Origin of the sequence: Flavobacterium sp. CF136, from assembly GCF_000282055.1 — a bacterium.
Lineage (GTDB): Bacteria > Bacteroidota > Bacteroidia > Flavobacteriales > Flavobacteriaceae > Flavobacterium.
This window is the reverse complement of sequence record NZ_AKJZ01000040.1, coordinates 1-115343: the sequence shown is the minus strand read 5'-3', so window position 1 is coordinate 115343 and position 115343 is coordinate 1. Positions and strand designations below refer to the sequence as shown.

General features: G+C 32.3%; 105 protein-coding genes and 1 tRNA gene (1 of these 106 running past the window's edge). 57 read left to right on the top strand and 49 right to left on the bottom strand.

The window, feature by feature from the left end; all coding sequences use genetic code 11:
* The 14 genes from PMI10_RS12725 to dusB all read left to right on the top strand — a co-directional run.
* Positions 1–408: the end of a beta-ketoacyl synthase N-terminal-like domain-containing protein gene (locus PMI10_RS12725; protein WP_007808497.1), read on the top strand. It extends 651 nt beyond the left edge of the window; the window shows 408 of its 1059 coding nt (coding positions 652–1059); the start codon falls outside the window, past its left edge; it ends in the stop codon at positions 406–408.
* The gene (locus PMI10_RS12720; RefSeq protein WP_007808495.1) at positions 405–1181 is read left to right on the top strand and encodes a polysaccharide deacetylase family protein; all 777 of its coding nucleotides are present in this window, start codon (positions 405–407) and stop codon (positions 1179–1181) included. The genes PMI10_RS12725 and PMI10_RS12720 overlap by 4 nt, the downstream gene beginning before the upstream one ends.
* Positions 1171–1806, top strand: a complete 636-nt coding sequence (locus tag PMI10_RS12715) for a LolA family protein (RefSeq protein WP_007808493.1) — start codon at positions 1171–1173, stop codon at positions 1804–1806. Before PMI10_RS12720 ends, PMI10_RS12715 begins: the two co-directional genes overlap by 11 nt.
* Positions 1772–2410, top strand: a complete 639-nt coding sequence (locus PMI10_RS12710; RefSeq protein ID WP_007808491.1) for a hypothetical protein — start codon at positions 1772–1774, stop codon at positions 2408–2410. The genes PMI10_RS12715 and PMI10_RS12710 overlap by 35 nt, the downstream gene beginning before the upstream one ends.
* A 30-nt stretch (positions 2411–2440) precedes the next feature.
* Positions 2441–3040, top strand: coding sequence for a porin family protein (locus tag PMI10_RS12705; RefSeq protein ID WP_007808490.1), 600 nt, complete (start codon positions 2441–2443; stop codon positions 3038–3040).
* Positions 3041–3050: 10 nt separating this feature from the next.
* Positions 3051–3659: an outer membrane beta-barrel protein gene (locus PMI10_RS12700; RefSeq protein WP_007808489.1), complete on the top strand. Its 609-nt coding sequence runs from the start codon at positions 3051–3053 to the stop codon at positions 3657–3659.
* A 6-nt stretch (positions 3660–3665) separates the two neighbouring features.
* Complete coding sequence (locus tag PMI10_RS12695) at positions 3666–4037, top strand: 3-hydroxyacyl-ACP dehydratase (protein WP_007808488.1); 372 nt, start codon at positions 3666–3668, stop codon at positions 4035–4037.
* A gap of 2 nt (positions 4038–4039) precedes the next feature.
* Positions 4040–4525, top strand: coding sequence for a hypothetical protein (locus tag PMI10_RS12690; RefSeq protein ID WP_007808487.1), 486 nt, complete (start codon positions 4040–4042; stop codon positions 4523–4525).
* Between the two features lie 18 nt (positions 4526–4543).
* Complete coding sequence (locus tag PMI10_RS12685; protein ID WP_007808486.1) at positions 4544–5734, top strand: DUF2062 domain-containing protein; 1191 nt, start codon at positions 4544–4546, stop codon at positions 5732–5734.
* 97 nt (positions 5735–5831) lie between these two features.
* The gene (locus PMI10_RS12680) at positions 5832–9518 is read left to right on the top strand and encodes a 1-acyl-sn-glycerol-3-phosphate acyltransferase (protein WP_007808485.1); all 3687 of its coding nucleotides are present in this window, start codon (positions 5832–5834) and stop codon (positions 9516–9518) included.
* Positions 9515–11032: a phytoene desaturase family protein gene (locus PMI10_RS12675; RefSeq protein ID WP_035631830.1), complete on the top strand. Its 1518-nt coding sequence runs from the start codon at positions 9515–9517 to the stop codon at positions 11030–11032. Before PMI10_RS12680 ends, PMI10_RS12675 begins: the two co-directional genes overlap by 4 nt.
* A 10-nt stretch (positions 11033–11042) precedes the next feature.
* Positions 11043–12710 carry an acyl-CoA--6-aminopenicillanic acid acyl-transferase gene (locus PMI10_RS12670; RefSeq protein ID WP_007808482.1) on the top strand — a complete coding sequence of 556 codons (1668 nt, stop codon included), beginning with the start codon at positions 11043–11045 and terminating at the stop codon, positions 12708–12710.
* Positions 12707–14005: a phenylacetate--CoA ligase family protein gene (locus PMI10_RS12665; RefSeq protein WP_007808479.1), complete on the top strand. Its 1299-nt coding sequence runs from the start codon at positions 12707–12709 to the stop codon at positions 14003–14005. The genes PMI10_RS12670 and PMI10_RS12665 overlap by 4 nt, the downstream gene beginning before the upstream one ends.
* A gap of 141 nt (positions 14006–14146) precedes the next feature.
* Positions 14147–15139, top strand: a complete 993-nt coding sequence (gene dusB / locus PMI10_RS12660) for a tRNA dihydrouridine synthase DusB (protein WP_007808477.1) — start codon at positions 14147–14149, stop codon at positions 15137–15139.
* Positions 15140–15186: 47 nt separating this feature from the next.
* Here dusB and PMI10_RS21710 read toward each other — a convergent pair whose 3' ends face one another.
* From PMI10_RS21710 to rbfA, 4 genes are all read right to left on the bottom strand, one after another.
* Positions 15187–16479, bottom strand: a complete 1293-nt coding sequence (locus PMI10_RS21710; RefSeq protein WP_050992450.1) for a hypothetical protein — start codon at positions 16477–16479, stop codon at positions 15187–15189.
* Positions 16480–16532: 53 nt separating this feature from the next.
* On the bottom strand, positions 16533–17960 hold the full coding sequence (locus PMI10_RS12650) for an MATE family efflux transporter (protein WP_007808472.1): 1428 nt from the start codon (positions 17958–17960) through the stop codon (positions 16533–16535).
* A 172-nt stretch (positions 17961–18132) separates the two neighbouring features.
* Positions 18133–19332 (bottom strand): ABC transporter permease, encoded by a 1200-nt coding sequence (locus PMI10_RS12645; RefSeq protein ID WP_007808470.1) that lies wholly within the window; start codon positions 19330–19332, stop codon positions 18133–18135.
* Between the two features lies 1 nt (position 19333).
* Complete coding sequence (rbfA, locus tag PMI10_RS12640) at positions 19334–19726, bottom strand: 30S ribosome-binding factor RbfA (protein WP_007808467.1); 393 nt, start codon at positions 19724–19726, stop codon at positions 19334–19336.
* Positions 19727–20081: 355 nt separating this feature from the next.
* Between rbfA and PMI10_RS12635 the strand changes: the two genes are divergently transcribed.
* From PMI10_RS12635 to PMI10_RS12625, 3 genes are read left to right on the top strand one after another with little or no spacing between them, the layout of a single operon-like run.
* Positions 20082–21518, top strand: a complete 1437-nt coding sequence (locus PMI10_RS12635) for a circularly permuted type 2 ATP-grasp protein (RefSeq protein WP_007808464.1) — start codon at positions 20082–20084, stop codon at positions 21516–21518.
* A gap of 31 nt (positions 21519–21549) precedes the next feature.
* A complete protein-coding gene (locus PMI10_RS12630; RefSeq protein ID WP_157489821.1) occupies positions 21550–22491 on the top strand; it encodes an alpha-E domain-containing protein in 942 nt (313 codons plus the stop codon).
* A gap of 3 nt (positions 22492–22494) precedes the next feature.
* Positions 22495–23448, top strand: coding sequence for a transglutaminase family protein (locus PMI10_RS12625; RefSeq protein WP_007808460.1), 954 nt, complete (start codon positions 22495–22497; stop codon positions 23446–23448).
* 36 nt (positions 23449–23484) lie between these two features.
* On the opposite strand, the gene PMI10_RS12620 is transcribed toward PMI10_RS12625, so the two are convergent.
* From PMI10_RS12620 to PMI10_RS12530, 18 genes are all read right to left on the bottom strand, one after another.
* A complete protein-coding gene (locus PMI10_RS12620) occupies positions 23485–24759 on the bottom strand; it encodes a murein hydrolase activator EnvC family protein (RefSeq protein ID WP_007808459.1) in 1275 nt (424 codons plus the stop codon).
* Positions 24760–24782: 23 nt separating this feature from the next.
* Positions 24783–25559, bottom strand: coding sequence for a DUF4292 domain-containing protein (locus PMI10_RS12615; protein WP_007808456.1), 777 nt, complete (start codon positions 25557–25559; stop codon positions 24783–24785).
* A 15-nt stretch (positions 25560–25574) separates the two neighbouring features.
* A complete protein-coding gene (locus PMI10_RS12610; protein WP_007808455.1) occupies positions 25575–26924 on the bottom strand; it encodes a tetratricopeptide repeat protein in 1350 nt (449 codons plus the stop codon).
* A gap of 49 nt (positions 26925–26973) precedes the next feature.
* Entirely contained in the window at positions 26974–27990 is a 1017-nt protein-coding gene (locus PMI10_RS12605; RefSeq protein WP_007808454.1) for a sugar phosphate nucleotidyltransferase, read from the bottom strand.
* An 83-nt stretch (positions 27991–28073) separates the two neighbouring features.
* Positions 28074–28508: a dUTP diphosphatase gene (dut, locus tag PMI10_RS12600; RefSeq protein ID WP_007808453.1), complete on the bottom strand. Its 435-nt coding sequence runs from the start codon at positions 28506–28508 to the stop codon at positions 28074–28076.
* A gap of 39 nt (positions 28509–28547) precedes the next feature.
* On the bottom strand, positions 28548–30008 hold the full coding sequence (locus PMI10_RS12595) for a lipopolysaccharide biosynthesis protein (RefSeq protein WP_007808452.1): 1461 nt from the start codon (positions 30006–30008) through the stop codon (positions 28548–28550).
* A 97-nt stretch (positions 30009–30105) separates the two neighbouring features.
* Complete coding sequence (locus tag PMI10_RS12590; protein WP_007808451.1) at positions 30106–30552, bottom strand: GNAT family N-acetyltransferase; 447 nt, start codon at positions 30550–30552, stop codon at positions 30106–30108.
* Positions 30553–31505: 953 nt separating this feature from the next.
* Positions 31506–32366 carry an ATP synthase F1 subunit gamma gene (gene atpG, locus PMI10_RS12585; protein WP_007808450.1) on the bottom strand — a complete coding sequence of 287 codons (861 nt, stop codon included), beginning with the start codon at positions 32364–32366 and terminating at the stop codon, positions 31506–31508.
* A 91-nt stretch (positions 32367–32457) separates the two neighbouring features.
* Positions 32458–34035 (bottom strand): F0F1 ATP synthase subunit alpha, encoded by a 1578-nt coding sequence (gene atpA / locus PMI10_RS12580; RefSeq protein WP_007808449.1) that lies wholly within the window; start codon positions 34033–34035, stop codon positions 32458–32460.
* Between the two features lie 38 nt (positions 34036–34073).
* The gene (gene atpH / locus PMI10_RS12575) at positions 34074–34607 is read right to left on the bottom strand and encodes an ATP synthase F1 subunit delta (RefSeq protein ID WP_007808448.1); all 534 of its coding nucleotides are present in this window, start codon (positions 34605–34607) and stop codon (positions 34074–34076) included.
* Between the two features lie 4 nt (positions 34608–34611).
* The gene (locus PMI10_RS12570; protein ID WP_007808446.1) at positions 34612–35112 is read right to left on the bottom strand and encodes a F0F1 ATP synthase subunit B; all 501 of its coding nucleotides are present in this window, start codon (positions 35110–35112) and stop codon (positions 34612–34614) included.
* Between the two features lie 124 nt (positions 35113–35236).
* Positions 35237–35431 carry an ATP synthase F0 subunit C gene (atpE, locus tag PMI10_RS12565; RefSeq protein ID WP_007808444.1) on the bottom strand — a complete coding sequence of 65 codons (195 nt, stop codon included), beginning with the start codon at positions 35429–35431 and terminating at the stop codon, positions 35237–35239.
* A 33-nt stretch (positions 35432–35464) separates the two neighbouring features.
* Positions 35465–36625: a F0F1 ATP synthase subunit A gene (gene atpB, locus PMI10_RS12560; RefSeq protein ID WP_007808442.1), complete on the bottom strand. Its 1161-nt coding sequence runs from the start codon at positions 36623–36625 to the stop codon at positions 35465–35467.
* Between the two features lie 571 nt (positions 36626–37196).
* The gene (locus tag PMI10_RS12550) at positions 37197–37424 is read right to left on the bottom strand and encodes an AtpZ/AtpI family protein (protein ID WP_007808436.1); all 228 of its coding nucleotides are present in this window, start codon (positions 37422–37424) and stop codon (positions 37197–37199) included.
* Complete coding sequence (locus PMI10_RS12545; protein ID WP_007808434.1) at positions 37390–37800, bottom strand: bactofilin family protein; 411 nt, start codon at positions 37798–37800, stop codon at positions 37390–37392. The genes PMI10_RS12550 and PMI10_RS12545 overlap by 35 nt, the downstream gene beginning before the upstream one ends.
* A gap of 5 nt (positions 37801–37805) precedes the next feature.
* Positions 37806–40430, bottom strand: a complete 2625-nt coding sequence (locus PMI10_RS12540) for a type IX secretion system periplasmic lipoprotein PorW/SprE (protein ID WP_007808432.1) — start codon at positions 40428–40430, stop codon at positions 37806–37808.
* Positions 40431–40518: 88 nt separating this feature from the next.
* Entirely contained in the window at positions 40519–41214 is a 696-nt protein-coding gene (locus PMI10_RS12535; RefSeq protein WP_007808430.1) for an ABC transporter ATP-binding protein, read from the bottom strand.
* Between the two features lie 84 nt (positions 41215–41298).
* Positions 41299–42759 carry a DUF5687 family protein gene (locus PMI10_RS12530; protein WP_007808428.1) on the bottom strand — a complete coding sequence of 487 codons (1461 nt, stop codon included), beginning with the start codon at positions 42757–42759 and terminating at the stop codon, positions 41299–41301.
* Positions 42760–42888: 129 nt separating this feature from the next.
* Here PMI10_RS12530 and PMI10_RS12525 point away from each other — a divergent pair, with 129 nt between their 5' ends.
* Entirely contained in the window at positions 42889–43941 is a 1053-nt protein-coding gene (locus tag PMI10_RS12525) for a ferredoxin--NADP reductase (protein ID WP_007808426.1), read from the top strand.
* Positions 43942–44014: 73 nt separating this feature from the next.
* Here the strand turns inward: PMI10_RS12525 and PMI10_RS12520 are convergent, their stop codons facing one another.
* Positions 44015–44776 carry a GLPGLI family protein gene (locus PMI10_RS12520; protein WP_007808424.1) on the bottom strand — a complete coding sequence of 254 codons (762 nt, stop codon included), beginning with the start codon at positions 44774–44776 and terminating at the stop codon, positions 44015–44017.
* Positions 44777–44887: 111 nt separating this feature from the next.
* Positions 44888–47668, bottom strand: a complete 2781-nt coding sequence (locus PMI10_RS12515) for an outer membrane beta-barrel protein (RefSeq protein ID WP_007808422.1) — start codon at positions 47666–47668, stop codon at positions 44888–44890.
* A gap of 640 nt (positions 47669–48308) precedes the next feature.
* On the opposite strand from PMI10_RS12515, the gene PMI10_RS22340 reads away from it, so the two are divergent.
* A complete protein-coding gene (locus PMI10_RS22340) occupies positions 48309–48554 on the top strand; it encodes a hypothetical protein (RefSeq protein WP_238539469.1) in 246 nt (81 codons plus the stop codon).
* Positions 48555–48565: 11 nt separating this feature from the next.
* Here the strand turns inward: PMI10_RS22340 and PMI10_RS12505 are convergent, their stop codons facing one another.
* Both PMI10_RS12505 and PMI10_RS12500 read right to left on the bottom strand, forming a co-directional pair.
* Positions 48566–49561, bottom strand: a complete 996-nt coding sequence (locus PMI10_RS12505; RefSeq protein ID WP_035631825.1) for a glycosyltransferase family 9 protein — start codon at positions 49559–49561, stop codon at positions 48566–48568.
* A gap of 42 nt (positions 49562–49603) precedes the next feature.
* Complete coding sequence (locus PMI10_RS12500; RefSeq protein WP_007808416.1) at positions 49604–50209, bottom strand: DUF4254 domain-containing protein; 606 nt, start codon at positions 50207–50209, stop codon at positions 49604–49606.
* A gap of 112 nt (positions 50210–50321) precedes the next feature.
* On the opposite strand from PMI10_RS12500, the gene upp reads away from it, so the two are divergent.
* Positions 50322–50975 carry a uracil phosphoribosyltransferase gene (gene upp, locus PMI10_RS12495; protein WP_007808414.1) on the top strand — a complete coding sequence of 218 codons (654 nt, stop codon included), beginning with the start codon at positions 50322–50324 and terminating at the stop codon, positions 50973–50975.
* Here upp and PMI10_RS12490 read toward each other — a convergent pair.
* Entirely contained in the window at positions 50970–51899 is a 930-nt protein-coding gene (locus PMI10_RS12490; protein ID WP_007808411.1) for a DUF6427 family protein, read from the bottom strand. The genes upp and PMI10_RS12490 overlap by 6 nt on opposite strands.
* 139 nt (positions 51900–52038) lie before the next feature.
* Here PMI10_RS12490 and PMI10_RS12485 point away from each other — a divergent pair, with 139 nt between their 5' ends.
* Positions 52039–52269 carry a DUF6341 family protein gene (locus PMI10_RS12485; protein WP_007808410.1) on the top strand — a complete coding sequence of 77 codons (231 nt, stop codon included), beginning with the start codon at positions 52039–52041 and terminating at the stop codon, positions 52267–52269.
* Here the strand turns inward: PMI10_RS12485 and purD are convergent.
* Positions 52261–53535 carry a phosphoribosylamine--glycine ligase gene (gene purD / locus PMI10_RS12480; RefSeq protein ID WP_007808408.1) on the bottom strand — a complete coding sequence of 425 codons (1275 nt, stop codon included), beginning with the start codon at positions 53533–53535 and terminating at the stop codon, positions 52261–52263. The two genes, PMI10_RS12485 and purD, sit on opposite strands and share 9 nt — an antisense overlap.
* A 96-nt stretch (positions 53536–53631) precedes the next feature.
* On the opposite strand from purD, the gene PMI10_RS12475 reads away from it, so the two are divergent.
* From PMI10_RS12475 to PMI10_RS12465, 3 genes are read left to right on the top strand one after another with little or no spacing between them, the layout of a single operon-like run.
* Positions 53632–53913, top strand: coding sequence for a type II toxin-antitoxin system RelE/ParE family toxin (locus PMI10_RS12475; RefSeq protein WP_007808405.1), 282 nt, complete (start codon positions 53632–53634; stop codon positions 53911–53913).
* Between the two features lie 10 nt (positions 53914–53923).
* Positions 53924–54226, top strand: a complete 303-nt coding sequence (locus PMI10_RS12470) for a HigA family addiction module antitoxin (RefSeq protein WP_007808403.1) — start codon at positions 53924–53926, stop codon at positions 54224–54226.
* Positions 54226–55536, top strand: coding sequence for a phenylacetate--CoA ligase family protein (locus PMI10_RS12465; protein WP_007808401.1), 1311 nt, complete (start codon positions 54226–54228; stop codon positions 55534–55536). Before PMI10_RS12470 ends, PMI10_RS12465 begins: the two co-directional genes overlap by 1 nt.
* A 3-nt stretch (positions 55537–55539) precedes the next feature.
* On the opposite strand, the gene PMI10_RS12460 is transcribed toward PMI10_RS12465, so the two are convergent.
* From PMI10_RS12460 to PMI10_RS12435, 6 genes are all read right to left on the bottom strand, one after another.
* Complete coding sequence (locus tag PMI10_RS12460; protein WP_007808399.1) at positions 55540–56307, bottom strand: glycosyltransferase family 2 protein; 768 nt, start codon at positions 56305–56307, stop codon at positions 55540–55542.
* Positions 56307–57659 (bottom strand): exopolysaccharide biosynthesis polyprenyl glycosylphosphotransferase, encoded by a 1353-nt coding sequence (locus PMI10_RS12455; RefSeq protein WP_007808394.1) that lies wholly within the window; start codon positions 57657–57659, stop codon positions 56307–56309. Before PMI10_RS12455 ends, PMI10_RS12460 begins: the two co-directional genes overlap by 1 nt.
* Positions 57659–58642, bottom strand: a complete 984-nt coding sequence (locus PMI10_RS12450; protein WP_007808393.1) for a UDP-glucuronic acid decarboxylase family protein — start codon at positions 58640–58642, stop codon at positions 57659–57661. Before PMI10_RS12450 ends, PMI10_RS12455 begins: the two co-directional genes overlap by 1 nt.
* A 90-nt stretch (positions 58643–58732) precedes the next feature.
* Positions 58733–60424 (bottom strand): DUF6909 family protein, encoded by a 1692-nt coding sequence (locus PMI10_RS12445; RefSeq protein ID WP_007808391.1) that lies wholly within the window; start codon positions 60422–60424, stop codon positions 58733–58735.
* 35 nt (positions 60425–60459) lie between these two features.
* Positions 60460–61944 carry a GH3 auxin-responsive promoter family protein gene (locus PMI10_RS12440; RefSeq protein ID WP_007808389.1) on the bottom strand — a complete coding sequence of 495 codons (1485 nt, stop codon included), beginning with the start codon at positions 61942–61944 and terminating at the stop codon, positions 60460–60462.
* Positions 61945–61955: 11 nt separating this feature from the next.
* Positions 61956–62450, bottom strand: coding sequence for a hypothetical protein (locus PMI10_RS12435; protein ID WP_007808387.1), 495 nt, complete (start codon positions 62448–62450; stop codon positions 61956–61958).
* 208 nt (positions 62451–62658) lie between these two features.
* Here PMI10_RS12435 and PMI10_RS12430 point away from each other — a divergent pair, with 208 nt between their 5' ends.
* The 9 genes from PMI10_RS12430 (at position 62659) to PMI10_RS12390 (ending at position 71472) form a co-directional block, all read left to right on the top strand.
* Entirely contained in the window at positions 62659–62835 is a 177-nt protein-coding gene (locus PMI10_RS12430; RefSeq protein WP_007808382.1) for a Sec-independent protein translocase subunit TatA/TatB, read from the top strand.
* Between the two features lie 238 nt (positions 62836–63073).
* On the top strand, positions 63074–63742 hold the full coding sequence (locus PMI10_RS12425) for a hypothetical protein (protein ID WP_007808380.1): 669 nt from the start codon (positions 63074–63076) through the stop codon (positions 63740–63742).
* 40 nt (positions 63743–63782) lie between these two features.
* Positions 63783–64292 (top strand): phage tail protein, encoded by a 510-nt coding sequence (locus tag PMI10_RS12420; protein WP_007808376.1) that lies wholly within the window; start codon positions 63783–63785, stop codon positions 64290–64292.
* 26 nt (positions 64293–64318) lie between these two features.
* Complete coding sequence (locus PMI10_RS12415) at positions 64319–64840, top strand: phage tail protein (RefSeq protein ID WP_007808374.1); 522 nt, start codon at positions 64319–64321, stop codon at positions 64838–64840.
* Between the two features lie 48 nt (positions 64841–64888).
* Positions 64889–65407 carry a phage tail protein gene (locus PMI10_RS12410; protein ID WP_007808371.1) on the top strand — a complete coding sequence of 173 codons (519 nt, stop codon included), beginning with the start codon at positions 64889–64891 and terminating at the stop codon, positions 65405–65407.
* A gap of 12 nt (positions 65408–65419) precedes the next feature.
* The gene (locus PMI10_RS12405; RefSeq protein ID WP_007808369.1) at positions 65420–65914 is read left to right on the top strand and encodes a GNAT family N-acetyltransferase; all 495 of its coding nucleotides are present in this window, start codon (positions 65420–65422) and stop codon (positions 65912–65914) included.
* Between the two features lie 16 nt (positions 65915–65930).
* Positions 65931–66230, top strand: a complete 300-nt coding sequence (locus PMI10_RS12400; protein WP_007808366.1) for a DUF6916 family protein — start codon at positions 65931–65933, stop codon at positions 66228–66230.
* 27 nt (positions 66231–66257) lie between these two features.
* Positions 66258–69968: a beta strand repeat-containing protein gene (locus tag PMI10_RS12395; RefSeq protein WP_007808364.1), complete on the top strand. Its 3711-nt coding sequence runs from the start codon at positions 66258–66260 to the stop codon at positions 69966–69968.
* 103 nt (positions 69969–70071) lie between these two features.
* On the top strand, positions 70072–71472 hold the full coding sequence (locus PMI10_RS12390) for a glycosyl hydrolase family 8 (RefSeq protein WP_007808362.1): 1401 nt from the start codon (positions 70072–70074) through the stop codon (positions 71470–71472).
* Positions 71473–71539: 67 nt separating this feature from the next.
* Here PMI10_RS12390 and PMI10_RS12385 read toward each other — a convergent pair whose 3' ends face one another.
* Positions 71540–73663: a Tex family protein gene (locus tag PMI10_RS12385; protein WP_007808360.1), complete on the bottom strand. Its 2124-nt coding sequence runs from the start codon at positions 73661–73663 to the stop codon at positions 71540–71542.
* Positions 73664–73780: 117 nt separating this feature from the next.
* On the opposite strand from PMI10_RS12385, the gene PMI10_RS12380 reads away from it, so the two are divergent.
* Positions 73781–74050 (top strand): DUF1294 domain-containing protein, encoded by a 270-nt coding sequence (locus PMI10_RS12380; protein ID WP_007808358.1) that lies wholly within the window; start codon positions 73781–73783, stop codon positions 74048–74050.
* On the opposite strand, the gene PMI10_RS12375 is transcribed toward PMI10_RS12380, so the two are convergent.
* From PMI10_RS12375 to PMI10_RS12360, 4 genes are all read right to left on the bottom strand, one after another.
* Positions 74033–75175, bottom strand: a complete 1143-nt coding sequence (locus tag PMI10_RS12375) for an ATP-binding protein (RefSeq protein ID WP_007808356.1) — start codon at positions 75173–75175, stop codon at positions 74033–74035. The two genes, PMI10_RS12380 and PMI10_RS12375, sit on opposite strands and share 18 nt — an antisense overlap.
* Before the next feature lie 236 nt (positions 75176–75411).
* Positions 75412–76329, bottom strand: a complete 918-nt coding sequence (locus PMI10_RS12370) for a cation diffusion facilitator family transporter (protein ID WP_007808354.1) — start codon at positions 76327–76329, stop codon at positions 75412–75414.
* A gap of 6 nt (positions 76330–76335) precedes the next feature.
* Positions 76336–76767: a ribose 5-phosphate isomerase B gene (gene rpiB / locus PMI10_RS12365; protein WP_035631816.1), complete on the bottom strand. Its 432-nt coding sequence runs from the start codon at positions 76765–76767 to the stop codon at positions 76336–76338.
* Positions 76768–77579: 812 nt separating this feature from the next.
* Positions 77580–77813 carry a putative signal transducing protein gene (locus PMI10_RS12360; RefSeq protein WP_007808348.1) on the bottom strand — a complete coding sequence of 78 codons (234 nt, stop codon included), beginning with the start codon at positions 77811–77813 and terminating at the stop codon, positions 77580–77582.
* Positions 77814–77921: 108 nt separating this feature from the next.
* Here PMI10_RS12360 and rnr point away from each other — a divergent pair, with 108 nt between their 5' ends.
* From rnr to PMI10_RS12345, 3 genes are read left to right on the top strand one after another with little or no spacing between them, the layout of a single operon-like run.
* Positions 77922–80102 (top strand): ribonuclease R, encoded by a 2181-nt coding sequence (gene rnr, locus PMI10_RS12355; RefSeq protein ID WP_007808347.1) that lies wholly within the window; start codon positions 77922–77924, stop codon positions 80100–80102.
* A gap of 24 nt (positions 80103–80126) precedes the next feature.
* The gene (locus PMI10_RS12350) at positions 80127–80795 is read left to right on the top strand and encodes a head GIN domain-containing protein (protein ID WP_007808346.1); all 669 of its coding nucleotides are present in this window, start codon (positions 80127–80129) and stop codon (positions 80793–80795) included.
* A 15-nt stretch (positions 80796–80810) separates the two neighbouring features.
* Entirely contained in the window at positions 80811–81488 is a 678-nt protein-coding gene (locus tag PMI10_RS12345) for a LysE family translocator (RefSeq protein WP_007808345.1), read from the top strand.
* 129 nt (positions 81489–81617) lie between these two features.
* Here the strand turns inward: PMI10_RS12345 and PMI10_RS22085 are convergent.
* Positions 81618–81688 (bottom strand) — tRNA-Cys (locus tag PMI10_RS22085).
* Positions 81689–81781: 93 nt separating this feature from the next.
* Complete coding sequence (gene folB / locus PMI10_RS12340; protein ID WP_007808344.1) at positions 81782–82141, bottom strand: dihydroneopterin aldolase; 360 nt, start codon at positions 82139–82141, stop codon at positions 81782–81784.
* A gap of 116 nt (positions 82142–82257) precedes the next feature.
* Between folB and PMI10_RS12335 the strand changes: the two genes are divergently transcribed.
* From PMI10_RS12335 to PMI10_RS12315, 5 genes are all read left to right on the top strand, one after another.
* Entirely contained in the window at positions 82258–84375 is a 2118-nt protein-coding gene (locus PMI10_RS12335; protein WP_007808343.1) for a glutamine--tRNA ligase/YqeY domain fusion protein, read from the top strand.
* Positions 84376–85247: 872 nt separating this feature from the next.
* The gene (locus tag PMI10_RS12330) at positions 85248–85727 is read left to right on the top strand and encodes a hypothetical protein (RefSeq protein WP_007808342.1); all 480 of its coding nucleotides are present in this window, start codon (positions 85248–85250) and stop codon (positions 85725–85727) included.
* Between the two features lie 78 nt (positions 85728–85805).
* Positions 85806–86132 (top strand): YtxH domain-containing protein, encoded by a 327-nt coding sequence (locus PMI10_RS12325; RefSeq protein WP_007808340.1) that lies wholly within the window; start codon positions 85806–85808, stop codon positions 86130–86132.
* Positions 86133–86261: 129 nt separating this feature from the next.
* Complete coding sequence (locus tag PMI10_RS12320) at positions 86262–86612, top strand: hypothetical protein (RefSeq protein WP_035631823.1); 351 nt, start codon at positions 86262–86264, stop codon at positions 86610–86612.
* Between the two features lie 3 nt (positions 86613–86615).
* Positions 86616–86870, top strand: a complete 255-nt coding sequence (locus PMI10_RS12315; protein WP_007808336.1) for a DUF6327 family protein — start codon at positions 86616–86618, stop codon at positions 86868–86870.
* A 22-nt stretch (positions 86871–86892) separates the two neighbouring features.
* Here PMI10_RS12315 and PMI10_RS12310 read toward each other — a convergent pair whose 3' ends face one another.
* Positions 86893–87873 carry an SPFH domain-containing protein gene (locus tag PMI10_RS12310; RefSeq protein WP_007808335.1) on the bottom strand — a complete coding sequence of 327 codons (981 nt, stop codon included), beginning with the start codon at positions 87871–87873 and terminating at the stop codon, positions 86893–86895.
* 124 nt (positions 87874–87997) lie between these two features.
* Positions 87998–89503, bottom strand: coding sequence for a glutamate--tRNA ligase (gene gltX / locus PMI10_RS12305; RefSeq protein ID WP_007808334.1), 1506 nt, complete (start codon positions 89501–89503; stop codon positions 87998–88000).
* A 162-nt stretch (positions 89504–89665) separates the two neighbouring features.
* On the opposite strand from gltX, the gene PMI10_RS12300 reads away from it, so the two are divergent.
* The 8 genes from PMI10_RS12300 to PMI10_RS12265 all read left to right on the top strand — a co-directional run bounded on the left by PMI10_RS12300 (position 89666) and on the right by PMI10_RS12265 (position 101107).
* Positions 89666–93055 carry an O-antigen polymerase gene (locus PMI10_RS12300; protein ID WP_007808332.1) on the top strand — a complete coding sequence of 1130 codons (3390 nt, stop codon included), beginning with the start codon at positions 89666–89668 and terminating at the stop codon, positions 93053–93055.
* On the top strand, positions 93052–93471 hold the full coding sequence (gene ybeY, locus PMI10_RS12295; protein WP_007808330.1) for an rRNA maturation RNase YbeY: 420 nt from the start codon (positions 93052–93054) through the stop codon (positions 93469–93471). The genes PMI10_RS12300 and ybeY overlap by 4 nt, the downstream gene beginning before the upstream one ends.
* Positions 93472–93706: 235 nt before the next feature.
* Positions 93707–95578: a tRNA uridine-5-carboxymethylaminomethyl(34) synthesis enzyme MnmG gene (gene mnmG, locus PMI10_RS12290; RefSeq protein WP_007808328.1), complete on the top strand. Its 1872-nt coding sequence runs from the start codon at positions 93707–93709 to the stop codon at positions 95576–95578.
* Positions 95579–95669: 91 nt separating this feature from the next.
* Positions 95670–96134: a hypothetical protein gene (locus tag PMI10_RS12285; RefSeq protein WP_007808326.1), complete on the top strand. Its 465-nt coding sequence runs from the start codon at positions 95670–95672 to the stop codon at positions 96132–96134.
* Between the two features lie 95 nt (positions 96135–96229).
* Positions 96230–97078 carry a class I SAM-dependent methyltransferase gene (locus PMI10_RS12280; RefSeq protein ID WP_035631815.1) on the top strand — a complete coding sequence of 283 codons (849 nt, stop codon included), beginning with the start codon at positions 96230–96232 and terminating at the stop codon, positions 97076–97078.
* 247 nt (positions 97079–97325) lie between these two features.
* Complete coding sequence (locus PMI10_RS12275) at positions 97326–97907, top strand: OmpH family outer membrane protein (RefSeq protein ID WP_007808322.1); 582 nt, start codon at positions 97326–97328, stop codon at positions 97905–97907.
* Positions 97908–98006: 99 nt separating this feature from the next.
* Complete coding sequence (locus PMI10_RS12270) at positions 98007–100286, top strand: helix-turn-helix domain-containing protein (RefSeq protein WP_007808321.1); 2280 nt, start codon at positions 98007–98009, stop codon at positions 100284–100286.
* Positions 100287–100345: 59 nt separating this feature from the next.
* On the top strand, positions 100346–101107 hold the full coding sequence (locus tag PMI10_RS12265) for a hypothetical protein (protein ID WP_157489820.1): 762 nt from the start codon (positions 100346–100348) through the stop codon (positions 101105–101107).
* Between the two features lie 36 nt (positions 101108–101143).
* On the opposite strand, the gene PMI10_RS12260 is transcribed toward PMI10_RS12265, so the two are convergent.
* Positions 101144–102103 carry an HU domain-containing protein gene (locus PMI10_RS12260; protein WP_035631814.1) on the bottom strand — a complete coding sequence of 320 codons (960 nt, stop codon included), beginning with the start codon at positions 102101–102103 and terminating at the stop codon, positions 101144–101146.
* A gap of 243 nt (positions 102104–102346) precedes the next feature.
* On the opposite strand from PMI10_RS12260, the gene dprA reads away from it, so the two are divergent.
* Positions 102347–103447 carry a DNA-processing protein DprA gene (gene dprA, locus PMI10_RS12255; protein ID WP_007808317.1) on the top strand — a complete coding sequence of 367 codons (1101 nt, stop codon included), beginning with the start codon at positions 102347–102349 and terminating at the stop codon, positions 103445–103447.
* A gap of 82 nt (positions 103448–103529) precedes the next feature.
* Here dprA and trpS read toward each other — a convergent pair whose 3' ends face one another.
* Positions 103530–104504, bottom strand: coding sequence for a tryptophan--tRNA ligase (gene trpS, locus PMI10_RS12250; RefSeq protein WP_007808314.1), 975 nt, complete (start codon positions 104502–104504; stop codon positions 103530–103532).
* 136 nt (positions 104505–104640) lie between these two features.
* On the opposite strand from trpS, the gene PMI10_RS12245 reads away from it, so the two are divergent.
* Positions 104641–105393, top strand: a complete 753-nt coding sequence (locus PMI10_RS12245) for a lysophospholipid acyltransferase family protein (RefSeq protein WP_035631822.1) — start codon at positions 104641–104643, stop codon at positions 105391–105393.
* Between the two features lie 568 nt (positions 105394–105961).
* Here the strand turns inward: PMI10_RS12245 and recA are convergent.
* The 4 genes from recA to PMI10_RS12225 form a co-directional block, all read right to left on the bottom strand.
* Entirely contained in the window at positions 105962–106969 is a 1008-nt protein-coding gene (recA, locus tag PMI10_RS12240) for a recombinase RecA (protein ID WP_085950285.1), read from the bottom strand.
* Positions 106970–107136: 167 nt separating this feature from the next.
* Positions 107137–107649 carry an acyl-CoA thioesterase gene (locus PMI10_RS12235; protein WP_007808306.1) on the bottom strand — a complete coding sequence of 171 codons (513 nt, stop codon included), beginning with the start codon at positions 107647–107649 and terminating at the stop codon, positions 107137–107139.
* 122 nt (positions 107650–107771) lie between these two features.
* Positions 107772–108155 (bottom strand): hypothetical protein, encoded by a 384-nt coding sequence (locus PMI10_RS12230; RefSeq protein WP_007808304.1) that lies wholly within the window; start codon positions 108153–108155, stop codon positions 107772–107774.
* Positions 108156–108162: 7 nt separating this feature from the next.
* Entirely contained in the window at positions 108163–109311 is a 1149-nt protein-coding gene (locus PMI10_RS12225) for a DNA polymerase III subunit (RefSeq protein WP_007808303.1), read from the bottom strand.
* A gap of 449 nt (positions 109312–109760) precedes the next feature.
* Here PMI10_RS12225 and PMI10_RS12220 point away from each other — a divergent pair, with 449 nt between their 5' ends.
* The 5 genes from PMI10_RS12220 to PMI10_RS12200 all read left to right on the top strand — a co-directional run.
* Positions 109761–110213 (top strand): hypothetical protein, encoded by a 453-nt coding sequence (locus PMI10_RS12220; RefSeq protein WP_007808299.1) that lies wholly within the window; start codon positions 109761–109763, stop codon positions 110211–110213.
* A gap of 200 nt (positions 110214–110413) precedes the next feature.
* Positions 110414–111706 (top strand): hypothetical protein, encoded by a 1293-nt coding sequence (locus tag PMI10_RS12215; protein ID WP_007808297.1) that lies wholly within the window; start codon positions 110414–110416, stop codon positions 111704–111706.
* Positions 111707–111812: 106 nt separating this feature from the next.
* Complete coding sequence (locus PMI10_RS12210; protein ID WP_007808291.1) at positions 111813–112235, top strand: hypothetical protein; 423 nt, start codon at positions 111813–111815, stop codon at positions 112233–112235.
* A complete protein-coding gene (gene sprC, locus PMI10_RS12205; RefSeq protein WP_007808290.1) occupies positions 112232–113710 on the top strand; it encodes a gliding motility protein SprC in 1479 nt (492 codons plus the stop codon). The genes PMI10_RS12210 and sprC overlap by 4 nt, the downstream gene beginning before the upstream one ends.
* A 1-nt stretch (position 113711) precedes the next feature.
* Positions 113712–115343, top strand: a 1632-nt coding sequence (locus tag PMI10_RS12200; RefSeq protein ID WP_007808288.1) for a PorP/SprF family type IX secretion system membrane protein, incomplete at its 3' end; no start/stop codon positions are given.

Sequence of the window (115343 nt, the reverse complement as noted above, 5' to 3'; positions counted from 1 at the left end):
AAAGACAATACGTATGGAGAAATTCTGGATATCACAATTATTAATACACTGGAAGAAAACGAAATTGAAGCTGAAATAAAATCTTTTTTGAAATCAAATCAATTAGAAATTTTAGATATTGATGCTCTGGTTTTAGGATTTGACGGCAATGTAGATTTTGAAATTTATTATAAGAATCTTGCACAAAATGCTTTTGCAGAAATACCTCAGTTGTATTATAAACATTTGAGTGGTGAATATGATACCGCTTCAGCATTTGCTTTGTGGATGGCCGCAAAAGTACTAAAAACACAAGAAGTTCCTGAAATTGTAAAAGTAAATTCGGTTGAAAAACAAAATTACAAAACTATTTTACTGTACAATCAGCTAAACGGAAAAAATCATAGTTTTACGTTAATCTCAAAATGATAACGCATAAAAACATCTCACTATTTTTTATCTTTTTATTGCTTTTACTGCTTCTTCTGAAGCTGTATATAGCAATTGATTTTTGGTGGTTTGCTATTATTGTTTCGGTTTGGTTTGTATTTAATCTTATTGGTTCATCCCTAATATCTTCTAATTATCATGTTAAGGCCTTTTGTAATAATCCATCAGAAACAGAAAAAAAAATAACCCTTACTTTTGATGACGGACCAAGCCCTTATACTTTGGAAGTTTTAGATCTTTTAAAAAAGTACAACACAAAAGCTACTTTTTTCTGCATTGGAAAAAACATTGAAGTGTATCCTGAGATTGTAAAACAAATTATCGCCGAAGGTCATTTGGTTGGCAATCATTCGTACAGTCATTCTCCTTTTTTTGATTTTTATAATGCAAAAAAAATAACGGAAGAAATTCAGCAAACAGATACATTATTAGAAAAATTCACATCCAAAAAAATAAACTTCTTCAGACCTCCCTACGGAGTAACAACACCTTCAATCAGAAGAGCATTAAAAATAACCGGTCACAAAGTTATTGGCTGGAATATCCGGTCGCTTGATGGGGGTACCAAAAATCAAAATTTAATTTTCAATCGGATTATTAAACGTATTTCTCCCGGCGGAATTGTACTTTTGCACGACACGGCATCACACTCTGTTTTGGTATTGGAACAGTTTTTGCAATTTCTGCAAAATCAAAACTATCAGGTTGTTTCGGTAGAAGAACTTTTGAATCTTAAAGCATATGAAGACTAAACTATTTTTACTTACTATATTTTTCAGCATTTGTCAAACAGCTTTGACAGCTCAGGAACAAAAAATGACTGCTGCTGAAATCGCATCATTTAAAGAAGATGTAAATGTTGTATCAAAGAAAATAAAAACCTTAAGCACCGATTTTATTCAATACAAGCATTTGGATTTTTTATCTAAAGATATTGAAACATCAGGGAAAATGATTTTTAAAGAACCAAGTTTACTCCAATGGCAATATAAAAAACCATACAATTACAGTATCATTTTCAAAAACGGGAAAATCCTGATTAACGATGAAGGTAAAAAAAGTGCTGTTGATACTGGAAACAGCAAAATTTTTGGAAGAATCAATAAATTAATTGTTGGGAGTGTGAGCGGCAATATGTTTGACGACAAAGAATTTACGATTTCGTACTTCAAATTGAAAGGGCAGAATCTGGCTAAATTTATTCCGAAAGATGCAACACTGAAAAAATACATCAAACAAATTGAGCTGACTTTTGATAAAGAAGAAGCTACAGTTGTACAGGTAAAACTGTTGGAATCATCAGATGATTATACCCGAATTGTACTTAAAAATAAAGTGATCAATGCAAAAATCGACGATTCAGTATTTACTAATTAATTGCCTTTTGGCGGTTGTTTTATTTTCTTGTGGCTCAGTCACAAAAAATTATACACCAAAAAAATTAGATAAAACATCTTATGAAGTTCCTTATTTTTCAGATTCAAAAACAGATTACGTTTACAAAACCAATATCACTGTTTACGGAAATGAATTGTCCGGAATTTTCATTGCAAAAAAAATAAATGACACTACACATCGAATTGTTTTTACAACAGAGTTTGGCAACAAATTGTTTGATTTTGAAATTTCCGAAACGACTTTCAAAATTAATTCGATTGTATCAGAATTAGACCGAAAGATTCTAATAAATACCTTAAAAGAAGATTTTCGCCTGCTTTTTAAAAAAGATTATTTAATTCAGGAGCAATTTGAAAATGAATTTTCTAACATTTACAAATCAGCAGATGGAAAGCGTGATAATTACCTGTTTCTGACCAAAAAAGATCAAAAGTTAGAAAAAGTAATTCACTCATCTCAAACAAAAGAAAAATTTACTGTCTTTTTTAATTCAGAAAACAATATTTTTGCTGAAAAGATTCAGATTATTCATCAAAATATTAAGCTAAAAATCGAGTTAAATTATTTTAAATCAGAAAATTAAAACTAATCATAAACTTTAAATCAATTAAAAATGAAAAAATCAATCATACATGCATTTGTTTTATTTATAGGTCTAATAGCAGCACAAGCACAGGTAAAAGTAAGTCCGGGAGTCAGAGGCGGTTTAAACTTTTCTACATTAACCAATATTGAAGACAATAATACCAAAACAGATTTTTATCTTGGAGGATTAGTAAATATCAAATTCAATAAATATTTTTCATTGCAGCCTGAATTAACATATTCAAGACAAGGTGATAAAGGAAGAGAATATTTTGATAATGGCAATTATCGCTATGTAAATTATGAGTTAAATTATATAACAGTTGGAGCCGTTGCTAAATTTAACTTTAACGGAAGCGGATTTCACATATTAGCAGGACCATCTTTAGACTTCAAAATCGATGATAATTATATCAATTCTAATCCTGAAGATTTTGACCTGGCGATAGTTGGGGGCGTTGGCTATAGTTTACCAAACGGATTAACATTTGAAGCAAGAATTAAACAGGGATTAATTGATATTTATGGTTACGATGGCATTTATGATGATAATAATAATGGAAATTATGATGAAGTTATCTTAAATCAGGTTTTCCAGATTGGTATCAGTTATACTTTTAAAATGTAATAAAAAATATATGAAAAAATTAATTGCAATCAGTTTTATTTTATTTATAAGTTCAATGAATGCTCAGGTAACATTTAAACCTGGTTTAAGAGTCGGAGCCGCTTTTTCTACTTTTTCAAATACCCGTTCAGATTATAAAACTGATTTTTATATTGGTGGTTTCGGTGAAATCAAATTAACTAAGATTTACACGTTGCAACCGGAAATCACTTATACCCGACAAGGTTCTAATAATGTTAAGACTTATATAGGTTATGATGAAAATGGTGATGATATTATTGAATATAATGATTTAGAAATTAACTATGTTTCGATTGCCATGATCAATAAATTTACATTTAATGATTTTCAGGTTCAGGTTGGTCCAACTATAGATTTTAGAACAAGTGATAATTTGATCCATGAAAAGTCTGATGCTGATTTAACTTTTGTTGCCGGTTTTGGTTATAAAGTGCCTTCGACAGGATTAACTATTGAAGCACGTGTTAAAAAAGGTTTAGTCGATGTTATTGACAGTGATTATTATGACAGTAATGCCAATAACAGCGATTATTTGTTTGGGGATTATAATACAAATATTAGCTTTCAATTGGGTGTTTCTTACGCCTTTGGTAAATAAAAAAATATGGTTTTAAAAGACTTTTATAAAATTCTCTCAGAAGAAAAAATAAATGATTCAAAATACATTGTTACTATTTTAGTGAATGAAAAGCATGAGGTTTTTAAAGGTCATTTTCCGGGAAATCCAATTATGCCGGGAGTTTGCATGATTCAGATTATTAAAGAACTTACCGAAGCTATTACAAAAAGTACTTTGATAATTCAAACGCTTGCGAATGTAAAATTCATGGCGCTTATTAATCCTGAAGCTACTCCGGAATTGCGTTTGGAACTTGATATCGTAACTACCGAAGATGATTTGGTAAAAGTAAAAAACACAACTTATTTTAACGACACCGTTTCTTTGAAACTAAGCAATGTGTATAAAAAAATATAATTATGAAACTACTTTTTTCATTGTTTTTATGGATTACATTTATTGGAAATCCTGATTTGGCTGCTATCCGAAAAATGTATCCAACGGTTACAAAATCTGAAACTAATGCCAAAGAATTTACGGCCAAACTTGCGAATATTTCTGATGATGATGATAAAGTTTTAGTAGCGTATAAAGCAGCTTCTGTTTTATTGGATTCAAAATTTGAAAAAAAGTTAGGAGAAAAAATGGCACGTTTTAAAGAAGGTGCCAAACTACTTGAATCAACTGTAAAAAGTGAGCCCAACAATATCGAAATCAGAATGATCCGATTGAGTATTCAGGAAAATGTACCTGGTATTACGGGTTATAAAAAAAATATTAAAGGAGACAAAAAATTCATAACAGAGCATTATGATGAGCAAAATAGCTCTTTAAAAGAATACCTTAAAAACTTTGTATTACAATCTAAAAGTTTCTCTGAAAAAGAGAAGCAATTTGTGAAGTAGGTAAAGAAAACACAACCAATGAAACCTATTTTATTACAGCAAGAACTACTAAGTTTAACGCATTTTTGTGTGATCGTTCCAACATACAACAATCACAAAACGTTAAAAAAAGTATTGGATTCCGTTTTAGATTACACTTCAAACGTCATAATTGTTAATGATGGTTCGACTGATGAAACGAGTGAAATTTTAAAATCATATTCTCATCTGCTACAAATTCATCATCCTGAAAACTTAGGAAAAGGAAGAGCTTTGAGAAACGGTTTCCGAAAAGCAATTGAAAAAGGTTTTGAATACGCCGTTACGATTGATTCTGACGGACAGCATTTTGCTGCTGACATTCCAAATTTTATAACTGAAATTCAAAAAGAACCGAATTCTTTATTGATTGGAAGCCGAAATATGACACAGGAAAATGTGCCGAAAAAAAGCAGTTTTGGGAATAAATTTTCCAATTTTTGGTTTCAATTTGAAACCGGAATTAAACTTGATGACACACAATCAGGTTTTAGATTATATCCATTGAAATTGATCCCTAAACAATATTACACCAATAAATTTGAGTTTGAAATTGAAGTAATTGTTCGTTCTGCATGGAAAGGCATTTTGGTTAAAAACATTCCGATTCAGATTTTATATGATCCTGCTGAGCGCGTTTCGCATTTTCGTCCGTTTAAAGATTTTACCCGAATCAGTATTCTGAATACTGTTTTGGTTGTAAATGCGCTTTTGTACATCAAACCGAGAGACTTTTTTCGAAAAGCAAAAAAAAAAGGTTTTAAAAAGTTTTTCCTTGAAGATATTTTAGAAAGCAACGATTCTAATTTTAAAAAAGCCGCTGCAATTGCATTGGGGATTTTTATTGGTCTGTCTCCTTTTTGGGGATTTCAAACGATATTACTTTTATCTTTTGCCACTTTACTCAGGCTCAATAAAGTCATTGCTTATTTATCTTCAAATGTGAGTTTTCCACCTTTTATTCCATTTATTATTTATGGCTCTTTAAAAATGGGAAGCTATTTTGTATCGAATGAAACTTCTTTGGTTTTAGACAGTTCACTTACGCTTGACGATATTCAGAAAAATGCAACACAATATATCGTTGGAAGTCTTATTTTAGCAACAGTTTCAGCACTGTTTTTTGGTCTTATCAGTTATTTGCTTTTAATGGCTTTTAGTTCTGATAAAAACAAAACTAACCTTGATTAAAATGTTTTTTGCCACAGATTCAGATTACTTCAAAATAAATCATTTTAATCTTTTAATCTGTGATAAAAAACAATAACAATAAATAATAAAAATATAAATGCATCACTATTTTTACGCCATTCATTTGTTTGTAAACCGAAGAAAATCCCTGTCGGTTTTATTGGCTGTCGCGATGCTTTTTGTATTCGGATTTTTTGCTTCTCAAATTAAATTTGAAGAAGATATTACCAAACTTATTCCAACAAACGACAAATCTGATGTTACGGCAAAAGTGCTGAAACAGCTTAATTTTGCTGATAAAATTACCGTTATTTTCAAATTGGAAAAAAATGGAACCGATGAAGATTTAAAAGAAATGGCAACCGTTTTTTCTGATAGTGTTTCAAAATCATGCAAGCCATACATAACCGGAATTCAGGGAAAAGTTGATGAAGAAAACATTCAGGAAACGATTGATTTTGTATACAATAATCTCCCACTTTTCCTTGAAAATAAAGATTATGCAGCTATTCAGGAAAAACTTCAAAAAGATAGTATTGCGGCAACCGTTCAGGGAAATTATAAATCGATTATCTCCCCTTCCGGATTTGTGACCAAAGATTTTATTCTGCAGGACCCGCTTGGGATTTCTTTTATCGCTCTAAAAAAATTACAACAGCTCAATGTTGGTGACGACTTTATACTTGACAATGGTTTTGTAATGACCAAAGACAAAAAGAAATTATTGCTTTTTATCACGTCAAATCTTCCGTCAAGCGAAACCGAAAAAAACACCCTTTTCGCAGCTAAGCTTAAATCGATTCAGGACAATCTGAATCAGAAATTCAAAACCAAAACTTCGATTAGTTATTTTGGTTCGGCTTTGATTGCTGTTGCAAATGCCGATCAAATTAAAAGCGATATTATCTTAACGACAACAATCGCAATGATAACTTTGATGCTGATCTTGATTTTATTCTACCGAAAAATATTGATTCCCCTGATCATTTTTCTTCCAACAGTTTTTGGAGCTCTGTTTGCTGTAGCTTTTTTATATTTTGTGAAAGAACAAATTTCAGCTATTTCATTAGGAATTGGTTCTATTCTATTGGGAATTACGATTGATTATTCTATTCATATCCTTACACATTACAAACACAACAGTGATGTGAAAACGCTGTACAAAGACATTACTATGCCTTTGATTATGAGCAGTTCAACTACAGCTGTTGCATTTTTATGTTTGTTATTTGTGAAATCGGAAGCGCTTAATGACTTGGGGATTTTTGCTGCCGTGATTGTTATGGCTTCTGCATTTTTCTCACTTTTAATTGTTCCGCATTTATATAAACCGAAAGAAAATAATTTTGATCATAAGAAAAATGTGATTGATAAATTGGCTCACTTTTCGTTTCACAATAATAAATTCCTGATTGGCTTTTGCGTTTTAATAACAATTATTTGTTGCTTTACTTATAATAATGTTGGCTTCAATAATGATTTGTCGCAATTAAATTTTGTTCCGAAAGAAATAAAAGCGGCCGAAAAAGAACTGGAAGAAAGTACAAGTTTAACCTCAAAAACAATTTATGTTGCTTCGTACGGAAAAAGTATGGAGGAAGTTTTGCAAAATAACAGCCGTCTTTTTTCAGATTTATCTAAAGAAAAACAAAACAAAAAAATATTAAATTTCAGCTCGGTTGGCGGAATTATGCTTTCACAAAAAGAACAGCAGCAGAAAATTGAAAAATGGAATTCTTTTTGGGATGCCAATAAAAAACAGCTTTTAAAATCCAATTTAATTACCGAAGGTTCAAAATTAGGTTTTAAACCTACAACTTACACAATCTTTTTTGATCATCTGGATTTTAATTTCAAACCGATTTCTGCAGCAGATTATCTAAAAATTCAGGCTTTGCAGCTGCATGAATTTGTAACTGAAAAAAATGGGTTTTTCACGATTTCAACTTTAGTAAAAGTAGCTCCAAAACAACGTGACGCTTTTGTAAAAATGGCTGAAACTAAAAAAAACCTGATTGCCATAGATCGTCAGCAAATGAACGAAACGTTTTTCAGTACTTTAAAAACCGATTTTAATTCTCTTGTAAATTATTCGTTTGTTGCCGTAATCCTGATTTTGTTTTTCTTTTTCCGAAGAATAGAATTAGTTATTGTAAGCTGTATTCCGATTGCCTTAACAGGAATTGTAACAGCAGGAATCATGGGCATTTTTGGTATCCAGATGAATATTTTCAGCATGATTGTCTGTACACTTATTTTTGGTCACGGGGTCGATTTTAGTATTTTCATGACAAGTGCACTCCAAAAAGAATATACAACCGGAAAAAACGAAATTGCAATTTACAGGACATCTATAATTCTAGCTGTAATTACTACAATTTTAGGAATTGGCGCAATGATTTTTGCAGGACATCCTGCATTAAAATCTATTTCATCAGTATCATTAATTGGAGTCTTTGCCGCACTCATTATCACTTTTATTTTCTATCCGATTCTTTTTAAATTATTCATTTCAAACCGTCCAAAAAACGGAAATGCCCCATTTCAGTTAAGAACCTTCCTTCACGGCATACTATCTTTTTTCTATTATGGCCTTGGTGGTGTTTTAATGTCTCTTTTTAGTTTGATCATTATGCCGATTCTTCCCATTAAGGAAAAAACAAAAATGAAAGGGTTTCGATATGCGATTTCAAAATTCATGAAATCAGTATTATATTCAAATCCGTTTCTTCATAAAAAAGTCATTAATACCTTTAATGAAAATTTTGAAAAACCGGCTATTATAATTGCGAATCATTCTTCGTTTTTAGATATTTTGATATGCGGAATGCTGAGTCCAAATATTATTTTTTTAGTAAATGATTGGGTTTACAACTCCCCTATTTTTGGTGCTACGGTTAGAAAAGCCGGATTTTATCCTGTCTCTGAAGGTCTTGAAGGCGGCGTTGAACATTTACGTCAAAAAATAAACGAAGGCTATTCATTGATGATTTTTCCTGAAGGAACCCGTTCAGAAAGCAATGAAATTAAGCGTTTTCACAAAGGTGCTTTTTATCTTGCCGAAGAGTTTAATTTAGACATTCTTCCTGTGGTCATTCATGGTGCTTCAGAAGCAATTCCGAAAGGTGATTTTGTAATTCACGATACCAGTCTTACCGTTTCTATTTTGGAAAGAATTGCACCTGATAATCTTTCGTTCGGAAAAAATTATGCCGAAAGAACCAAACAATTAAGTTCGTTTTTTAAAGCCGAATATCAAAAAATCCGTCAGGAATTAGAAGGCCCGGGATATTTCAAAAAAATGCTTGTGAACAGTTATGATTACAAAGAAGCAGAAATTATAAATAGTGTAAAAAGCAATTTAAAAACGCATCTGGAAACCTATTATCAGTTAAACAAGCATATTTCGGCAAAAGCCAAAATATTACATTTATCGAATGATTATGGGCAATTAGATGTATTATTGACTTTGCAGCAACCACAACGAAAAATATATTCCTATAATCCGGACGAAGAAAAACTGTCAGTTGCAAAAAACAATTATATCGCTACAAAAAGAAAAATCTCTTATCCGGAAAATCTTGAAACAGCTGCTCAAAATCAATATGATGTTGTTTTAATTTCGGAAGAAAATTATAATAATGATATTGAAAAAATTATTTCCACATCTTCCTGCGTAATTTTAGTGAATTGTCAAAGTTTAAAAACCACTTTGATTAACTTTGGTTTTGAATGTGTTTTGGAAGAAAATTCAATCGTCGTATTAAAGAAAAAATTAGAATGAAAAAGCATTATGATGTAGTTATTGTTGGCAGTGGTTTGGGCGGATTAGTGTCGGCAATTATTTTAGCAAAAGAAGGCTACAGCGTATGTGTGCTCGAAAAAAACAATCAATACGGCGGAAATCTTCAGACTTTTGTGCGTGATAAAACCATTTTTGATACCGGAATCCATTATATCGGAGGATTAAGTGAAGGACAAAATTTGTACAAATATTTTAAGTATATTGGCATTATCGATCATTTGAATTTAAAAAAAATGGATGAAGATGCTTTTGATATTATTTCATTTGAAGATGAAAATAAAGAATATCCACATGCTCAGGGATATGAAAATTTTGTGAACCAATTAGTAAAACATTTCCCCGAAGAGCAAACCTCAATTGAAAATTATTGTGCAAAAGTAAAATCAACCTGCGACTCATTCCCGCTATACAACTTGCAATGGGAAGGAAAATATGACAGTGAAATCCTGACATTAAACGCTAAAGAAACTATTGATCAATTTACCCAAAATGAAAAATTAAAAGCCGTTCTGGCCGGATCGAATTTTTTATATGCCGGAATTGCTGATAAATCACCTTTTTATGTTCATGCACTTTCTGTAAACTCTTATATCCAGAGTTCCTGGCGCTGTATAAACGGAGGAAGTCAAATAACAAAGCAGCTTTTAAAACAGCTTAAAAAGTATAATGGAGAATTTTTTAAATACAAAGAAGTCATCAATTTTAGTGTAGAAAACAATAAGGTAACTTCTGCAAAAATGAAAGACGGAACTGAGGTTTCAGGAACTTATTTTATTTCAAATATTGAACCCAAAACTACCTTGAAAATGGTGGGGGAACAAAACTTTAGAAAATCTTTTTACAGCAGGATTCAGAGCCTTGAAGGTGTTATTTCTGCTTTTAGCCTATATGTAGTTTTTAAACCTGAAACCTTCAAATATATCAATCACAATTATTATCATTTTAAGAATAGTACTGACGTTTGGAATGCGCACGATTATGATGAAAATTCATGGCCAAAAGCGTATATGGCTTCAATGAATGCCTCTAAAAATCTGGAAGAATGGGCAGACGGAATGACTTTTATCACTTATATGAAATATGATGATTTACTGCCTTGGGTAAATACTTTTAATACGACTGCAGAAGAAAACGATCGTGGCGAAAGTTATGAAGAGTTTAAATCCAGAAAAGCAGCTCGTTTTTTAGAAGAAATCGAAATAAAATTTCCCGGAATTAAGGATTGTATCAAATCTGTACATACCTCAACACCTCTTTCATATCGTGACTATATCGGAGGTCATAATGGCAATATGTATGGTTATGTAAAAGACTCTAATAATCCTATGAAAACTTTTATTGCACCAAAAACCAAATTGGATAATTTATATTTAACTGGTCAGGGTATCAACATGCATGGTGTTTTAGGTGTGACTATCGGAGCAGTTGTGACCTGTTCTGAAATTGTTGGAAAAGAGTATCTGGTTAATAAAATCAATCAGGCATCTGAATAAAAAGAGCGGTATGAAGAATCGAATCATAATCCATTTATTTTTCCTTTTTTTGTTGATACTGGTTTCGTGCGGTACTTCAAAATCCATGCGTCATGAGCCTGATATTTCAAATTATAATACCACAAAACCTATTGTAATAAAACAGTCAGATACAGTTTTTACTTCCGGTAAAAATTCTCTTTCAAAAAACAAACAAGGTCTTTGGGAATTATATGCAGAAGGTGATCCGCTGGAAATTGGTCTGACAACCGGAGCTTTATCAGATTCACTTCTAAAAAAACAGGAAGAGATTTTTTTCTCCCGAATTGAAAATATTGTTCCTTCAAAATTTCAGCAAAATTTGCTTCGGAATTTTCTAAAATGGTACAATAGAAAATTATATCAGAATGTTCCGAATGAATATCAAGCCGAAATTTATGGAGTTTCAAAATACACTTCGCATAACTTTGACAACTTAGCCAAACAATATCAGTTAAGTTTGTATTTGCACGCCGCACACGATATTGGTCATGCTTTGCAGGATTTGGCTTTGGTAGGCTGTTCTTCTTTTGCCGCCTGGGGTGAAAAATCTGAAGATGGTAATTTAATTCTGGGCCGCAATTTTGATTTTTATGTGAATGATGCTTTCGCGGAAAATAAAATAGTGGCGTTTTTAAATCCAAAAGAAGGACATCCGTTCATGATGGTTACCTGGCCGGGTATGGTTGGCGCTGTTTCCGGAATGAATAAAGAAGGTCTGACAGTAACCATAAATGCGGGGAAATCGGAAATTCCTTTGACTGCCAAAACACCAATTTCGATTCTGACACGTGAGATTTTACAATATGCCAAAAATATTGGTGAAGCGATTTCAATTGCAAAAAAAAGAAAAGTATTTGTTTCTGAATCAATTATGGTCGGAAGCGCTCAGGATAACAAAGCAATTCTGATTGAGATTTCACCGGAAAAAATGGGTGTTTACGATGTTCCAAACAGCAATCAATTGATTTGTTCAAATCATTTTCAGAGTGACGCATATAAAAATGACAAACGAAATGAATCACAAATTATCAATAGTCATTCGAAATATCGCTTTGAGAGAATGCAGGAATTGTTTGTTGAAAATCCAAAAATTAATCCTCAAATTGCTTCAGAAATTTTAAGAAATAAGGAAGGTTTACAAAATATAGCATTGGGTTACGGCAACGAAAAAGCACTCAATCAATTGATTGCACATCATGGAGTTATTTTTAAACCGAAAGAAAAATTAGTCTGGGTTTCTGCAAATCCATATCAGTTAGGCGAATTTGTATGCTATAATTTAGATTCTGTTTTTAAAGAAAGAAAACAGGAACCTGTTATTTCATTTCAAGAAAAAAACCTGAATATTGCCAAAGATCCATTTTTAGAAACTACGGCATTTAAAAACTATAAAAAATTCAGGATCGAAGATCACAAAATAGATTTATACTTAAAAAATAAAACTGAAATTTCTTTAGATTTTATTCAGAATTACCAATCTTTGAACCCTAATTATTGGGTTGTGTATTATAAAGCAGGGTTGTATTTTTACCAAAAGAAATACTTCCTCCTTGCTCAGGAAAATTTTAAAAAAGCATTAACCAAAGAAATTACAACTGTTCCTGATAAAGAAGCAATTGAAAAATATTTAAAAAAACTCAAAAGAAAATTACGATGATTCCAGCAATAGAAAAAGATTCTTTAGAAGAAATTAAAAATTTTCAAGAGCAAAAATTAGCAGAACTTTTAAACTATATCAGCAAAAATTCCCCTTTTTACAAACGCCTTTTTGCAGGACAAAATATTGATATTTCGAAAATTAAAACCCTCGAAGATTTACAACATTTACCAATAACAACAAAAGAAGATTTACAACAATACAACGATGATTTTTTGTGTGTTCCGCAGCATAAAATTATCGATTATGCGTCGACTTCAGGGACTTTGGGTGATCCGGTTACTTTTGGTTTAACCGATTCTGACTTAGACCGACTGGCTTATAATGAAGCTATTTCGTTTGCCTGTGCCGGAATTGCAGAAGGTGATGTTGTGCAATTAATGACCACAATCGACCGTAAATTTATGGCTGGTCTGGCTTATTTTTTAGGATTGCGAAAACTAAAAGTGGGTGTCATTCGCGTAGGCGCAGGAATCCCGGAATTGCAATGGGATTCGATTTTAAAATACAAACCTTCCTATTTAATAACGGTTCCTTCTTTTTTATTGAAGTTAGTTGAATATGCCGAAATTCATGGAATCGATTATAATAATTCAAGTATAAAAGGTGCAATCTGCATTGGAGAATCTTTAAGAAACCAGGATTTTTCGATGAATACTTTATCCAAAAAAATCGCTGAAAAATGGGACATTAAGTTATTTTCAACTTATGCTTCAACAGAAATGAGTACCGCGTTTACAGAATGTGAACATGGAATTGGCGGTCATCATCATCCGGAATTGATTATCACTGAAGTTCTGGATGAAAATAATAATCCGGTAAAAAATGGTGAAGCCGGCGAATTAACCTTTACCACTTTAGGAATTGAGGCCATGCCTTTATTGCGTTTTAAAACCGGAGATATTGTTCAGTTATATGATGAGCCATGTGCCTGCGGAAGAAATACTTTCAGAGTTGGACCGGTAATTGGCCGTAAAAAACAAATGATCAAATATAAAGGTACAACGCTTTATCCGCCTGCGATGAACGATGTTTTAAGCGATTTCGATAATATTGAAAACCATATTATTGAGATTTCTACCAATGATTTAGGTACAGATGAAATCCTGATAAAAATTGCCGTAAAAAATCAAACTCCGGAATTTTTACAGGAAATAAAAGATCATTTCAGGGCCAAATTAAGAGTAACTCCAAAAATTGAATTTGCCTCAAAAGAAATTTTAAATCCTTTGGTTTTTAATCCAATGAGTAGAAAACCAATTCGCTTTTTCGACTACAGAAAAACTACCATTTAGAGGTTCAAAGCTACAAAGATTCAGAGTAACAGAGGTTTAACTCTGTATCTAAAACCTTTGAGTCTTAGCTACTCTGACCCTTTGAACCTCTAATTGTGTCAATTCGGCTAAAAAGTTGTAATTTTGCACAAAATATTGAAGATGGTCAAGATTGGCAACATAGAATTACCCGAATTTCCTTTATTACTCGCACCGATGGAAGACGTGAGCGATCCGCCGTTTCGCAGATTATGCAAAACGCACGGTGCCGATTTAATGTATTCTGAATTTATTTCATCGGAAGGATTGATTCGTGATGCTATCAAAAGTAGAATGAAGCTGGATATTTTTGATTACGAACGTCCTGTTGGAATTCAGATTTTTGGTGGTGATGAGGAAGCAATGGCACTTTCGTCTAAAATTGTTTCTACAGTAAAACCGGATTTAGTTGATATTAATTTTGGGTGTCCCGTTAAAAAAGTAGTTTGCAAAGGTGCCGGAGCCGGAGTTTTGAAAGATGTTGATTTGATGGTACGTTTAACCAAAGCCGTCATTCGCAGTACTGATTTACCAGTAACTGTAAAAACTCGTTTAGGCTGGGATGACAACTCAATCAATATTGATGAAGTTGCCGAAAGACTTCAGGATATTGGTGTTCAGGCTTTGACAATTCACGCCAGGACCCGTGCACAAATGTATAAAGGCCACGCCGATTGGTCACATATTGCACGTGTAAAAAACAACCCAAGAATTACAATGCCTATTTTTGGAAATGGCGATATCGACAGTCCGGAAAAAGCATTAAAATATAAAAATGAATATGGTATTGACGGAATCATGATTGGTCGTGCTGCAATTGGTTATCCATGGATTTTTAACGAAATCAAACATTTCTTTAAAACGGGTGAGCACTTACCGTCTCCAACCGTTGCTGATCGTGTTGAAGCAGCGAGAAATCATTTGCAATGGTCTATGGACTGGAAAGGCGAGCGTTTAGGAATTGTAGAAATGCGCCGTCATTATACCAATTATTTCAAAGGAATTCACTCTTTTAAAGAATACAAACAAAAATTAGTGACTACAGATGAACCTGAAAATCTTTTCGCTGTTATGAAAGAAATCGAACAGGTTTATGCGGGATATGAATTTGTTTAAATCATCTTTTGCAAAGTTTAATAACTTTGCAAAAGATGATTTGTTTTTTATTTTGACTCTTTTTCAATTTTTTCCAGTCTTTTTTCTATATCCAGAAATTTTTTATTCTCCTCTTGAAGCTTTTGGATTTTCTTATTTTGTTCAATAGTATAAAGCGTCAACTCCTCTATTTTTTGTAGAAGTTTAGTATTCATTTCTCCCAAATTAATTCCATTCTTTAAAACATCTTCCTCACTTGGAATATTTTCTAAATGGCCCTTTTCAGCAATATGTTTTTCAACTTCTTCAAGTGTTGGCAACTCATATTCTTTTTTGAAAACAAAATCAGACCAACCCGTCAGATCAACTTTTACTTCTCTGGAATGAATTGTACCATTTACATCTAATTTATTGGTTGGATTTGAAATTCCTATACCAATATTACCATTGGTTCCGCTAATTACTAACGCATTATCTGTGATTTGTGCTCCATTATTATTATAAACTTGAAAATGAAGATTTTTATCTGCACCTCCATTATTTATTTGAAAAGCTTGACCGGTAGAGTCAAATATCTCACCTGTAGCCGCTTCTCTATTAAAAGCTAAAGTTCCAAAATATGATGAATCGACTCTAGGATGAATACTTACACCTGTACCTGTATTACCTGATTTAATAGTTAATTTGGAATTTGGAGAAGGTGTACCAATACCAATATTACCATTGGTTCCGCTAATTACTAACGCATTGTCTGTGATTTGTGCTCCATTATTATTATAAACTTGAAAATGAAGATTTTTATCTGCGCCTCCATTATTTATTTGAAAAGCTTGACCGGTGGGATCAAATATCTCACCTGTAGCCGCTTCTCTATTAAAAGCTAAAGTTCCAAAATATGGACTGTTTCCTGGATGAATGCTTACACCTGTATTGCCTGATCTAATCGTTAATTTGGAATTTGGAGCAGTTGTACCAATACCAATGTTTCCACTAATGGTTTGATTTCCAATAAAATTATTTGTTCCTCGAGTTGCTAGTTCATACCAATTTGGATTTATCGAAGTTGCTGCTCCAGATGCTAATTTTCTGAAATATAATTTATCATTTGTTGTTAATGATGAAGCTATCTGTAATTGATAATTATTAGTCCCATTTGGATGTCTAACTACTAACAAGTGCTGCCAACCATTTTCTGGCAATGTTCCAATTGGGTTAAGTCCATTATAACAGCCTGAACTAAGTGGCACTGTAAAATTATTAATTTCACTAGCGAATCCATCTCCTATTTGTTGAGATTGTATTGCAATTGTAAATAACACTCCCGCAATTGTAAACAGGATTCTTTTTAATTTATTTTTCATTTGAACAAACATTACATTCTTTTTTAGAGACAATATTACGGTTTTATTATTAATTATACCTGAATACGTTTCCACTTTCCTCTTTTGTAAAAGAAAATCCCGGCTAATGTTATAGCAGTTTCGGCAACTGGAATTGCAATAAAAACCCCTGTTGGTCCCATCTCAAAATGTTTTGCCAGTATAAAGGCTAAAGGTATCTGGAACAACCAAAACCCAAAAAAATTAATTCCAGTTGGAGTCCAGGTATCTCCTGCTCCATTGAATGTGTTAATCAATACCATACCGATTCCGTAGAAAACAAATCCGATACTCATAATTTGCAAAGCTTCAACCGCAATTGTTTTCACCATTTCATCATTGGTAAAAAACGAAATAATGTATTGACCAAAACATAACGTAACTATCATGATTGTTAGCATAAAAATTACATTGTATTTTGCAGTTGTAAAAACTGATTTTTCGGCACGATCAATTCGCTTGGCACCTAAATTCTGTCCAACCAAAGTTGCGGCAGCATTGCTTAATCCCCAAGCCGGAAGAATAAAAAACATCATAATTCTCAGCGCTGTTTGATAACCGGCAGAGCCATGATCTCCTCCTGTTGTTGCTACCAATTGTGCCAGGAAAATCCAGCTGCAGGATGCAATTACAAATTGTAAAACTCCTGGAGCGGCAATTTTTACCAATGCTTTTATTTGTTTAAAATCAGGTATGAAATAAGATGGAATGATTTTTAAAACGCCTTTTCCGAAGAATAAATGATACAATTGATAAAGAACTCCAATGCTTCTTCCTAAAGTAGTTGCCATTGCCGCACCCGTTAATCCGAAAGCGGGAATTGGGCCAAAACCATTAATTAAAACCGGACATAAAATAATATTGCAAATATTGGCTAACCAAAGACTCTTCATGGCAATGGCAGCATTTCCTGCTCCACGAAAAATTCCGTTGATTAGGAATAAAAGCATAATACATAAGCTTCCGCCAATCATAATTTGTGTAAATCGGTAACCGTGTTCGGCAGCTTCAAGAGATGCTCCCATCAAAATCAGAATATCTTTCGCATAAATTACGCCCAAAATACTCATCAAACTATTAACTGCAAAAGCAATAATGATGGCCTGCATTCCGGCTTTGGCGGCAGCGATTGGATCTTTTTCCCCAATGCGTCGCGCCACTACGGCTGTAGCTGCCATACTCATCCCAATTGCAATTGAATATATAATTGTAAGTACAGATTCGGTTAAACCAACGGTTTGTATTGCGAAACTACTGTGTTCTAAATGTCCGACGAAATATAAATCGACAAGTGCGAAAACGGACTCCATCATCATTTCTAAAACCATTGGAATGGCTAATAGAATGACTGCTTTTTTAATACTTCCGGCAGTGTAATCAAAAGATTCGTCTCCTTTGATTGCTAATTTTAAAGTGGTGAAAATTTTAGAGAATAAACTCTTTTTTATTGTTGTTTCTGTCATGATATATTTAGGATAAATGAAAAGATTAGTCCAGATACAAATAATCTGAACTGAAGAAAAAACGTAAGTATCCTAAATTATTTGAGAAATAAAATTAGGATTAGGCAGAAACAATCATATTCTTAAAATTTAAGATGGTAAATATAGGAATATTTTTTTTACGAAGAAATAATTAATTTAACAGCTTTTTACTCACTCTGCTGCTGGCAATTAAAGAAGCTATAAAGCCAAGTGAAATAATTGTTCCTAAAACAATCAGAACATTTTCTAAGGTAAAAACAACCGGATATGCTAAAGTCGGTGTAATCATAATCAGCTCATATCGCTGTTGCAAAAGAACCAAAATTATACCCAGAACAAGACCAGCTACACCACCAAAAAAACTTAGCAGAGTTCCCTGAAGCAAGAATATTTTTCGCAGATGTTTGATTTCAGTTCCAAGGTTAAAAAGGGTTTTTAGATTTCCTTTCTTTTCCAAAATCATCATAATCAAAGCACCAATCAAATTAAAAAGGGCCACGATAATCACTAAAGTAAAAATCAGATAAACGGCAATGTTTTCAGTATTAAGCATTTTATACAAAGATGCATTAAGCTGTGCCCTGTTTTTTAAAGTAATTTTATTTTTGAAAATCGTTTCGAGTTTAGATTTAATTAAATTTTCATCTGCATTTTCTTTTAGCTTAAATTCAATTCCTGAAATCTGATTGGATTTATACATCAATAATTCCTGTGTTAAACCCAAATCGGCAAACACATATTTTGAATCTAAATCTTCACTGACAGAATAAATCCCGACAGGCAGGACTTCAGTTTTATTAAATGCTTCCTCAGGATTTTCAATAGCCCCTTTTCCAGGTTTTGGAGCAAATATTTGCAAAGGATTTTCAAAATCCATTATTCCCATTGAGAAATCCTGTGCAATTCCGTAACCGATAACAACTTGGTAACTTTCCGGCTTAAGCCATTGACCGTTAAAAAGTTTTTTCTTGATATCGTTTACAACCGGATAAAGGCTGTCGACCCCTTTTAAATAAGTTACCTGCTGTTTGTCTTTAAACAAAAACAAAACACGTTCTTCAATAATTTTGGTATATGAAGCAACTCCGTCAATTTTTTTAATTTGATTTTCCTGATCCGGTGTAATCAAAAATGATTTTCCGTAGGTACTTGTAAGTTTTAAATCCGGATCAATTTCATTTGTAAAGGAGAGACTGAAGACTTTTAGCCCGCTAAAAACAGACAAAACCACAAACAAAGCCATTGTACCAACAATGATTCCCATGCTGGCAATGAGATTGATAATATTTATCGCATTGTTTTTACTTTTGCTAAAAATATAACGTTTGGCTATGTAAAGGGGGAAATTCAATTTATGATTTTCTTCTTTTTTCTAAAAGATCACGATTCTCAATCGGGTTTTCTCTGTTTGATAAAGCGTTATCAATCTTCTCAATATAATCTAATGAGTCATCAATAAAAAATACCAGATTTGGTACACGACGCAATTGCAAACGTACACGTTGAGACAAGTCGTGTTTAATTAATGTTGTATTAGATTTTATTCCTTCTAAAGTTTCTTTAGCTTTTTCTTGTGGAAAAATGCTTAAATATACTGTTGCCACAGATAAATCTGAAGTAACACTTACTTTGGATACCGAAATCACTAAATTATTAATTCCGTTTTTTCTCACTTCACCTTGCAAAATATCAACCAGATCTTTCTGGATGACACCGCCTATTTTTTTCTGTCTATTTGTTTCCATAATGCAAAAATACTATTTTTAAATTCAATCGTTGCAATTTCATATTCAACAATCAAATGATTTTTATAGGATTAAATACTGTTGCCTTTCAATTTATATTTATTTGATTCTAAATTAAATTCTTTTCTATATTCAAACCATTTAGAAAAATATTTTACGGAATATCAAATTAGAAAAAAACATAGCCTTAAAAAATGTTTTTTTCAAAATAGAAATCTCAAAAAATGAATTTTATATAAATTATAAAATTCACACAAAAAACACAAATAACAAGATTTAAAATTTGTATTTTGGATTAAAAAGCAAATATTTTATATTAAAATATATAAAATTTAGTTTATTTAATAATTAAAATATGGCAAAATTAGCACCAAGTATAAATCATAGTGGTTGGGATGAAATGTTTTCGAATCAGGGAGTACGAGATTCCTATCGTCAGGTTTTTCAAACCTTGCAAAGTCTGAATCATAAAACCCTTACCAATAAACAAAAGCAAGCTTCGGATTTATTCATGAATCAGGGTATAACATTTACTGTTTACAGTGATGATGATAAAGGAATTGAACGAATATTTCCATTTGATATTATTCCGAGAATTATTACACAAAAAGATTGGTTAGAAGTAGAATCAGGAATCAAACAACGTTTGCTGGCTCTGAATTTATTTTTGGAAGATGTTTATAATGATCAGAATATTATAAAAGATGGTATTATTCCGGCTGGGTTAATTGCTTCATGTCCACATTATATTCAGGAAGTCCAAGGAATAAAAGTGCCTCATAATATTCATGTCCATATTGCCGGAATTGATTTAATTCGAGGTGCTAAAGGCGAATTTTATGTGCTTGAAGATAATTTGCGATGTCCAAGCGGTGTAAGTTATATGTTGGAGAATCGCGAAATTACAAAGCGTATTTTCCCCGATATGTTATCCTCAAACCATGTGAGTATGGTAAGCAATTATCCAATGATATTTCATAGCATTTTGATTTCATTATCCCCCAGAAATATTTCAAATCCAAATGTTGTTTTACTTACTCCGGGAGTTTACAATTCAGCTTATTATGAGCATACTTATCTGGCTCGTCAAATGGGAATTCCACTTGTTGAAGGACGGGATTTAGTAGTAAATAACAGTCGTGTTTATATGAAAACAACTTCCGGTTTACAACAAGTTGATGTGATTTACCGTCGTTTAGATGATGAATATCTGGATCCTTTAGTCTTTAAACCTGACAGTGCGCTTGGTGTTCCGGGTTTAATCAGCGCTTACCGACAAGGAAATGTCGCATTGGTTAATGCGGTTGGGAATGGAGTTGCCGATGACAAAGCTATTTATGCATACGTTCCGGATATGATTAAATATTATTTGAACGAAGAACCTATTCTGAAAAATGTTCCTACTTACCGAATGGAAAATTTAGACGAACGTGAAATGGTTTTTGCCAATATGGAAAATATGGTAATAAAAGAGACGAATCAAAGTGGTGGCTACGGAATGATTATGGGCAACAAAGCAACTCAGGAGGAAATAGACAATGCTAAAATTGCGATCACCAAAACACCTCGGAATTTTATAGCGCAGCCTATTATCCAGCTCAGCACGGTTCCGTGTTTAATTGATGGACAACTTAAGTTACGCCACGTAGATTTGCGTCCTTATGCTTTATGCGGGCCAAAAGGAATTCAAATTGTTCCTGGCGGATTGACGCGGGTTGCTTTAACCGAAGGATCTTTGGTGGTAAATTCATCACAGGGCGGCGGAAGTAAAGACACCTGGATAATAAAATAAATAGTAATAATATTCAAAAATGAACGTAAATATGCTTAGTAGAGTTGCAGATGGAATGTTTTGGTTAAACCGATACATGGAAAGAACAGCTGGGATGCTGCTTACCTTAAACACATCTTATATTTTATCTTTTGATAAAGAAATTAATGATTTTCAAGGGTACAAACCACTTTTAGAATATTATACCAATTTATCTCAGGATAAAATTCATGCCATACAATATGATACGACTTATGTTTTGAAGTACATTATTTGTGATAATCAAAACGATAATTCTGTAAAAAATTTGGTGGTAAAAGCCCGTGAAAATGCGAGAGGTTCTCAAGATAAAATTACCAAAGAATTGTGGGAGCACATTAACTCCATGTATCATTATATGAATTCTCCGGACTTACCAAAAAAACTGGAAACATCTGATGCCTTAAATGTAATCACCAAACTCAATAAAGATTTATTGCTTTATAACGGAATCCTGCAGGTTACAATGCCACGAGGTTTAGGCTGGTCTTTTTCGAGCATAGGCAAACATATCGAAAGATGCCTGCAGACCATATCTATGACCCAGGCGTATTTTGCACCTATAAACTACAACCTCGAAGGTGAAGAAGATTTAATATATTGGCGAAGATTATTATTTTCTCTTTCAGGCTATGAACTCTATTTAAAAAGCTACAGCAATATTCCGCACAATCGAAAAGTAGTCCAGCAAATGATTTTTAATAAGGATTTTGCACACTCAGTGATTTATACTCTGGATTTGATAAATACTTATTTGGATAGTCTGATCAAAGACAACGATTTGAGTGAAACCCGTACTTTATTAAATCAGTTTGGACGTTTGAAAAGCTATGTTGCTTACACCGATTATCAGCATTTAACGAATCAGGAATTAGAAGATGTATTAAAAAATACAAAAAATCAGCTTATTCAATTTTCAACAGATTTCTCAAAATTATTCTTTTCTTATACTTAAAATATGGCGGTTTTCAAAATAGTTCACATTACAAAATATCAATACAATTGGCCGATAAAAGAAAGCATTAACGAAATCAGATTGTTTCCACATCATTTTGAAAATCAGGAAGTATTGCAATATCAGCTATTAATTACTCATAATCCCGACGTTGATATTTCTGCAGATTATTACGGAAATCGTATGGGCAATTTCAATGTTTTGGATGCTCATACCGAAATGACGATTGAATCCAGAATGCTCGTTCGCGTTAATCACTCTCTTAAAATTCCGGAGATTGATGCCACTTCCGTGGATGATATTCGGGAAGACAAAGAAAAAAGCATTTTATTATTACGCCTTTGCTATATCGATAATATTGAAAAACAGAACGAAATTGAAAACATTCTGAAAGAAATTAATATCGAAAATAAGTCAATTATTGAAATCGCACAGCAATGCAATGCATATGTTTTCGAGAATTTCACTTACACCAAAGGAATTACCAATATCGAAACTACGGTTGATGAAATTTTGACACTCAAAAAAGGGGTTTGTCAGGATTTTGCTCATATACTATTACAACTTTTGCGTACTGCCGGAATTCCGTCCCGATATGTGAGCGGCTATATTTGCCCTAATGAAAGTGGTTTTCGCGGAGAAGGCGCCACACATGCCTGGGTAGAAATTTATACGCCAACACAAGGGTGGTTAGGTCTGGATCCAACCAATAATATCTGGACAATGGATAATCATGTTCGCCTTTCTGTAGGAAGAAATTTTAGCGATTGTACACCGATAAAAGGAACTTTTAAAGGATTAGCAAGGCAAACACTTTCTGTTTGTGTTTCGATTGGTTATGAAGATGGACGACAATTTGAGGAAATCAATGATGTTAAACTTCAGGAAGTTTCATCACGTATTCAGGAGCAGCTGGATTATATGGATCGTTTGCAGCAACAGCAGCAACAGCAATAATAATAAAAAAGGGAGCCAATTTAGCTCCCTTTATATTTATCTGTTTTGTAACCATCCTTCCGGATTATTATTTGATGTGTTTTGAAGAATCAAAAACTTAATGATTGTTTTTCCTGTGTCGCCACTGGTTCTTACTTTTCCAATACTTTGCTTAACTTTTACTTTGTCACCTTGTTCAACAGATACCGAACTTAGGTTTTGATATACGGTAAAGTAATCTCCATGCTGAATAAAAACAGCTCTGTTTACAGGAGACAATGCTATAACTTTTGACACTACTCCTTCAAATACGGCCCGCGCATTTGCTCCTTGTTCTGTTGTAATCTCTACTCCGGAATTATGAACGGTCAGTGATGGATATAGTGGGTGCGGCTGATCTCCATAGCCTAATGAAATAAATCCTTTTTCTACCGGCCATGGTAATTTTCCTCTGTTTGCCTTAAAATCAGCTGCTAATATTTTACCTTCTGGCGTTAACGCAATCCTATCAGATGAAAAACTTTTAGCTGGTGCCGGTTCACTACTTTCAGTGCTTTTGCCTTCTGCTATTCGTTTTCGTCTTTCTTCTTCTGCTTTTCTATTTGCTTCAGCAATAGCAGCACGAATCAATTGTTTAATTTTCGCATCAATTGCTTTTGATTCCTTCTGTTTCGCTCTTGTATCGGCAATAATTTTATTTTTGTCTTTTTTAATCGAATTAACTAACTTTTGCTGCTCTTTCTTTTCGACTTCTAAGCTTTGTTTTTCTTTTTGATTTTCGGCAATGATTTTTTTCTTCACCTTTCTTTGTCCATCTAATTTAGCATTATAGTCAACTAATTCTGCTGTTTTAGACTGAATTTCTAAACCTTGATTTTTTCTGAAATTGGTATATTGTTTTAAATATTGAGCTCTTTTATAAGCCTGTAAAAAACTTTCTGAAGACAAAATAAACATTGCCCTGCTTTGTTCAGAACGGCTTTTGTATGATTTCAGGATCATTTTGGCATAATCTTCTTTCAATACTGCCAATTCCCTTTTTAACTTATTTACTTTTAATTGATTAATATACATATCATTGCTTAGAAGCTTTTCTTGCTTTGCGGTAGTGTTTATCAATTTTTCTTTTAATTTTATTTTATTGGCCTGAATAAGAAAAACGTTAACAGCAGATTTCTCTTTTTTCTTTACAGATTGAAGCATTTTTTCGTTGTCCCTGATTTCCTGCTGAATCTGAGCTTTTCGCTGTTCAAGTTTTTCTTGTTGCGAATCTTGTGCCCACACAAAAGTTGTGGCACATATAAAAATTAGGCTTAGGAGAAATTTTGGCATTTTTCTATTATCTTTTTGCAAATTTACTTAATTATAATTTTTTTATAGCCACTTGGAACACTATATGGGAAAGAAAGTTCCTCGTTGAACGATATTGTATTGTAATTTAAATTAATATCTGTTCTTCCTTTTGGCTGAATCGCATTAATTTCGATACTTGCCGGAAGTATTCCCTGATCGAAAACTTTATTATCAGAATATTTAATCTCTAACATTCTATTTTCTTCTGTTTGAGATATTTCTTCTTTTTGAAGCAAATATTTTTCAGCGTCCAAAAAGAATGCTTTTTTCAGATTATTATCTTTTCCATCTTCCAGACGAATAAGGTTTTCTACAATTGTTTGTGTATATTTTCCTTTTCTCAAATCATCTAAAGCTTCCCCAACCAATAAATTTTGTACTTTACTGTAATCAAGTTCAGTCCCTAACCATTTACTTAAACTGGTAAAATCCCCTTCATAATAAGTTCCGTTTATTTTCTCATAATAACTTACTGCCGTTGGTGTAATCAAAGCTTTTGCCATTGTGATTCCCAGAAAACGAACACTTACCAAAATTTGCTCATCTTTTTTAATTTTTATTTCGGCAGTAACATTCTGACTCTGTTTTTCATCCACATATCTGGCATTCGCTTTTATGTATAGTGTTGAGAAATTTAATTTATTATCATAATGTTTTTCTATAACCTTATTATCTGTTTTTGCTACAACTTCACTGTTGCTATTTTGTACTGCAACTGCTTTAGACTTACAGGAAATCATAAAGATTGCCATCAATACTACCGCTATATATTTTTTCATCTGAATTTAATCTTTTTATTTTTTATTCTTTAATAATTCATTTGCTTTCAAAAAGTATTCCTCTTTTTTCTTGGCATCCCCTAATCCATTATAAGCCTCTCCTAACTGAATATTAAAATTCGCTTCCAGTTTTATATCGTCAACAACATAATCAAGGCCCATTTCTAAAACGGTTTTTGCATTTTTAAATTGTTGTAGCTGATTATTTCCCAAACCGGCATAATAATAAAATTGTGGCTGACTCGGATAAACTTCAATCATATTCATAGCCCTTTTTGTCATTGGTTCAAATTGCTTCGCTTTCATATAAACTTCAAGTAAAAGCAAATTGGTCTCGCGATCTGTATCCGAATTTGATTTTAAGTCTTTCTCATAATATTTAATCGCATTTTCAAATTGGTTTTTACTATGGTAAAATTTTCCAATTTCTTTTGCGACATCTACCTCTTTATCATTATCAAAATAAGCAATCGCTTTTTCCAGATCAGGAGCGTATTGCGGATTTTTATTCACATAAATCAAAAACTCATTTAGAGTACGATGTTTTATTTTTGAATCAATTTTTGAACTTGACAAAATTACATTCATCGATTTAATAGCTTTGTCTGCCTGGTTTGCATCCAAGTATACTTTAAACAAACTTACCTGACCCCATTCTGAATTTGGAACTTCTTTTGCCAATTGTTTTATAACTTCTAAAGCTTTGTCTGTTTCTTCGGATTTTGAATACAAAAAAATCAGGTTTACATAATTTGATTCTTCTTTCGGATTTTTTTTGATCTGATCAATCAAATTGGAAATCTCTGCATTTTGATATTTTCCCTGTGACAGAATCTGTAATTTATATCTTTCGCGATCTTCTGATTTCCCGAATTTATCATTCATTTCGGTAATAAGGGAAAGTGCCTTATCATACTGATTGGTAATCATGTATAACGAAATCAAATCATCTTTATACTCTTCGTCGAATGGAATAATTTTTTGAATCGTTTCAATCGCCAATGGATAATTTTTGGTTTCATAGCTAACATCATAAATCCCAAGCCAAAACCATTTATTCTTCGGATCTAATTGAGTTGCTTTTTCGAATGAGCTTTGTGCGTTTTGATATTCTTTTAAAGCAAAATAATTTTTCCCCAATTCAAAATATGCTACAGCATCATTTGGTTTAAGCTTTATACATTTTTCTAAGGAAACGATTGCTTTATCATAATTTTCAATTCCTTTTTGCTTTAAAGATTCATAAAAAGAGTCTTTATATTCATCGGTAGTCATAGCAATATCTTCTGGTTCTGTCTGAGCCAAAACCGAAACCGTATTGCCAAGTAACGCAAAAAATAAAATTACTAAAACTCTTTTTTTCATTCCCTTTATAATTTTATTTTATCCCCAGAATCTGCTTAAACTGAATTTTTTATTCTAAAACTGAATAATCACCAATGCTGATGCTTGTAAATTTACCATCGTAACTCACATGATTTCCAATCATTGCATTGTCTAAATTAGCATTTTTAATTTGTGAATAAGTTTGTACCAAGCTGTTTTTAATAGTACTGTCGGTAACATGACATCCTTTTCCTAAAGAAACATTTGGACCAATTGTTGCATTTTTCAACACTACATTTTCTCCAATATAACAAGGAGGAATAATGGTTGCGTTTTCTAATTTCACATCATAATCAACTAAATGTTCTCCGTCATTATGCAAAAATCCCAGCATTCTTGAATTGGTTTCAACAGTAACATTTTTGTTTCCGCAATCCATCCATTCATCAACGCTTCCGGTTTTAAAAACTTTTCCGTTGGCCATCATTGCCTTAATTCCGTCATTAATCTGATATTCTCCACCGTTTTGAATATTATTGTCCAAAACATTTTGAAGTTCTTTTTTCAGATCACCAACTTCCTTAAAATAATATATTCCGATAACGGCTAAATCACTCACAAATTCTTTTGGTTTTTCTACCAATTCTACGATTTCATTATTTGTGTTTAACTTTACTACACCAAAAGCTTCCGGTTCGTCAACCTGTTTTACCCAAATTACCGCATCTGCCGCTGGATCTAATTCAAAATCAGCTCTGATTAAAGTATCAGCATATGCAATTACTGCCGGACCTGATAAAGAATCTTTTGCACACATAATCGCATGACCGGTGCCCAAAGGTAAATCCTGACGATAAATAGATGCTTTTGCACCTAAACTTTGTGCCAGTTCTTGTAAGCTTACCACAAGATCTTCTCCAAAAAAAGCTTCATCTCCTAATATAAATGCAACTTCTTCAACAGGTTCTTTTAATATTTTAGCAATGTCTTCGACTAAACGATGTACAATTGATTTTCCTGCAACTGGAATTAATGGTTTAGGGATGGTTAAAGTATGTGGCCTAAGTCTTGAACCGCGACCTGCCATTGGAACGATTATTTTCATGTTTTTATTGAAAGATTTAAAGATTGATAATTACAAGATTATGGAATCTTTGTAATTATCAATCTTTAAAATTATTAAATTTTTTATTTTACTCCTGTGCTTCCAAAACCGCCTTCACCTCTGGTTGTTTCAGAAAGTGCTGATACTTCTATCCATTCGGCTCTTTCGTGTTTGGCAATAATTAATTGTGCAATTCGTTCTCCGTTTTCAATAACAAAGGCTTCATTTGATAAATTTACTAAAATTACACCTATTTCTCCTCTATAATCGGCATCAACAGTTCCTGGAGAATTTAAAACCGTAATTCCTTTTTTAGCAGCTAAACCGCTTCTCGGCCGAACCTGTGCTTCGAAACCAATTGGTAATTCAATAAAAAGTCCCGTTTTTACAATGATTCTTTCTAATGGTTTTAGGGTTATTGATTCGGTTAAATTTGCACGTAAATCCATTCCTGCCGAAGCAATTGTTTCGTAGTTTGGTAAATCGTGCTGAGATTTATTGATAATTTGTATTTTCATTTTAATTTAAAAAGATAAAAAAGTAAAATTGAATTTAGATTACTTTCTATTCATAATTCCTTTGATTGTGTCTTTTTCGTTATGATAAACAAAATAAACGAAAGCTAAAAATAACGGAATTCCAACAAAATAATTTTCTCTGAATCCATAAAAAGAGATAGCCGAAAATATAATTGAAATTCCTAAATAAGCGCCAATTTTATTCATATCATAAGGTATTGGATAGTATTTATTTCCTAAAGTATACGAGATTAACATCATGCTTCCATAAGCTGAAATAGTAGCAATTGCTGATCCGTAATAACTGTATTTTGGAATTAATAAATAATTTAAAACCAAAGTTACAATAGCACCAACAATAGAGATGTAAGCTCCTATTTTTGTTTTATCTGTCAATTTATACCAAACCGATAAATTATTGTAGATCCCTAAAAAGAAATTAGCCAAAATAATTAACGGTACTACTTTCATAGCTTCCCAATATGATCTATTCTCAAGCAGAAGTAATTTTAAAATATCAGCAAAAACAATCACGCCTAATAAAATAAGTGATCCTAAAATCACAAAATATTTAGTAATAACAGCATACGTTTGTGGTGCATTTTCATTTTTTGCATGACTGAAAAAGAAAGGTTCAATTCCAAGTCTGAAAGCTGTTGCAAACAAAACCATAAACAACCCTAATTTGTAACAAGCAGAATAAGCTCCCACTTCTGATTTTGCGATATTTTCAGGCAATAAGTATCCCAGTAAAATTTTATCAAAATGTTCGTTAACGGCAAATGCAATTCCGGCAACCAAAATTGGCAGACCATATTTCATCATCTTTTTCCAAAGTACAGGGTCAAACTTTCTTCCAAGCGAAAGATAATTTGGGGAAAGAACAACAAACGTGGCTAAACTTGCCAATAAATTAGCAATGAAAATATAAGCAATCTGAAAATTCTCAACGTATAAATTATCCCAAACAGAATTAGGGTTTGCCGCTGCAATTTTTGGCAAAAAGATTAAAAAGAAAATATTAAGAAGAAGATTTATTATAACATTTCCAATTTTTATTGCCGCATAAACCATTGGTCTCTGATTGGCTCTTAATTTAGAAAAAGGGACTAAAACCAATGCATCCAAAACTAATATCCAAATCGAATAAGTTATATACTGTACATCAACTTCGGCCCAATTGGCCAATGTGTTCCTAAAAAGTAATGCTGCAAACAAAAATCCTATAGACGACCAAAATATAGATATTGTAGATGTGGCAATTACATTTTTCTTGTCATCTTCGGCACTGTAAAATCTAAAAAAAGCAGTTTCCATTCCGTAAGAAAGTATTACGTTAAAGAAAACCATCCATGACAAAACGATCGAAACTTCACCATATTCTGCAGTTGGTAAAATACCTGTGTATAATCTAACCAATAAAAAACTTAGCATTCGGGGTAATACTGTTGCTAATCCGTAAATGGCTGTCTGTTTGAATAGATTTTTATATAATCCCAAAATAATTTAGTAATAAAGTTTTCAAAAAACAAAAATAACCAATTCTTTGGTTTATTATCGTTTTTATTAATTCAATAAAAAGAAACTTTATCTAATTTTAGTGTGTTAACTTTTTTTCATCCAAAATTTTCACAAAATGAAATCCTCGCGGTCCATAACCCTGATTATAATAAAAACGATGTGCTGCAAAATTCTCTGTATAAGCATCTAAAACAATACTGCTGCAATCCAGATCTAATGCTTTTTGTTCGATATATTCTGTCAGCATCTTTCCTATTCCTTTAGACCGATGTTCCGGGTGTACAACAAAATTATCAATTTCAAGATATTTACCTGTCCATAATTTGGTTGCTGACCAACAACCGGTAATTCCTAAACAAACATCATTTTCAAAAACAGCTATCTGAGTATAATTATGAGGAATCATTTCTGATAAATAATTTTCATATTTTTCAGCCGAAAGATTGGGATAAAGAAATCTTATTGTATCAATTTCAATCAGCATTTCTTTAATAGTTGTCAATTCTGTTATTTTTAAGTCCATTTTGTCTAAAGCAATAATTTAGTCAAAAATACTTATCTTTTAATTTTCAAGCACTATTTCAATCAAACTATAACATTATAATTGTGTAATAAATAATAAAAATTATATAACTTTTTAAAAATTTATCTATTATATATTTGTAATACAAGCTTTTACAAAACAAAACCTTTTTTTGAAAAATAAATTAAAAATCACTAAATGTGGGTATTGTGGCTTTCATAATATAATCGAATATTTGTAATATATAAATGGATAATTTCTTTTATAAAAAAATTGTAATAAATTCAGGGATTGATTCAGCTAAAAAGTAACCCTTAAAAAAACAAAGCACTGGGACTGATAAAGCTAGTTTGTTCCCATAAAAAACAAAGCAAGGGATTGATCAGCTGTAGGTAACCCTTAAAAAACAGAGCAAGGAAAATTTAGCTAGGTGTACCATAAAACAAAGCAAGGGATTAACAAGCTGTAGTAACCCTCAAAAAACAGAGCAAGGAAAATTTAGCTAATTGTACCATAAAACAAAGCAAGGGAGTGATTCAGCTGTAGTAACCCTCAAAAAAACAGAGCACTGGGACTAATAAAGCTAGTTTGTTCCCATAAAAAACAAAGCAAAGGGATTGATTCAGCTGCAGTAACCCTCAAAAAAACAGAGCCGGGAAAATTTAGCTATTTGTACCCTAAAACAAAGCAAGGGAGTGATCGAGCTGTAGCAACCCTTATAAATAAAAAGAGCATTGGGATTATAAAGCTAATTTGTTCCCATAAAAACAAAGCAAAACGGAATTAGAAATAATATCCGTTAAAACGAATGTGTAAAATGGAATTGATTCTTGGGAAAACAATTTCTCAGGAATCACCATTTTAACATTAAATCCAATATTATAACTGAAATTTATATAAAATAAAAGAGCCGACATAAATTATGTCGGCTCTTTTTGTCTTTATCTCAAATATTATCCGTTCAAAGCTTCTGCTCCACCAACAATCTCTAAGATTTCGTTAGTAATAGCTGCCTGACGTGCTTTATTGTAAGTCAATTTTAATTGGTTTCTCAATTCAGTAGCGTTGTCAGTTGCTTTATGCATTGCTGTCATACGCGCTCCATGTTCTGAAGCAAATGAGTCACGAATACCTTTGTATAATTGAGTTTTTAATGATTTAGGAATCAATGTCAACACAATTTCTTCTTTAGAAGGTTCAAAAATATAATCACCAGTAGAAACCGGCGTATCAGATTTAATTGGAGCCAAAGGTAAAAATTGTTCTGTTTGAACGATTTGAGTAGCTGCGTTTTTAAACTGATTGTAAATCAATTCAATTCTGTCGTATTCGCCTGATAAGAATTTTTCAGTCAAATTATCCGCAATTCCTGCAACATTTTCAAAAGTCAAATGATCAAAAATTGAATTATGATGACCGTGAACTTTATGCGTTTTGGCTAAAACATCATTTCCTTTTTTCCCAATTGGAAAAACATCAACTTGTTTTCCAGCGTAAAACTGAGTACGGTTTTTAATTTCTTTAATAACATTTGAATTGAATGCACCACATAAACCTCTGTTCGAAGTTATAGCAACAAGCAATACTTTTTTTACTTCACGTTGTGTTGTGTAATCACCACCTACTTCACCTTCAAGTGTAGCAGAAAGATTTTGTAACAACTCCGTTAATTTCTCGGCATAAGGACGCATTGCAGTGATTGCATCTTGTGCTTTCTTAAGCTTTGCAGCAGAAACCATTTTCATAGCCGATGTAATCTGCATCGTCGATGAAACGGAAGTAATTCTATTACGGATTTCCTTTAAATTTGCCATCTTTTCTAATTAGAAAATTTGATAATTAGTCAATTAGATAATTGAAAAAATCTTAAGATATCTTCAATTACCTAATTATCTAATTGTCTTATTAGTTATATTTTGCTGAAATTTCTTTTGCTGCTTTTTCGATAACATCAGTAATGTTATCATCTAACTTGCCAATTTTCAATGCATTAAGTGTATCTTTATGCTTGCTGTTTAAGTATGCCAAGAAATCTGCTTCGAATTCTTTTACTTTATTTACAGGAACGTTTTTTAATAAGTTTTTAGAACCTGCATAAATAATAGCTACTTGATTTTCTACTGTATAAGGATCATTCAAACCTTGTTTCAAGATTTCAACGTTTCTTTTTCCTTTTTCAATTACGTTTAAAGTAACAGAATCCAGGTCAGAACCAAATTTAGCGAAAGCTTCTAATTCACGGAATTGAGCCTGATCTAATTTTAAAGTTCCGGAAACTTTTTTCATTGATTTAATTTGAGCATTACCTCCAACACGAGATACAGATATACCTACGTTGATAGCAGGACGAACTCCAGAGTTAAACAAATCTCCATCAAGGAAAATCTGACCATCTGTAATCGAAATTACGTTTGTTGGGATATATGCAGAAACGTCTCCTGCCTGAGTTTCGATAATTGGCAATGCAGTTAATGAACCGCCACCTTTTACGATAGACTTGATAGAATCTGGTAAATCATTCATGTTTTTAGCAATTCCATCATCAGCAATTACTTTACAAGCACGCTCTAGTAAACGAGAGTGTAAGTAGAAAACGTCTCCAGGATATGCCTCACGTCCCGGTGGTCTTCTTAATAAAAGAGAAACCTCACGGTAAGCAACAGCTTGTTTAGATAAATCATCATAAACAATAAGTGCCGGACGGCCAGAATCTCTAAAGTATTCTCCAATTGCAGCACCTGCGAAAGGAGCATAAACTTGCATTGGAGCCGGGTCAGAAGCATTAGCGGCAACAATAACTGTATAAGCCATTGCACCTTTTTCTTCTAACATTTTAGCGATTCCTGCTACAGTTGAAGCTTTTTGCCCAATTGCAACATATATACAGAATACAGGTTTTCCTGCATCATAAAATTCTTTTTGATTTAAGATTGTATCGATACAAACAGTTGATTTACCTGTTTGACGGTCACCAATTACAAGCTCACGTTGTCCACGACCAACCGGGATCATAGCATCAACTGCTTTTACTCCTGTTTGTAATGGCTCAGTTACTGGCTGACGGAAGATAACACCAGGTGCTTTTCTTTCTAAAGGCATTTCGTATAAGTCTCCTCCTATTGGGCCTTTTCCATCAATTGGAAAACCAAGAGTGTTTACTACACGTCCTACCATTTGCTCACCTACTTTAAGAGAAGCGATACGTTGTGTTCTTTTTGCTGTTGATCCTTCTTTGATTCCTGTTGATGGTCCTAAAAGTACTACACCAACATTATCTTCTTCAAGGTTTAATACAATCGCTTCAAGTCCGTTATCAAATTCAACTAACTCTCCATATTGTACGTTAGATAGCCCATAAACACGAGCAATACCATCTCCAACTTGAAGTACTGTTCCTACTTCTTCTAGCGTAGCACCAGATTCAAAACCTTCTACTTGCTTTCTTAATATTGCTGAAATTTCAGCAGGTTTGATTTCCGCCATCTTAATTTATAATTTAGACACTTTTATGTGTGATAAAACTAATTACTTAACTCTCTTTTTAATATTTGTAATCTGTTTGCAACAGAAGCATTGTATTGCTTATCGCCTATTCTCAAAATAAACCCTCCAATAATTGAAGCGTCTACTATATTCTCTATCGTTATTTTCTTATCTGACAAAGTCGCAATTTTAGCCAAAACTTTAGCCTCTAAAGCAGCATCCATTGGGATTGCTGTCGTAACTTTTGCTACTTCAATTCCATTACCTTCATCAAATACTTTACTGTATTCTACTGCAATTGCATCTAGAATTTCGAATCTTTTGTTTTCGAATAATAAATGAAATAAACCTTTGGTTACACCATTTATATTTGCAAAAACTTCTAAAAGAGCACTTTCTTTAACCTCAACTTTTGTAGTTGGATTTTGAATAAAAGCACTTAATTCTGCATTTGCACTGATTGTTGAAGCAATCGATTTCATATCGTTATTTACTGCTTCGGCAACACCTTTAGAGTTTGCTAAGTCCAGAATTGCTTTTGCATAACGAATTGCTGCTCTTGTACTTGCCATAATTTTAATTTAACTTTACGTCACCTAACATTTTCTCAACCAATTTAGTTTGAGCTTCTTTGTTAGATAATTCCTCTTTCAATAATTTCTCTGCAATGCTTAATGATAAAGTAGAAACTTGTGATTTCAATTCAGCCATAGCTGCATTTTTTTCACTTTCGATAGCCGCTTTAGCTTGCTCGATCATTTTTTGACCTTGTGCTTGTGCTTCGTTTTTAGAATCAGTAATCATTTTCTCTTTCATCTCACGTGCTTCTTTTAGCATCGCGTCACGCTCAGCACGTGCTTCATTCAGAATTCTTTGATTGTCTGCTTGTAAATTTTGCATTTCCTGTCTTGCATTTTCAGCAGAAAGCAAAGCATTTTTAATTCCTTCTTCTCTCTCATTTACTGCATCAAGAATAGGTTTCCAAGCGAATTTTTTTAATAAAAATATTAATCCAACAAATATTAATATTTGCCAAAAGAACAATCCGAATTCAAACTGATTTATTAACTTATCCATTATATATAATTATAAATTTTAAATTATGCTTTTTTAAAATTGCTTATAAAAATGCAATTTTTAATGTTTTAATTTTAAAACAATAGTTACAACCAACCGTTGTAACTATGTTTTTGTGTTTTAATTAAGATGCGAATAACGCAGCGAAACCAATACCTTCAATAAGTGCAGCAGCAATAAGCATAGCCGTTTGGATTTTTCCTGAAGCTTCTGGTTGACGAGCAATAGCGTCCATTGCTGAACCACCAATTCTACCAATACCTAAACCTGCTCCGATAACGATTAAACCTGCACCAATAATGTTTGGAATAGTTGTCATAATAAATATGTATTAAAAATTAAAAAATTCAAATTAAACGTGCGCTTCTTCATGCCCGTGTTCCTGCACCGCAGAACCAAAATAAAGAGCTGACAACATCGTAAAAATATAGGCTTGTAAAAATGCCACTAATATTTCAAGAATAGAAAGCACAAAAGACAATCCGAAAGACAAACTGCTTCCGATCCAGCTTTTGAAAATAAACATCAAACCAATGATACTCATCAATACAATGTGTCCTGCAAAAATATTTGCATACAAACGAATCATTAATGAAAAAGGCTTGATAAAAATTCCTAACAATTCAATTGGAGCCAAAACAATTCTCATTAATTTAGGCACTCCCGGCATCCAAAAAATGTGTCCCCAATAATCTTTGTTAGCTGTAAAATTAGTTACTAAGAAAGTTAATATTGCCAAAGAAAATGTAATTGTTAAGTTACCGGTAGCATTAATTCCCAGTGGTGTTAATCCGAAGAGATTTAAAAACAAAATAAAGAAAAAGATTGTCAATAAATAACTCATGTATTTTTTGTAATGCTTCACTCCGATGTTAGGAATCGCAATTTCATCACGTACATAAATTACAATTGGCTCAAAAATTCTTCCTGCTCCTGAAGCAATTCCACCATTTTTCGCATATGATCTTGCTAAACTGCTAAACAACAAAAACATTAATAATGCAGCTGCAAGGATAGAAACTACTGTTTTTGTAATTGAAAAATCTAATGGACGAACATTTGTCGGATGACCTGTTTTTTCATCTTCAGTAATTGTTCCTGAAGCATCTGTTCTGTATATTTTACCATCGTGGTGATTGATCTTATAGTAACTTCCATCAGATTCTGCCACAGCATGACCGTGTTCGAATTTTGCAGAAGAAAAAATGTGCAACCCATTGTCCCAAAGAATAACCGGTAATGAAAAACCATAATGCTTTCCTGTTACATCATCTTGTGTAAAAGTAAAATCATGTGAATCTAAAACGTGATGATTAATAAATCCTTTTATTTTAGATTTCACATCTGTTGGTTCGGCATGTGCCCCTTCGTGATGTCCTTCCGCAACTGCTTCATGTGTTACTTCTGTTTGTACCTTTGTTGAATCCGTTTCCGGATTTGCAAAACTAGTTATAGGAAGACACGCTACAAAAGTTGCTAATATAAATCTAAGTGGTTTGTTTGAAATCACCATATCTGTTAAATATCTTAATTTTTTACGTTTCTAAATTTTGGTGCAAAGGTACATTTTTTATTAATATTCAAAAGGATATGAAAAATTATTTTTGAACCTTGTTTTACAGAATCTTTATTTTAACGCTTTTCATTTAATAATCGGGCAGTTAAAAGCGTTTCAAACAACAAAAATAAAATAAATGTTACAAAAAAATTCGTTTTCTCTATTTGTGTGTTTTGCAGTTTATCCTGCAGGATTGGTCTCAAAACTAAATAACAAAGTAACATTTGAAAACTTGTTCCAAAAAGAAATGCCATCCCTATATTATCAAAACTTTTTTGCTTAACTATTATTAAAACAATAAAAAGCATACTCGCTATCGCAACAAATAACAAATATAAAGTCTCCAAATTGTAATGAAAACCCTTATCGTTTATTTTAAAAACATAAAACACGAGTTTATGGAGTGCATAAAAAACAGCCGACAAAATAAATAAATTGCGTAATGGTTTGTAATTTTTTAAATTCATCATAAATAGTTATTCGCCACAAAGGTGCAACATTATTTATTGGTGGTGTTATTATTAAATTACTTTGATTTGTTAATTTCGTTTACCTGGCGAATTACATTATATAATGCAATCACGACACCAACCATAACCAAAATCTTATTGTAATACACTTTGGGACTAGGATGGTTTTCATCTAACCAATTCCCGGCATAGGAAAACAAAAAAATAATGACTCCCATTTGTATCGGAATATTAATGAGAGCAATCCATTTATTTCTCTGATTTCTGTTCGGTTCCTTTTCCATCTTTAATTGTTACTTCTTTAGCATTTGTTAACATGGTACAAGTAGCTGTAAAATCAGCTCCGGGTTCTATAGAAAGTTTACCAACCAGCACTTCACCGTGAATTTGTGCTGTAGCTTTTATGTTAAGGACTTCTAAAACTTTTATTTTTCCTTGAAACTCTCCTTCAATATCAGCATTATTACACACAATTTCTCCTTTTATAACGCCTGAAGCACCTATAACAAGTTTTCCCTGGGAGGTAAAATTTCCTATCAATTCTCCGTCCAGCCTAAAATCGGCTTTAGAAACAATATCTCCAATAATTGAGGTGCCTTCTACGATTCTATTTGTTTTACCTAAAAGCTCTGTGCCATTTTTTTTAACTTTATCAAACATGATTATTATGGGTTTTTGGGGGCTAAATACGTTTGAAGATTTTTCTTCATTTGAACTATCTTATAATTTTCACTGGATATAATAATAGCAGGGTGAGTAATTTTATACTTTTTATCATCTCTAAAAACACCTGCAAGATCTCTGGCATAAGCTTCTGATTTTATACCGTGAATTACAAAAAAACTTTCAGTCTTATTGTATTTATCAAACGAAGTTGTTAATCTTTCAAAATTTTCAACTAACAAAAAAACCTTAATTGCTTCTTCAATTTTTTTGGCTGTTTTAGTATCATCATTAGGAACTGAATATAAAATTTTCCAGCTTTTCCCATCAACTGTAGTAAAATCAAGTTTTTCTAAGCTCGGAATTTGTTTTTCTAAAATTTCACGGGCATTTTTACCCTCCTCGCTATTTGGGTAATTATCTGCCACGTTTTCCAGACCTTTCTTATAAGCTTCCAAACCGTTTACTTTTGCCAAAGTATTTGCTTTTAGCAATTCAAATTTAGAAACTATATCCTCGCCGGAATATTGATTTATTAAATTATCAATATTTTCTAAAACAACGTCATACTGTTCTTCCTTATATAATTTATACCATTTTTTATATTCCTCTTCGGGCGATAAATTGGAACCATTTTCAGGATTTGTATTGTTTAAAATCTGGGCATATCGTGAATTTGGATATGTTGACGAAATATCTGCTTTTATAGCTTCAGCTTTTGAAGGGTTCGTAATCTGATATATTTTATACAAATTATACTTCGATGGCAAAATCCATTTTTCTTCAGGATTATTACGGAGCAATTGTTCAAATTTACTACTGGCCAGATCGTATTCTTTAAATTTCTCTTTGTAAATCAATCCTAATTGATAGTACGCAAAATTTCGTTCTTTACCAATACTATCCATTGCCGTTTGAGTGGTTGGAAGTTGTTTTTCGTAAAATGCTGTTGTATACTTTTCGATAACAATCGAATCCTTCAGTGTATTTATTGAATCTTGTTGCTTGTTAATTGAATCTGTCAATACCGAATCTGCATTTGACCTTGCAGACGATAATCTCCAGTTTCCTGTTAACGGTCTGTTTCCCCACATTTTCTTAAACTGTAATTTTCCGTATGCAACTGTCGATGGATTATAAAAATAGAAAGCGCTTGCAACATCATTTCCTGTTGGAGGATTAAAATTTCCGGTAGGATTCATTGGAGGATTATTTCCTTGTGACTGAGGATTTACAGCTACCGGTCCACTATTTGAGTTTGTATTTTGCTCGATATTGGCTAATCTTTCCTTTTCTTTTTCTTCTAATATTCGTTTAGCTTCGTCTTTCTTTTTTAATTCCGCAATATAATTTTCAAAATATGTTTTTCTTTCAGATTCCGGTAAACCCTTCACTTTAATTATACTGTCGTTACGTTTTGCTATTCCTTCGTATTTTATGACATTGTCTAAGTTTTTTCTGTTTTTCTCAATAAAAACAAACTCTCTGGTTTTAGGATTTAATTTTGTCAGGGTGCTGTCGTAATATTTGGCAGCCATAGTATAATCCGTATCCTTAAAATACATATTTCCTATATTTCGATAAGTCGAAGCAACCAAATAAGAATCTTTAGATTTTCTTGCTAAAGATTTGTTGTAAAATTTTAAAGCATTTTCCCGTTCTTTCTTTTTATCATAAAAGACACCCATTTCATAAAGCAAAACATCGTAATAAGGCCTGTTTTCACGATCTTTAACCAGTTTATTATACGTCTTTAAAAATAGTGTATCATTACCATTTTCATAATCAAACATTTGTGCCTTTTTTGCATATGCCTGCATCATATATTTTCTGTCGGCTTTTCGATTCATATCGATTACACCATCATAAAAATAAATTGCGCTGTCTTTTTTTTCGGCCTTCTGATACATTTGTCCTAAAATGAAGCGATACCTTGCTTTATCTTCATTTATTCTGGAAAATTTTTCAGCAATTTTTAGTTTGGTAACTGCACTGTCTTTTTCTTCTAAATTTAAAAATGCTTCTGCCAACAATGCATTTGCATCCGAAAATGTTTGCTTATCTAAATCAGTATTTTTTAATAAAAGTTTGATGTTTTTTATAACAATTGCGTCATTTCCTAAACGCATATTTGTTTTTTCACGCCAAATTTTAGCAGTGTAAATATTACTGCTATTTGGGTATTTGTATAAAATATAATTGAAGGCTTCAAGTGCCGGAATAAAACGCTGGCCATAATACCGCGCTTTTCCAAGCATTAAATAGGCTTCATCCATTTGAGAGTTTTTCTCTCTTCCTCCGATATTCATGGAATGTTTCTGAATCGCTTTTGTCGCTTTGGTTTCTGCCAGTTCAAAATCCGGGTTTTTGGTTTTCTCCTGCTCTGCGAAATTTTCATTTACCTGCATTTTTTCAATTGGCAGTATTTCCCAAAAATTATCCTGATCGTTGGCTTTAATCGCCTTCAGACCTTTGTCTAAACCGATTCCTCCATTATACAAAATGTTATACTTTGTACTTAAAGCATGTGAATTTCTAGCTAAAAAAGTATCTCTTTTGGTAGAGCAGGCTATCAAAAAAAATAAAAACAGAAGTGGAAAACTATATTTTAGAGTATTCTTTTTCAATAGAAAAGAGTTTAAATCAATTAACTTCTAAAAAGGATTTTTAGTATAATGACTGGTAAAAATACGCTTCTTTTTGAAATATAGAAACTTATACTGCAAAAAACAATTCCAGCTCTTGTAAGGTTTCTGCAGAAGTTTGAATATCCTTTACCACTTCTCCTTTATTTAAAGCTACAATTCGATCACAAACTTCAACAGTATGCTGCAAATCATGACTGGAAACCAAAACCGTAACATTTGGATTTTCAGCTAATTCTTTAATTATTTTTTTCAATCGGCTTACAGTTGTTGGATCTAAATTAGCAAAAGGCTCATCTAAAATAATCACTTCCGGATTGCCAATAAGTGTCGCAATTATACCTACTTTCTTTTGATTTCCTTTAGATAAATCACGCAAATATTTTTTGTTGTTCAGAATTTCTCCATTAAAAAACTCTTCGTGTTGTACCAATAAAGCATCAATATCTGCTTTGTTTTGATGACGCAAATCTCCAATAAAATAAAAATATTCTTCAGGAGTTAAATATCCAATCAGGAAACTTTCATCTAAAAATGAACCTGTAAAAGATTTCCAGTTTTCATTTACGTTTACCTGAATATCATTGTTTTTAATACTTCCTGTTGAAGGCTGAATCAAATCTAATAATAAACTGAAAAAAGTAGTTTTTCCTGCTCCGTTATTTCCCACCAATCCAAAACTTTGTCCTTTTGGAATTTCAAGATTGTTAATGTTTAAAACTGTTGTTCCGTTATATATTTTTGAAAGCTGATTTACTTGTATCATGGTAATTTTAGATTTTTGAATTTAGATTTTAGATTAAGTCAATTGAAGCTAATTCCCTAATTGACACATTTTCAAAATGACTGATTAACTCTTTTGTTTGTAGGCCTGAATTGTGCTGTACTTCTCGATTTTATATCTTTTTTCGATTAAGGAAAAAACCGTATTTCTAAAGATAAAACCTAAAACTCCAGCTCCTGCAACCAACAATAATCCAAGGGTTTTATTTCCTAAATAAAGTCCGAGACCATATAGCCCCAAAGGCAATAATAATTTTGGCAAAGTCAGCAACATGGCATTTATATTGAAGGCTTTTTTATCTCCAAAAGCACCACTGGCATTACTTAAATCAATTGGTGTTTTGGTATATGCTCCTCCCAAAAGCACCAAGTGTGAGTTAACTCCAATATTATAAATGGCTCCTACTACAATAGTGAGATAAACTTCCCACCCATAAAAAAGATAAAATGATGCTAATATTGTCGAAATAAAAGTGGCAATAACAACCAGCCACCATTTTGAAGTAATATATCCACGATAGGGAATGTTTTGTGTCATCATCAGTTGATAATAGGAACTATCCCAACTTGGAACAAACTGTCCGAAGACAAATAAAAATCCTCCCGAAACAAATATCCCTGCAAAAATATGCATTACCGCAGGCTGATGTGAATTTCCAAAAAAGATTAACCCGTAAAACAAAAAGAGAAAACTCATTAAAATAGTTGTTTTTGATCTTTTGTTTCTTTTGATTAATTTGATATCATTTTTAAGAAATGTCCCTAAAGTTCCAAACTGATTAAGCCATGAAAGATTTTCGGTTGCAGCGATATCTTCTTTTTTCGAAAGTCCGGCATCTAAAAATAAATTGTTTTTGAAGTATTTAAATGTAAATCCGTACAACCCGATCAATACCAAAATTGGAATTAAAAATATCCCTTTTATAGCATAAAATCCCTGAAAAATTGGTGTCGTAAAGGTTGTAATATCAAATAACTTATAATATTGTGCTGCTCCTAAAGCCAAAATTAATCCGATGAAAACAACAAATAATTTATCAATATTACTCAAAATAATATTTAAAAAATTGTTGATATACACTAAACATAAAATAGCCAAATGCCAAAAAATAATTCCAATAATATCATATCCTTCTATTGCCAATACAACCGAAAAAGGCAGAAAGAAAAGAGCGTGGGCCCAATTGAAAAAAGACAAAGCCGTTTTACCCAAAGAAAAATGAACAATTGTTGGTTTCCTGAAAGGTAAAACCAATAACGGTTTTATATTCAGAACCGGAATTGCCTGCATTAATAATCGAATTATTAAATCAAATAAAAAATAATAAATCAAAAATTTATTGACAGTTACTAACGGCTCAAGGTTCATTTTTTTAAGTACATAAAATGCTCCCACCCCCATTCCAATAAAAATAAGAGAAAAGTACACCATTAAAAAACCTATCAAAATTTTCATCGCCAGGTTTGCACCAAACGATGCCGATCTTGTAAAGGCTTTCCATTCGAGATAAATAAACTTTTTAATCATGGTTATTTGGTTTTCAGTTTTGTAGTAAGAGATCAAATGTAAGTAAACGTTACAAAAAAAGTTAAAAAAAATAATTTAGTACCTGTGGTTTAATTGCCGTTTGCTACTTTTGCATAAAATATTAATATCATGCCTTCATTCTTAAAACTCATAATTAAAGAGGTAAAACGTGAAACTACCGAGGCTGTTTCTGTCCTTTTTAATGTTCCCGAAGAACTAAAATCAGATTATAAATTTATAGCAGGACAATACATAAATTTAAAATTAACCCTTGATAATCAGGAAATTCGTCGTGCGTATTCTATTTGCTCTGCACCAGAAAGCGGAGAATTACGAATTGCTGTAAAAGCAGTTAAAAATGGTTTATTTTCTCAATTTGCCAATACAAAACTAAAAGCCGGAGATGTTCTTGAAGTTGGTCATCCTGAAGGAAAGTTTACTTTTGAACCTGAAGCTGAAAGACAAAGAAATTATGCTGCATTTGTAGCAGGAAGCGGAATTACTCCTGTACTTTCAATCCTAAAGTCAGTTTTAAAAAGCGAACCAAAAAGTTCATTTGTATTGGTTTACGGAAATAAAACTCCGGAAGGAACTATTTTTCATCAGGAATTACACGACCTACAATTGAAATATGTTGGCCGTTTTTTCGTGCATTATGTGTATAGTCAGGCTAAAGCCGAAAATGCTTTGTTTGGCAGAATCGACAAATCAGCAGTAAATTTTGTATTGAACAACAAACACAAAGAATTGCAATTTGATAAATTTTATTTGTGTGGTCCGGAAGAAATGATCAATACCGTTTCCGGGATTCTAAAAGAGAAAAATGTAAAAGAATCAGCTATTAAATTTGAGCTTTTTACTTCTTCTTCTCAGGAACATGAAATAAAAACTTCACTAGAAGGGCATACAAAAATTACTGTTTTGGTTGATGATGATGAAGTTTCTTTTGAAATGTCTCAAAAACAAACCATATTGGATGCCGCTCTAAAACAAGGAATCGATGCTCCTTATTCTTGTCAGGGCGGAATTTGCAGCAGCTGTTTAGCACGTGTAACTTCAGGAAGTGCCGAAATGACTAAAAATTCTATTTTAACCGATAAAGAAATTGCTTCCGGTTTAATTTTAACATGTCAGGCGCATCCAACTTCAGAATCTATTTATATTGATTATGATGATGTTTAGAAGTTAAATTCCAAAAAATATAAAATCCCAAACTCCAACTCTAAAAATTGGACTTTGGGATTTTTTTATATAATTATAAAAAAGCATTCCACAAAAACATATTCTTTTGTCTTTTGTTTTCTTCTTTGTCCTCGCCATAGGTAAACCAATCTTTTGTTTTTTCTTCTATCAAAGATTTTAGCTCAATTAAGTCATAGGTTTTTTTTGCTGTAATGGGCTTTATCTCGAATGTATTATTGATCTCCAAATCTATTTTAGTAGCTATAAATGATGTGTATAATCTTGGTATTGTAAGGCCTAAAATCATACCCGGCAAACCATTTATTGAACATGGACCGCCAGAAATGGTAATGTCGTCTGCGTAAAAAGCAAATATATATACGTCATCCATGATTTTGCCTACAGCTTTTCGGCAATTATAACCAGCTATTTCTCTATGTTCATTTGTGATTTTCCATTCTATGTTTGGTATACTATCTGCTATTAGAAAATTAGTACCAACTATTTGTTTTTGCATGTTCATTTTTCTTGCTGTAAAATCAAGATACCAAGTGTTTTCTTCATCTGCGTCTTTCTCGTGTTTTGGTATTCTTGTTTTTGGACTCCATCTATTAAATTTATAAATGCTTTTGTTGTCTGCAAAAGTATAGGTGAAATAGGATATTTTTAAGTCCGACAAGTTCTCTTTCATCATCTCGTCCCAACTGTCATTACTCATTGTTTTTTTGAGATTGGTATTTACTTCATATTCAATTACAGCTTTATCTATAAATTGCTGTGCTTTTGATGTGGTTGTAAAAATTAGTCCTGCAATAAAAAAAAGTAGTGATTTCATAATCTTGCTATTTATTGTTTTATTGGTCATATGTAATTAATGATCAATAAAATTGATTTTTTGAATGCTTTTATTGCTGTTCGTAAACTTTTTTTCTGAACAGTTTCTGAATTATTTTTTTGCAGTTTCGCCTCTGTTTTTAAAATTCCAGGTAAAGCCTACCATCGCATATCTTTTCAGCCTGTCGTTTTGTTCCTCTCCTATTATATTTTCAAAAACATATCTTCTTATACCTATATTTTGATTCAAAATATCTCTTACAAGGATATAAGCCGTGAACTCATCATTTTTAAAGGTGCGCTGCAGCCTTGCATTCCATAATTGATTCGTGAGATTGGTTTGAAAATCAACTGTTTTTTGACGGGAATATAAATTGTAGTCTGTGGATATTTTCCATTTTTCTCTGAAATAAACCCCAATATCCAAACCCAAATTGTTAGTATTAAATGATTTTATTTCATTGTTTTGAGATGTACTGTTTCTATTATTTGAAAAATTATTATTTAAACTAAATTCGTATTTCTTTTCTTTAAATTTACTTAAATAAATCGAAAACCCTGAATTTAAAGTATTGGAATTGTTGATTTTGTTATTAATACTAAGTACTGATTTATTGTAATTAAGAGATGGATTAAGATTAACGTATAAATCTATTTTTTTTATCTTAAATCCATATCCAAAATAAAAATTCCCGGAGAAATTCCCGTTCGTGTTTATGGGTGTGGTAATTGTTTTAGCACTTTCCGGATCTATATCTTTGTTGTACGAAATTAAATTGGAAGTCATTCTTAAAGAAATGTTTTGGTAAAATTGCGATTCTGTCAAAATACTATAACTATTGTGTGATATGCTTATACTATTGGTGAAGGATTGTTTTAGATTTGGATTACCTACAATTTGATTAAAGAAATCCTGATTGTTTCTCAATGGCTGTAATTGATCAATAGTAGGCTGTTGAGTTGCCCCTTGATAGTTGAAACGCAAATTACCGTTGCTTTTGTACTTATAAGAAAAACTTGCCGTTGGGAAAAAGTTAATGTAATGGCGTTTGTATTCTTTATTTAAAGTTTGATCTTGCAGGTCAAATGAAGTAAAACCGAAGCCGCTTCCAAAACTATAATTTATTTTTTTAGCATTGTAGCTCAATTTTATATTGGGTCTCTGAGTTGTTATTGTCTGTTTGAATTGGTTTGATAAAGAATCTACAACCAAATCATAATTACCTGTAACATCAGAATAATCATAGGTTAAATAATTGCTTTTGCCAGTGTTATGAGTAATTTGATAGCCAAATTGTAATGCAAATCTTTTACTAAGAGGTTCCGTATAACTGACATTTACTGCTAAATTTTGATTCGTTTTCTCTCCTATTTTGTTTTGATCCACATCATTCCTGGAAGAAAAAACACCTTCATCATAACTTTCGTTAGAAGATTTTAAAAAATTATTTGAATTCGTATTCAACGTGTTCCAACTACTATTTACAGAAAATGTACGACGCTCTTTGGCGAATTTATGTTTAAACAAAATACTAGCAAGCAAAGATTCTTTATCTGATTTTGTAATAAATGTTTTTTCCTGTTTATTTTTTAACAATCCATCATTTCCCGTAGTAGTTCCGTTTGTAAATTCATCACTTTCTGTATTGTAAAAATTGGTTTTGGCTGTAATTTTTATGGAATTTACAGAATCTAATTTTACATCGTAAGTAGCATTTAATTTAAAGTTACTTCTGTTTACATTGCTTAACGTCGATGTTTTTTCATTTAACTGAGTTTCTCCTACTTGTGTTTGAGTGATTCTGTTGTTATTATTGGTGTAAATTTGCTTATTAAATTTTGGCGATAGATTCAATGTTTGTTTATCATTCCACTTATTGCTGTACTGCAATCCTGCGTTGGTGTTTTTGATAAAACCATTTTGAGTGTCAATATAAGGTTCTTCATCATTATTGCCACCTGTCCATTCATAACTTACATTTCCATCGTCATCCATGTTCATGCTTATATCATCACGTCCGCCAAATTTATCACTATCTTGCCAGCTAAGTCCATCTTGCCCCGTGTTCCCGTTTAATAAAAAAGCGGATAATTTTCTTTTACCTTTAAAACTGCTAAACATCGAATTGGTATTGTATCTGGAATCAGCATCTGTAAATGGTTGATTTGCTGCATCTATTTTACCAAAATAACCTTTCTTTTTATCTTCCTTTAATTTCAGGTTAATGGTTTTTTTTGTTTCGCCATCATCTATTCCTGTAAACTCGGCCTGATCACTTTTTTTATTAAAAACCTGTACTTCTTTTACTGCATCTGCCCGTAAGTTTTTTACCGCCATGCCAGGGTCATCTCCAAAAAATTCTTCACCATCTACCAATACCTTTTCTACTTTTTCCCCCATGGCTTTTATTGTACCATTCTTGTCTACTTGTATCCCTGGAAGTTTTTTTAGTAATTCTTCTACATTTGCATTAGCGTCAACTTTAAAATCACTTGCCCTGTAACTGGTGGTATCTCCTTTAACTCTAATAGAACCCGTCTTTATTATTATCTCTTTCAGCAGTTTCATTTTGCTTATCAAAGCAATTGTTCCCACGTTTTTTTCATTTTCTTTAACGGTTATGGAGTCTACATAATCGGCATATTGGCTATGAGCTGTCATCAGGATATAGTTTCCTGCTTTTACATTTTTGATATTAAATTTTCCCTCTTTATCCGATCGGGTAAACTTATATAAAATAGAGTCTATGGGAGTTAATAAAGCAACCACCGAATTGTAAACGGGTGTCTTTTCGTTACCATCAGTTAAAACACCCGAAAGATTTACTTTTTGAGAAAAAGCTGAAAAAGAGAATAAAAGCAAAATTGCAATTGTTATTGTAATTTTTGGCATAAATAGTTTCTGTTTTATTATATTAACATTTCAAGATTTTAAAAAGCCACTTACAAAAATGCTTCTCTTTCTTCTACTAATTCAGCTTTAGATTGTAAGACCTAAATTCACAGCGAGCCAAAGTAGTATTTTAACGTTAATAATTTCAAACTCATTTGTTAAACAATTGGTAAAATTATTCCTCCAAAAAAATCTGAAAAAACAATTAGTCTGGTTATGAATTTTATTTTATTCATCTGCAATACTAATTTAAAACTTTTACAAGATTAAAAATGCCACTTTCTTTTCTCTTCGAAAGTGTAATTTTCAGTTTAAAAACCCTTCTGAATAATAAACAAAAAAACATGTGGATTTTTAGATATTTTTTAAAAAACATGCTGAAAATTTACTATATTAGTACTGTAATTAAAGCTGTTAACCCTTCTTTATCTTAAGATGGATTTATAAAGCTAATCTAATTGTCAACACTTTTAAAACATTAAATATTATGGCAATGCATCACTACCTTCGTTTATCTTTTATATTACTTTTTGTAATAACATCTTTTATTTGTGTATACTTTATAATTAAAAAAGCAAGAAACAAAAAAGGCCCTAAACTACTTTCTGAAGAAAAGTACAATTCATCAATGACTGAGGGAATGGCAGAAATATCAGTCTCTAATGATAGTTTTTTTAATATTTGGCCTTATGTAAGTGAATTAAAAGCAGCTAAAATTTTATCGAATAAAATTAAAGAATCAGAATTGATACATAAAGTTTATAGAAATTCAACTGAAGATTTTGAACACATTTTACTCGCTACTGAAAAAGAAAATCATTTTGTAAAAATTGTCGTTGATAGAAACAAAAAGAAAGCAATGGGGTATCTTTTCTTTGATTTATGAGAAATGATTAACTACATTTTTTCAATAATGTTCTCAGGAGAAATTGTTCTCATCGCATCCTCATACCCTTCAACAATTTTATTTCCATAAATGGATGTTGGCAGTTTTGGATATTGATTTCTATCTGAAGTTAAGGCATTTTCCAAACTTTGATTAAATGGCAAAAATCCTGCGTATGGATGTGTAGCGCCCCAAAGTGTAATTACTTTTATACCCAGCATAGCAGCAATATGGGCATTTCCGGAATCCATAGAAAGCATCACGTCAAGATTGCTTATTAATTGTAATTCCTGTTGGAATTTTATTTTTCCAGCCATGTTTATTACATTTTCGAACGGCTGTGAAAGTGAATCCAGAATTTCAATTTCTTTTTTACCTCCTCCAAAAAGCAATATTTTATTGTTTGGATTTTGTGCCAATGTAGAAATAACTTCGTTCATTAAATCCAACGGATAAACCTTAGAATCATATTGGGCAAAAGGTGCAATTCCAATTAATTTTTGATTTTGGTTTCCGACAATTTCCAAAATATCTGCACTCAAATTTGCCTTTTCAGGAAATTCCGGATTCGATAAATCTAATGTAAAACCCAATTCTTCAAACACTTTTGCATGTCTTTCGAACATCGTTGGCAATTGTTTGAAAGTTTTATTTTCGGCATGAGTTAATTCTTTTTTACCTTGTCTGCCTTTATCTACAGTTGCTCTTTTTTTTCCGCTTAAAGCGAAAAGAAGGCTCACAACTTTAGACCTTAAAACATTATGCAAATCGGCAAAAGCATCTATTTTTAATTTTTTCACATCCTGAAATAGTCTTAAAAGGCCCAAAAATCCTTTATGACGTTGTTTTTCATCAAAAGCAAAAAAATCAAGATTCGGGATTCCTTCAAAAAATGGTTTAAAAAACGGACGGGAAATTACCGTTAATTTGACCTCGGGATACTGTTTTGCAAAAGCACGTAAAACAGGAACCGTCATGGCAACATCTCCCATTGCAGAGAGTCGCATGACGGCTATATGTTGAATAGTTTTGGGCAATTTTGTGGCCAACTATTTTTTATTTTGGTATAAAACCGGATTTAATTCATCATCATTATACATTTTCATTTGTTTGTATACTTTCATGAATTTATCTCCATTTTCGATATCTGTAAGCAAATCTTCAATTGCTGTAGACAAGTCACTTCTTTGTTCTAAAAGAATATTTAATTTTTCCTGGCATTTATTTCTGTGTTCCTGCGAAGCCTCTGCGCGGGTAGCTTCTTCATGCATGTGATAAATTTTTAATGCCAAAATTGATAGTCTGTCAAAAGCCCATGCAGGACTTTCAGAATTGATTTTTGCACCATCTTTTACCTTTACATTGCTGTATTTTTGTAGAAAATAACTATCAATATATTCCACCATATCAGTACGTTCCTGATTAGATGCATCAATTTTTCTTTTTAGGGTTAACGCTGCAACAGGATCAATTTGTGGGTCACGAATAATATCTTCATAATGCCATTGAACTGTATCTATCCAGTTTTTTAAATATAATAAATGTTCGAATTTATCTTTTGGAAATGGATTGTTTACAGGTTGATCAACACTATCAAATTGATGATAATCTTTGATGCTTTGTTCGAAAACAGAATATGCTAGTTTTGAAAACATGTCTTTATTTTTTAGAGATACAAAGATACTTTTTATACTTTTATAGTGCGAAAAAAACCTTTAAATTTTCGTTTTCGTACCTTTTTACGATTAATAATTCTAAAAACACATTATGAAAATTCATTACATCTCTGAAAATAACAGTATCCTAAATCATTTTTTAAGTCAGATCAGAAATATAAACATTCAGAACGACAGCATGCGTTTTCGAAGAAATATAGAACGTATTGGCGAAATAATGGCCTATGAACTGAGTAAAAAATTAACGTATAAAAACGTAGAAATTCAGACTCCTCTTGGCATTAAAAAAACAACTGAAATTAATGATAATTTAGTTTTATGTTCAATTTTACGAGCCGGGCTACCACTTCATAATGGCTTTTTGAATTATTTTGATCATGCAGAAAACAGCTTTGTTTCGGCTTGCAGATATCATCCGAATAATGATGCTGAGTTTGAAATTTTAGTCGAATATCAAGCACTTTCAAACATAAATAACAAAACCGTTTTATTACTTGATCCAATGTTGGCAACAGGTCAATCGATAGTTGCTGTACATGAAAAATTGGTTCAGAATGCAACTCCAAACGAAATTCATATCGTAGTCGTTATTGCTGCACCGGAAGGAATTGCTCATCTGGAAAAAAATCTTCCGGAGAATTGCCATTTATGGGTAGCGGCATTAGATGAAAGATTAAATGATAAAAACTACATTATCCCAGGATTGGGAGATGCAGGTGATCTTGCTTATGGGAATAAGTTATAATTGAGAAAAAAAAGTAAATAAACTACATAAAGTAAGTATATAAAATACAATTTCGTTATTTAATTTTTGCTTAACATATTCGACATGACTTGTTGCCATCATTGCTAAAGGAGCAATACTGAACAACAACAAATCATTGCTTTTATCAGGTGAAATGATATAAACCGCAACTGCTATAAAAAAATAAGCAACTATTTTTTTATAGGATGTATGGACAATCTGTGGTCTGTTTGATAGTGTAGTTAAAACAGAAACAATAAAAAACAGCGCTACAGCAACATATATAGAAAATGAACCGTTTTCGTAATTGTTCTTAAAATAGTCCATCCTTAAATCGATAATTGCTCTGTTTTCAATAAATGTTACAGCGTCAAAATTAAAAATAAAGGATACCATTAAAAATAATAAAGCAACTCCCAAGAGAGCAATAAATGGCAGAATCCAATTTCTATAATCTCTGGAAGCGTGAAAAATTATTGATATAAAAACCAATATCAAAAAAAGAACACACCAAAATTGAAATAAGGATGCTATCAAAATCCAAAATGATGCGTCAAATATTTTTTCTTTAGAAGCCTTTAATGATTGTAGGGAAATTAATCTGCGAACCGCTAATAAGATGAAAAAATTAGCGTATAATACGTTCGGATTATTAAATATTGCGGGAAAAAACAGCAGCAGTAACAAATAGAAAAATATTGCATAACCGTTGTCTTTACTGAGTCCGTTTTTTTTAACAATGAAATTTATCAGGAAAAAAGAAGCTAAAATAAAACACAAAAGACTCACTTTTTGAAACGCCAAAAATGAAGAACTCATCCATGAAGGTTCCTGAATTTGAAAAAGAAAAAAGAAAACCAGTATTAAAATTACAACCAAAGAATAATTTAATGGTGTAGATTTTTTAAAAACACTTGTTATCATAAGGATATTTTATACTTTTGTGAATGTAAATATAATACTTGTTTAAAAAGGAAAACCAACAAGTTGAAAAAAGATTCTATTATTTGAATTTATCTTCAATGCGTTACAAAACAATAAATAACATATAATTTTATAAATTATGACAGCTTTTTTTGAAGGAATACAATACTTATTCGTTAACATTTTGTTTGCTCCACTTGACTTTTTGCGTCGCTTAGAACCTGTTAGCTGGTTTGGTGCAAACACAATTAACTGGATTTTTATGATTATTTGTACATGCGCAATCGTTTATTGGATTAAACAATTACGCATTTTTGATGCTCAGGGAACAGAAAACCAAGATACTACCGCTCACTCTTTTTTAAAGTAAGTCGAAGCCAATATCTTTTCTAAAATACATCTTATCAAAATTTAGTTTATCTATATTTTGGTAAGATTTTTTTATGGCCTGCTGAAAATCATCTCCATACGAAGTTACCGTTAATACACGACCTCCGTTACTTAAAACATTTCCGTCTTCCAATTTTGTTCCAGCGTGAAAAACAATAGAATCTGTAATCGTTTCTAAACCTGTGATTACTTTTCCTTTTTCAAAATCTTCCGGATATCCACCCGAAACCACCATAATTGTTGTAGCGCTTCTCGGATCAACTTCTAATTCGAAAGTATCTAATTTTTGATCTGCCACAGACAAAAACAATTCAACTAAATCCGATTTTAATCTTGGCACCACAACTTCAGTTTCCGGATCACCCATTCTCACATTGTATTCAATAACAATTGGTTCGTTTTTTACATTAATCAAACCAATAAATACAAATCCTTTATATTCGATCCCGTCTTTCTGGAAACCTTCAATTGTTGGTTTTACAATACGGGTTTCAATTTTTTCCATCAAAACAGCATCAACATAAGGAACCGGAGAAACTGCTCCCATTCCACCTGTATTCAATCCTGTATCTCCTTCACCTATTCGTTTATAATCTTTTGCTGTTGGAAGAATTTTATAGCTTTTCCCGTCTGTCAAAACAAAACAGCTTAGTTCAATTCCGTCCAAAAATTCTTCAATTACGACTTTTGAGCTTGCAGCTCCAAATTTTTCATGAACCAGCATGTTTCTTAACTCCGTTTTAGCTTCTTCAAGGTCCTGAATAATCAAAACCCCTTTTCCTGCTGCTAATCCGTCTGCCTTTAAAACGTATGGAGGCTGTAAAGTTTCCAAAAATGAACATCCTTCTTCAACTGTTTCGGCAGTAAAACTGTCATAAGCAGCGGTCGGAATGTTGTGTTTCATCAAAAATTCCTTTGCAAATTCTTTGCTTCCTTCCAATTGTGCCCCTAATTTTGATGGCCCAATAACCGGAATATGCTTTAAACTTTCATCATTTTTGAAATAATCATAAATACCTTTTACCAACGGATCTTCAGGTCCAACGACAACCATTTTTACATTTTCTTTTAGTACAAAGGTTTTAATTGAATCAAAATCGGTTGGAGACATTGCAACATTTTCAGCAATAGCAGCAGTTCCCGCATTCCCTGGTGCAACAAAAAGTTTTTTACAAAGTGGACTCTGAATCATTTTCCATGCAAATGCATGCTCTCTTCCGCCTGATCCCAATAATAAAATTGTCATGATATAGTTGTATTTAGTTGTGGTGCAAAAATAGTCGGTTTTAACCTTAAATAATAATTTTTTTTACTTACTTTTGACGTTAGCAACGCAAAAGGTATGATAATTTCATTTGGATCTAAAGAAACTGAAAAAATTTGGAATGGTATTATTGTAAAAAAACCTTCTGTAGAAATTCAGCAAATTGGCAGAAGGAAACTTAGAATGTTGCATAACTCATTAAATTTAATAGATTTGAGAATTCCTCCTTCTAACCGCTTAGAAAAATTGACAGGCAATTTAAAGGATTTTTACAGTATTAGAATTAACAATCAATGGCGAATAATTTTTTGCTGGGAAGATGGAAATGCTTCTGCTGTAGAAATTGTAGATTATCATTAAAATGACTAAAATGGAAAAATTAAAAAATATACATCCGGGAGAAATTTTATTAGAGGAATTTTTAATTCCTTTGAACATAACACCTTATCGTTTATCAAAAGATTTGAAAATTCCGCAAACCAGAATTTCAGAAATCACAAAAGGAAATCGCAGAATAACTGCTGATACTGCTTTGCGCTTAAGTCAATATTTTGGAAATTCTGCTAAATTTTGGCTAGGTCTTCAGGATGATTTTGATATTGAAGAAGAAGAATCAAACAAAGGCCAGGAATTAAGGTCGATCAAACGTTTCGATTTAAAAGAAGCAATTTAATGATTTCACTTTTTGATCTTTCCCTTCAATTAAACGGTTTTCCAATAAAGAAAGCGAAAGCTGATCTGGGTACTATTTCTCGTTTTTCTGAAGAAGAATTTTTAAAATTTCTCCAAAAGAAAAAAGATGAAATTGTTGGTTTTCATTTACAGAATAATAGCTTTTATAATGAATTAGTCGGAAATAAAACTGCTCCAAAATGGGAAGATTTACCCATTTTAAACAAACAAAATTTACAAAAACCACTCGAAGAAAGACTTTCAAACGGCTATTCTAAAAAAAATATTTACCTCAACAAAACGTCCGGATCCAGCGGAACTCCTTTTATTTTTGCCAAAGACAAATACTCGCATGCCTTAACCTGGGCTTCGAATATTATGCGTTTTGGCTGGTTCGGAATCGATTTTAATCATTCCTATCAAGCAAGATTTTATGGCATTCCGATGGATTTTGTTGGATACCAAAAAGAGCGTTTTAAAGATTTTTTGAGCCGTCGTTTTCGATTTCCGGTTTTCGATTTATCTGATGAAATTTTGGGGAGATTCCTGGGTAAATTCAAAACAAAAAAATTCGATTACCTCAACGGTTATACCAGTTCTATTGTTTTATTTGCTAAATATTTAGAACAAAAAAATATTATTCTAAAAGAAATTTGCCCAACGCTTAAAGCTTGTTTTGTTACTTCGGAAATGCTTTTTGAATCGGATAAAAAACTCTTAGAAAAACAATTCGGTATCCCGATTATCAATGAATATGGAGCTTCAGAATTAGATTTAATTGCCTTTGAAAATCCTCAAGGTGAGTGGCAGGTAAATTCTGAAACACTATTTATTGAAATTTTAGATGAAAATAATCAGGTTTTGCCTTACGGAAAAGAAGGCCGAATTGTGATTACTTCTTTATTCAACAAAGCAAATCCGTTTATCAGATATGATATCGGCGACATCGGAATTTTAGATGAAAAAAGTACACTCCAAAAACCAATTTTGAAAAAACTTGTTGGAAGAACTAATGATGTTGCCATTTTACCAAGCGGGAAAAAATCACCGGGACTGACTTTTTATTATGTTACCAAAAGTATTATTGAAGACGACGGAAATGTAAAAGAATTTATTATCAAACAAACGCAGTTAAATACTTTTGAAATTGAATACGTGAGTGAAAATGAGTTAAATACAGCTCAGATTCAAAAAATTGAAGAAGCTATTACCTTATATTTAGAGCCTAATTTAAACTTCAATTTTACCAGAAAAAAGGTTTTGGAAAGAACCAATCGAGGGAAACTAAAACAGTTTAAATCATATTTATAACTCTTAGGGTTTCTTGATATAATGCGGTTTGATAATCAATTGTGTGAATAAAAATCGTATCATTAACAAAACCGAAAACACAAAATTATAGCTGTGAAATTCTCTGTAAACTCCAAAATTATGTTTAATTAATTTGAATTTCGACGAAGAAATAGAATCTTTCCTAATTCTGTAAAATGCTAAAGGTTCCGATACAGGTTTCGTTGTTTTGATTTGTTTTAAAATCGTAAGCCACAATCGCCAATCCTGTCTTTTTTGAGAAGCTTCCAATGCGATTTTTCCAAAATAATCAACATCATAAATCGCAGTCAGATTACCTACATAATTGCAGAAAAACAATTGATTATATGTTAAATTCAATGGTGCTTGAACTCGCCTATTTAAGGGATTGCCTTCTTCATCAATACAATCATAAAAACTAAAAGTAAATGGTAAATTATTTGCTTTTAAAAACTGTATTTGCTTTTCTAATTTCAGTGGAAACCATAAATCATCAGCATCAAGATAGGCGATATATTTACCAACAGCTTTTTCTAAAGCAACATTTCGGGCAAAACCATTTCCTGAATTTTCAGCTAATTTAAACAATTTTATTCTGGTGTCTTTTTGAGCAAATTCCTCAATAATAGAAACTGTAAGGTCTGTCGATGCATCATCAACCAAAATCATTTCCCAATTTTGATAACTTTGATTTAGTACTGATTGTAAAGTTGCCCGGATATATTTTTCGGCGTTAAATGTTGGGGTTATAATAGAAACTAACTCACTCATTAATACGCTTTTTTATCGCCTTTAATAATATGGTAAATTGTGGTTAAAATAATTTTCAAATCTAACAAAATTGACCAGTTTTCGATATAAAAAATATCATATTTTACCCGATTGATAATATCATAATCCGATTCTATTTCTCCACGAAAACCTTTTACTTGTGCTAAACCTGTAATTCCGGGTTTTATAAAATGGCGCACCATAAATTTATCTACTTTCAGTATATACTCCTGATTATAGCTTACCATATGCGGTCTTGGTCCAACCACCGACATATCTCCCAGTAAAACATTATAAAACTGAGGTAGTTCATCAATACTGGTTTTTCGAATAATCTTTCCAATTTTAGTAACTCTTGGATCATTTTTAGAAACCTGATTCATACAAGTTTCATTGTTCACTTCCATTGATCGAAACTTATAACAATAAAATTCTTTGTTATTAAGTCCATTGCGTTTTTGCTTTAATAAAATTGGCCCTTTTGATTCCAGTTTTATTAAAATTCCCAAAATTGGAAGAACCCAGGAAAGAACCCCTGCAATGATTACTATTGAAAAAATAATGTCGAAAGTTCGCTTCATTATTTTATACAAATTTTCATCTAATCGAATATTTCTGAGCGCAATTACAGGGATATAATCATAATATTCTAAGATAAAATTTCTGAAAAATATTTGATTTCCGTCAGGAATAAATTTGAGAGTTTTCAAATTACTGTCTGCAAAATCAATAATTTCGTTCATTTGGTCTTGAGATAAACCAATAATTGAACAATACATTTCGTCAATTTTTCTGCTTAGAACAAAATCAAACATTTCATCAATTTGGGTAGCTTTTACTTTTTCAAATTCAAAAACATGTATCAATTCATATCCGTAATCAGGATTCTCCGTAAAAAAATATTGTAAAGGCGAAATACTTGCTTTGTTTCCGAATAATACAACTCTTCTGCGATTTCCACCATACACTACTCTATATTTTTGAAGAAAAAAGTAGATTGAAAACTTTATGAATAAAATACAAACAAATGAAGTCCATAAAAAAAGCAATAAAATTTTAAAACTGGTTTCATCTGCATAAAAAAAAGCTAATGCAAAAATTACAAAACCAAATAAACAGGCTTGTTTTAGGGCACAATTTAAAATTGCAATAACTTTTGTATAACGATATACCTCATAAAAACCTAAATCTGAGGCAATACCAATCCAACCAACATTTAGTACGATTAAAAATAGTATTTGATCTATAGGAAAATGAGCGATATAAACCGCAAAAAAATTGATAATGAGCAAATCTATCAAATAGGAGAATGGGCGGATATAACCTGAATATTTTCCTGTTTTGGTTCGCATTATTTTATATAATTTGAAAAGTCTTTATGTTCTTCTTTTAAAAGTTCTTCTTTTGAAAGTGATTTAAAATAATCGTAAGTAATTTTCATACCTTCAGCTCTATTTATTTTGGCTTCCCATCCTAATAATTCTTTTGCTTTTGTAGTATCCGGCTGACGTTGCAAAGGATCATTTATTGGTAAGGGATGGTATACTACTTTTTGATTGGTTCCTGTAAGTTTTATAATTTCTTCGGCAAAATCCTTGATAGTAATTTCGTCCGGATTCCCAATATTAACGGGATACACGTAATCTGAATGAAGTAATCTGAAGATTCCCTCTACCTGATCATCTACATAACAAAACGATCTGGTTTGCATGCCATCACCAAAAATAGTTAAATCTTCTCCACGAAGTGCCTGACCAATAAAAGCAGGAATTACGCGACCATCATTAAGACGCATTCTTGGTCCGTAGGTATTAAAAATACGAACAATCCTTGTTTCTACACCATGAAAAGTATGGTACGCCATTGTTATTGATTCCTGAAAACGTTTGGCTTCATCATAAACTCCACGGGGTCCGATAGTATTTACATTTCCGTAGTACTCTTCGGTTTGTGGGTGAACTAAGGGATCTCCATATACTTCGGAAGTGGAAGCAATTAAAATTCTTGCTTTTTTTACACGTGCCAAACCTAATAAATTGTGGGTTCCTAATGAGCCTACTTTTAAGGTTTGGATTGGGATTTTTAAATAGTCAATTGGACTTGCAGGGGAAGCAAAATGCAAAATATAATCTAAATCTCCCGGAACATGAACAAATTTTGTAATATCGTGATGGTAAAACTCAAAATGTTCTAATTTGAATAAATGCTCGATATTTTTAAGGTCTCCCGTAATCAGATTATCCATTCCAATGACGTAATAACCTTCTTTGATAAATCGGTCACACAAATGCGATCCTAAAAATCCTGCAGCTCCGGTAATAAGTATTCTTTTCATATTAATTTGTTTCCAAGAGCAAATTTACCTTTTTCAATTTTATAAAATAAATTTAACATTTATCTTTTTTTCTATTATTGACGAAATTTGTTATGAGTTGTTTTTTTGAAGATTTAAAATTTGCTCCAGAATCTTAATTGTAATTAAATAAGTAGGTTTTACACCTGTAGTGCCTAATCCTCCTGAAGCTAATGTACTTCCGGTTTCCAATGGATTATCCGATGCATAATACGCATATCTGACTTTAACATCATGAGGGACACTTTTTCTAATTTTTGAGGCAGATTGTATTGCTTTCTGATAATAAGAGCCTTCCATTTCAAGACCAATTACTCCCCAGGTTGATTCATGAAAGAATTTTAACAACTCCCTGTTTTGTAAAGATGTTCCTAAAACGGTAACCATGGCACCTTCAAAAACTGCAATGTCGTTTCCTTCGAACATAGCGCCCGTTAATTCATTTTCGAAGAAATAATTATCGGCAGTTCCTTCGTTTATATGTGCTGACGGAATCATGATGTCTCCTTTCCCGCCTTCCAGAATTCCGGCCTTACCCATTATCGAAACTGATTTTACATTTAGTAAAGTTTCTTTTTTAAATGGTTTTAAAAGCTCGTCGATTGTTTCGTAAGCCTGCTCACCAAAAGCGTAATCCATTACGATGATTACCGGTTTTTCTTCATCTACATTCGCTTGTGAAAATGCTGTTTTCGACCAGTCGATTTTGGCCGTATCAAAAATCTGAACATCGATATTCGTTCCAGAAGTATCCGGAAGTGAAATCATTCCGTTTTTTAAAGCTAATTCTTCAACCTGACTTCTAATTTCTTTTGATCCTGAACTGCTTAATTCTTCATAAATAAAGAAATCTGTTTTGCCTTTAAATTTCGATTTTAGCAAAGGTGTTGCAAAAATCGAGTTCATCACGCTGTGCATGTTCGCACTAATCACATGGATTGGTCTTTTTAAAAGATTATTAGCTTTTAAAACTTCCTTAATGTTGGTTGCCCAAATTTCACCATGGATGTGGTGTCCCAAACGTTCTCTTAAAACGGGACTAAAAGTTATAGTTCTTTTATTATTATCCATCATTTCTTCAATGGCTAATTTTCCAAGCCAATAAATAACGTGCAGGAAACGATCCGGCGCATTTTCGGAACCAAAGGCATCATATATATCTAAAACCTCTTCGAACGTTCTTGCTAAAATATTGGCAACATGCGAAATTGCTTTTTCTTTTTCAATCAAAGACAATTTTTTAGTCTGCGTTACTGCTTGTTCCAATTTTAGCCAATCACGTGAAACTTCACCTCCGTCATCTAATAAAACCCTGTTTTTAATTTTATGAGATTCAATGAAAATAAAAGTCAAATGTGTCAAAATATCATAGATGTCTGAACGTCCACGTGTAATTTCAACATTCATTTGTTCTTCATCAATTCGATAACAATTTCTTCTTCTTTTTGGAGGAACAATAGCCTGAAAGTGCGATTTTGAATACCCTTCATCTGAAGTTAAATTAATAAATCGGCATTGTTCTATCCCAATCGGAAGACGTTCTATAACGTATAATAATCCGTTAAGTTCTACTTTTTCTTCTGCAATATTTCCATAAATTTCAGGACGCAATGCCAATAATGATTCACGCAGGCTGTCTCCGGAAACTCCCATTGGTTTATAAAAACCACGGTTAAACAAATGGCGCATTGTAATATACATTTTTTCGATTGCTGCAGAAGATTCCTGAGCTCTTGATCTTGATATATGTTTGGTTTCTTTCATGTGTTTTTATTTTTGGACTTATAAATATAAGTTCATTATTTCAAATTATCTGCAATATCTCTATTATTTGATAATCTCGGGATTTTATTTTGTCCGCCTAATTTACCCTGCGATTTCATATATTCCTGAAAACCGTTTTTCGACACTTTGGTTACCACCACTTTTCTTAAAACATTTCCGGTGATTAAATCATCGTAATAAATGTTTTGTTTTCGCATTGAATTATCAATGGCTTCTGCAAAAGCTTCTGAATTTTCAGGTTCATTTTCAAATTCTACCAACCATTCGTGATAAGGCAATCCGTTTGACGGATTAATTTGCGGCGCTACGGTAAATTCGTTAATTACTATTTTGGTTCCATGTGTTGCCTCTTTCATTGCATTTTCGACTTCGTTAGCAATAACGTGTTCTCCAAAAGCAGAAATATAATGTTTAATTCGGCCGGAAACTATAACACGATAGGGAAATAAAGAGGTAAACTGAACAGTATCACCAATATTATAACGCCAAAGTCCTGCGTTTGTCGAAACAATCAATACATAATTTACTCCTGTTTCAACTTCACCAATTGTTAGGGTTTTTGGATTTTCGGTAAAAAATTCATCGGCTTTTATAAATTCATAAAAAATCCCTGAATTCAATAGCAATAACATTCCTTTTGCTTTTTGGGAATCCTGATAAGCAAAAAATCCTTCAGAAGCAGGAAATAATTCAATGCTGTCTACTTTTCTGCCAATCATATTTTCAAACTTCGCGCGGTAAGGTTCATAGTTGACTCCTCCGTAAATAAACAAATTAAAGCTCTTAAATATTTCGCTAATTTTTTTTCCACCGCTTTTTTCCTGTAAACGTTCAAAATACATTTGTACCCAGGACGGAATTCCCGAAATTACCGACATATCTTCTTTAATCGTTTCTTCAACAATTGCATTTACTTTAGTTTCCCAATCTTCAATACAATTGGTTTCCCACGAAGGCATTCGGTTTTTTTGCAAGTATTTCGGAACAAAATGCGCTGCGATTCCGGATAATCTTCCAAATTTAATTCCGAATTTTTCAGTTAGAATAGGGCTTCCCTGTAGGAAAATCATTTTACCATTGACAAAATCCGCATTTCCGGTTTCATGTATGTAATGCAAAATTGCATTTCGCGAAGCCTTAATATGAGTAGGCATTGACTCTTTTGTGAGCGGAATATATTTTGCTCCGGAAGTTGTTCCCGAAGTTTTGGCAAAATAGAGTGGTCTCCCTTTCCAGAGAATATTTTCTTCTCCTGATTTAACCTTTTCAATATATGTTTTTAAGTCTTCGTAATCGCGAATAGGAACATTCTTTTGAAAATCTTCAAATGTTTTTATTTTATCAAAATGATGATCAATACCAAATTCTGTGTCTTTTGCACTTTTGATTAAACTCTTAAATATTTTTTGCTGAGTTTCTACAGGTTTTTTGGACCAGGCTAATGTTTGGTGATATATTTTACTGGCAAATAATTTTGCCGCTACAGATTTAATAGACATTTTTTATTTTATTATTTTTTGTCACTTTTGTTTTTAGTTTTTTTACCGGCCTCTTCTTCGACTTTTGTTACTTCTTCTCTTAATTTTAATTCTTCTTCCGAGGCTTTCATGTCAGTTTCTGAAGAGTTATCAGCTTCTGCTAAAATAGAGTCTTTATTGAATTTAGCGTATTCTAATTCCCCATTCAATACTTTTTGAATCGCCTTGATATAGGCTTCATTCTTTTTTAGTGCAATTGTTAATGAATCCGATTTTATAGCTAATTCCGTTGCATTCCGCTTTAGCTGTGAAGACGAATATCCGGGAATAAATTCGCGTAAAGGTGTAAAAGCAATAATAAAGGTAGTGATCAGGATTAAAAATATTCCACCCAAAGAAAAAACAACAAAAACATTCATTAGGTTAAGTTTGAAGGAAAAGATTTCTTCAAAAGTGTTTTCATTCAAAATGACCAATCGGTTTTTAATGAATAATTTTTTTCTAAAATTAAATTTCTTCTTAGTCATTTTGGTTTTATATACACGCAAATATAATAATAATCACCTTGTTGATGTCTCTCTAAATTTAGGGAATATACCTGAAATTTTAATTTTATAGAATATTTAACGTCCATTTAGTACAAATTTTTTATACTAAATCATTTCTTGTTCACTAATTCTATATACCTTTGCCTAAAATTATATACAAATTTGCTTCGGCATTAAATATACAATCATGGGAAGATTAGGTCTTACAGAAATCCTCGTAATAGTAGGTATTGTGATATTACTTTTTGGAGGTAAAAAAATTCCGGAATTAATGAAAGGTTTAGGAAGCGGGATAAAGGAATTTAAAAACGCTGCCAAAGATGATCAGCCTGCTGTTAAAAAAGAAGAGGAAGAGATCAAATAATAACTTTCAAGGTATTTAATCCCCAACAATAATCAAAATGATTATTGTTGGGGATTTTTTTTTATGTCAAATTAAAATCCATTTTTTAAATCAATACTCTGCTGTCTGTATTTTCCTTAAAAAAAATTAAAATAACGCAAAAAGGGAGTTATTATTATACTGTTTGTAAATTTTTATTATATCTATTGATGTTTTTGTTATTTTTACCATAATTTTATACTTATATAAACATTTTATTATGATTGATTTAACACGTAGAAATTTTATCAAAAATGTTGGATTTGTAGGCGCTACAACACTTTTGTGCGGTAGTTCTCTTCTTGCTCAAAACACCTTCACTTCCTTTTCGGATTCAGACAATGGAGACGAAAATATTTTATCGAAATTTTCAAAATCTGCTTATTCTGATGCGTTTTTATCTGATCCGGAACTTTTGGACTGTTATAAAAAAGCAAGTATAACTTGGGAAAAAACAGGATACGAACCCTCTGGGAATTTTTGCTACAGTTCTAATGATAATCGACTGAAAATGTTTCCAATGCATCTTCATATAACCAATACAGGAAAATTAGATGATGTGTTATTGTGTTTTGGAAAAAACTCAAATGGAGAATGGAAAGCATTAAAATCATTATCCGGATTTGATCTGGAAGCGCTCACAGCAGCTATGAAAGAATTAAAAACCAAAAATAATACTGTTGATTTAACCTCCTATTTGTTTCCTACACCGGAACAAATATTAAATCCATATAGTTTTGAAACAAAAAAAGGTTCTGTTTTCTTAAAAACACTATTGGCTTCTAACCAAACTTCAACAAAAATTATTGTAAGCGAAGGTTCTAATATTATATTTCAAAAAGAAATAATATCCCAACATAGTCTTAGTGTAAATTCTGTTTTGGTTTAATAAATAATTCGAAAAAATAAACATCTAAAATTATCTCAACATGGCAGAACCATTTTTAGCTGAAACCCGCATCATGTCTTTTAATTTTGCCCCGAAAGGATGGGCAATGTGTAATGGGCAATTTTTGCCAATCAATCAAAATCAGGCCTTATTCTCATTATTAGGAACTACTTTTGGCGGCAACGGACAAACAACTTTTGCATTACCTAATTTGCGTGGAAGAACTCCAATTCATTTTAATAATAGTCATACGCTTGGAGAAAAAGCAGGTGAAGAAGCACATACACTAACTATTAGCGAATTACCTGCACACAAACATTCTCTGAATAATACAAATCAGGCAGTAAGCACAAACATTCCTGCAGCTGATGGTATATTAGGCAATACAGCTCCCAATCAGATATATAATGCTTCCGGTCAAAATCTGGTGGCAATGAGTTCTGCTGCTATTTCAAGTATTGGCGGCAGTCAGGCACATTTAAACATGCAGCCTTTTCTGGCGTTGAATTTTTGTATCGCTTTACAAGGAATTTTTCCTTCACAAACTTAATTAATAACATTTAAAAAGTAACTATTATGGCGCAACCTTACGTTGGTGAAATCAGAATGTTTGCGGGGAATTTTGCTCCTGCGGGATGGATGTTTTGTGAAGGACAATTATTGCCAATTTCAGAAAATGAAACTTTATTTCAATTAATTGGAACCACTTATGGAGGTGATGGGCAAGAAACTTTTGCTTTACCTGATTTACGTGGTCGTATTCCTATTCATAATGGTACTGGTGATTCCGGTACTTCTTACGTGTTGGCAGAAACTGGAGGTGCTGAAGCAATAACTCTTACTGCCAATCAAATACCTTCACATAATCATGCTGTAGCAGCAACAACAGATTTAGCTGATAGTGCAATTCCAACAGATGCCTATATGAGTACAACTGCTACCGGAAATAAAATATATTCAACTGCAAACCCAACAATAGCATTGCATGCTTCGGAAATCAGTCCGAGTGGTGGTAGTCAGCCTCATGATAATTTTCAACCTTATTTGTGTGTTGACTTTATTATTTCATTATTTGGAATATTTCCAAGTCAAACCTAAATATTCTTAAAATTTTAATTAAAAATAAACCTATAAAATAGTCTCGATATGGCAGATCCATTTGTAAGTGAAATACGCATTTTCGGATTTAACTTTGCTCCAAAAGGCTGGGCAATGTGTAATGGGCAAATTTTACCCCTTTCACAAAACACTGCACTTTTTTCATTATTAGGCACAACGTATGGCGGCGACGGAAAATCTAATTTTGCCCTGCCGGATATGCAAGGCAGAGCTCCTATGCATCCCGGACAAGGTAACGGACTATCATTGCATGATTTAGGAGAAACCGGAGGTAGTGAAACTGTGACTTTATTAGAATCAGAAATACCTTTACATACCCATACCTTATCTGTATCTGGTTTGAATTCTCAGGCGACAACCCCCGCAAACACGAGTTTAGGTCGTGGTAATCCTGTAAAGATTTATACATCCGGCGGTGCTTTAGTAAAAATGGGGGATAATGCTATTACTACATCAGGAGGAAGCCTACCTCATAATAATATGATGCCCTATCTAACAATGAATTTTTGTATTGCACTTCAGGGAGTTTTCCCTCCAAGAGGTTAATTAGGTATTATATTGGAATTACATATAAAAGATATTAGTCTTCGTGAAATACAGGAAAGTGATTTACCTGTTTTATGTAAAATTTACGGAAGTACACGTACTGAAGAACTGGAAAAAGGAACTGATTGGAACGAAGAACAAAAGCAATTTTTTATAGAGCATCAATTTACTGCTCAGCATGAATATTATCAAAAAAATTATATTGATGCTAAATTTTATATAATTGAAAAAGAGAATGCTATAATTGGAAGATTGTATATTGATTACTTTTTTGAAAAAAAAGGTTTCAGAATTATTGACATTACTTTATTGCCTGATTGGCGAAAAAAAGATATCGGAAGTTCTATTTTGAATGAAATTATTAAAAAAGCCTCTGAATGCAAAATGAAAGTCAGTATTCATGTAGAAAGTTTTAATCCAGCTATGAATTTATATAAAAGATTGGGATTCATCAAAATAAGCGAAACAAATGGTGTTTACCATTTAATGGAATGGAGCCCTAAATGATTTTAAAAAATAATGTATGGATATAGCTTTACTTACTTTAAACGATTTTGACACATTAATTAATAATGTTTTTACAATTCGTATTTCGGATGAAGTACAACTTGAAGCAGAATTAATCGAACTAACAAAACTGAATAATTATTCTCCTTTAGAAAGAAATCCTTTTTCAATAGTTTTTCGCACAGAACAAAAAAATGAATATTACGAACAGGGTATTTTTATAGTTGTACATCCTGAAAAAGGTGATTTACAATTATTTCTCTCTCCATTAGGTTTTGATGATGTGGGAATGAAATATGAAGCTGTCTTTTCTTAATTATGCTAACTCATTAAATTGAAAAAAATGAAAAAAAACAAACTCTTAATTACTATAATACTACTGGGATTCCTAACATTCGGAATGACATACAGTGGTCTTATTAAAGAAAATTTTGTTACCCCATTAGTAAAACAGTTAACGGAATCTGAAAAAAGGTCTGAAAAAAAGATAGCTAAAAGTGAAAGCAAATCGTTTCATACTACAAAAAAAACAAGTGTTAATGCTGCAGCAGCGACTATTTCTGTAACTAATGCAGTAGCTATAAACGGTGGAGGTAATGCTGTACCTGGCTCACAACTTGATTTTACGGTTACAATTAATAATAGTGGAATTGATGATGCTGCGGGAACAACTTTTCAGGATATTTTAGACAGTAATTTAACATTTGTTCCTGGTTCACTTAAAGTAACTCCCATTGCAGTAAATGATTCATATAACTGTATTGGAAATGTTGGAATTACGGTAAATGCGGCCGGAGGAGTTCTAACAAATGATGTTAGCCCTGATGCAACTTCCTTAACGGTAGCTGTCTTGGCGAGCCCCACTAACGGGACATTATCTTTGGCTTCAGATGGTTCTTTTACCTACAATTCAAATGCAGGTTATTCAGGTACTGACAGCTTTACTTATACCTTAACAAGCACTAACGGAAAAACTGATACCGCAACAGTAAGCATTATTGTATCTGCACCAATCTTTTTTGTAAATAGCACAGTGTCTGCAAACGGAAATGGTACTTTATCAAGCCCTTTCAAAACAGTCGACAATGTTACCGGTACAGGTTCAAATCCTATTTTTATTTATAGTGGTGCCAGTGGTACGTCATTAACATTATCTAACAATCAAAAAGTAATTGGCCAGGGAGCTACAACAAGTCTGATATCTCTTTTAGGTATTACTGTGCCAACTTATAGTAATACTCTGCCATCAACTGGTGGTGCAAATCCTACTTTTGCAGTTTTAAACCTTAAATTAAATAATGATGTTGAAGGGATAACGCTTACCGGAACTACTGCAACTATGGCCGGTACAAGTGTTGGTACTTTAAAAGTAAGGGATGTAACTATTACCGGAGGAACTGCTGTTGCTGTAAATATTGGGGCCGGAGGTGCATTAGATTGTATTTTTAAAAGTATTTCAGCAAATGGAGCTTCTAAAGGAATATCTGTAGCTAATGCTACCGGAAGTTTTCAGGTTATTGGTACTGGAACAACTGCCGGATCAGGAGGTACAATTCAAAATATAGCAAACAGAGGTGCCGAATTTATTTCCTGTACAAATGTTACACTTAAAAACATGACTTTTACAAATGCCAATACCTCAACAGGCGTTTGTTCTACACCAGCTGCCGATAATTCTTTATGTAATGGTGCTATTCATTTAAAAACTGTTACAGGAGTTACATTAGATAATATTTCGATTACGGGTACTAACAATGCAACTGGTATAAACATAAATAATGTAACTACTTTTTCACTTAAAAACAGTACTTTAACTGGTTGTGGAAGCAGTACTGCTAATTCAGAAGTCGGTGGTATATATGCATTAAATCTTGGCGGAACCTGTTCTATAACGGATACAAATGTTAACGATTCATGGGGACGCGGTTTTTTTGCCTATAATGGTATTCTGTCAACAAATCCAACATTGAATTTGACCGTAACCGGATGTCAGTTTAAAAATTCTTTTAACAAGGCAAACGGTGGGAATAATTTTATTTTTCAGGGTTACGGATCATCAAATAATACGTTAACCTTAAAAGGAAATGATTTTTCTAATGCTAAAGAATATGGTTTAACATTAAATTTTGGTGGCAGTTCAACAAACAACGTACAGGTAGGAGGAAATCTGGTAGCAGATGGAAACATTATAAATGCTGCCGTCTCAAGTCCAGGAAGCAATGGTTTGTCATTGCAATCAACAGGAACATCAACCGTAAACTATAATGTAATAAACAATACCTTAAAATCAAGTTTTAATGGTAGTTTCACCTGTAACATTGGTAATCAGGGTACCGGAACTATGAAAGGCCGAATCAATAATAACACTATTGATGGTGGAGGAATTGGGTCTTCGTGTAATGGTATTTCAGTTGCTGCTTACGGAAATGCTAAACATATTACAGAAATATTAAATAATACTATTACTAACATCACCAACTACGGTATTGTTTCTGAAGCTAATGATAATAACGCAACAGGTACTGCCCGAATGGATGCTACTATAAAAAATAATACAATTAATTTAGTGACGAATGCGTATGCACACGTTAGCGTAATTGCAGTTGGGAATGTTTCGGCAAGTCCTTTAATAAGTGCGGCCAATATAGGAGGCAATACAACTAACAGCCCTGTTACCGGTTTGGCGGCAGGAACTTTCGATGTTCTTTCTTTAGGAACAAATAGTCAGGTTATTTTACAAGGAACAACTGCATATACAAATGGAACAGGCGACAGAACTGCAGCACTTACCACTTTTTGGAATGCTAATAATACCGGACCTAGAACGGCTATTGATGAAGTAGGCGGAGGAACAATAATATCCGGAACTGCTTTGGTTCCAGACAATGCTTCGGCCTCAAAATTTGTAACTACTCCTAAAATTGAAGAAGAATCAGCTCCAATAACCCAAACTCAAAATATCACTGAAAACAATGCTTCAACTGCAAAAAATACTGCAAAAGCAACATCCGGAGAAACAATTTCTGTTGGACCATTTACTTTACCGGCAGGAAAAAGTACAATTATAACATTTAGTGCAACAATCAATGCTGCTAATACATTGCCTGCCAGTACATGTGCTGTAACAAATCAGGCAACTGTAAACGGTTCTAATTTTACAACTGTAAATTCTAATATTACAACCACTTCGATTAAACCTGTAAATGCAACATTTACAAATACTACTGAAAATATTCCTTGTTTAGGAACTGCTACTGTAAGTTTAAATGCCACTTGTCCGTTAAATACAACGGCTACCTGGTACACAGCATTATCTGGAGGTACCAGTTTTGCTACAGGTAATTCAGTAACAGCAACACCTACAGTAAACAATACTACCTATTGCGTAGCTTGTGAAGCAGCCTATTGTGCAAGTGACAGACTGTTGGTCAAAACTGTTACCGGAACTCCTTCAACGTCTTCTTCTCAAACAGTTTCTGCTTGCGATAGTTATTTCTGGTCAGAAAATAGTACGACCTATACAACATCCGGAACTTATACTAATGTTGTTGGGTGTGATACCAAAACGTTGAATTTAACAATAAGTAATTCATCAGCTATTAATGCAACTGTAACAGTAAATTCTGGTTTATTAACCGCCAATCAGTCGGGAGCAACATACCAATGGTATCAGTGTCCGAATACATTATTGACAAATGAAACAAACCAATCTTATACAGCTTTAGCGAATGGTGATTATAAAGTTGAGATAACAATGGGTGATTGTACAGTAACTTCCAGTTGTGTCATTGTAAGCAATCTTGCAGTTAATGAATTCAAACAAAACGAATTTAAAATTTACCCAAATCCTAGTAAAGGAATGGTAAATATTGTTACTCCATATAAAGGAAATTACATTATTGCAGACATATTAGGAAAGACTTTGAAATCATTTAATTTAGATGAAAATATAGTTACTGTTTTAAATTTAGAAAATCTGTCCGACGGCACATATTTTATTAAAAATAATAGTAACAATAAAATAAAAACTCAAAAATTAATAATAAAAAAATAAGCTAATTTATAGCGTTTTTAAAGCCCAAAATTGTAATTACAGTTTTGGGCTTTTATATTATATAAAAAATCTTACTTTTACACTTCCCTAAATTTATATAAATATGAAAAACCTATTTTTAGCTGCAGCTTTTATTCTTTGTTTTAAAAGTTATTCGCAAACCCAGCCCTTTCCTGCAAATAAAACCTATGTAAATGGTTTAATGGCAGCTTCAAAAAACAGTCAGGATGTTACTGATAGCTACACAACCTGGAAAACCAATTTTGTAGAAACTTGTAACAATGGTCGTTACCGCGTAAAAAATGGTACTAATCCTTCTTCACAAACTTTTTCTGAAGGAATTGGTTACGGAATGTTACTATCTGCCTATATGGCTGATAAAACTCTTTTTGACGGACTATGGCTATATTACAAAGACAATGTAAACGGCAATAGGGTAATGAATTGGAGAATTAATGGCTGTTCAGGAACTGACGGTGCGAACGGTGCTACTGATGCCGAATTAGACGCCGCTTTTGCATTAATTGTTGCCGATTATCAATGGGCAAGTGCCGGTACAATTAATTATAAAAGTGATGCCCAAACATTAATTACTGCTATTAAAACTCATGAAGTTGAAGCTAATACTTTTGTACTCAAGCCAGGGGATGCCTTCGGTGGAAGCCAAATAACAAATCCTTCTTATTTTTCGCCTGCTTATTACCGCGCTTTTGGAACTTTTACCAACGATACTTCCTTTTGGAATTCAGTTGCGTCAAAAGCCTACACCGTTATCAACAGTAATTTAACCCAAAACAATGCCGTTGGCGGATTAGTATCTGATTGGTGTGAAGCTTCCGGAAATTATTCATCAGAAGCAAATGGATATGCCAATCAAGGTAAAACATATACTTATGATGCGGCCAGAACCCCATGGAGAATTGCAGTTGATTATTTATGGTACGGTACTACAGCTGCGAAAACGTATTCTGAAAAATCATCAGATTTTGTGCGTCTAACTTTAGGTGGTACTGCTAATATTAAAGATGGTTATAACCAAAACGGAGCACTAATCGGACAATGGCACAACGCTCCTTTTGTCGGGGCATTTGCCTGTGCTGCTATGGGAGGAGGTAATCAGGCACATTTGGATGCTTCGTATACAGATTTAAAAAACTTAAACGAACCGGGCAATTATTTTAATCATACTTTAAAAACTTTGTATTTATTGGCTTTAACAGGTAATTTTTATTTACCTCCAAATGCTACTTTATCTAACAACGATTTCGAATTAGAAAAATCGGCTATTACTTTATATCCAAATCCAAGTAATGATAAATTTACCGTTTCTGCACCGGAAAAATCTCTGATTTCAATAATTTCTCCACAGGGAAATATTATCTCAGAACAAAAAACAACTTCTGAAACTACAGAGATAAATTTAGCAAATCATTCTTCAGGTTTATATTTGATAAAAATTACAAGTGATAATAAAAGCATTACTAAAAAGGTAATTTTAAAATAAAACCTTAAAACAGAAAAAATCCCAAACTACGATTGTAATTTGGGATTTTTTTTATTTTATAATAATTTTAAAGTATCATCGTCAACTGAATTCTCTTTCTGTCTTCATCAACCTCAGTAACCTTAACATCAACATGCTGATGTAATTTTACCACTTCATTCACATCGCTCACAAAGCCCGCTTTCAATTGCGAAATATGAACCAGTCCGCTTTCTTTGATTCCAATATCAACAAAACAGCCGAAATTGGTAATGTTATTCACAATTCCCGGTAAAATCATTCCGGTTCTTACATCTTTGATTGATTTTACGTTTGCATCAAATTCAAAAACCTTTGCAGACTTTCTTGGGTCCAATCCAGGCTTTTCAAGCTCTTTAATGATATCTTTTAAGGTTAATAAACCAATTTCAGGTGTAATATAGTTTTCGGCCTTAATTAATACTGTTTTCTCTTTGTTTGCAATTAAGTCGTTTACCGATACTTTTAAATCTTTAGCCATTTTTTCAACAACCGGATAAGCCTCCGGATGCACAGCCGAATTATCTAGAGGATTTTTTGCATTCGAAATCCTGATAAATGCCGCGCCTTGCTGATACGCTTTGTCACCCAGACGAGGGACTTTTTTCAGCTGTTTTCTATCTTCAAAAGGACCATTTTCTGAGCGGTATTGCACAATGTTTTCGGCAAGCTTCTCTCCTATTCCACTCACATAACTTAATAAATGTTTACTCGCCGTGTTAATATTAATTCCTACCGAGTTTACACAACGAATTACTGTATTATCAAGTTCTTCTTTTAGTTTAGTCTGATCAACATCGTGTTGGTATTGCCCTACTCCGATAGCTTTCGGATCGATTTTTACCAATTCAGCCAAAGGATCAGAAAGTCGTCGCCCGATAGAAACCGAACCACGAACCGTAACATCATAATTTGGAAATTCTTCTCTCGCAATTTTTGATGCCGAATATACAGAAGCTCCTGCCTCCGAAACGATAAAAACCTGCAGCGGTTTGTCGAACGCGATTTTTTTTATAAAAAATTCTGTTTCTCTTGAAGCCGTTCCGTTTCCGATAGAAATGGCGTCAATTTGATACGCATTTACCATCGATCGAATTTTTTTTATCGCCATTGCCTCTTCGTTTTGAGGCGCATGTGGATAAATCGTTTCGTTGTATAATAAATCCCCTTTTTCGTCCAGACACACAACTTTACAGCCGCTTCTGAACCCCGGATCGATTGCCAGTATTCTTTTTTCACCCAAAGGCGGCGCTAATAATAACTGTCCTAAATTGTTCGCAAAAACCTGAATCGAATTGGCATCTGCTTTTGCTTTTGCTTCCTGCAAAGTTTCATTTCCAATCGCCGGATTCAATAAACGTTTGTAACTGTCTTCAATTGCTAATTGCAAATGTGCGGTGGTACTATTTTGTTTTTTAATGATTATTTCGTCAATAATATCGTAAGCTTCATCAAGATCTACTTCTACTTTCATTTTTACAAAACCTTCATTTTCGGCACGAAGCATTGCCAATAATCTATGTGAAGGTGCTTTTGTCAATGGTTCCTGCCAATCAAAATACTGACTGAATTTTTGTGCATTTTCATCGTCTTTTTTAGTTTTTACCACTTTGGTTGCGATTGTCGCTTTTCGCTGATATAACCTTCTTAATTGTTTACGAACATATATATTTTCGTTAATCCATTCGGCAATAATATCTCGTGCTCCCTGAATTGCGGCTTCTTCATTAATAACATTATCATTAATATATTGTGTTGAAATAAAATCGACATCGACATCATTTTCCGCCATTATAATTTTGGCCAATGGCTCTAAACCAAACTCGCGGGCAACATCCGCTTTGGTTTTTTTCTTCTTTTTAAAAGGCAGATAAAAATCTTCTATTTCCTGTAAGTCGAAACTTTGTTCAATCTTTTGCTTTAATTCCGGCGTAAGCGATTTTTGTTCTTCAATAGATTTTAAAACTGCTTCTTTACGTTTTACAATCGTTTCATACTCTTTTTGAAGTTTGGCAATCTGTTCAATTACAACCTCGTCAAGATTTCCTGTAGTATCTTTTCGATAACGGGAAATAAACGGAATCGTACAATCTTCTTCTAGTAATTTTACCGTGTTCTGAATGTTAATCGCTGCTGTTTGGACAGTCTTGGCAATGAATTGAATATTAGTCATACTTTTAATGAAATAATTTCTTAATTATAAAATAAGATAATCTGCCACTTAAAACCATAGTCGCAAATTGATCATTCACCTGGCTAAAATAATATCTTTGTTTCTAATTTTAAGCCTATGAAAATTTTATTAATATATTTTTTAATTGTAAATGGTTTTACTTTTCTCATCGCCGGATATGATAAGTATCTGGCAGGCAAAAATAAACGCAGGATTCCTGAAAAAATGCTTTTCTCTTTTGCTCTTTTTGGCGGTTCGGCCGGATTATTATTGGCTATGTTGATTTTTAAACATAAAACGAGTAAATCCTCTTTTATTGTGAAATTTTCTGCAATTTTTCTTATTCAGATTATGGTAGTTTATCTTAAATTAAGTGATAAAATCTAAATAATTAGCCTTATTTATAAGATTGAAAACCGCGTCAGGATAAGCTTTTGCAAATGCAGTTGGAATTTTTACCTTTTTATTTTCATTCCACTTAAATTCAAATCCTTCAAGATTATCTCCTTTTTCTTCCAGCCAATCCAATTCTTGCTGATCATAAGTACGCCAAAAATAATTGTTAGTTTTTATTTTCTGATAATTCTGTTTTTTTATTCTTTCGTAAGCTAAATAATTCTCCCATAAATCGCCAACATCGTTTCTTGAATCAAGTGTATTAAAATTGTTGATAATAGCATTTCGAATACCATTATCATAAAAATACCATCGGTTTGATTTCACTATCTCTTTGCGTAAGTTTCGACTAAAACCTTCTACTTTAAAAAGGATAAATACTTTCGAAAGTAAATCTAAATAGTTGGCAACCGTATTTTTTGAGAGCTGCAATTGATTAGCCAATTCCTGAACCGAAACTTCTTTTCCTATTTGATAAGCTATTAAGCGTAGTAAATCATAAATTTTATCAGCATGTTTGATGCCTTCAAAAACCAAAATGTCTTTTAATAAATACGAATTGATAATTTCAAAAAGATACTCTTTTTTATCTTGCCAACTGTCATATTGCACTAATTCGGGATAACCGCCAAAAAGCATTCTCTCTTCTAAATTTTCGAGTGTTTGTTTATAATTTTCATTTTCAGAAAATTCAATCTGCGACAAGGGAAATAAATATAATGTGTTTTTTCTTCCAACTAATGGTTCACCTAATTTATTACTCAAATCAAACATCGATGAACCTGTGGCAATAATTTTGATTCCTTCAATTGAATCCACGACCAATTTAAGAATTAAACCTATTTCAGCAATATTCTGGGCCTCATCGATTACTAATAAATCAATGCCTGATAAAAGTCGTTTATAGTTATGAACAGAACGTTCTTTAAGTAAATTAGCATCATTAATATCTTCCCCATTAAGTTGTAAATAACTATTGACTGGAATTTCTTCCAAATAATTTTTGATAAGTTCTGTTTTTCCAACACGCCTTGCTCCTAGTAAAATCAAGACTTTGTTTGGAATTACTTTTTTTTTAAATTCTTGTATTATTGCTCTTTTTAAATGCTTTTTCATTCTATTTAAGTTAGAATTACATTACAAAGATACTGAATTAATGTAAATTGAGTCAGTCTGTTGACTGAATTAATGTAAATTGAGTCAGTCTATTGACTGAATTAACGTTTTTATAAAAATGGGTGAATTATAAAATCCGGCTGGTTTACTATTTCTTTGGTGCGTAGCACCCAATTTTTTTGAAATATTTGATACTTCAGAAGTAGGACTTATTTAATTAATATGAAAAATGAGATTTACTCATTCTGAAGAACATATTCTTTATTACAATCTTTTCCAAAATCAGGTTGAATTGTACAATGACTAATATGAAAATCATGAAATAAAACTTCTTCAATTTCTGAAACAATCACGTTAAATTCTGAAATCGAGATATTCTCTTTACAATCTAAATGTGCTTCAAAGTGAAGTTCATTATCATTTAAATGCCAAAGGTGGATGTGGTATAAACGATGATTTCCAGAAATTTTATGAATTTTTTCAGCAATTTCTTCAATATTTAAATCTTTCGGTGTAAAAAGCAAAAGCATTTTTGTTGAAGATTTTAATAATTCGAAACTCATGAAAATGAGGTAAATCGCAATTGCTAATGTAATGACGCTGTCAACCCAAAACCACTGGAAATATTTCATTAAAAATCCACCTGCCAAAACAGCGGCAGATGCCATCATATCTGTAAAAAGATGTAAATAAGCAGATCGCATATTTAAGTTATGGTCTGCATCTTTTTTTATGATTAAAGCCGAAAAACCATTGAAAGCAATTCCTAAAACTGACAACCAAATAACCAGATCAGAACTAATAATGACTGGTGCTGAAAATCTCACAATTGCTTCATAAATCAAGAAAATGGCTACTATAATTAAAGTTGCCGCATTTATAAATGCGGCAAGAAGTTCTGCTCTTTTATAACCAAATGTACTTGAAGAATTTGGTTTTTTCTTTGCCAATTTATGTGCCACAAAACTTAAAATCAAAGAAATAACATCACTAAAATTATGAAGCGCATCAGATAGTAAAGATAAACTTCCCGATATAAATCCGCCAATAATTTGTGCAACAGTAATACCAATATTCAAAACAATCGAAATTGATAAATTTTTACCTGTTACTTCGTGTGAATGTCCGTGATGATGACTGTGGTTATGACCCATTTTTATTTATTGACAAGCAATTTTGTTCACTCTGTTTTGGTGTCTTCCGCCTTCAAATTCAGTATTCAGAAAAGTTTCAACCATTTCTACTGCTTGCGGAATTGAGGTAAAACGCGCCGGGATACTAATAATGTTAGCATCATTATGTAAGCGTACTAAAACTGCAATTTCTTTCGTCCAACATAAACCAGCTCTTACTTTTGGGTGTTTATTAACCGTCATTGCAATTCCGTTTCCACTTCCGCAGATTACAATTCCATAATCGGCTTTTCCTTCAGAAACATCATTCGCAACCGGATGTCCAAAATCAGGATAATCAACAGAATCTTCAGAATCTGTTCCATAATTGGTTACTTCATGTCCTTTTGCTTTCAGCATAGCAACTATTGCTTTTTTGTATTCCGGTCCTGCGTGATCGTTTCCTATCGAAATTTTCATTGTAAATAATATTTTTAAGTTGTGTCCTGCAAATTTAGCCAAAGAATATCGTAGCTGCACACTAATTAGGAAAAAGTTAGCCATGAATTTCACAAATTTGCACTAATTTTTTTCTTTAAACTTAAAAAGTACGCCTAAATAATTAAATTATAATTCGGGCATATTTTATGAAATTCGTGGAGAAAAAAACATAATTTATAACTCACTTTATATCAAAGCATTATCTGTTATCAACAATTTTTAAATCTCTATAATATACTGATTATCAATTAATAATAAATATTTTTTTTGTTAAAATTTAAGAATGTTAATACAAAATCATAATTCGTTGATATTCAGTTAACTTTAAATTAACATTATTTGTTGATAAGTCAAGATAGAAAATCAGAAGTATTTTTTGGTTGTGTCGAAAAAAAACCTAATCCAAAATCCGAATGAAATAACCTAATAAAGTTTGATGAATTTTTATAAAAGTTATCAATACCAAAAATGCCATTTTCAACAAAATTCACTTTATGAAGTTATCTACAAAATGAATTCGTTTTTAGTTGTGAACCGTTGTTAATTAAAATACAAAAAGTCTTATAAATTAATCATTTAACAAAATATAACTATGTTGATAACTCTATATAAATAAGTAAAACTTCATTTCAATACATTTAAAAATAAAATTATTGCACATATTAACACGCTATAATAACCATCAAAAATTAATTAAATTTAAATTTTTCTTTTTGTTGTATTTAATATATGTTGACAACTTTGAAAGTTTAAAAAGAAAAAAAATATTTAAAATTGGAAAATAGATTGGTTTAAACGATTTTGAGAGGATTGTTAAGACTGTCCAGAATTTCCTGAACCTGTTCGAAATCGTTGGGATGAACTTTGAGTTTGATGCCACCGAGCGCTGCAGAATACATTGGTACAACAGAAAGTGTCATTTCATTTTCAAAAAAATAAGGAATTCCTTCCTGCTCTAATAAATGTTTAAGAATAACCGTTTCGTGGTCGTAATTGAATATGGCAATCGTTTTAAAGCTTTCCATAAAGGTCTTTTTGTAAAGATACTAAAGTTATAATTTTAATAATTCTAATTGTTAAAATCTGTTATCTGATATCTTATTTGTAATTTTAAACTTTATAAGAAAAGATATATGAGTAAGAAAATTAGAAAGCCGATAAAAAATGAGAAGGATTTCTCAAGTAAAATATTAAAGATTTTATCGCAAAGCCCAAATAAAGCATTTAATTACAAACAGATAGGAGCAAAGTTAGAACTTGACGATACAAAAAGCAGAAACGAGATTATAAAAGATTTAAAAATCCTGGCTGCTTCAAAAAAAATAGTAGAATCTGAACCTGGTAAATATTTGGTAAAAGCAATTAGTCAGGATTATTACGAAGGAACAATAGATATGACAAGCCGTAAAACAGCTTATTTTATTTGCCCTGATTTTACGGAAGATGTTTTTATCCCTACCAATAATTTGAATCGTGCACTGGATAAAGACAAAGTAAAAGTTTACGTTTATAACCGAAGAAAAGGAAAAAGACCTGAAGGTGAGGTAATTGAAGTTATAGAAAGAAATAAAACAGATTTTGTCGGAGTAATAGATATTCAGGCAAATTTTGCTTTTGTTTCAACTGCAAATCCTAAAATGTATACGGATATTTTTATTCCGAAAGATAAAATTGGAGAAGCTGAAAATGGTGATGTTGTTTTAGTTACAATTGAAGACTGGCCAAAAAGAGCTGATAGTCCGTTTGGATCTGTAATTCGTGTTTTAGGAAAACCAGGAGAACATAATACTGAGATTCATGCTATTTTGGCTGAATATGGTTTGCCTGCAGATTTTCCGGTAGAAGTAGAGGTGTATGCACAAAAAATTGATACTTCAATTCAGGAATCTGAAATTGCTAAACGTCGTGATATGCGTGATACGCTAACATTTACGATAGATCCAAAAGATGCAAAAGATTTTGATGATGCCTTGTCTTTCAAAAAATTAGAGAACGGAAATTACGAAATAGGAATTCATATTGCCGATGTTTCCTATTATTTGGAAGAAGGAACAATTTTAGATGACGAAGCTTATCAAAGAGCAACTTCAGTGTATTTGGTCGATAGAGTAGTGCCAATGCTTCCTGAAGTTTTATCTAATTTTGCCTGTTCATTACGTCCGAATGAAGAGAAATATACGTTTTCTGCTGTTTTTGAAGTTTCTCCAACATCGCAGGTTATTAACCAATGGTTTGGAAGAACAGTAATTTATTCTGACCAGAGATTTGCTTATGAAGAAGCACAATATATCATTGAAACAAAAGACAATACGATTCCGATTGATATTTCAATTACTGGAGAATCTTATGTTGTTTCAGATGAAATTGTAGATGCAACTTTAAAATTAGATGAATTAGCTAAGATTTTAAGAAAGAAAAGAATGGCCAATGGAGCAATTTCTTTTGATAAAGTTGAAGTAAAATTTAATTTAGATGCTGAAGGTGAGCCGGAAGGAGTTTATTTTAAAATTTCAAAAGACGCTAATCATCTTATTGAAGAATTCATGCTTTTGGCCAACAGAAAAGTCGCAGAATATATTGGTAAACAAAAGAAAACATTTGTTTACAGAATCCACGATGAACCAAATGAAGATAAATTAATTGCGATGGCAGCTGTAATTGCTAAATTTGGTTATAAAATTGATTTCCGTAATAAAGGCGATATTTCAAAATCATTAAATGCTTTGATGGAAGAGGTAAATGGTAAAAAAGAGCAGAATTTAATTGATACTCTTGCTATTAGAAGTATGAGTAAAGCTAAATATTCGACAGATAATATTGGTCATTATGGTTTAGCTTTTGATTATTACAGTCACTTTACATCGCCAATTCGTCGTTATCCTGATGTTATGGTGCATAGATTATTACAATATTATCTTGATGGAGGCAAATCTGTAGATGAAGAAATTTATGAAACCAAATCTCAGCATTGTTCTAATATGGAAAGTTTAGCGACTAATGCTGAGCGTGACAGTATTAAATATATGCAGGTTAAATACATGCAGGATCATCAGGATGAAGAGTTTTTGGGTGTTATTTCCGGTGTTACCGAATGGGGAATTTATGTTGAAATCATTTCCAACAAGTGTGAAGGAATGGTTAGAATCCGTGAAATAAAAGATGATTATTATACTTTTGATGAAAAGCAGTATGCCTTAGTTGGTGCGACATCAAACAGTATTTTACAATTAGGAGATGAAATTTACGTTAAAGTAAAAAATGCAGATTTGGTTAAAAAACAATTAGATTTTCATTTTTTACGAAGAGCTGAATAGTTGTTAAATTAAAAAAAGAAAAACATGAAAAAATTAATTATAGGTGCTTCAATATTAGTTGCGCAATTGTCTTTTGGTCAGGTTACCAAAGAATTAGGAGATTTTGATTCTGTAAAAGTATTCGATAAATTACATGTAAAATTAGTACAATCGTCAGATAATAAGATTGTAATAAAAGGAGCCCGAGAATCTGAAGTTGAAGTGGTTAATAAACAAGGGTTATTAAAATTAAGAATGCCTTTCCCAAAATTATTGTCAGGTGATGATTTAGATATTACTGTTTATTATAAACATATAGAACTTATTGATGTTAATGAAGGGGCAGTAGTTACAAGTAAAGAAACTATAAAAGCAACTTCTTTTAAGGTTAGTGCACAAGAAGGAGGTAAAATAAATGCAGATGTAGATGTAGATAAACTAAATGTAAGTTCTGTTTCGGGAGGAGAAATTACTTTATCAGGTAAAGCTTCAAACCAGGATGCAAAATTAGGAGCCGGTGGTTATCTTTTAGCAAGTAAATTAGATACTGCTCAAACGAAAGTAAGTGTTTCTGCGGGAGGAAAAGCAGATGTGAATGCTTCTACTTTAGTTGATGCAAAAGTTAGCGCAGGAGGCTCTATTTACATTTATGGAAAACCAAAACAAATTAATCAGAAAACAGTTTTTGGAGGAAAAATAGAAGAAATAAAGTAAACTAATCGTATTTTAATGATAAATGATATTTTAGCTGGGCTGCCATGGGGACTTTTTTTAAGTTTTATGATTGGCCCGGTATTTTTTATACTACTGGAAACCAGTATTACAAAAGGATTCAGAGCTGCAATAGTTTTTGATCTTGGTGTAGTATTAGGTGATATATTTTTTATAGCAATCGCTTATTTAGGAAGTTACAGACTAATTCAGAGCCTAAAAGATAAACCTGCTCTTTTTATTTTTGGAGGAATTATAATGCTGGCATATGGTATTATTTCTTTTGTAAAATTAAAAAAAGAAGAAAAGATTAATGACGAAGAAATAGATCGTGATATTATAAAAAGAAACTACGGAAGTCTGTTTATAAAAGGCTTTTTATTGAATATTATTAATATTGGTGTTCTTGGTTTTTGGCTGGCTGTTATTATTTCTGTCGGGCCAAAATTAGAAATGCAAAATTCAAGAATGTTTACTTTTTTTACTGCAGTTATTGTAACTTATTTACTGGTTGATTGTATTAAGATATTATTAGCCAAACAATTAAAGTCTAAAATGACACCAAGCAATATTCTAAAAATAAAAAAAGTTATTAGTATTGTTTTAATGGTTTTTGGAGTTGCTTTAATGATTCAGGGCTGGTTTCCTAAAGAAAAAGAAATGGTAAAAAATGCTTTTGAAAAGATTGAAAAGTAGCTGTTAATAATTGAAAAATATAAATTTAAACCTCTCAAATCGAGAGGTTTTTTGTGTTTATAAGTTACAGTTTCTCTAAGGACAAAAACAAGCATAAAAAAAACCTCCAAGTTTCCTTGAAGGTTTTTGAGGCATCGTCCGGATTCGAACCGGAGTAGGAGCTTTTGCAGAGCCCAGCCTAGCCGCTCGGCCACGACGCCGTAGTTGAACGGACGGCAAAAGTAACTAAAATCTTTAAAATTCAAAAGCTTAATGTAAACTATTTTAAAAAATTACTTTTTTATTAGGTAGAATTACTTTTTAATTTCTGTCATTTTTATAGTAACTGATTCAACATCACCACCAATAGGCGGATTAATTTTAGAAACTGAAACTGTAGTTTTTTCTACCAAAGGAATTTCTGCCAAAATACGAATATTGATTCTTTTTGCAACATGTTCTAATAAATGTGAACGAATTGCCATTTCTTCAGTAACAATTTTATTTAAATGTACGTAATCAACTGTATCAGCTAAATGATCTGTTGTTGCTGATTTCTGTAAATTGGTTTTAATTTTTAAATCTACAGTATAATCAGACCCTATTTTTCCTTCTTCAATTAAACATCCGTGGTATGAAAAAGTTCGGATGTTTTTTAATTTTATTACTCCCATTTTTTTAATTATTCTGCTTAATTATTCAATTTCAGTGAGAAGTTTCTAAAGAAAACTCTAAACTGTAAACCGAAAACTCTAAACTTTTTTATCTTTGCTAAAATTACTATAAAATAATGGCATCAGAAGAGAAATCACTCAATTTTATTGAACAAATCATAGAAGAAGATCTGAAATCAGGTCTGTCAAATTCCAAACTTCGTTTTCGTTTTCCACCAGAACCAAATGGTTATTTGCATATCGGACACGCAAGTTCAATAGCATTAAATTTTGGTTTAGGTATTGATTATCAGTCTCCTGTAAACTTACGTTTTGATGATACAAATCCTGAAAAAGAAGAACAGGAATTTGTTGATGCAATTAAAAAAGATGTGGAATGGCTGGGTTATAACTGGACAGAAGAACGTTATGCTTCAGATTATTTTCAACAATTATACGATTGGGCCGTTTTATTAATCAAAAAAAATAAGGCTTATATTGATAGTCAATCTTCTGAAGATATGGCTATTCAAAAAGGAACTCCATCGACCGAAGGTGTTGATAGTCCGTTTAGAAATCGTTCTGTTGAAGAAAATTTAGATTTATTCGAGAGAATGAAAAATGGGGAATTTGAGGCTGGAACTCACATTCTTCGTGCAAAAATAGACATGAAATCTACTAATATGCTAATGCGTGATCCTATCATGTACAGGATTTTACATAAACATCACCATAGAACCGGAGATACCTGGAAAATCTATCCAATGTACGACTGGGCACATGGGCAAAGTGATTATTTAGAGGAAATCTCACATTCATTTTGTACACTTGAATTCTTGCCTCATCGTGAATTATACGATTGGTTTTTAGATCAAATTATTGATGAAAATAAGATTCGTCCAAAGCAAAGAGAATTCGCAAGACGTAACCTTTCTCATACTGTTGTGAGTAAAAGAAAACTGCAGCAACTGGTTAAGGAAAAGCATGTTAATGGTTGGGATGATCCAAGAATGTCAACTATTTCAGGGTTAAGAAGAAGAGGTTATACAGCTGCTTCATTGCGTAATTTTGCTAATACAATTGGTATAGCAAAACGTGATAACTTGATTAATGTATCGGTTTTAGAATTTTGTATTCGTGAAGATTTGAACAAAATTGCACCTCGTGTAATGGCTGTTTTGGATCCTGTAAAATTAATAATTACCAATTATCCTGAAGGAAAAGAGGAGTGGTTGGAAGCCGAAAATAATCAGGAAGATGAAAATGCGGGCTTTAGAAAAGTACCTTTTTCACGTGAATTATACATTGAAAGAGAAGACTTTTTAGAAGAAGCACCGGCAAAGTTTTTCCGTTTGACCTTAGGAAAAGAAGTACGTCTTAAAAACGCGTATATCATTAAAGGAGAAAGTGTTGTAAAAGATGCTGAAGGAAATATTACTGAAATTCATGTTACTTATGACACGGATTCTTTAAGCGGAAGCGGTACAGAAGCAAGCCAGAGAAAAGTATCCGGAACTTTGCATTGGGTTTCAATCCAACATGCAGTTGAAGCTGAAGTTCGTTTGTATGATCGTTTGTTTACAGATGAAGCGCCGGACAGTTATAAAGAGAAAAATTTCTTAGATTTTGTGAATCCAAATTCTTTGGAAATTGTAAAAGGATTTGTTGAACCAAGTTTAGCAACAGCTCAAAATGAAGATAAATTTCAGTTTCAACGTTTGGGATATTTTACTGTTGATAAAGACTCAACTTCTTCAAAATTAGTATTTAACAAAACAGTTGGACTAAAAGATGCCTGGGAAGAAAAAGGCAAAAAAGAAGAGAACAGTATCAATAATTCTTTAAAAGAAATAAACAAATATTTTAAAGTTGAAACTAAACCGGAACGTATTGCAATTGAAAACGCAATAGGGGAGAGCATCAAAAATGTTTCAAGTTTTTCTTTATTACAAAATTCATTAAAGAAGAATATCAATAATAATAAAGCTTCTTTATTGTTTGCTCATTTTATATTGAAACATTCAAATTTAAAATCCTCTGACTTTGAAGAAGACGATATCAAAAAATTATACACGATGTCTCTAAGAAGTGAATCGACTTATGTTCGATCAAAAGCACTTTTGAATTTAAGAGATTTAGAAAATGAAAATTTTAAAAATCAGTTTGAAGAAGATATTTTGAAGTTACATTCAAATCATCCAAAAAATGCTTCCGAGAGAGAAATTGAAATTCTTTCTGAAATGATAAAAAAATAATATCATTATAATCTATTGAAAAGCGCTTTTTATAAGCGCTTTTTTTATTATTTAGTTTTACTATTATAATTTAAAAATTTATAAATATTATTGATTAAAACTAACCTTCATAAATTAATTTTAAGCCATTTTTTTACTTCTTCCACCTCATTAATCATCTTTGAGAAAATCTTTAATTTAAAGACCTTATTTTGATTTTTACTCTGATTTTATACTACTTGAGATCTTATTAACAACAAATTGTTTATAAAGTTGTAATTTCAATTATTTCTATAAAAATCTGTTTTTAAAAATTAGCTAAATAATTTATATCAATTTTAATGATTAAAATTCTTAGTTACAATACTTATTATTATTATTTAGTTTTTCTATTAAAAATTAAAATTTAATAGATATTTTAAATTAAAAACAACCTTCATAAATTAATTTTAAGCCATTTTTTTATTTCTTTCGACACATTGCTCATTTTTTGATTTATTGTTGATTTTTGGCCTTTATTTTAGTTTTAGCCTTTATATTTCTTAGTTTAACGGGTTGTTAACATACAATTGTTCATAAAGTAGCTATTTTTATAGGTATACCAAAACTCAGTAATGATTTTTAAAAAATTGTAATTTCTACTTAAGATTAAAAACTGAATTTCTTCAAAGTACAGAAAAAATAATTTTTTGTTTTTTGGATGAACTTCTAAAATGATTTCTAAAAAAACAAATTTATGTTCTCATTTCATTGTGAGCTGATTTTGATAATATTTCGCGTAAAAGTATTTTTTAAAATGGTTTCATAATTTCAAAATGCCATAAATTGATTTTGTGTATTATTTCAAAATTTTGAATTTCATTATGACATTTTTTAATCCTTAATTTAAATTTATGAAAGTTATATATTTTACGCTATCATTTTTATTTGCCAATATCGCAATTTCTCAAACACATCAAATCACAAAACACAATGGAGAAGAGTTGGATGTTAATTTTATCAAACATGAAAATGATCTACTTCATTATTCCTTAAACGGAAGTCATGAAGAAATCAAAATTACAAAACATGCTGTTTCACATGTAACCAACAAAAAGACGAATCAAACTCAAAAAATTTCTAATAAGATTATAGTAAATTCAAAATCAGATTATAAATTAGTAAAAGTTCTTCCTCAGGAAAAAACAATTGGTTTAAAACAAGTTGCCAACTTTTCAGGAGTCTCAGTAAAGACAAAAGGAGAGCCGCCAATTGCACAACAGAAGCGCACTGCAATGCTGATAAAAACAAAATCGGCTTCTAATGGTTATCCTTTTGTAAGCATTATTGAAAAAGATAATGGTAAGTATGAAGTTGTTGCTTATGCTTATTAATTTTATATAAATATCTTTTAATGAATATTTTATAATTTAAAAAAATAGTACCTTTATTAATCACTTAAATTTAATATCATGTCTAATAAGTCAAATACAATCGCAGCAATTTTAGCTGGTGCAGCAGTAGGAGCTGCAATCGGAATTTTGTTTGCTCCGGATAAAGGATCTAAAACCCGTGCCAAATTAAAAGAAGGTTTAGATGATGCCAAACATAATTTACAAGATTCAATTTCAGCCAGTTCTGATGTTCTTCGTGAAAAATTTACTAACGTCACACAAAATCTTGATGGAACTTTTGATGAGTTACTTTCGAACGTTAGTCATAAAACAGAAGAAGTAATTTCATTTTTAGAATCTAAACTTGCTGATTTAAAAGCTCAAAACGCTAAACTTCAGAAATAAAAATCCGGGAAACACAAAGCTCACATAGTTTTGTAGTTGTTTCAGATTATTTTAATTACTTTTAAAATGATCAAAAGACAATTATTTAATGTGTGTTTTGTGTTTTCTTTTTTAATTAAAACAACAATTATGGCTTTTGAAGAATTAAAAGAACATACTGAAAATATTCAGGATCAGGCTAAAGAATATTTCGATAGTCATTTAGCGTATTACAAACTTTGGGGTTTTAAGGTTGCAATGAAATCTACAACTTTAATTTTTAAGTTTACTTTGATTTTACTATGTTTTAGTATGGTTTTGTTATTTGGTTCTGTTGCTGCAGCTTTTGCTTTCAGTAATATGTTCGGGAGTTATACTTTAGGATTTTTGACAGTAGGAGGGATGTACTTGCTGGCAACAATTTTACTTTTCTTTATAAAAGACAAAATGGTTGAAGGCCCAATTTTGGAGAAATTTTCAGAAATCTTTTTTAATGATTAATTTATGGATACAAAAAAATACTCTTCATACGCTGAAATCGAAAGAGATTTGGAAATTTTAAAACTCCAAAAAGAGATCAATTATCAAAAATTAGTTTTAAGTTTTCAGAAAACAAAGGAAAGCATTACACCGCAAAATATTGTAAACGGATTTTTTTCTTCTTATAAAGAATATTTTTCAAATTCTTATGTAAATATTTTACAATCGGTTTTACCATACATAATAGGATGGTTTATAAATAAAAAAAGAGGCAATTAAGCCTCTTTCTTGTTTTTTATATTTATTTGATTTCCGGTGTTATGTCATCTTCGTAACCGGATTGAGGTTCTATTTTTTTAGGCTTTTCAATTTTTTTATTGTTTTTCTTCATCATTTCACCAACCTGATTAGATGCTGTAAATGATGCCACCATATTGTTCAGCATATCACTTCCGGCTTGTGGAGAATTTGGAAGCAAGATCAAATTAGAATTTGCATCAGCTCCAATTGCCTGCAAAGTATCATAATGTTGAGTAACCACAATTAAAGCTGAAGCTTCTTGAGAATTGATTCCAACATTATTCAAAACTTCAACACTTTCTACCAAACCTCTTGCAATTTCACGACGCTGATCTGCAATACCCTGACCTTGTAAACGTTTACTTTCTGCTTCTGCTTTTGCTTTTGCAACGATTCTGATTCTTGAACTTTCAGCTTCAAATTCAGCAGCCGTTTTTTCTCTGTCTGCAGCATTGATTCTGTTCATTGCATTTTTTACCTGAATATCCGGATCAATATCAGTAACCAAAGTATTGATAATATCATATCCGTAAGTAGTCATTGCTTCATTTAATTCTCTTTTTACTGCAATTGCGATATCATCTTTTCTTTCAAAAACGTCATCCAGTTTTAGTTTTGGAACTTCAGCACGTACAACATCAAAAACATAAGCGGTAATTTGATCGTGTGGATATTCAAGTTTATAAAAAGCATCATATACCTTTTCCTGAATAACTTTAAACTGAACCGAAACTTTCATTTTGATAAAAACGTTGTCTTTAGTTTTTGTTTCGATAATAACATCTAACTGTTGAATTTTAAGATTTACACGTCCGGCAATTCTATCCACGATTGGAATTTTAAGTTGCAAACCCGAATTTCTTACGCTTAAAAATTTACCAAATCTTTCTATTACAACAGAAGATTGTTGTTTTACTGTAAAGAATGAAGACAGGAAAATAAAGAAGCCGAAGACTAAAATGATAATAAATGGAATACTCATAATGATATTGATTTAAGTTTTATGGATGTGTAAATTACGAAATTTCTTCGGGTTTGAATATAAAAAAAACGCTAAGTACATTTTGTTAATGTTACTTAGCGTTTGTGTTTTGAAAATATATCTTTTATAAAGTACTTATTGCTTTCTGAATTCTCGAAATAGTTTCTTCTTTCCCAATGATTTCAACTATGTCAAATAGGTGAGGGCCTTTTAAAGCTCCAACCAAACTCAAGCGGAAGGGTTGCATTACTTTTCCCATTCCAATTTCGTTTTTCGTTAACCAGTCTTTTACGATTGCTTCAATATTGGCTGAATCAAAACCGTCAATATATTCAAGAGTCGAAATCAATTCCTGCATTAAAGCCGGCGTTTCTTCTTTCCAGTTTTTGCTTGCTTTTTCATCATAAGATGTTGGTGCCTGGAAAAAGAAATCAGTCAAATCCCAAAATTCAGAAACGAAATGAGCTCTTTCTTTTATAAGTGAAACAATACGAGTTGTCACTTCGAGCGGAGTCGAGAAACCTTTTTCTGCCAGAATAGGAGTAAAGTCTTTCGCTAAATCGACATCATTTTGCTTAATTAAATATTGATGATTGAACCATTTGTTTTTTTCAGGATCAAATTTTGCCCCCGATTTATGAACTCTGTTTAGGTCAAAAGACTCAACTAATTCTTCTAAAGAAAATAATTCTTTATCAGTTCCGTCATTCCATCCTAACAAAGCAAGGAAGTTTACAACTGCTTCCGGGAAAAAACCTTTCTCTTTGTAACCGGATGAAACACCTTCTTCTGTTTTCCATTCTAATGGGAACACAGGAAAACCTAATTTGTCTCCATCTCTTTTTGATAATTTTCCGTTTCCAACTGGTTTTAAAATCAATGGTAAATGTGCAAATTCCGGTGCATCCCAACCAAAAGCTCTGTACAATAAAACGTGAAGTGGCATCGATGGCAACCATTCTTCTCCACGAATTACATGTGAAGTTTCCATTAAATGATCATCTACAATATTGGCCAAATGATAAGTTGGCATTCCGTCACTTTTAAATAATACTTTATCGTCAAGAAGATTGGTCTCAAATTTTACATCGCCACGAATGATATCTTTTAAATGTAAAGTTTCATCAACCGGAGTCTTAAAACGAATAACATAATGTTCTCCATTTGTAATTCGTTTAGAAACTTCTTCTGCAGAAATTACTAAAGATGTATCTAACTTTTCACGATTGTGATGATTATAAATAAATGTTTTTCCTTCTGCTTCATGCTGTTTTCTATGTGCATCTAAAGCTTCGGGAGTATCAAAAGCATAATAGGCCCAACCTGAATTGATCAATTGATCAGCATATTGTTGGTATAATTCCTTACGATCACTTTGTCTGTACGGACCAAATTTTTCATTTTTTCCAACGGTTTCTTCAGGTGCAATTCCTAACCATTCCAGGGCTTCCATAATATAAGCTTCTGCACCTGGAACAAAACGGGTTTGATCTGTATCTTCAATTCTTAAATAAAAAACACCATTGTTTTTTTTGGCAAATAAATAATTAAATAGGGCAGTACGAACGCCGCCAATATGTAAAGGTCCTGTTGGACTTGGTGCAAAACGCACACGAACTTGCTTTGACATTTGTTTAAATTTTGATGCAAAGATACAATTCTAATTAGAGAATTAGAAAATGAGTTTTAATTAGATAATGTCTTACTGGTAGCTTAATTGACTAATTTTCTCATTGATAATTATTTAATTAAAATTACTACTTTTATAGGTTATAATTAAAATAGATTCATCTTGAAAACGACATCTGCTATATATCAAAAGTTAGAGGCTTTTATAAAGAAATATTACACAAACGAATTAATAAAAGGGGGACTTCTTTTTATTGGTTTTGGATTACTGTATTTCTTGTTTACGCTTTTTATTGAATATTTTCTTTGGTTGAAACCCTTAGGAAGAACAATTTTATTCTGGATATTTATAGGAGTTGAAGTTTTTCTTTTGTTCCGTTTTATTTTGTTTCCGATTTTCAAGCTGTTCAAACTTCAAAAGGGAATTGATTATAATCAGGCTTCGGCAATTATTGGAAACCATTTTACAGAAGTAAGTGATAAACTAACAAACTTTTTACAATTATCAGCTTCTGAAAATTCGACTGAAAGTTCAGAATTAATGCTGGCTTCGATAGAGCAAAAAGCAAATTCGCTGCAGCCAATTCCCTTTGGAAATGCTATTAATTTTAATTCAAACAGAAAATATTTACCATTAGCAATTATTCCGATTTTGCTTTTTGCAGTCTTTTATATTTCTGGAAACAGTAATATTATTTCTCAAAGTTTGAATAGAGTGGTGCATTTTAATGCTACATTTTTACCCCCGGCTCCTTTTAAATTTGTTGTTCTAAATCAAAACTTGCAGACAGAACAAAACAAAGATTTTGTTATCAAAATGGAATCTGTTGGAAAGATTGTTCCAGAGAATGTCATGATTCATATTGGTGACGAAAGTTATTTTATGGAATCATCTCAACCAGGAAAGTTTGAATTCAAGATTGAAAAACCAGTTGATAATGTTCAGTTTTCTTTTGAAGGAAATTCGGTTTCATCAGATGAATATGAATTAAAAGTTATTACAGTTCCGTCAATTGCCAACTTCGAAATGGTGTTGAATTTTCCATCTTATTTGAAAAAGAAATCAGAAATAATTCAGGGAACCGGAAATGCAATTGTGCCGGAAGGAACTTTGGTAACCTGGAAAATGAATACACAGGCGACTCAGGAAATCGTTTGGAAGGATGATAATGCTAATTTTAAGTTTAATAAAGCCGAAAACGAGTTTAAATTGGCTAAAAGTATAAGTCAAAATACAGAATATCAAATTCTTACTTCGAATAATAAAGTAAAAAACTATGAGAAGCTGGATTATCAGCTATCTGTGATCAAAGATCAGCACCCAACTATTACTGTTGCGCCTGCACCTGACAGTTTGAAGCTGGATAAAAATTATGTTTTAGGAAGACTGGGTGATGATTACGGATTATCAAAATTACAGATTGTTTATTACGAGAGAAACAAACCACAAACTGCAAAGCGCGGAACCATTCCTGTGAAGCAAGCAGTATTTGATCAGTTTGTTTTTAATTTTCCAAGTAACCTGGCTGTATCAGAAGGAGTGTCTTATGAATACTATTTTGAAGTTTTTGACAACGATGCACCGCATCATTTTAAGAGTACTAAGTCTTCTGTTTTTTCAGACAGAGTTTCTACAACTGATGAAATTCATGATTTAGAATTGCAACAGCAAAATCAAAACATAAATAGTTTAGAGAAATCTTTAAAGAATCAAACCAAACAATTTTCTGAAATGGATAAGATTCAGAATGCAGGAAAAGAAAAGGATAATTTGGAGTTTAAGGATCAGCAAAAAATCAATGATTTTATCAAACGTCAGAAACAACAGGATGAATTGATGAAACAGTTTGCTGAGAAAATGAATAAGAATCTGGATAAATTCAAAGAAGATAAAAAGGATAAAACTGCTGAAGATTTACAAAAGCGTTTAGATAATGCCGATAAGGATTTGGAGAAAAACCAGAAATTATTAGATGAACTTAAGAGTCTAAATGATAAATTAAATAGTGAAGAGCTGTTTGATAAAATGGAAAAATTCAAACAGATCAGTAAAAATCAATCTCGAAATTTAGAACAATTAGTTGAACTAACTAAACGTTTTTATGTAGAAAAGAAAGCTGAACAAGTAGCTGATAAATTAGATAAGCTTTCTGATCAGCAGGAACAGCTTTCAAATAAAGAAAAAGAAAATACTGAAGAGAAGCAAGACGACATCAATAAGTCTTTCGATAAAATCCAGGAAGATTTAAAGGATTTAAAAGATGAAAATAAAACTTTAAAAGCGCCTTTGGATATTCCTTCTGATGCTTCAAAAGAAAAAGATTTAAAAGATGATTTACAAAAAGCTTCTGATGAACTGAATAAAAAAAATACTTCTTCGGCTAAGTCAAAACAGAAAAGTGCAGCTAAGAAAATGAAAAGTATGGCACAGCAAATGGAGTCAAGCATGGAAGGTGGAGAACAGGAGCAACTGGAAGAAGATGTTGCAATGCTTCGTCAGGTTTTGGACAATCTTTTGGCATATTCTTTATCTCAGGAAGAAGTGATGAAACAATTTAAATCAATGAAATTAGGTTCTTCGGCTTATACGAAGAACATAAAAATTCAACAAAATCTGAAACAACAATTCAAACACGTTGATGATAGTTTGTTTGCTTTGTCATTGCGTAATCCTAAAGTTGCTGAAGATGTAACCAAAGAAATTGGAAATGTACAATACAATGTTGATAAAGCAATTGAATCGTTGACCGATGTTCAGGTTCCAAAAGGAGTTTCGCATCAACAATATGCTACTTCATCTGCAAATAAATTGGCCGATTTTTTAAGTGATTTATTAAACAACATGCAAATGTCTATGTCCAGTCCCGGAGCAGGAAAACCAAAACCAGGCGATGGACAAGGAATGCAGCTGCCTGATATTATTCAAAAGCAAAAAGGTCTGGCTGATAAAATGAAAGACGGAATGAAGAAAGGGGATAAGCCTGGAGATAAACCCGGTCAAGGCAAAGATGGAAAATCTGGTGAAGGCAAAGATGGTCAGGGAAAGAATGGACAAGGTGGTAAAAGTGGAGATAAAGGTTCTTCAGGTAAAGATGGTAAAAACGGAAAAGGAGAGAAGGATGGTAAAGATGGAAATGACGGGGAAGGAGATGCTGAAGCAATAATGGAAATTTATAAAGAGCAGGTAAAACTTCGTGAAGCTTTGCAGAAAGAGTTAGCCAAACAAGGATTGGATTCTCAGGGGAGATCTGTAATCGATCAGATGAAACAATCTGAAAAGCAGCTTTTGAATAAAGGTTTTAAGAATGAGAACTTGCAGAGAATCTTAAATATTCAACAAGAACTATTAAAATTAAACAATGCAGTTCAGCAACAAGGTCAAGATACGAAGCGTCAATCTGAAACAAATAAAGCTGAATTTTCTAATCGAACAAATGCTTTACCAAGCTCATTATTGGAATATTTAAACAGTGTAGAGATTTTAAATAGACAATCACTACCTTTGCGCTCGAATTTTAATCAAAAAGTTCAAGAATATTTTAATACAAAATGATCAATTTTAATTACGAAACAGATTTTAATTTAGAAAACGAAGAAGCCTTTTCTGATTGGTTGAGTGCTGTTATTGTTTCTGAAAATAAAAATGAAGGAGAGATAAATTACATTTTTTGTGATGATGAATATCTTCATAAAATTAATGTCGAATATCTAAACCACGACACTCTAACTGATATTATCAGTTTTGATTACACAGTTGGAAACGAATTAAACGGAGATATTTTTGTTTCTGTTGAAAGGGTAAAAGATAATGCTAATGATTTTAATGTTTCTTTTGATGAGGAATTAAAACGAGTTTTAGCCCATGGTATATTACATTATTGTGGATACAAAGATAAAACGGATGCTGATGCAGATTTGATGCGTTCGAAAGAAGATGAAAAGATTTCGATGTTCCACGTGGAACTTTGATTTAAATATCTTTTTTTTAATCTAAGCTAATGTTCCACGTGAAACACAAGTTTAAGTTTTTAAATAATTAGTGTTCCACGTGGAACGTCTTAAGTTTTGATTTTTTATTTCAGAATCGTTCCACGTGGAACAGTTTTTGAAATTGTATTTTTGAAGCGTTCCACGTGGAACAAATAAATTTAAAGTTAATTCTGAGGGCTGACTTAACCAGTTTTTCGGAGAATAATAAAACAAAATGTTTTTAGAAGAATACGATGTTATTGTGGTTGGTGCAGGTCATGCTGGTTCAGAAGCTGCTGCCGCTGCCGCAAATTTGGGTTCAAAAACTTTATTGGTAACAATGAGTTTGCAGAACATTGCGCAGATGTCTTGCAATCCTGCTATGGGAGGAATTGCAAAAGGACAGATTGTGCGTGAAATTGATGCACTTGGCGGGTACTCCGGAATTGTGTCTGACAAAACTGCGATTCAGTTTAAGATGTTGAACAAATCAAAAGGACCTGCAATGTGGTCACCGAGAGTTCAGAGTGACCGAATGCGTTTTGCTGAGGAATGGAGAATGATGTTGGAAGGAACTCCAAATCTTGATTTTTATCAAGAGATGGTGAAAGGTCTGATTATTGAGAACGGAAAAATAAAAGGAATCAAAACGTCTCTTGGAATTGAGATTCGTTCAAAATCTGTTGTCTTGACTAACGGAACATTTTTGAATGGTCTGATTCATATCGGGGACAAACAGTTCGGCGGAGGAAGAGCAGGAGAAAGTGCAGCATACGGAATCACCGAAGATTTGGTTGCCGCAGGTTTTGAATCTGGGAGAATGAAGACAGGAACGCCACCAAGAGTTGATGGACGTTCTTTGGATTATTCTAAAATGAACGAAGAAAAAGGAGATGCAAAACCAGATAAGTTTTCATATTCAGATGTGACTTCGCCCTTGATTCATCAAAGATCTTGTCATATGACCTATACGTCTCTGGACGTTCACGATATTTTGAGATCAGGTTTTGATCGCTCACCAATGTTCAATGGCCGGATCAAAAGTATCGGTCCAAGATATTGTCCTTCGATTGAAGATAAAATAAATCGTTTCGCAGACAAAGAGCGCCATCAATTATTTGTGGAGCCGGAAGGTTGGAATACTTGCGAAGTTTACGTGAACGGATTTTCAACTTCACTTCCTGAGGATATTCAATTTAAAGCTTTGCGTTCAGTTGCCGGTTTTGAGAATGTGAAATTCTTTAGACCAGGTTACGCAATTGAATATGATTATTTTCCGCCAACGCAATTGAAACATACTTTAGAAACAAAGTTAGTGGAAGGTTTATATTTTGCAGGACAAATAAACGGAACGACAGGATATGAAGAAGCGGCATCTCAAGGATTAATGGCAGGAATAAATGCACATTTAAAAGTACATGAAAAAGCGCCATTAATTTTAAAGCGCGATGAAGCATATATCGGAGTTTTGATTGATGACTTAATTACGAAAGGAACAGAAGAACCTTATCGCATGTTTACATCAAGAGCAGAATACAGAACATTGTTGCGTCAGGATAATGCCGATTTCAGACTAACACCAATGTCACACGAAATTGGTTTAGCTTCTGAAAAGAGATTACGCAGAATGGAACATAAATTGAATGAGTCTGAAAAGATGGTTGCTTTTTTTAAAGAAACAAGCATTTCGATTGGAGAAGCAAATCCTATTTTAGAATCTAAAGGAACAGCAGTTATTTCACAAGGAGATAAAATGTTTAAAGTTTTTTCCCGCCCTCAAATTGATCTGGAAGATATCATGAAGTTTGATAAAGTGAAAGAATATGTTGCGGAGAATAATCTGGATCAGGAAATTTTAGAGCAAGCCGAAATTCAGGTAAAATATTCCGGCTATATCGAAAAAGAAAGAAATAATGCTGATAAGCTAACACGATTAGAAGAAGTTAAAATTCCAGAGAATTTCGATTATAATAAAATCAAATCAATGTCTATTGAAGCAAAACAAAAACTAAGCAAGATTCGTCCTGTAACAATTTCGCAGGCATCAAGAATCAGTGGTGTTTCTCCAAGTGATATTTCGGTATTATTGATTTATATGGGAAGATAGGAAAGTTTTCAGTCTCTGTTTTTTAACAGTTTTGGAACTGAAAACAGAGACTGAAAATTGTTCCACGTGAAACTATTTTAAATTTCTTATTATGAAAATTATTGAAAAAGAAATTCTTTCATTAGAAGAAAAAGATATTTTACGTGAAATTTGGAACAATGAATATCCTGCAAGATTGCATTTGAAAACTATTGAAGATTTTGATCTGTATTTGAATGGACTTTTAAACACAAAACATTATTTGCTGTTTGATGATTCAGATAAAATTAATGGTTGGGCATTTACTTTTTTAAGAGAAGATGAGAACTGGTTTGCCATCATTTTGAATCACGGGATACAAGGAAAAGGAAGCGGTACATTTTTGATTAATGAATTAAAAAAGAATAATCATAGTTTGAATGGTTGGGTTACCGATCATGAAAATGAAGTAAAACAAAATAAGGAATTTTATAAATCTCCAATGCCGTTTTACATTAAAAACGGTTTTACAATTTTGACAGAAACAAGAATTGAAAACGAAAAAATGTCGGCTGTAAAAATAAATTGGACACGCTGAAATAAATACCAATAAAAAAAACAATAACCCTAAAAATGAAATTTTCACTTTTAGGGTTTGCTATAAAATTAAACCAAAATACCTATAATTATAAAATGGACGTTTTAAACAAAAAACATTTTCTTACTGTAAAAGATCATTCAGTTTCTAAAGAAATTTTCGAATTGTATTATGATGAAAATCTGGATATGCTAATTACATCTCCGCAACCTGATTTAGAAAATTTAGGGAGATATTACGAAAGTGAAGATTATATTTCGCATACAGATAACAAACGTTCCTTATTTGAAAAAGCATATCATTTTGTAAAAAATATAGCGCTGAAAAATAAATTGAATTTAATTAATTCCGAGCAATCTCAAAAAGGTAAAATTTTGGATATTGGTGCGGGAACCGGAGATTTTTTATTAACGGCAAAAAATGATGGATGGGAAATTATTGGAGTAGAACCGAGTGCGAGAGCAAAAGAAATTGCTATTGCAAAAGGAATTTCTTTCGTTGATGAAATCAGTATTCTCGAAAATAATTCTTTTGACGTAATTACAATGTGGCATGTTTTGGAACACGTTCCAAATTTAGAATTCCAAATTCAGGAATTGAAGCGTTTGCTAAAACCAACTGGAACATTAATTATTGCGGTTCCAAATTTTAAATCGTACGACGCAAAATATTATAATAAATTTTGGGCGGCTTTTGATGTGCCAATTCATTTTTGGCATTTCTCAAAAAAAGCCATTCAGTCTCTTTTTGAAAAAGTAGATATGAAATTGGAAAAAGTGCTTCCGATGAAATTTGATTCTTTTTACGTGAGTTTATTATCGGAAAAATACAAAACGGGAAAAATGAATTACATCAGTGCGTTTTTTGTGGGATTAAGATCAAATCTTAAAGCCAAGCGAACTTTAGAATATTCATCGCACATTTATGTCTTAAAAAACAAGTAAAAAGTAATTTAAGCACATTTAAGCCAATATTTCCATATAATTGAGGGGAAATGTTGGCTTTTTTTTGAAATCGCCTCTAAAACGCGCTATTAAAGCCGGTTTTAATAGTGTTTGTTTATGGTTGTTTTTCTTTTAATAAGTAAAACTAATATCATAAAATTAGCGCATTTTTTAAACTTTATGTTGATGCTATTTATTTTTTTATATTTTTGTCTTCAATACATTAAAAAAATAGAAATTAAAAAAAATGAAAAAAGCATTAGTAATTATCGCGCTTTCAATTTTAGTTGTTTCATGTAATAAAACAGCAGAAGTTAAGGAAGTAAAAACAGCTTACGTTGATACTTCAGTTTTAATGAAAGAGTACACTGAAGCAAAAGATCTTGAGGCAAAGTATAAAGCTCAGGCAGAAGAAAAAGGAAGACAACTACAAGCTGAAATTACTCGTTTTAAACAAGACGCTGCTAGTTTTCAAAGTCAGGCACAGGCAAACGGTCAGGCATGGGCACAACAAAGAGGAGCTGAATTGCAAAAAAGAGAGCAGCAATTGGGTTATGCTCAACAAGCTTTGTCTCAACAATTGCAACAGGAAAGTGGTGTTGAAATGGATTCTCTTGTAAGCGGAGTTAAAAAATTCATTAAAACTTATGGAAAAGAAAAAGGGTACTCTTATATCTATGGTACCGGTGATGCAGCTTCTATTTTATATGCAGAAGAGAAATATGACATTACAAAAGATATTATTAAAGCTTTGAATGATAAATATAAAGCATCTCCAAAAACTGACGCTAAACCTGCGGTAAAAGAGGGTGAAGAAGCTAAAAAATAAAAAACTAAACTAACTAAATTTTAAAAACCTAAATCTATTATAGATTTAGGTTTTTTCTTTTATAAAAATGCGATACTTTTAGATTTCAATACACGCCAAATGCAAAACGTTTCAGAAGCAGCAGCTTATACACTACAATTTATCAATCAGACGCAAAAGTCGATCTTTCTTACGGGTAAGGCCGGAACGGGGAAAACTACGCTTTTACGCGAAATTATTAACACAACGCATAAAAACACAGTAGTTGTAGCTCCAACGGGAATTGCTGCCTTAAATGCGGGCGGCGTTACTATTCATTCAATGTTTCAACTGCCTTTTTCTGCTTTTATTCCATCTTATGAGGCGAATCCACAGTTTACTGAGACGGTTAAATTCGAAAATAAGGAAACATTGCGCAGACATTTTAAAATGAATAATGTAAAGCGTAATGTAATCAGAAACATGGAATTACTGATTATTGATGAAGTAAGTATGTTACGCGCTGATTTACTTGATGCAATTGACTTTATGATGCAGACTGTCCGAAGGAATTCAAATGCTTTTGGAGGTGTTCAGGTGCTTTTTATTGGAGATTTATTGCAACTGCCGCCAGTAATTCGTGATGAAGAATGGCGAACGTTGCGAAATTATTATAAAGGGAAATTCTTTTTTCATTCGCATGCAATACAGCAAAGCCCGCCATTATACATTGAATTATCTAAAATTTACCGCCAGACTGATGATGATTTTATTTCAGTTTTGAATAATCTTCGTAATAATCAGATTTCAGCTGAGGATATTCAGTTTTTGAACCAATATGTAAAACCGGATTTTGATTTAAAAAACTATCAGGGTTATATCACATTAACTACGCATAATGCCAAAGCAGATTCTATCAACGAGCAGTCAATAAATGATTTAGCCGGAAAAGAGTATTCCTATTTGCCTTTTATAGTAAGTGATTTTCCGGAAAAAATTTTTCCGGTCGAAGAAAATCTTAAGCTGAAAGTAGGTGCACAGGTAATGTTCGTTAAAAACGATTTGTCTTTTGAAAAACGATATTTTAATGGAAAAATGGGCGTTATCAAGTCACTTTCTCCTGAAGAGATTTTTGTGCATTTCCCCGAAGAGAACAAAACGATAGAAGTAGAGAAATATGAATGGAAAAATATTCGTTACAAAGTAAATGAACTCACAAAAGAAATAGAGGAGGAAGTTTTAGGCACATTTGCACATTATCCGATCAAATTGGCGTGGGCAATTACGGTGCATAAAAGCCAGGGATTAACTTTCGACAAAGCTGCGCTCGATGTATCGCAAGTTTTTCTTCCGGGACAGGCATATGTTGCATTATCACGTTTAAGATCTTTAAATGGGCTTATTTTGCTTTCTCCGATGCAGATGAATGGTATTTCTAATGACCAGGATGTCATGGACTATGCGTTGAACAAAGCGACCGATGATGTTCTGAAGAAATCTTTACACTTCGAAACAAAGAATTTTATTCATAACTATTTGATTAACAGCTTTAATTGGACAGACTTGGCTCAGGAATGGCGAAATCATCGTTTTAGTTACAACGAAAATGCTGCAAACTCTGAAAAAACCAAACATGCTATTTGGGCACACAAGCGTTTAGAAACGATTGATCAGCTTATAGATCCTTCACAAAAATTCATTAATCAGCTTAATAAGATTTTTAATAAGGAAACAGTCGATTTGTTTTTTGTCCAGGAAAGAGTAGAGGCAGCTTATGACTATTTTTTCAAACCGATGGATAAATTGGTTATGGATATTTTACAAAAAATGGCTGAAATTCAGAAATTTAAAAAAGTAAAAGAATTTTATGAAGAATTAGCCTTTCTGGATGACTTGCAGACTAAAGCTGTTTTACGATTGATGAAAGCTAAATTATTGATTGAAATTGTTGTGGCGGGAGAAACCATCTGCAAAGAAAAATTGACTTCGTCAGTTATTAAAAATTTCAAATCAAATAAGCTCGAAAAGATTCGTGAAGAATTTAAAATGACCAATACAGACATTTTTAAATCAGATGAACCGGTTATTCGGTATACTTCAAAAAAACTGGATAAAAATGAACCAAAAGCTGTCAAAAAAACGACTGTTGAGGAAACATATGATTTATGGATCGAAAAGAATTCAGTTCAGGATATTGCCCGAATTCGAAAACTTACCGCGCAAACTATTGAAACGCATTTGGTTAAATTAATTCAGGCTAAAAAAATCGAACTTTCTGATGTTCTTCCATATGATAAAATATTGGCTCTGCGTGAAGCCTTTCAGTTTTATCAGGAAGAATCCCTAAATGGATTGAAAGAAAAACATGGTGACAAATTTACCTGGGATGAATTGAAAATGTTTAAAGCCAGTATAAATTGATTACTTTCAATGCTGAGTGTTCCACGTAAAACACGAATTAATAATTAATTTATATGAAAATGAAATCAAAAATCATATGTCTTTTTCTTCTGGTTTTTTCAGCAAATTTTGTTGTCGCCCAGGAATTGAAAAAAGAATATCAAAAAGGGATTATCTATTTTATTGACTGTGTAAAAAAAGATAAAAAAGAAGCTGTTGCTGAATTGGTTAAATATCCATTTAAGAGAGAATATCCGATTCCGGTAATTAAAAACAAAACAGAATTTATTAAAAGATACAATGAAATTTTTGATATTACGCTAAAGGATAAAATCATAAAATCTAACCCTGCCAAAGATTGGGAACAAGTGGGATGGCGTGGAATTATGCTCAATAATGGAGATATGTGGATTGATGAAGATGGTCGTTTGATCGCTATAAATTACCAATCAAAATTGGAGAGTGACCTGAAAGTAAAACTGATAAAAGCAGAACAAAATGCTGTACACTCTTCTTTAGCTAAATTTGAAGAACCGGTTTGTGTTTTGGTTACTTCTAAATTCAAAATCAGAATTGATGATTTAGGAAATCAAAATTACAGATATGCTTCCTGGTCTCAAAACCAGAAGATGAGTGAAAAGCCTGATTTAGTGATAACTAATGGAAAGTTTGTTGCTGATGGAACAGGAGGTAATCACCATTATGATTTCAAAAGAGGACAATATCTTTATGAATGTTACATTGCACCCTTGCGAGAAAAAGAAGCTTCCCCAGCAAGTTTAACTATTTATAACAAAGAGAATGTAATACTTTCTCAGGATGCCAGGATAGTTTCAGAATAAAAAAACCTATTCGTTGAGAATAGGTTTTTTTAAGTTTTATAATTTTTGAATTAAAATCCAGGCATCAGGATTTTCAGCCTTTTGGATTTCTCTTTGGGCATTTTCGGCTTCAGCCATAGTGGCATAACTTCCGTATAAAACCGGGAATAATCCGTGTTTGTTTTCTCCAAGCATTCGGGCTTCGTAACCATTTTTTATTAACTGATTGTATGCTTTTTTTGCGTTTCGTTCACTTCTATAAGCACCAGCAATTATATGGTAAGGCAGCATAGATTTTTCATCTGTTTTTGCCGTATCAACAGAAAGGGTAACTGCAGGTAAAGGGTTTTGAATTAAAAAAGTTGCTTCCTGAATTTTATTCTGTACTTTTTTCTGAACAGCACTTTCAACTATAAGTGTTTGTGTTGCTATTTGATTTTGATATAAAGGGTAGCCAATACTTCCGGTAATTCCTAATGTCAGTACAAATACGGCAGCATATTTCAAATACGAATTTGAAGATTTTTTACTTTCTTCAGGATATAGTGCTGCAGTTTTACCTTGTTCGATTGATTCAATTTTCTTTTCGAAAATTTCTCTTTTTACCAAAGGCGAAATAAACGGGCTTAATCCGAAAGAAGTTGACAGGTAATTGTTTTGATCAGTTGGAAAGAAAATTAGATTGTTATCCTCATTCAAACCAATTTCACCAATATTTTTTAAATATACTATTCCGTTTTCTTCCAACGTTTTTTTCCAGCTTAAAACCTCAAATGCTATTGCACTTACGGCAAACCCGTATGAAGTTTTTTCTGCATGAGCAATATGATTTGCCAGCAAACCATCATTGTTTTTGATTTGACTGTTAAAAGAGATCATTTTTTTAGGTGGAAAAAACGAATTTGTGCTTTCATTAAGCTGTGCCGACTGAGTTTCAGACAAGAATGCTCCAAACCCGGGAACCGTTACACACTGATAACGATACAATAACTGCGAGATGTAAGTTTCGATTTTCATAGTAACAAAGTTATGCATCCAATATAGTTATCAAAATTTTATTCACAATTTTTATTAACAATTCACATGTTTTTATAGACAATTAGTTTTCAGTAAGTTAAATATTTTAAGCAATTTTATAAATCGACGAAGATATCTTTAAATTTTTATTTTTGAAAGAATTTACTTCTAATTCATATATTTGTCGTTTTAAAACAAATCCTGTTTTTAAGAATTATCATCCTTTAAAAAATTATATACGCCATGTCAGAACAAGATTTATTTTACTTATTAGCCTTGCTTCGGGTGGAAGGTGTTGGAGACATTATGGCTAAAAAATTATTAGCAAATTTTGGTAGTGCCGAAGAAATTTTTAAGACCAAAACGAACCAAATTGCTGCTATAGATGGGGTTGGCTCAGTATTGCTGAAAAACATAAAAGATAAATCAGTCTTTGAAAAAGCAAATCAGGAGCTTCAATTCATCATAAAAAACAATATAAAAACATCATTTTTTCAAGATGAGAATTATCCTGAACGCCTTAAACATTGTATTGATTCGCCTGTTCTTATTTTTTCGTCAGGCAATATCAATTTAAAAAACAGAAAAATAATAAGTATTGTTGGCACACGACAAATAACCTCGTACGGAACAGAATTTTGTAAAAATTTAATTGAAGACCTGGCTCCGCTTGATCCAATAATAGTTAGTGGTTTTGCATATGGTGTTGATATTGTGGCCCATCAGTTTGCAATGGAAAACAAACTGCAAACAATAGGCGTTTTGGCACATGGTTTAAATCAGATTTATCCAAAAACACATAAAAAGTACATGTCAAAAATGGAAGAAAATGGTGGTTTTATAACCGAATTTTGGAGTTCAACCAATCCTGACAAAGAAAATTTTGTGCGACGAAACAGAATAGTAGCTGGCATGACTGAAGCAACAATCGTAATAGAATCAGCAGATAGGGGAGGCTCGCTTATTACAGCCAATCTGGCAAACGATTACAATCGTGATGTTTTTGCCGTTCCCGGACGTGTAACAGACAAATACAGTCAGGGATGTAATCAATTGATAAAAATCCAGAAAGCAAATGTATTAACCAGTGCCGCCGATTTGGTTTATATGCTCAATTGGGATATCGAAAACAAATCTAAACCGGTTCAAAAACAACTGTTTGTAGATTTAGAATTAGAGGAACAAAAAATCTACGATTATCTGCTTAAAAACGGAAAAGAATTGTTGGATATTATTGCACTACAATGTGAATTTCCTATCTATAAAATATCAGGAATGCTATTGAATATGGAGCTTAAGGGTGTAATCAGACCTTTGCCGGGGAAATTGTTTGAGGCTATCTAGAGTAAAAAAGTTACCACGAATTACACGATTTGTACCGATTTAATTATCAAAAATTTGTGTAATTCGTGGCTAAAAAATAGTTTTATTTTCCGAAACCAAGTTTCTCGCGGACTCTTTCTAAGACCCCATCAGCAATAACTGAAGCTTTTTCTGCCCCTTTTTTTAAGAGTGCATCAACTTCTTCAAGATTGTTAATATAGTAATTGTATTTCTCTCTCTCAGTTTTAAATTTTTCTGTAATCAATTCAAACAAAGCTTGTTTGGCGTGACCGTAACCATAATTCCCGCCTAAATAATTAGCCCTCATTTCGGCAATCTGAACTTCAGTTGCTAATAATGAATAAATCGCAAAAGCATTACAGGTATCCGGATTTTTAGGTTCTTCAAGAGGTGTGCTGTCAGTTTCAATACTCATTACCTGTTTGCGAAGTGTTTTATCGTCCAGGAAAATATTGATAATATTATTGGCCGATTTGCTCATTTTTCCACCATTGGTACCGGGAATCAACATACTGTCTTCCTGAATTTTAGCTTCAGGGATTACAAATGTCTCTCCCATTTGATGATTGAAACGTGAAGCAACATCACGAGTAATTTCTAAATGCTGTAATTGGTCTTTACCAACGGGAACAAACTCGGCATCGTATAATAAAATATCAGCGGCCATTAACATTGGGTATGTAAAAAGACCTGCATTTACATCATCTAAACGATCTGATTTGTCTTTGAAAGAATGTGCTAAAGTCAAGCGTTGAAACGGAAAAAAGCAACTTAAATACCAGGTTAATTCTGCAGTTTGAGCTACATCAGATTGTCTGTAAAAAGTTACTTTGTCAGGATTTAAACCACAAGCAAGCCATGCTGCTGCTGTGCTATATGTATTTTCTCTTAATGTTTTACCATCTTTTATTTGTGTAATTGAATGTAAATCAGCAATAAACAAAAAAGATTCGTTTGCAGGATTATTTGATAATTCGATTGCAGGTATAATTGCCCCTAATAAATTCCCTAAGTGTGGTGTTCCGGTACTCTGAACGCCGGTAAGTATTTTTGCCATTCTATTGTTTTCTTAACCGCAAAGATTGCATGTTTTTATGAAAAATTTGTCGGTTTATTTCAAATTTGTATTCTTTATGATTCGCAAAGTTAATTCTTTTATGAAAATTCACCTCCGATTTCTTACATTTGAAACCATGAAAGGAATAAAAATTATTTTTTGGGTTATCTGGCGCATTTGGTTTTATATCTTAATGGCCATCCCGATATTGATTATGCTGCCATTTTTGTTGATTTCTATTATAACCGAAAGTGGCTATCCGTATTTTTTTAAAATGGCTCGTATCTGGGCAAAATTCATTCTTTTCGGAATGGGTTTTTATTACAAAACTAAACGTGAGCAAAAATTAGAAAAAGGTAAAAGTTATATGATTGTTGCTAACCATACATCAATGTCTGACATTATGCTGATGTTGGCTGTGGTTAGAAATCCATTTGTTTTTGTTGGAAAAAAAGAACTTTCGAAGATTCCCTTGTTTGGTTTTTTCTATAAACGTACCTGTATTTTGGTTGATAGAAATTCTTCGAAAAGTAAAAATGAAGTTTTTAAAAGAGCTCAAAATCGCCTGAATCAAGGATTAAGTATTTGTATTTTTCCTGAGGGAGGAGTCCCTGATGATGAAACAATTTTGCTGGATGAATTTAAAGATGGTGCTTTTCGTTTGGCAATTGAACATCAAATTCCGATTGTTCCAATTGTTTTTGCCGATAATAAGGAGCGCTTTTCGTATACTTTTTTAAGTGGAAGTCCTGGAAAAATGCGGGTAAAAGTACTTTCTTTTATTGAAACCAAAGGACTGGGAGCAGAAAGAAGAAAAGATCTTCGTGATCAAACCAGACAATTGATTTACAAAGGATTGCTTCAATTTAAGAAAGCAGATCAGGATTAATAAATTGTATAAAAATCTAAACCCGGCATATGTTTGACGACATGCCGGGTTTTCTTTTGAATTTAAAACCCCTTTTAATATTCAAAATTTATCGATGAATTATTTTTTCTGAAATAAATCGTAACACTTTTTTAAATTTTAATTTTGTTTTTTTACGGTTTTTATTAAACAACACTTCTAATTTTTCTTTCATGATCAAAAATATTAACAGTTGATAATAAAGAGTTTGTTCAAACTCAAGTTAACGTATAATACTATAGACTATTAAAAATGAAAAAGGTTGCGTAAAAAAGTATAAAATTCTTAAAAAATAATAAAAAACCGTTAGCACTAAAAACAAAACTAACGGCTTTTTATTTAAAACAATCAACCAAATTTACTTTAAAAACCTTTAAAAATGGGTACTTATGACAATACCATTTTAAATTTTATGTATGTTAATTTATAAGATGAGGTTATTTCAAAAAGGTTGCGTTAAAAATGTGTTTTTTTTTAAAATAAACCCCGACAAGTTTCAAAAACTTGTCGGGGTTATAAATAAAGTCTTTATTCTAAGACTTTTAAAGTTTTAAGCGTTAGCCAATTCTTTTATATGTGCTTTAATTTTTGCTTCCAGTTCATCAGCTAATTCAGGATTGTCTTTAATTAGTGATTTTACTGCATCACGTCCTTGTCCTAATTTTGTTTCCCCGTAACTAAACCATGATCCTGCTTTTTTAACAATCTCAAATTCAACAGCTAAATCTAAAATTTCCCCAGTTTTAGAAACTCCTTCTCCGTACATAATGTCGAATTCTGCAGTTTTAAAAGGTGGAGCTACTTTATTTTTTACCACTTTTACTTTTGTTCTGTTTCCGATAACATTCTCTCCATCTTTAATTTGAGATGAACGACGAATATCTAAACGTACAGAAGCGTAGAATTTTAAGGCGTTACCACCCGTTGTTGTCTCCGGGTTTCCGAACATCACACCTATTTTCTCTCTTAACTGGTTGATGAAGAAAACGGTACAATTTGTTTTACTAATCGTCCCGGTTAATTTTCTTAAAGCCTGAGACATCAAACGTGCATGAAGACCCATTTTCGAATCACCCATTTCACCTTCGATTTCACTTTTTGGAGTTAAGGCTGCAACAGAGTCAATTACTACAATATCAATTGCACCAGAGCGAATTAAGTTTTCAGCAATTTCTAAAGCCTGCTCCCCATTGTCTGGCTGAGATATGATTAAATTCTCGATGTCCACACCTAATTTTTCAGCATAATTTCTGTCAAAAGCATGTTCAGCATCTATAAAAGCGGCAATTCCTCCTGCTTTTTGAGCTTCGGCAATTGCGTGTAATGTTAATGTAGTTTTACCAGACGATTCAGGTCCGTAAATTTCTATGATTCTTCCTCTAGGGTAACCATTTACTCCAAGAGCTAAATCTACTCCAAGAGAACCTGAAGAAATAGTCTCTACTTCTACAATGGCTTTGTCGCCCATTTTCATTACGGTTCCTTTTCCGTAAGTTTTATCTAGTTTGTCAAGCGTAAGCTGTAGCGCTTTTAATTTGGCATCTTTTTCTGAACTCATCTTTTCTTTTTCTTTTTCTTTCATCTAAGTTTTTATAATTTTTTTTGAAAACAAATCAGAAAAATGAATAACTTCCTGATTTAGATTTATATGGGCTTGTAATTTTGTAAAAATACTTCTTTTTTTTGAAGTAGCAATTAAATTCAGTGTCTTAAAAAGTAAGGTTTTTAAGATATAAATAAAGCTTTTAATTCTGTTGCTTCTTCGGGTTTTATCTTTCCGGCCAATAACAAACTTAATTGTTTACGACGTAATGCGGCATCAAAACGTTGTATTTCAAGTTCGGTTACAGGTGCAATTGGCGGTACTTCAACAGGTCTTCCGGTATCATCGACAGCAACAAAAGTATAAATGGCTTCGTTGGCTTTGGTTCTGTTTCCGGATTCGCGGTCTTCTACCCAGACATCTATAAAAACTTCCATAGAACTTTTAAAAGATCGTGATACTTTTGCTTCAACAGTAACAACACTCCCAAGTGAAATTGCTCTGTTAAAGGCTACGTGATTTACTGAAGCCGTAACTACAATTCGACGTGAATGTCTTCGTGCTGCTATGCTTGCTGCACGGTCCATTCTGGCTAATAATTCACCGCCAAAAAGGTTATTCAAAGGATTTGTTTCGCTCGGTAAAACTAAATCGGTTAAAATAGTCAGAGATTCTGAAGGGTGTTTTGGATTCATTTTTCTTGATAAAATTTTATTTTTTTGTCACGGATTTCACTAATTAAACAGATTGTAGAAAATTAAAAAAAATCTTAAAATCAGTAAAATCTGTGGCTTTTTTTTAAATAATTGCGGTTGATTTAATTCAACCAATAAACGGCCATGACGGCAGGAATAAAATATATAACAATGGTTCTTGCACCATCATAATCTTTGGCTAATCGCTGACCGAAAAGCATCATTAACAAACAAATACAAGAAAATACAGCACCGTAAAAACCAAATTCACTACCACTGTTAAGCAGTAATTGAATTGCGCCTACAACGCATAAAATTCCGGAAATTAATTCTAAAACTAAAAGATGAAGCAGGGCAAGCGGCACCTGATTTTTTAGAATTGTCTTGGCAAAATGTTCTTTAAGCCAGGAAACATTATCTTTCCAGTAAAAAATTTTCTCATAACCTGATTGTAAAAACGTTAAGGCTAAAAAAGCTAAAAGCAAAATTGAGGCAACATTATTCATTTTAAAACTATTTTTTATGAATTAAACGTGTGAGTTTTATGGATAAATCTGTCAAAATTATTTTCGCATTTCCGTTTCTTTCAATGTGATACATAGCATCAGAAAGTTCTTTAAAGATATCATGGATGTTGTTTCCGTTTACAAAAGGCGCAAAATTTTCCAATTTAAATTTATCGACTTTCGGTTCAATGTATACTAAACCGGGTGCCTGATAATTTAATAAAAGTGCCTGTCGGAACATTTCAATACAAAACTGAATGAATTTTTTCTGGCTTTCACGACCAAGTGCAGCAATTTCTTCACTCCAGGAAATCAAATCCTGAATAGCAGCTGCATTTCCTTTAGCTCTGAAAGCTGCGCGAACCCAATTGACAAACCATTGCTCAAAAGGATATTCAGAATCGTCTTCTTTTAATAAAGAAAGTGCTTTATTAAAATTTCCCTGTGCCTGATGTGCAATTTTTAAAGCTAAATTCTGATCTGTATTTTCCTGAGAAACCAAAGCTCCTGCAATTACTTTTTCCGGTAATCCGTTAAAATGAATTACCTGACAACGAGAACGTATGGTTTGTATGATATCTTCTTCGTTTTCAGAAATCAGAATAAAAATAGTTTTATCTGAAGGTTCTTCCAAAAGCTTTAATAATTTATTTGATGCAGCAATATTCATTTTATCGGCCATCCAGATAATCATAATTTTATAACCGCCTTCGTAAGATTTTAACGAAAGGGATTTTAAAACTTCCTGCGCATCTTCGACCCTGATTTCGCCCTGTTTATTTTGAACGCCCAAAATTTTATACCAGTCAAATAAACCTCCATAAGGCATTTCCTGAATAAATGTTCGCCAGTCCTGAATAAAATCTAAACTTTTCGGTTTGGTTTTAACATCCTCGGTCGTTACTGTTGGATAAATAAAATGTAAATCGGGGTGTGAGATATTTTGAAATTTCAGATTGCATGAATCATTTCCATTTGTATTTTCATCGCCTGTATTGTTACATAAAATATATTGCGCATATGCAATAGCGGTTGATAATGTGCCACTTCCTTCCGGCCCAATGAATAATTGAGCATGCGGAATTCTTCCGGAAGCTGCACTTTTTATCAAGTGGCTTTTGATGTAATCCTGACCTAAAATTTGTGAAAATTGCATGAAGCAAAGATATAAGAAAATGAGTGAGTCAAAAATAGTATTATTAAACTTTAATTTTCTGTCTTTATTTTCAAATAAAATTGTTCATTTAAATTTAAATTGTTTGTTATTTATCTGGCAAGTTTTGTCAACATTGAGATTGTTCTCAAGAGATATTAAGAATTTTTTGTTAATAGTTTTTTAATAATTTGCTCAAAAACAAGCTTTTTTTTGGTTATCATACTGAACAAATTATTAGTTTTCATCTTGAAAAATAAATAAAAATCTTACAGGAATAATTTTTAACAATATTGATAAAACTGCTGTGAAACTCATATTTTACCCGACTTCAATTCTGTTTTTAAGTTTTTTTTAAGACTTTTTTTCAAAAAAAAAAATATTAAAGTTGCAGATTAACTTAATTTATATATTTTTGTTTTCATCAACAACAAACTTTTTAATAAGAATCTATGAAAGGGAAAATTATTTTTTTAAGTGTATTTTTTTTACTGACTACAGGGGCAATTTCAGCCCAAGCTAAGAATGCTCCACGAAGTATCATTAGTACTACAGCTCTTATTCGTAAATATCACGATCAAAAAGAATTGAGTGGAATGCAAAAGGGAGAATTATTAGAGTTATACATTGAGCGCATTAAAGTATTGGTTAAAACCCTGCCTTATATTGCTTTGGTTACTAAACCGGGTGTTACTATGGCTGACTTAGGTATTCCAGACGATAATGAACATAAAAAAGCTTTAGATAATCAAGCTATAGGAACTACGACATTCTTAGACACTACTGTTGATTTTCAAAGAAAAATGATGCCATATTCGGACAAAGCCAATTTAATTGCAGCAATTTTATTTTACGAAGGAACATTGAAATCTTTACATGAATTCAACGAATTGAATGAAATGTAATTTCAGATATTTTTAAAACCTTTTTTAAAATGTTTACGTATATGGATTAAATTTCAGTTAACATTTTAAAAAAGGGTATTAAAAAATAACTCGTTCGATGTCTTCTTAATTTTTTAGAAACACGGAATGAGTTTTTTCATTTACGCATGCCCAAATTTACGCATACCCAAATTTATTATTAACCCTAATACCCCCTTATCATGAAAAATTTTACTCAGATTATCTGCATTCTTTTGACAGTTACCAGTATGAGTGCTCAACAAGAGAAAGGAATTATGGGCTACAACAATTGGTTAAATAACTGGACCGAATTTAAGCCTAACAAAGTTGAATATGGAGAAGCTAACCAAATTTTAGCCGGAAATATTTCTACAAACACAAAACTACTTAAGAAGAATGTTTATGTTTTGCAGGGCAATGTTTATGTAACCAATAACGCTGTTTTAACAATTGAACCAGGAACATTAATTATTGGTGATTTTGATACTAAAGGAACATTAGTAGTTACTAAAGGAGCATCAATTATTGCTGATGGTTTAGAGACAGATCCAATTGTATTTACCTCAAACCGCAGCCAGAAAAAAGCTGGTGACTGGGGAGGTTTAGTAATTCTTGGCGATGCTCCAATTAATAAATTTGGTAATGTTGGATCTTATAATTTAGACCTTGACCCTACACTTACTACTTATGGAGGTGATAATGCTGCAGGAAATTCAGGGATTTTGAGATTTGTCAGAATCGAATTTGCTGGTAAAAAAGTAAAAGGCGCCGGTAGTTTCAATGGATTGACTCTTGCAGGTGTTGGAAATAAAACAATTTTAGATAATATAATGGTTAGCTATTCTGCGGGAGATTCATTTGCTTTCTTTGGTGGAGATCTTAATGCAACAAAATTAGTTTCTTATAAATCTATCAATGATGATTTTAAATTTACTCAGGGAATACAATGTCGTTTGCATAATTCTCTAGCCGTAAGATCTTCATATTTATCAAGTAATAAAGATGGATCTCGTTGTTTAGAAGTTGCATCTTACGAGAAAAAAAGTGAAACAGATTTTACTAAAAAACAAACTTTAGTTATTGCATCAAATATTACAATGCTTAACGACAGCGAAAATATTAATGCTGATATTCAGTCAGGTTTAGTAAAAGAAGCGATTTATATTGCAGAAAATGCTTCACTTGAAATAAAACGCAGCGTAATTTCAGGATTTAATCCAGCAGTTTTATTAGATAGTAAAACAGAAATTAATGATGCCAATCTTAAGAAAATTAAATTTGAAGAAATGTATTTTAACTTATGTAAAGGAAACATCTTTACAGAGTTCAATTCTAATAATGAAGATTTAGAGAGTTGGTATGGTAATAGCGTGTTTTTTAACGTATATTCTCAAAGTGATAACAAAGAAACTTTTATAGATATTTTTAATCCAAAAAAGCCAGATTTCAGACTTCAATTAGGAAAAATTACTGCATCAAGCGGTAATAGATAAATAAATTTAGATTTTTATTTCAAAAGCGTAAATTTTTTTATTAATAAAAGTCCCCAGACAATTTATGTATACGTCTTAGAAAGGACCCAAATAAAGATCAAATAAAATGGCCCCAAATATTAAAAAGTATTTTATTTATACAGCATTTTTGGTTTTCCCTTTATCGATAAGTTTATTTGCTCAAAGCAAAATTGAAAAACCTATAAATTCAATTATTGCTATTGATCAGGTATTAACGATAAAAAATCTTAACCAATCATTGGCACCTACGCCTGCAATTAATTTAGACAATTCTAAACAGTTTATAGTAGAGCTATCCATCCCCAAGGATAGCTTTGCTGTAGTCACTGCCGGAATTGATAAATCGAAACCCAACGTACCATCAGATAAAACATCAAAAAAAATCATAACGTATTATTCTGCGCTTGCAAAAGATATTATTGAAAATTATAAGTATGATTTTTCTGAAACGTTTATTGATATTTTGTTTTTTGAAGATATAGACTTAGCCAGAATTCGTACTATATGATGAAAAAAACTACTCTTTCCCTGATAAAATTTTCACTTTTTTTAGGAGTATTTTTATTTACAGTTTCCAAATCTTCTGCACAGGTAATATCACCAAGTAAATTGGATGTTATAAATATTTGTGCTGGAGATATTGTTGGAAACGCCCCTTTTAATGAGTATTTTGTAAGTTTTACATATACTGATTTCCCGGCTGATGTTGTTTTTGATGTAGAATTAACTGATGAAAATGGAGTTTTTTTAGCTTCTCCTATTCTTGCTACAAAATTGGAAACAACCAATCAATCTGCTACACAACAAACAATAAAATTTGCTATTCCTGTCGGAATAAAAGGCTCAGATAATTATAGCTTAAGAATTAAAAGTAATAAAACAGTTAATAGCCAAAGACTACGAAATTTTGCTAACGTTACTTCTTTTACTATTTATTATAAAGACTATGTAAAATCATTTTCAATTAATAATCAAATTGCTAACGCTACTATTTGTTCCGGAGGGAGTTTTACGCTTTCTGTTGATAACCCTACTCCAGGTACTATTAATTCATCTCCCGCCAATTATCCTAATATTAAATATAAATGGTATAAAGACGATGTAATAATTGCAGGTCAAAGCGGTAAAGAAGTAACCATTAATTCTGCAGGTAACTATTATGCAGAATTAGATTATGGACAGTGTTCTGACGTTAATTTTGGCTCAAATCGAGTTACAGTTACAAGTTCTTCCGGTTCTGGTTCAGTAACTATAGATTCAAGTTTAGGAAATCCTTTTTGTTCAAATGGAGGGAACACTGTTTTAACAGCAACTTCCGGAAATAGTTATGTATGGAGAAAAGATGGTGATATAATATCAGGTGTAACCGGCCGCACGTATAGCACTAACGAATCCGGCGTTTATACTGTTGATGTTGACTTTGGAGGATGTAAAGCTTCAGGAAGTATCGATTTGAAGAGTAATAGTTTTGTAAGCAGCCTTAACGTTCCGGAAACAAATGATATTAATACTGATGCTCAGGAGACTTTAAACGTTGTTGTTACAACTGATGCCGTAAATCCTACATATCAATGGTATCGTGGCAGTTCTGCCATTTCAGGCGCCAATTCAAATACTTACACAGTAACCAGTAGAGGAGATTATAAAGTAAAAATTACTCAAGCTTCTGGTTGTGTTATTGAACAAGAGTTACCTTTTACAGTTACATGTAATAATTGTGAAGTACCAGATGCATTAGTAATTCCAAATATTGTTAAATTGAGCGGTAATGTTCCATATTGGAATATTCCCGATATATATATAAATGATGCGACTAAAGTAATCATTATAAGTTCTAATGGAGATAAGGTTCTGGACGTTGTCAATTATCAAAATGATTGGCCGCAAACTGAAATAGATTTTAAAAATATAAATCCGGTATATTACTATGTCATTCAAGGCGATGCAGGTGAAAAAAAAGGATCAATAACGGTGATAAAATAATATGAGGAAATTTTTACTATTCTTAACTTTATTTTACGGTTCAATACAATTACTCTATTCTCAGGATACAAATGAGAATGGAGTTGTTTCGTTTTCGTTACCTATTAGAAATTCTTTAAAGTTTAACAGATATTTAATTAACCCTACATTCAGTTTTGTTAGGGAACAAAACCCATATGTGAGTTTTTATAATAAAAGACAATGGGTTGGATTTGATGATTCACCAAATACCTATTTATTTAATTACTCTGGCCGTTTAAGAGAAAATGATGCTTATGCAATTGGGTTATTTCAACAAAATTACGGTTTAATGACTGTTTTTGGCGGAGTTGTCAATTTTGCCCATAACATTGTTTTGCAGGAAGACAGTAATTTGACCTTTGGTCTAAATGTTGGAGCTTATAAAAGTGGATTAAATAAAGGAAAAATTATATCTGATGATACCAGTATAGGAAATGATTTTCCTTCTTATACACTTCTTACTGTAAATCCAGGGATCAATTACGGAACAGCTTTTCTTGATTTTGGAGTATCGATGAACAACCTGGTACTGTATAATTTTGGTTCGGGAATGGTAAAAGATGACCCGGAAAAAGGTATTGAATTGCACGCAATGTATACAGGATACATAGATAGTTATGGCTTTTTTAATGAAAGTAAATTTTCAGCAATTGTAAAATCAGAAGTAAAAAAGGATAATACTATAATTTCAGGTCTTGCTGTACTTACCATTCCACAAGGAGTATGGGCTCAAGCAGGTTATAATACGTTATATGGAATTTCAGGAGGTTTTGGTCTTAATATCACTAAAAGTATTGCAATAGAATATAATTACGAAAGAGGATTCGGGAATTTTACCAACCTTGGTGCTTCCCATGAGTTTACCATTGCATATAAATTTAAAAACACAAATTACTATTATGGTGATGATGATGAAGGTTCTTTAATAGATACTTCTAAACCAAAACCAGTAATGGCAAAAAAATCAACCGGACCAATTACGAGAGTAGATGGTGCGACAAAAGCAAAATTAGCTGCAGAAGCTAAAGCCAAAGCAGATGCAGAAGCATTACAGGCAAGATTGGCAGCTGCAGAAAAAGTTAAGGCTGATGCCGAAGCTGCTAAAGCGAAACTTGCGGCTGATGCAAAAGCCAAAGCTGATGCGGAAGCACTAAAAATTAAATTGGCCGCAGATTCTAAAGTAAAAACCGATGCCGAGAAAACTAAAGAAAAATTAATTGCTGATGCAAAAGCAAAGGCTGATGCAGAAGAAGCAAAACGTAAAGCTGAAGCTAAAGCTAAAACTGAAGCAGCAGATTTACAATCTATTATAGCTGCTGATGCCAAAGCTAAAGCAGATTCTGATGCCCTACAAGCAAGGCTGGCTGCTGAAGCGAAAGCGAAAGCTGCAGCTGCAGCTAAAACTAAAGCTGCAACTGATGCAGCAAATAAAGCAAAAGCAGCAGCAGCTGTTAAAGAAAGAGCGGCAGCGTTAGCAGCAGAAAAAGAAAGATTGGCAGCAGAAGCAAAAGTTAAAGCCGATGCAGAAGCAAGACAAGCAAGAATTGCTGCGGAAGCTAAAGCCAAAGCCGATGCAGAAGCATTACAAGTTAAACTAGCTGCAGATGCTAAA

What these genes read in the sequence shown, in the direction of transcription:
- PMI10_RS12720 (WP_007808495.1), top strand. Translation starts at nt 405, where the DNA reads ATGATAACGCATAAAAACATCTCACTATTTTTTATCTTTTTATTGCTT.
- PMI10_RS12715 (WP_007808493.1), top strand. Translation starts at nt 1,171, where the DNA reads ATGAAGACTAAACTATTTTTACTTACTATATTTTTCAGCATTTGTCAA.
- PMI10_RS12710 (WP_007808491.1), top strand. Translation starts at nt 1,772, where the DNA reads ATGCAAAAATCGACGATTCAGTATTTACTAATTAATTGCCTTTTGGCG.
- PMI10_RS12705 (WP_007808490.1), top strand. Translation starts at nt 2,441, where the DNA reads ATGAAAAAATCAATCATACATGCATTTGTTTTATTTATAGGTCTAATA.
- PMI10_RS12700 (WP_007808489.1), top strand. Translation starts at nt 3,051, where the DNA reads ATGAAAAAATTAATTGCAATCAGTTTTATTTTATTTATAAGTTCAATG.
- PMI10_RS12695 (WP_007808488.1), top strand. Translation starts at nt 3,666, where the DNA reads ATGGTTTTAAAAGACTTTTATAAAATTCTCTCAGAAGAAAAAATAAAT.
- PMI10_RS12690 (WP_007808487.1), top strand. Translation starts at nt 4,040, where the DNA reads ATGAAACTACTTTTTTCATTGTTTTTATGGATTACATTTATTGGAAAT.
- PMI10_RS12685 (WP_007808486.1), top strand. Translation starts at nt 4,544, where the DNA reads ATGAAACCTATTTTATTACAGCAAGAACTACTAAGTTTAACGCATTTT.
- PMI10_RS12680 (WP_007808485.1), top strand. Translation starts at nt 5,832, where the DNA reads ATGCATCACTATTTTTACGCCATTCATTTGTTTGTAAACCGAAGAAAA.
- PMI10_RS12675 (WP_035631830.1), top strand. Translation starts at nt 9,515, where the DNA reads ATGAAAAAGCATTATGATGTAGTTATTGTTGGCAGTGGTTTGGGCGGA.
- PMI10_RS12670 (WP_007808482.1), top strand. Translation starts at nt 11,043, where the DNA reads ATGAAGAATCGAATCATAATCCATTTATTTTTCCTTTTTTTGTTGATA.
- PMI10_RS12665 (WP_007808479.1), top strand. Translation starts at nt 12,707, where the DNA reads ATGATTCCAGCAATAGAAAAAGATTCTTTAGAAGAAATTAAAAATTTT.
- dusB (WP_007808477.1), top strand. Translation starts at nt 14,147, where the DNA reads ATGGTCAAGATTGGCAACATAGAATTACCCGAATTTCCTTTATTACTC.
- PMI10_RS21710 (WP_050992450.1), bottom strand. Translation starts at nt 16,479, where the DNA reads ATGAAAAATAAATTAAAAAGAATCCTGTTTACAATTGCGGGAGTGTTA.
- PMI10_RS12650 (WP_007808472.1), bottom strand. Translation starts at nt 17,960, where the DNA reads ATGACAGAAACAACAATAAAAAAGAGTTTATTCTCTAAAATTTTCACC.
- rbfA (WP_007808467.1), bottom strand. Translation starts at nt 19,726, where the DNA reads ATGGAAACAAATAGACAGAAAAAAATAGGCGGTGTCATCCAGAAAGAT.
- PMI10_RS12635 (WP_007808464.1), top strand. Translation starts at nt 20,082, where the DNA reads ATGGCAAAATTAGCACCAAGTATAAATCATAGTGGTTGGGATGAAATG.
- PMI10_RS12630 (WP_157489821.1), top strand. Translation starts at nt 21,550, where the DNA reads ATGCTTAGTAGAGTTGCAGATGGAATGTTTTGGTTAAACCGATACATG.
- PMI10_RS12625 (WP_007808460.1), top strand. Translation starts at nt 22,495, where the DNA reads ATGGCGGTTTTCAAAATAGTTCACATTACAAAATATCAATACAATTGG.
- PMI10_RS12620 (WP_007808459.1), bottom strand. Translation starts at nt 24,759, where the DNA reads ATGCCAAAATTTCTCCTAAGCCTAATTTTTATATGTGCCACAACTTTT.
- PMI10_RS12615 (WP_007808456.1), bottom strand. Translation starts at nt 25,559, where the DNA reads ATGAAAAAATATATAGCGGTAGTATTGATGGCAATCTTTATGATTTCC.
- PMI10_RS12610 (WP_007808455.1), bottom strand. Translation starts at nt 26,924, where the DNA reads ATGAAAAAAAGAGTTTTAGTAATTTTATTTTTTGCGTTACTTGGCAAT.
- PMI10_RS12605 (WP_007808454.1), bottom strand. Translation starts at nt 27,990, where the DNA reads ATGAAAATAATCGTTCCAATGGCAGGTCGCGGTTCAAGACTTAGGCCA.
- dut (WP_007808453.1), bottom strand. Translation starts at nt 28,508, where the DNA reads ATGAAAATACAAATTATCAATAAATCTCAGCACGATTTACCAAACTAC.
- PMI10_RS12590 (WP_007808451.1), bottom strand. Translation starts at nt 30,552, where the DNA reads ATGGACTTAAAAATAACAGAATTGACAACTATTAAAGAAATGCTGATT.
- atpG (WP_007808450.1), bottom strand. Translation starts at nt 32,366, where the DNA reads ATGGCAAATTTAAAGGAAATCCGTAATAGAATTACTTCCGTTTCATCG.
- atpA (WP_007808449.1), bottom strand. Translation starts at nt 34,035, where the DNA reads ATGGCGGAAATCAAACCTGCTGAAATTTCAGCAATATTAAGAAAGCAA.
- atpH (WP_007808448.1), bottom strand. Translation starts at nt 34,607, where the DNA reads ATGGCAAGTACAAGAGCAGCAATTCGTTATGCAAAAGCAATTCTGGAC.
- PMI10_RS12570 (WP_007808446.1), bottom strand. Translation starts at nt 35,112, where the DNA reads ATGGATAAGTTAATAAATCAGTTTGAATTCGGATTGTTCTTTTGGCAA.
- atpE (WP_007808444.1), bottom strand. Translation starts at nt 35,431, where the DNA reads ATGACAACTATTCCAAACATTATTGGTGCAGGTTTAATCGTTATCGGA.
- atpB (WP_007808442.1), bottom strand. Translation starts at nt 36,625, where the DNA reads ATGGTGATTTCAAACAAACCACTTAGATTTATATTAGCAACTTTTGTA.
- PMI10_RS12550 (WP_007808436.1), bottom strand. Translation starts at nt 37,424, where the DNA reads ATGGAAAAGGAACCGAACAGAAATCAGAGAAATAAATGGATTGCTCTC.
- PMI10_RS12545 (WP_007808434.1), bottom strand. Translation starts at nt 37,800, where the DNA reads ATGTTTGATAAAGTTAAAAAAAATGGCACAGAGCTTTTAGGTAAAACA.
- PMI10_RS12535 (WP_007808430.1), bottom strand. Translation starts at nt 41,214, where the DNA reads ATGATACAAGTAAATCAGCTTTCAAAAATATATAACGGAACAACAGTT.
- PMI10_RS12530 (WP_007808428.1), bottom strand. Translation starts at nt 42,759, where the DNA reads ATGATTAAAAAGTTTATTTATCTCGAATGGAAAGCCTTTACAAGATCG.
- PMI10_RS12525 (WP_007808426.1), top strand. Translation starts at nt 42,889, where the DNA reads ATGCCTTCATTCTTAAAACTCATAATTAAAGAGGTAAAACGTGAAACT.
- PMI10_RS12520 (WP_007808424.1), bottom strand. Translation starts at nt 44,776, where the DNA reads ATGAAATCACTACTTTTTTTTATTGCAGGACTAATTTTTACAACCACA.
- PMI10_RS12515 (WP_007808422.1), bottom strand. Translation starts at nt 47,668, where the DNA reads ATGCCAAAAATTACAATAACAATTGCAATTTTGCTTTTATTCTCTTTT.
- PMI10_RS22340 (WP_238539469.1), top strand. Translation starts at nt 48,309, where the DNA reads ATGGCAGAAATATCAGTCTCTAATGATAGTTTTTTTAATATTTGGCCT.
- PMI10_RS12505 (WP_035631825.1), bottom strand. Translation starts at nt 49,561, where the DNA reads ATGCGACTCTCTGCAATGGGAGATGTTGCCATGACGGTTCCTGTTTTA.
- PMI10_RS12500 (WP_007808416.1), bottom strand. Translation starts at nt 50,209, where the DNA reads ATGTTTTCAAAACTAGCATATTCTGTTTTCGAACAAAGCATCAAAGAT.
- upp (WP_007808414.1), top strand. Translation starts at nt 50,322, where the DNA reads ATGAAAATTCATTACATCTCTGAAAATAACAGTATCCTAAATCATTTT.
- PMI10_RS12490 (WP_007808411.1), bottom strand. Translation starts at nt 51,899, where the DNA reads ATGATAACAAGTGTTTTTAAAAAATCTACACCATTAAATTATTCTTTG.
- PMI10_RS12485 (WP_007808410.1), top strand. Translation starts at nt 52,039, where the DNA reads ATGACAGCTTTTTTTGAAGGAATACAATACTTATTCGTTAACATTTTG.
- purD (WP_007808408.1), bottom strand. Translation starts at nt 53,535, where the DNA reads ATGACAATTTTATTATTGGGATCAGGCGGAAGAGAGCATGCATTTGCA.
- PMI10_RS12475 (WP_007808405.1), top strand. Translation starts at nt 53,632, where the DNA reads ATGATAATTTCATTTGGATCTAAAGAAACTGAAAAAATTTGGAATGGT.
- PMI10_RS12470 (WP_007808403.1), top strand. Translation starts at nt 53,924, where the DNA reads ATGGAAAAATTAAAAAATATACATCCGGGAGAAATTTTATTAGAGGAA.
- PMI10_RS12465 (WP_007808401.1), top strand. Translation starts at nt 54,226, where the DNA reads ATGATTTCACTTTTTGATCTTTCCCTTCAATTAAACGGTTTTCCAATA.
- PMI10_RS12460 (WP_007808399.1), bottom strand. Translation starts at nt 56,307, where the DNA reads ATGAGTGAGTTAGTTTCTATTATAACCCCAACATTTAACGCCGAAAAA.
- PMI10_RS12455 (WP_007808394.1), bottom strand. Translation starts at nt 57,659, where the DNA reads ATGCGAACCAAAACAGGAAAATATTCAGGTTATATCCGCCCATTCTCC.
- PMI10_RS12450 (WP_007808393.1), bottom strand. Translation starts at nt 58,642, where the DNA reads ATGAAAAGAATACTTATTACCGGAGCTGCAGGATTTTTAGGATCGCAT.
- PMI10_RS12445 (WP_007808391.1), bottom strand. Translation starts at nt 60,424, where the DNA reads ATGAAAGAAACCAAACATATATCAAGATCAAGAGCTCAGGAATCTTCT.
- PMI10_RS12440 (WP_007808389.1), bottom strand. Translation starts at nt 61,944, where the DNA reads ATGTCTATTAAATCTGTAGCGGCAAAATTATTTGCCAGTAAAATATAT.
- PMI10_RS12435 (WP_007808387.1), bottom strand. Translation starts at nt 62,450, where the DNA reads ATGACTAAGAAGAAATTTAATTTTAGAAAAAAATTATTCATTAAAAAC.
- PMI10_RS12430 (WP_007808382.1), top strand. Translation starts at nt 62,659, where the DNA reads ATGGGAAGATTAGGTCTTACAGAAATCCTCGTAATAGTAGGTATTGTG.
- PMI10_RS12425 (WP_007808380.1), top strand. Translation starts at nt 63,074, where the DNA reads ATGATTGATTTAACACGTAGAAATTTTATCAAAAATGTTGGATTTGTA.
- PMI10_RS12420 (WP_007808376.1), top strand. Translation starts at nt 63,783, where the DNA reads ATGGCAGAACCATTTTTAGCTGAAACCCGCATCATGTCTTTTAATTTT.
- PMI10_RS12415 (WP_007808374.1), top strand. Translation starts at nt 64,319, where the DNA reads ATGGCGCAACCTTACGTTGGTGAAATCAGAATGTTTGCGGGGAATTTT.
- PMI10_RS12410 (WP_007808371.1), top strand. Translation starts at nt 64,889, where the DNA reads ATGGCAGATCCATTTGTAAGTGAAATACGCATTTTCGGATTTAACTTT.
- PMI10_RS12400 (WP_007808366.1), top strand. Translation starts at nt 65,931, where the DNA reads ATGGATATAGCTTTACTTACTTTAAACGATTTTGACACATTAATTAAT.
- PMI10_RS12395 (WP_007808364.1), top strand. Translation starts at nt 66,258, where the DNA reads ATGAAAAAAAACAAACTCTTAATTACTATAATACTACTGGGATTCCTA.
- PMI10_RS12390 (WP_007808362.1), top strand. Translation starts at nt 70,072, where the DNA reads ATGAAAAACCTATTTTTAGCTGCAGCTTTTATTCTTTGTTTTAAAAGT.
- PMI10_RS12385 (WP_007808360.1), bottom strand. Translation starts at nt 73,663, where the DNA reads ATGACTAATATTCAATTCATTGCCAAGACTGTCCAAACAGCAGCGATT.
- PMI10_RS12380 (WP_007808358.1), top strand. Translation starts at nt 73,781, where the DNA reads ATGAAAATTTTATTAATATATTTTTTAATTGTAAATGGTTTTACTTTT.
- PMI10_RS12375 (WP_007808356.1), bottom strand. Translation starts at nt 75,175, where the DNA reads ATGAAAAAGCATTTAAAAAGAGCAATAATACAAGAATTTAAAAAAAAA.
- PMI10_RS12370 (WP_007808354.1), bottom strand. Translation starts at nt 76,329, where the DNA reads ATGGGTCATAACCACAGTCATCATCACGGACATTCACACGAAGTAACA.
- rpiB (WP_035631816.1), bottom strand. Translation starts at nt 76,767, where the DNA reads ATGAAAATTTCGATAGGAAACGATCACGCAGGACCGGAATACAAAAAA.
- PMI10_RS12360 (WP_007808348.1), bottom strand. Translation starts at nt 77,813, where the DNA reads ATGGAAAGCTTTAAAACGATTGCCATATTCAATTACGACCACGAAACG.
- rnr (WP_007808347.1), top strand. Translation starts at nt 77,922, where the DNA reads ATGAGTAAGAAAATTAGAAAGCCGATAAAAAATGAGAAGGATTTCTCA.
- PMI10_RS12350 (WP_007808346.1), top strand. Translation starts at nt 80,127, where the DNA reads ATGAAAAAATTAATTATAGGTGCTTCAATATTAGTTGCGCAATTGTCT.
- PMI10_RS12345 (WP_007808345.1), top strand. Translation starts at nt 80,811, where the DNA reads ATGATAAATGATATTTTAGCTGGGCTGCCATGGGGACTTTTTTTAAGT.
- folB (WP_007808344.1), bottom strand. Translation starts at nt 82,141, where the DNA reads ATGGGAGTAATAAAATTAAAAAACATCCGAACTTTTTCATACCACGGA.
- PMI10_RS12335 (WP_007808343.1), top strand. Translation starts at nt 82,258, where the DNA reads ATGGCATCAGAAGAGAAATCACTCAATTTTATTGAACAAATCATAGAA.
- PMI10_RS12330 (WP_007808342.1), top strand. Translation starts at nt 85,248, where the DNA reads ATGAAAGTTATATATTTTACGCTATCATTTTTATTTGCCAATATCGCA.
- PMI10_RS12325 (WP_007808340.1), top strand. Translation starts at nt 85,806, where the DNA reads ATGTCTAATAAGTCAAATACAATCGCAGCAATTTTAGCTGGTGCAGCA.
- PMI10_RS12320 (WP_035631823.1), top strand. Translation starts at nt 86,262, where the DNA reads ATGGCTTTTGAAGAATTAAAAGAACATACTGAAAATATTCAGGATCAG.
- PMI10_RS12315 (WP_007808336.1), top strand. Translation starts at nt 86,616, where the DNA reads ATGGATACAAAAAAATACTCTTCATACGCTGAAATCGAAAGAGATTTG.
- PMI10_RS12310 (WP_007808335.1), bottom strand. Translation starts at nt 87,873, where the DNA reads ATGAGTATTCCATTTATTATCATTTTAGTCTTCGGCTTCTTTATTTTC.
- gltX (WP_007808334.1), bottom strand. Translation starts at nt 89,503, where the DNA reads ATGTCAAAGCAAGTTCGTGTGCGTTTTGCACCAAGTCCAACAGGACCT.
- ybeY (WP_007808330.1), top strand. Translation starts at nt 93,052, where the DNA reads ATGATCAATTTTAATTACGAAACAGATTTTAATTTAGAAAACGAAGAA.
- mnmG (WP_007808328.1), top strand. Translation starts at nt 93,707, where the DNA reads ATGTTTTTAGAAGAATACGATGTTATTGTGGTTGGTGCAGGTCATGCT.
- PMI10_RS12285 (WP_007808326.1), top strand. Translation starts at nt 95,670, where the DNA reads ATGAAAATTATTGAAAAAGAAATTCTTTCATTAGAAGAAAAAGATATT.
- PMI10_RS12280 (WP_035631815.1), top strand. Translation starts at nt 96,230, where the DNA reads ATGGACGTTTTAAACAAAAAACATTTTCTTACTGTAAAAGATCATTCA.
- PMI10_RS12275 (WP_007808322.1), top strand. Translation starts at nt 97,326, where the DNA reads ATGAAAAAAGCATTAGTAATTATCGCGCTTTCAATTTTAGTTGTTTCA.
- PMI10_RS12270 (WP_007808321.1), top strand. Translation starts at nt 98,007, where the DNA reads ATGCAAAACGTTTCAGAAGCAGCAGCTTATACACTACAATTTATCAAT.
- PMI10_RS12265 (WP_157489820.1), top strand. Translation starts at nt 100,346, where the DNA reads ATGAAATCAAAAATCATATGTCTTTTTCTTCTGGTTTTTTCAGCAAAT.
- PMI10_RS12260 (WP_035631814.1), bottom strand. Translation starts at nt 102,103, where the DNA reads ATGAAAATCGAAACTTACATCTCGCAGTTATTGTATCGTTATCAGTGT.
- dprA (WP_007808317.1), top strand. Translation starts at nt 102,347, where the DNA reads ATGTCAGAACAAGATTTATTTTACTTATTAGCCTTGCTTCGGGTGGAA.
- trpS (WP_007808314.1), bottom strand. Translation starts at nt 104,504, where the DNA reads ATGGCAAAAATACTTACCGGCGTTCAGAGTACCGGAACACCACACTTA.
- PMI10_RS12245 (WP_035631822.1), top strand. Translation starts at nt 104,641, where the DNA reads ATGAAAGGAATAAAAATTATTTTTTGGGTTATCTGGCGCATTTGGTTT.
- recA (WP_085950285.1), bottom strand. Translation starts at nt 106,969, where the DNA reads ATGAGTTCAGAAAAAGATGCCAAATTAAAAGCGCTACAGCTTACGCTT.
- PMI10_RS12235 (WP_007808306.1), bottom strand. Translation starts at nt 107,649, where the DNA reads ATGAATCCAAAACACCCTTCAGAATCTCTGACTATTTTAACCGATTTA.
- PMI10_RS12230 (WP_007808304.1), bottom strand. Translation starts at nt 108,155, where the DNA reads ATGAATAATGTTGCCTCAATTTTGCTTTTAGCTTTTTTAGCCTTAACG.
- PMI10_RS12225 (WP_007808303.1), bottom strand. Translation starts at nt 109,311, where the DNA reads ATGCAATTTTCACAAATTTTAGGTCAGGATTACATCAAAAGCCACTTG.
- PMI10_RS12220 (WP_007808299.1), top strand. Translation starts at nt 109,761, where the DNA reads ATGAAAGGGAAAATTATTTTTTTAAGTGTATTTTTTTTACTGACTACA.
- PMI10_RS12215 (WP_007808297.1), top strand. Translation starts at nt 110,414, where the DNA reads ATGAAAAATTTTACTCAGATTATCTGCATTCTTTTGACAGTTACCAGT.
- PMI10_RS12210 (WP_007808291.1), top strand. Translation starts at nt 111,813, where the DNA reads ATGGCCCCAAATATTAAAAAGTATTTTATTTATACAGCATTTTTGGTT.
- sprC (WP_007808290.1), top strand. Translation starts at nt 112,232, where the DNA reads ATGATGAAAAAAACTACTCTTTCCCTGATAAAATTTTCACTTTTTTTA.